Origin of the sequence: Kribbella sp. NPDC056345, from assembly GCF_042262745.1 — a bacterium.
Lineage (GTDB): Bacteria > Actinomycetota > Actinomycetes > Propionibacteriales > Kribbellaceae > Kribbella.
This window is the reverse complement of sequence record NZ_JBHJQQ010000011.1, coordinates 115,343-228,791: the sequence shown is the minus strand read 5'-3', so window position 1 is coordinate 228,791 and position 113,449 is coordinate 115,343. Positions and strand designations below refer to the sequence as shown.

General features: G+C 66.2%; 105 protein-coding genes (2 of these 105 cut by a window edge). 50 read left to right on the top strand and 55 right to left on the bottom strand.

Features of this window, described 5'->3' with window-relative positions; genetic code table 11:
- Both ACFCV3_RS32840 and ACFCV3_RS32835 read left to right on the top strand, forming a co-directional pair.
- Positions 1-185 carry the 3' portion of an allophanate hydrolase subunit 1 gene (locus ACFCV3_RS32840; protein ID WP_376036648.1) on the top strand. It extends 421 nt beyond the left edge of the window, so the window shows 185 of its 606 coding nt (coding positions 422-606); the start codon falls outside the window, past its left edge; its stop codon occupies positions 183-185.
- Positions 182-1,012 carry a biotin-dependent carboxyltransferase family protein gene (locus ACFCV3_RS32835; RefSeq protein WP_376036646.1) on the top strand — a complete coding sequence of 277 codons (831 nt, stop codon included), beginning with the start codon at positions 182-184 and terminating at the stop codon, positions 1,010-1,012. Before ACFCV3_RS32840 ends, ACFCV3_RS32835 begins: the two co-directional genes overlap by 4 nt.
- On the opposite strand, the gene ACFCV3_RS32830 is transcribed toward ACFCV3_RS32835, so the two are convergent.
- The 4 genes from ACFCV3_RS32830 to ACFCV3_RS32815 all read right to left on the bottom strand — a co-directional run bounded on the left by ACFCV3_RS32830 (position 1,013) and on the right by ACFCV3_RS32815 (position 6,730).
- On the bottom strand, positions 1,013-1,927 hold the full coding sequence (locus tag ACFCV3_RS32830) for a hypothetical protein (protein ID WP_376036643.1): 915 nt from the start codon (positions 1,925-1,927) through the stop codon (positions 1,013-1,015).
- Positions 1,924-2,478: an RNA polymerase sigma factor gene (locus ACFCV3_RS32825; RefSeq protein ID WP_376036640.1), complete on the bottom strand. Its 555-nt coding sequence runs from the start codon at positions 2,476-2,478 to the stop codon at positions 1,924-1,926. Before ACFCV3_RS32825 ends, ACFCV3_RS32830 begins: the two co-directional genes overlap by 4 nt.
- A 124-nt stretch (positions 2,479-2,602) precedes the next feature.
- Positions 2,603-5,659 (bottom strand): glycoside hydrolase domain-containing protein, encoded by a 3,057-nt coding sequence (locus ACFCV3_RS32820; RefSeq protein WP_376036638.1) that lies wholly within the window; start codon positions 5,657-5,659, stop codon positions 2,603-2,605.
- 93 nt (positions 5,660-5,752) lie between these two features.
- Positions 5,753-6,730: a GlxA family transcriptional regulator gene (locus ACFCV3_RS32815; RefSeq protein ID WP_376036635.1), complete on the bottom strand. Its 978-nt coding sequence runs from the start codon at positions 6,728-6,730 to the stop codon at positions 5,753-5,755.
- Between the two features lie 35 nt (positions 6,731-6,765).
- Here ACFCV3_RS32815 and ACFCV3_RS32810 point away from each other — a divergent pair, with 35 nt between their 5' ends.
- Positions 6,766-7,398, top strand: coding sequence for an HD domain-containing protein (locus ACFCV3_RS32810; RefSeq protein WP_376036632.1), 633 nt, complete (start codon positions 6,766-6,768; stop codon positions 7,396-7,398).
- A 138-nt stretch (positions 7,399-7,536) separates the two neighbouring features.
- A complete protein-coding gene (locus tag ACFCV3_RS32805; RefSeq protein ID WP_376036629.1) occupies positions 7,537-7,884 on the top strand; it encodes a UBP-type zinc finger domain-containing protein in 348 nt (115 codons plus the stop codon).
- 132 nt (positions 7,885-8,016) lie between these two features.
- Here ACFCV3_RS32805 and ACFCV3_RS32800 read toward each other — a convergent pair whose 3' ends face one another.
- The 6 genes from ACFCV3_RS32800 to ACFCV3_RS32775 all read right to left on the bottom strand — a co-directional run bounded on the left by ACFCV3_RS32800 (position 8,017) and on the right by ACFCV3_RS32775 (position 14,570).
- Positions 8,017-9,018 carry a proline racemase family protein gene (locus ACFCV3_RS32800; RefSeq protein ID WP_376036627.1) on the bottom strand — a complete coding sequence of 334 codons (1,002 nt, stop codon included), beginning with the start codon at positions 9,016-9,018 and terminating at the stop codon, positions 8,017-8,019.
- A complete protein-coding gene (locus tag ACFCV3_RS32795) occupies positions 9,015-9,917 on the bottom strand; it encodes a dihydrodipicolinate synthase family protein (RefSeq protein ID WP_376036625.1) in 903 nt (300 codons plus the stop codon). The genes ACFCV3_RS32800 and ACFCV3_RS32795 overlap by 4 nt, the downstream gene beginning before the upstream one ends.
- Complete coding sequence (locus tag ACFCV3_RS32790) at positions 9,914-11,578, bottom strand: FAD-dependent oxidoreductase (RefSeq protein ID WP_376036622.1); 1,665 nt, start codon at positions 11,576-11,578, stop codon at positions 9,914-9,916. Before ACFCV3_RS32790 ends, ACFCV3_RS32795 begins: the two co-directional genes overlap by 4 nt.
- On the bottom strand, positions 11,575-12,729 hold the full coding sequence (locus ACFCV3_RS32785; RefSeq protein ID WP_376036621.1) for an NAD(P)/FAD-dependent oxidoreductase: 1,155 nt from the start codon (positions 12,727-12,729) through the stop codon (positions 11,575-11,577). The genes ACFCV3_RS32790 and ACFCV3_RS32785 overlap by 4 nt, the downstream gene beginning before the upstream one ends.
- 76 nt (positions 12,730-12,805) lie before the next feature.
- On the bottom strand, positions 12,806-13,384 hold the full coding sequence (locus tag ACFCV3_RS32780; protein ID WP_376036703.1) for a helix-turn-helix domain-containing protein: 579 nt from the start codon (positions 13,382-13,384) through the stop codon (positions 12,806-12,808).
- 133 nt (positions 13,385-13,517) lie between these two features.
- Positions 13,518-14,570, bottom strand: coding sequence for an SDR family oxidoreductase (locus ACFCV3_RS32775; RefSeq protein WP_376036619.1), 1,053 nt, complete (start codon positions 14,568-14,570; stop codon positions 13,518-13,520).
- Positions 14,571-14,641: 71 nt separating this feature from the next.
- Here ACFCV3_RS32775 and ACFCV3_RS32770 point away from each other — a divergent pair, with 71 nt between their 5' ends.
- Positions 14,642-15,502 (top strand): LysR substrate-binding domain-containing protein, encoded by an 861-nt coding sequence (locus ACFCV3_RS32770; protein WP_376036617.1) that lies wholly within the window; start codon positions 14,642-14,644, stop codon positions 15,500-15,502.
- Between the two features lie 9 nt (positions 15,503-15,511).
- Here ACFCV3_RS32770 and ACFCV3_RS32765 read toward each other — a convergent pair whose 3' ends face one another.
- Positions 15,512-15,961 carry a MarR family winged helix-turn-helix transcriptional regulator gene (locus ACFCV3_RS32765; RefSeq protein ID WP_376036614.1) on the bottom strand — a complete coding sequence of 150 codons (450 nt, stop codon included), beginning with the start codon at positions 15,959-15,961 and terminating at the stop codon, positions 15,512-15,514.
- 124 nt (positions 15,962-16,085) lie between these two features.
- Here ACFCV3_RS32765 and ACFCV3_RS32760 point away from each other — a divergent pair, with 124 nt between their 5' ends.
- Both ACFCV3_RS32760 and ACFCV3_RS32755 read left to right on the top strand, forming a co-directional pair.
- Positions 16,086-17,258: an MFS transporter gene (locus ACFCV3_RS32760; protein ID WP_376036611.1), complete on the top strand. Its 1,173-nt coding sequence runs from the start codon at positions 16,086-16,088 to the stop codon at positions 17,256-17,258.
- Between the two features lie 16 nt (positions 17,259-17,274).
- The gene (locus ACFCV3_RS32755; RefSeq protein WP_376036608.1) at positions 17,275-18,102 is read left to right on the top strand and encodes an aldo/keto reductase; all 828 of its coding nucleotides are present in this window, start codon (positions 17,275-17,277) and stop codon (positions 18,100-18,102) included.
- Here the strand turns inward: ACFCV3_RS32755 and ACFCV3_RS32750 are convergent.
- Entirely contained in the window at positions 18,099-19,001 is a 903-nt protein-coding gene (locus ACFCV3_RS32750; RefSeq protein ID WP_376036606.1) for a hypothetical protein, read from the bottom strand. The genes ACFCV3_RS32755 and ACFCV3_RS32750 overlap by 4 nt on opposite strands.
- A 358-nt stretch (positions 19,002-19,359) precedes the next feature.
- Between ACFCV3_RS32750 and ACFCV3_RS32745 the strand changes: the two genes are divergently transcribed.
- Both ACFCV3_RS32745 and ACFCV3_RS32740 read left to right on the top strand, forming a co-directional pair.
- Entirely contained in the window at positions 19,360-20,064 is a 705-nt protein-coding gene (locus ACFCV3_RS32745) for a TetR/AcrR family transcriptional regulator C-terminal domain-containing protein (RefSeq protein WP_376036604.1), read from the top strand.
- Positions 20,065-20,201: 137 nt separating this feature from the next.
- Positions 20,202-20,999 carry a trypsin-like serine protease gene (locus ACFCV3_RS32740; RefSeq protein WP_376036602.1) on the top strand — a complete coding sequence of 266 codons (798 nt, stop codon included), beginning with the start codon at positions 20,202-20,204 and terminating at the stop codon, positions 20,997-20,999.
- A 39-nt stretch (positions 21,000-21,038) separates the two neighbouring features.
- Here the strand turns inward: ACFCV3_RS32740 and ACFCV3_RS32735 are convergent, their stop codons facing one another.
- The 5 genes from ACFCV3_RS32735 to ACFCV3_RS32715 form a co-directional block, all read right to left on the bottom strand.
- Positions 21,039-21,503, bottom strand: a complete 465-nt coding sequence (locus tag ACFCV3_RS32735; protein WP_376036599.1) for a class F sortase — start codon at positions 21,501-21,503, stop codon at positions 21,039-21,041.
- A gap of 214 nt (positions 21,504-21,717) precedes the next feature.
- Positions 21,718-22,590 carry a hypothetical protein gene (locus ACFCV3_RS32730; RefSeq protein ID WP_376036598.1) on the bottom strand — a complete coding sequence of 291 codons (873 nt, stop codon included), beginning with the start codon at positions 22,588-22,590 and terminating at the stop codon, positions 21,718-21,720.
- Between the two features lie 183 nt (positions 22,591-22,773).
- Positions 22,774-24,225 carry a dihydrolipoamide acetyltransferase family protein gene (locus ACFCV3_RS32725; RefSeq protein WP_376036596.1) on the bottom strand — a complete coding sequence of 484 codons (1,452 nt, stop codon included), beginning with the start codon at positions 24,223-24,225 and terminating at the stop codon, positions 22,774-22,776.
- The gene (locus ACFCV3_RS32720) at positions 24,222-25,208 is read right to left on the bottom strand and encodes an alpha-ketoacid dehydrogenase subunit beta (protein ID WP_376036593.1); all 987 of its coding nucleotides are present in this window, start codon (positions 25,206-25,208) and stop codon (positions 24,222-24,224) included. The genes ACFCV3_RS32725 and ACFCV3_RS32720 overlap by 4 nt, the downstream gene beginning before the upstream one ends.
- A gap of 2 nt (positions 25,209-25,210) precedes the next feature.
- Positions 25,211-26,299, bottom strand: a complete 1,089-nt coding sequence (locus ACFCV3_RS32715) for a thiamine pyrophosphate-dependent dehydrogenase E1 component subunit alpha (protein WP_376036589.1) — start codon at positions 26,297-26,299, stop codon at positions 25,211-25,213.
- Between the two features lie 118 nt (positions 26,300-26,417).
- Here ACFCV3_RS32715 and ACFCV3_RS32710 point away from each other — a divergent pair, with 118 nt between their 5' ends.
- Positions 26,418-26,906 (top strand): Lrp/AsnC family transcriptional regulator, encoded by a 489-nt coding sequence (locus ACFCV3_RS32710; protein ID WP_376036587.1) that lies wholly within the window; start codon positions 26,418-26,420, stop codon positions 26,904-26,906.
- On the opposite strand, the gene ACFCV3_RS32705 is transcribed toward ACFCV3_RS32710, so the two are convergent.
- Complete coding sequence (locus ACFCV3_RS32705; RefSeq protein ID WP_376036585.1) at positions 26,903-28,018, bottom strand: LacI family DNA-binding transcriptional regulator; 1,116 nt, start codon at positions 28,016-28,018, stop codon at positions 26,903-26,905. The genes ACFCV3_RS32710 and ACFCV3_RS32705 overlap by 4 nt on opposite strands.
- A gap of 81 nt (positions 28,019-28,099) precedes the next feature.
- Between ACFCV3_RS32705 and ACFCV3_RS32700 the strand changes: the two genes are divergently transcribed.
- Positions 28,100-29,419: a Gfo/Idh/MocA family protein gene (locus ACFCV3_RS32700; RefSeq protein ID WP_376036583.1), complete on the top strand. Its 1,320-nt coding sequence runs from the start codon at positions 28,100-28,102 to the stop codon at positions 29,417-29,419.
- Between the two features lie 83 nt (positions 29,420-29,502).
- Here ACFCV3_RS32700 and ACFCV3_RS32695 read toward each other — a convergent pair whose 3' ends face one another.
- Positions 29,503-29,928 (bottom strand): VOC family protein, encoded by a 426-nt coding sequence (locus ACFCV3_RS32695; RefSeq protein WP_376036581.1) that lies wholly within the window; start codon positions 29,926-29,928, stop codon positions 29,503-29,505.
- Positions 29,929-30,065: 137 nt separating this feature from the next.
- On the opposite strand from ACFCV3_RS32695, the gene ACFCV3_RS32690 reads away from it, so the two are divergent.
- On the top strand, positions 30,066-31,022 hold the full coding sequence (locus ACFCV3_RS32690; RefSeq protein WP_376036579.1) for a 2-hydroxyacid dehydrogenase: 957 nt from the start codon (positions 30,066-30,068) through the stop codon (positions 31,020-31,022).
- Positions 31,023-31,058: 36 nt separating this feature from the next.
- Here ACFCV3_RS32690 and ACFCV3_RS32685 read toward each other — a convergent pair whose 3' ends face one another.
- Together ACFCV3_RS32685 and ACFCV3_RS32680 are read right to left on the bottom strand one after the other, a co-directional pair.
- Entirely contained in the window at positions 31,059-31,568 is a 510-nt protein-coding gene (locus ACFCV3_RS32685; RefSeq protein ID WP_376036577.1) for a DinB family protein, read from the bottom strand.
- A gap of 48 nt (positions 31,569-31,616) precedes the next feature.
- Positions 31,617-32,324 (bottom strand): SDR family oxidoreductase, encoded by a 708-nt coding sequence (locus ACFCV3_RS32680; protein WP_376036700.1) that lies wholly within the window; start codon positions 32,322-32,324, stop codon positions 31,617-31,619.
- Between the two features lie 103 nt (positions 32,325-32,427).
- On the opposite strand from ACFCV3_RS32680, the gene ACFCV3_RS32675 reads away from it, so the two are divergent.
- Positions 32,428-33,288, top strand: a complete 861-nt coding sequence (locus ACFCV3_RS32675; RefSeq protein ID WP_376036575.1) for a LysR family transcriptional regulator — start codon at positions 32,428-32,430, stop codon at positions 33,286-33,288.
- On the opposite strand, the gene ACFCV3_RS32670 is transcribed toward ACFCV3_RS32675, so the two are convergent.
- The gene (locus tag ACFCV3_RS32670) at positions 33,259-34,179 is read right to left on the bottom strand and encodes an alpha/beta fold hydrolase (RefSeq protein WP_376036698.1); all 921 of its coding nucleotides are present in this window, start codon (positions 34,177-34,179) and stop codon (positions 33,259-33,261) included. The two genes, ACFCV3_RS32675 and ACFCV3_RS32670, sit on opposite strands and share 30 nt — an antisense overlap.
- Positions 34,180-34,277: 98 nt before the next feature.
- On the bottom strand, positions 34,278-34,688 hold the full coding sequence (locus ACFCV3_RS32665; RefSeq protein WP_376036573.1) for a VOC family protein: 411 nt from the start codon (positions 34,686-34,688) through the stop codon (positions 34,278-34,280).
- 168 nt (positions 34,689-34,856) lie between these two features.
- On the opposite strand from ACFCV3_RS32665, the gene ACFCV3_RS32660 reads away from it, so the two are divergent.
- The 5 genes from ACFCV3_RS32660 (at position 34,857) to ACFCV3_RS32640 (ending at position 40,386) form a co-directional block, all read left to right on the top strand.
- Positions 34,857-35,231, top strand: coding sequence for a VOC family protein (locus ACFCV3_RS32660; RefSeq protein WP_376036571.1), 375 nt, complete (start codon positions 34,857-34,859; stop codon positions 35,229-35,231).
- A gap of 177 nt (positions 35,232-35,408) precedes the next feature.
- Complete coding sequence (locus ACFCV3_RS32655) at positions 35,409-37,166, top strand: heparinase II/III family protein (RefSeq protein WP_376036568.1); 1,758 nt, start codon at positions 35,409-35,411, stop codon at positions 37,164-37,166.
- Positions 37,167-37,303: 137 nt separating this feature from the next.
- A complete protein-coding gene (locus ACFCV3_RS32650; protein ID WP_376036566.1) occupies positions 37,304-38,158 on the top strand; it encodes a hypothetical protein in 855 nt (284 codons plus the stop codon).
- Positions 38,158-39,975: a heparinase II/III family protein gene (locus ACFCV3_RS32645; RefSeq protein ID WP_376036563.1), complete on the top strand. Its 1,818-nt coding sequence runs from the start codon at positions 38,158-38,160 to the stop codon at positions 39,973-39,975. Before ACFCV3_RS32650 ends, ACFCV3_RS32645 begins: the two co-directional genes overlap by 1 nt.
- A gap of 9 nt (positions 39,976-39,984) precedes the next feature.
- Positions 39,985-40,386, top strand: coding sequence for a hypothetical protein (locus ACFCV3_RS32640; RefSeq protein WP_376036561.1), 402 nt, complete (start codon positions 39,985-39,987; stop codon positions 40,384-40,386).
- Here the strand turns inward: ACFCV3_RS32640 and ACFCV3_RS32635 are convergent.
- Positions 40,375-40,941 carry a DUF664 domain-containing protein gene (locus ACFCV3_RS32635; RefSeq protein ID WP_376036558.1) on the bottom strand — a complete coding sequence of 189 codons (567 nt, stop codon included), beginning with the start codon at positions 40,939-40,941 and terminating at the stop codon, positions 40,375-40,377. The two genes, ACFCV3_RS32640 and ACFCV3_RS32635, sit on opposite strands and share 12 nt — an antisense overlap.
- 75 nt (positions 40,942-41,016) lie before the next feature.
- On the opposite strand from ACFCV3_RS32635, the gene ACFCV3_RS32630 reads away from it, so the two are divergent.
- Positions 41,017-41,520 (top strand): NUDIX hydrolase, encoded by a 504-nt coding sequence (locus ACFCV3_RS32630; RefSeq protein ID WP_376036555.1) that lies wholly within the window; start codon positions 41,017-41,019, stop codon positions 41,518-41,520.
- Here ACFCV3_RS32630 and ACFCV3_RS32625 read toward each other — a convergent pair.
- Complete coding sequence (locus ACFCV3_RS32625) at positions 41,488-42,027, bottom strand: hypothetical protein (protein ID WP_376036552.1); 540 nt, start codon at positions 42,025-42,027, stop codon at positions 41,488-41,490. The two genes, ACFCV3_RS32630 and ACFCV3_RS32625, sit on opposite strands and share 33 nt — an antisense overlap.
- 110 nt (positions 42,028-42,137) lie before the next feature.
- On the opposite strand from ACFCV3_RS32625, the gene ACFCV3_RS32620 reads away from it, so the two are divergent.
- The gene (locus ACFCV3_RS32620; protein WP_376036550.1) at positions 42,138-42,725 is read left to right on the top strand and encodes a TetR/AcrR family transcriptional regulator; all 588 of its coding nucleotides are present in this window, start codon (positions 42,138-42,140) and stop codon (positions 42,723-42,725) included.
- On the opposite strand, the gene ACFCV3_RS32615 is transcribed toward ACFCV3_RS32620, so the two are convergent.
- Positions 42,722-43,153, bottom strand: a complete 432-nt coding sequence (locus tag ACFCV3_RS32615) for a hypothetical protein (RefSeq protein WP_376036549.1) — start codon at positions 43,151-43,153, stop codon at positions 42,722-42,724. The genes ACFCV3_RS32620 and ACFCV3_RS32615 overlap by 4 nt on opposite strands.
- 136 nt (positions 43,154-43,289) lie before the next feature.
- On the opposite strand from ACFCV3_RS32615, the gene glnII reads away from it, so the two are divergent.
- The 3 genes from glnII (at position 43,290) to ACFCV3_RS32600 (ending at position 46,221) form a co-directional block, all read left to right on the top strand.
- Positions 43,290-44,309 carry a glutamine synthetase gene (gene glnII, locus ACFCV3_RS32610; protein ID WP_376036547.1) on the top strand — a complete coding sequence of 340 codons (1,020 nt, stop codon included), beginning with the start codon at positions 43,290-43,292 and terminating at the stop codon, positions 44,307-44,309.
- Between the two features lie 86 nt (positions 44,310-44,395).
- Complete coding sequence (locus tag ACFCV3_RS32605) at positions 44,396-45,247, top strand: alpha/beta fold hydrolase (RefSeq protein WP_376036696.1); 852 nt, start codon at positions 44,396-44,398, stop codon at positions 45,245-45,247.
- 119 nt (positions 45,248-45,366) lie between these two features.
- Complete coding sequence (locus ACFCV3_RS32600) at positions 45,367-46,221, top strand: alpha/beta fold hydrolase (protein ID WP_376036545.1); 855 nt, start codon at positions 45,367-45,369, stop codon at positions 46,219-46,221.
- Here the strand turns inward: ACFCV3_RS32600 and ACFCV3_RS32595 are convergent.
- Entirely contained in the window at positions 46,218-46,601 is a 384-nt protein-coding gene (locus ACFCV3_RS32595; RefSeq protein ID WP_376036543.1) for a winged helix-turn-helix transcriptional regulator, read from the bottom strand. The two genes, ACFCV3_RS32600 and ACFCV3_RS32595, sit on opposite strands and share 4 nt — an antisense overlap.
- Positions 46,602-46,693: 92 nt before the next feature.
- On the opposite strand from ACFCV3_RS32595, the gene ACFCV3_RS32590 reads away from it, so the two are divergent.
- Entirely contained in the window at positions 46,694-47,485 is a 792-nt protein-coding gene (locus tag ACFCV3_RS32590) for an NAD(P)H-binding protein (RefSeq protein ID WP_376036541.1), read from the top strand.
- An 8-nt stretch (positions 47,486-47,493) separates the two neighbouring features.
- On the opposite strand, the gene ACFCV3_RS32585 is transcribed toward ACFCV3_RS32590, so the two are convergent.
- From ACFCV3_RS32585 to ACFCV3_RS32575, 3 genes are all read right to left on the bottom strand, one after another.
- Entirely contained in the window at positions 47,494-48,732 is a 1,239-nt protein-coding gene (locus tag ACFCV3_RS32585; RefSeq protein ID WP_376036539.1) for an RNA polymerase sigma factor, read from the bottom strand.
- Positions 48,729-49,091 (bottom strand): YciI family protein, encoded by a 363-nt coding sequence (locus tag ACFCV3_RS32580; protein ID WP_376036537.1) that lies wholly within the window; start codon positions 49,089-49,091, stop codon positions 48,729-48,731. Before ACFCV3_RS32580 ends, ACFCV3_RS32585 begins: the two co-directional genes overlap by 4 nt.
- A gap of 78 nt (positions 49,092-49,169) precedes the next feature.
- A complete protein-coding gene (locus ACFCV3_RS32575) occupies positions 49,170-50,153 on the bottom strand; it encodes an RNA polymerase subunit sigma-70 (protein WP_376036535.1) in 984 nt (327 codons plus the stop codon).
- Between the two features lie 142 nt (positions 50,154-50,295).
- Here ACFCV3_RS32575 and ACFCV3_RS32570 point away from each other — a divergent pair, with 142 nt between their 5' ends.
- Entirely contained in the window at positions 50,296-51,237 is a 942-nt protein-coding gene (locus ACFCV3_RS32570) for a TIGR03560 family F420-dependent LLM class oxidoreductase (protein ID WP_376036532.1), read from the top strand.
- 158 nt (positions 51,238-51,395) lie between these two features.
- On the opposite strand, the gene ACFCV3_RS32565 is transcribed toward ACFCV3_RS32570, so the two are convergent.
- The 3 genes from ACFCV3_RS32565 to ACFCV3_RS32555 all read right to left on the bottom strand — a co-directional run bounded on the left by ACFCV3_RS32565 (position 51,396) and on the right by ACFCV3_RS32555 (position 53,330).
- Positions 51,396-51,971 (bottom strand): hypothetical protein, encoded by a 576-nt coding sequence (locus tag ACFCV3_RS32565; RefSeq protein ID WP_376036529.1) that lies wholly within the window; start codon positions 51,969-51,971, stop codon positions 51,396-51,398.
- Positions 51,972-52,032: 61 nt separating this feature from the next.
- Positions 52,033-52,587 carry a peptidoglycan-binding protein gene (locus tag ACFCV3_RS32560; RefSeq protein WP_376036527.1) on the bottom strand — a complete coding sequence of 185 codons (555 nt, stop codon included), beginning with the start codon at positions 52,585-52,587 and terminating at the stop codon, positions 52,033-52,035.
- Between the two features lie 323 nt (positions 52,588-52,910).
- On the bottom strand, positions 52,911-53,330 hold the full coding sequence (locus tag ACFCV3_RS32555) for a DUF4259 domain-containing protein (RefSeq protein WP_376036524.1): 420 nt from the start codon (positions 53,328-53,330) through the stop codon (positions 52,911-52,913).
- 403 nt (positions 53,331-53,733) lie between these two features.
- Here ACFCV3_RS32555 and ACFCV3_RS32550 point away from each other — a divergent pair, with 403 nt between their 5' ends.
- The 4 genes from ACFCV3_RS32550 to ACFCV3_RS32535 all read left to right on the top strand — a co-directional run bounded on the left by ACFCV3_RS32550 (position 53,734) and on the right by ACFCV3_RS32535 (position 57,935).
- Complete coding sequence (locus ACFCV3_RS32550; RefSeq protein WP_376036521.1) at positions 53,734-56,349, top strand: discoidin domain-containing protein; 2,616 nt, start codon at positions 53,734-53,736, stop codon at positions 56,347-56,349.
- A 147-nt stretch (positions 56,350-56,496) separates the two neighbouring features.
- On the top strand, positions 56,497-56,835 hold the full coding sequence (locus tag ACFCV3_RS32545; protein ID WP_376036518.1) for a hypothetical protein: 339 nt from the start codon (positions 56,497-56,499) through the stop codon (positions 56,833-56,835).
- 182 nt (positions 56,836-57,017) lie between these two features.
- Complete coding sequence (locus ACFCV3_RS32540) at positions 57,018-57,467, top strand: AAA family ATPase (protein ID WP_376036515.1); 450 nt, start codon at positions 57,018-57,020, stop codon at positions 57,465-57,467.
- Between the two features lie 330 nt (positions 57,468-57,797).
- Positions 57,798-57,935: a hypothetical protein gene (locus ACFCV3_RS32535; RefSeq protein WP_376036513.1), complete on the top strand. Its 138-nt coding sequence runs from the start codon at positions 57,798-57,800 to the stop codon at positions 57,933-57,935.
- 172 nt (positions 57,936-58,107) lie between these two features.
- On the opposite strand, the gene ACFCV3_RS32530 is transcribed toward ACFCV3_RS32535, so the two are convergent.
- Positions 58,108-58,542, bottom strand: coding sequence for a hypothetical protein (locus ACFCV3_RS32530; RefSeq protein ID WP_376036511.1), 435 nt, complete (start codon positions 58,540-58,542; stop codon positions 58,108-58,110).
- A 334-nt stretch (positions 58,543-58,876) separates the two neighbouring features.
- On the opposite strand from ACFCV3_RS32530, the gene ACFCV3_RS32525 reads away from it, so the two are divergent.
- Complete coding sequence (locus ACFCV3_RS32525) at positions 58,877-59,476, top strand: hypothetical protein (protein ID WP_376036509.1); 600 nt, start codon at positions 58,877-58,879, stop codon at positions 59,474-59,476.
- Between the two features lie 172 nt (positions 59,477-59,648).
- Here ACFCV3_RS32525 and ACFCV3_RS32520 read toward each other — a convergent pair whose 3' ends face one another.
- Positions 59,649-59,960, bottom strand: a complete 312-nt coding sequence (locus tag ACFCV3_RS32520; protein WP_376036508.1) for an HAD family hydrolase — start codon at positions 59,958-59,960, stop codon at positions 59,649-59,651.
- A gap of 515 nt (positions 59,961-60,475) precedes the next feature.
- The gene (locus tag ACFCV3_RS32515) at positions 60,476-61,807 is read right to left on the bottom strand and encodes a hypothetical protein (RefSeq protein ID WP_376036505.1); all 1,332 of its coding nucleotides are present in this window, start codon (positions 61,805-61,807) and stop codon (positions 60,476-60,478) included.
- Between the two features lie 101 nt (positions 61,808-61,908).
- Here ACFCV3_RS32515 and ACFCV3_RS32510 point away from each other — a divergent pair, with 101 nt between their 5' ends.
- Entirely contained in the window at positions 61,909-62,100 is a 192-nt protein-coding gene (locus tag ACFCV3_RS32510; RefSeq protein WP_376036502.1) for a helix-turn-helix domain-containing protein, read from the top strand.
- Between the two features lie 119 nt (positions 62,101-62,219).
- Here the strand turns inward: ACFCV3_RS32510 and ACFCV3_RS32505 are convergent, their stop codons facing one another.
- Positions 62,220-62,612, bottom strand: coding sequence for a helix-turn-helix domain-containing protein (locus tag ACFCV3_RS32505; RefSeq protein ID WP_376036499.1), 393 nt, complete (start codon positions 62,610-62,612; stop codon positions 62,220-62,222).
- Between the two features lie 425 nt (positions 62,613-63,037).
- Here ACFCV3_RS32505 and ACFCV3_RS32500 point away from each other — a divergent pair, with 425 nt between their 5' ends.
- From ACFCV3_RS32500 to ACFCV3_RS32420, 17 genes are all read left to right on the top strand, one after another.
- A complete protein-coding gene (locus ACFCV3_RS32500; RefSeq protein WP_020385318.1) occupies positions 63,038-63,418 on the top strand; it encodes a hypothetical protein in 381 nt (126 codons plus the stop codon).
- Between the two features lie 60 nt (positions 63,419-63,478).
- Positions 63,479-64,792 (top strand): hypothetical protein, encoded by a 1,314-nt coding sequence (locus tag ACFCV3_RS32495; protein WP_376036496.1) that lies wholly within the window; start codon positions 63,479-63,481, stop codon positions 64,790-64,792.
- A gap of 75 nt (positions 64,793-64,867) precedes the next feature.
- Complete coding sequence (locus tag ACFCV3_RS32490; protein ID WP_376036493.1) at positions 64,868-66,922, top strand: phage tail tip lysozyme; 2,055 nt, start codon at positions 64,868-64,870, stop codon at positions 66,920-66,922.
- A 67-nt stretch (positions 66,923-66,989) separates the two neighbouring features.
- Positions 66,990-67,943 (top strand): hypothetical protein, encoded by a 954-nt coding sequence (locus ACFCV3_RS32485; protein WP_376036490.1) that lies wholly within the window; start codon positions 66,990-66,992, stop codon positions 67,941-67,943.
- On the top strand, positions 67,940-68,635 hold the full coding sequence (locus ACFCV3_RS32480) for a hypothetical protein (protein WP_376036487.1): 696 nt from the start codon (positions 67,940-67,942) through the stop codon (positions 68,633-68,635). The genes ACFCV3_RS32485 and ACFCV3_RS32480 overlap by 4 nt, the downstream gene beginning before the upstream one ends.
- A 100-nt stretch (positions 68,636-68,735) precedes the next feature.
- Positions 68,736-69,236: a hypothetical protein gene (locus ACFCV3_RS32475; protein ID WP_376036484.1), complete on the top strand. Its 501-nt coding sequence runs from the start codon at positions 68,736-68,738 to the stop codon at positions 69,234-69,236.
- A 19-nt stretch (positions 69,237-69,255) separates the two neighbouring features.
- Positions 69,256-70,314, top strand: coding sequence for a hypothetical protein (locus tag ACFCV3_RS32470; RefSeq protein WP_376036483.1), 1,059 nt, complete (start codon positions 69,256-69,258; stop codon positions 70,312-70,314).
- An 85-nt stretch (positions 70,315-70,399) separates the two neighbouring features.
- Complete coding sequence (gene mobL, locus ACFCV3_RS32465; RefSeq protein ID WP_376036480.1) at positions 70,400-72,634, top strand: relaxase MobL; 2,235 nt, start codon at positions 70,400-70,402, stop codon at positions 72,632-72,634.
- 182 nt (positions 72,635-72,816) lie between these two features.
- Positions 72,817-73,398: a hypothetical protein gene (locus ACFCV3_RS32460; RefSeq protein WP_376036478.1), complete on the top strand. Its 582-nt coding sequence runs from the start codon at positions 72,817-72,819 to the stop codon at positions 73,396-73,398.
- Between the two features lie 117 nt (positions 73,399-73,515).
- Positions 73,516-75,282 (top strand): AAA family ATPase, encoded by a 1,767-nt coding sequence (locus ACFCV3_RS32455; RefSeq protein WP_376036475.1) that lies wholly within the window; start codon positions 73,516-73,518, stop codon positions 75,280-75,282.
- Positions 75,283-75,310: 28 nt separating this feature from the next.
- Positions 75,311-77,458 (top strand): hypothetical protein, encoded by a 2,148-nt coding sequence (locus ACFCV3_RS32450; RefSeq protein ID WP_376036472.1) that lies wholly within the window; start codon positions 75,311-75,313, stop codon positions 77,456-77,458.
- Between the two features lie 118 nt (positions 77,459-77,576).
- Entirely contained in the window at positions 77,577-81,590 is a 4,014-nt protein-coding gene (locus ACFCV3_RS32445) for a type IV secretory system conjugative DNA transfer family protein (protein ID WP_376036470.1), read from the top strand.
- Between the two features lie 161 nt (positions 81,591-81,751).
- A complete protein-coding gene (locus ACFCV3_RS32440) occupies positions 81,752-87,310 on the top strand; it encodes a hypothetical protein (protein ID WP_376036468.1) in 5,559 nt (1,852 codons plus the stop codon).
- Between the two features lie 5 nt (positions 87,311-87,315).
- The gene (locus ACFCV3_RS32435) at positions 87,316-89,031 is read left to right on the top strand and encodes a hypothetical protein (RefSeq protein ID WP_376036466.1); all 1,716 of its coding nucleotides are present in this window, start codon (positions 87,316-87,318) and stop codon (positions 89,029-89,031) included.
- 74 nt (positions 89,032-89,105) lie between these two features.
- Positions 89,106-89,453, top strand: a complete 348-nt coding sequence (locus tag ACFCV3_RS32430) for a hypothetical protein (protein WP_376036463.1) — start codon at positions 89,106-89,108, stop codon at positions 89,451-89,453.
- Between the two features lie 133 nt (positions 89,454-89,586).
- The gene (locus ACFCV3_RS32425; RefSeq protein ID WP_376036461.1) at positions 89,587-89,916 is read left to right on the top strand and encodes an HU family DNA-binding protein; all 330 of its coding nucleotides are present in this window, start codon (positions 89,587-89,589) and stop codon (positions 89,914-89,916) included.
- Positions 89,917-89,993: 77 nt separating this feature from the next.
- Positions 89,994-90,542 carry a hypothetical protein gene (locus tag ACFCV3_RS32420; RefSeq protein WP_376036459.1) on the top strand — a complete coding sequence of 183 codons (549 nt, stop codon included), beginning with the start codon at positions 89,994-89,996 and terminating at the stop codon, positions 90,540-90,542.
- Between the two features lie 150 nt (positions 90,543-90,692).
- Here ACFCV3_RS32420 and ACFCV3_RS32415 read toward each other — a convergent pair whose 3' ends face one another.
- Together ACFCV3_RS32415 and ACFCV3_RS32410 are read right to left on the bottom strand one after the other, a co-directional pair.
- Positions 90,693-90,938, bottom strand: a complete 246-nt coding sequence (locus tag ACFCV3_RS32415) for a hypothetical protein (RefSeq protein ID WP_376036456.1) — start codon at positions 90,936-90,938, stop codon at positions 90,693-90,695.
- Positions 90,938-91,654, bottom strand: coding sequence for a hypothetical protein (locus ACFCV3_RS32410; RefSeq protein WP_376036454.1), 717 nt, complete (start codon positions 91,652-91,654; stop codon positions 90,938-90,940). The genes ACFCV3_RS32415 and ACFCV3_RS32410 overlap by 1 nt, the downstream gene beginning before the upstream one ends.
- 231 nt (positions 91,655-91,885) lie before the next feature.
- Here ACFCV3_RS32410 and ACFCV3_RS32405 point away from each other — a divergent pair, with 231 nt between their 5' ends.
- Positions 91,886-92,053, top strand: a complete 168-nt coding sequence (locus ACFCV3_RS32405) for a hypothetical protein (RefSeq protein ID WP_376036453.1) — start codon at positions 91,886-91,888, stop codon at positions 92,051-92,053.
- A 357-nt stretch (positions 92,054-92,410) separates the two neighbouring features.
- Here ACFCV3_RS32405 and ACFCV3_RS32400 read toward each other — a convergent pair whose 3' ends face one another.
- The 6 genes from ACFCV3_RS32400 to ACFCV3_RS32375 form a co-directional block, all read right to left on the bottom strand.
- Positions 92,411-92,683 carry a hypothetical protein gene (locus ACFCV3_RS32400; protein ID WP_376036451.1) on the bottom strand — a complete coding sequence of 91 codons (273 nt, stop codon included), beginning with the start codon at positions 92,681-92,683 and terminating at the stop codon, positions 92,411-92,413.
- Positions 92,680-92,949 (bottom strand): hypothetical protein, encoded by a 270-nt coding sequence (locus ACFCV3_RS32395; protein ID WP_376036449.1) that lies wholly within the window; start codon positions 92,947-92,949, stop codon positions 92,680-92,682. Before ACFCV3_RS32395 ends, ACFCV3_RS32400 begins: the two co-directional genes overlap by 4 nt.
- A 184-nt stretch (positions 92,950-93,133) precedes the next feature.
- The gene (locus ACFCV3_RS32390) at positions 93,134-93,490 is read right to left on the bottom strand and encodes an HNH endonuclease (RefSeq protein WP_376036694.1); all 357 of its coding nucleotides are present in this window, start codon (positions 93,488-93,490) and stop codon (positions 93,134-93,136) included.
- Positions 93,491-93,495: 5 nt separating this feature from the next.
- Positions 93,496-94,077 carry a hypothetical protein gene (locus ACFCV3_RS32385; RefSeq protein ID WP_376036446.1) on the bottom strand — a complete coding sequence of 194 codons (582 nt, stop codon included), beginning with the start codon at positions 94,075-94,077 and terminating at the stop codon, positions 93,496-93,498.
- Between the two features lies 1 nt (position 94,078).
- Positions 94,079-94,948 carry a hypothetical protein gene (locus tag ACFCV3_RS32380; protein ID WP_376036443.1) on the bottom strand — a complete coding sequence of 290 codons (870 nt, stop codon included), beginning with the start codon at positions 94,946-94,948 and terminating at the stop codon, positions 94,079-94,081.
- 143 nt (positions 94,949-95,091) lie between these two features.
- Complete coding sequence (locus ACFCV3_RS32375; protein ID WP_376036441.1) at positions 95,092-96,174, bottom strand: AAA family ATPase; 1,083 nt, start codon at positions 96,172-96,174, stop codon at positions 95,092-95,094.
- A 683-nt stretch (positions 96,175-96,857) separates the two neighbouring features.
- On the opposite strand from ACFCV3_RS32375, the gene ACFCV3_RS32370 reads away from it, so the two are divergent.
- Positions 96,858-98,393 carry a hypothetical protein gene (locus ACFCV3_RS32370; RefSeq protein ID WP_376036438.1) on the top strand — a complete coding sequence of 512 codons (1,536 nt, stop codon included), beginning with the start codon at positions 96,858-96,860 and terminating at the stop codon, positions 98,391-98,393.
- Here the strand turns inward: ACFCV3_RS32370 and ACFCV3_RS32365 are convergent.
- The 10 genes from ACFCV3_RS32365 to ACFCV3_RS32320 all read right to left on the bottom strand — a co-directional run.
- Entirely contained in the window at positions 98,355-99,023 is a 669-nt protein-coding gene (locus ACFCV3_RS32365) for a hypothetical protein (RefSeq protein WP_376036435.1), read from the bottom strand. The two genes, ACFCV3_RS32370 and ACFCV3_RS32365, sit on opposite strands and share 39 nt — an antisense overlap.
- A 106-nt stretch (positions 99,024-99,129) precedes the next feature.
- Positions 99,130-101,940 carry a UvrD-helicase domain-containing protein gene (locus ACFCV3_RS32360; protein WP_376036434.1) on the bottom strand — a complete coding sequence of 937 codons (2,811 nt, stop codon included), beginning with the start codon at positions 101,938-101,940 and terminating at the stop codon, positions 99,130-99,132.
- A 302-nt stretch (positions 101,941-102,242) separates the two neighbouring features.
- Positions 102,243-104,174 (bottom strand): AAA family ATPase, encoded by a 1,932-nt coding sequence (locus ACFCV3_RS32355; protein WP_376036432.1) that lies wholly within the window; start codon positions 104,172-104,174, stop codon positions 102,243-102,245.
- 87 nt (positions 104,175-104,261) lie between these two features.
- Entirely contained in the window at positions 104,262-105,956 is a 1,695-nt protein-coding gene (locus ACFCV3_RS32350; protein ID WP_376036429.1) for a hypothetical protein, read from the bottom strand.
- A gap of 45 nt (positions 105,957-106,001) precedes the next feature.
- Positions 106,002-107,234, bottom strand: a complete 1,233-nt coding sequence (locus tag ACFCV3_RS32345) for an AAA family ATPase (protein WP_132399959.1) — start codon at positions 107,232-107,234, stop codon at positions 106,002-106,004.
- Positions 107,235-107,270: 36 nt separating this feature from the next.
- Positions 107,271-108,266, bottom strand: a complete 996-nt coding sequence (locus ACFCV3_RS32340; RefSeq protein ID WP_376036427.1) for a hypothetical protein — start codon at positions 108,264-108,266, stop codon at positions 107,271-107,273.
- Between the two features lie 104 nt (positions 108,267-108,370).
- Positions 108,371-109,297 (bottom strand): hypothetical protein, encoded by a 927-nt coding sequence (locus ACFCV3_RS32335; RefSeq protein WP_376036425.1) that lies wholly within the window; start codon positions 109,295-109,297, stop codon positions 108,371-108,373.
- Positions 109,298-110,163: 866 nt separating this feature from the next.
- On the bottom strand, positions 110,164-110,688 hold the full coding sequence (locus ACFCV3_RS32330; protein ID WP_376036423.1) for a hypothetical protein: 525 nt from the start codon (positions 110,686-110,688) through the stop codon (positions 110,164-110,166).
- A 1,410-nt stretch (positions 110,689-112,098) separates the two neighbouring features.
- Positions 112,099-112,656 carry a hypothetical protein gene (locus ACFCV3_RS32325; RefSeq protein WP_376036420.1) on the bottom strand — a complete coding sequence of 186 codons (558 nt, stop codon included), beginning with the start codon at positions 112,654-112,656 and terminating at the stop codon, positions 112,099-112,101.
- Between the two features lie 94 nt (positions 112,657-112,750).
- A protein-coding gene (locus tag ACFCV3_RS32320) for a helicase-related protein (protein WP_376036418.1) crosses the window boundary here: on the bottom strand, positions 112,751-113,449 show its 3' portion. 1,299 nt of this gene lie beyond the right edge of the window; 699 of the gene's 1,998 nt are visible here — the last part of the coding sequence; its start codon lies beyond the right edge, outside the window; its stop codon occupies positions 112,751-112,753.

Sequence of the window (113,449 nt, the reverse complement as noted above, 5' to 3'; positions counted from 1 at the left end):
CCAAGGTCCCGGTCGGCGCGGTCGGCCTGGCCGGTGAGTTCAGCGGGGTCTACCCGCGGGAATCGCCCGGCGGCTGGCAGTTGATCGGGCGTACCGATCTGAAGATCTTCGACCAGCAACGCGATCCCGCCGCCCTGTTCCATCCCGGCCGCCGGGTCCGCTTCGTCGACGCGGGCCGCCCGTGATCACCGTACTGGAAACGGGGCCCTTGGCAACGATTCAGGACCGCGGCCGGATCGGCCAGGCGGCGTTGGGAGTTCCGGCCTCGGGTGCCTGCGATCCGGCCTCCTTCGCCCTATCCAACCGGTTGGTTGGTAACCACCCCGACGCGGCCGCCCTGGAGATCACCTTCGGCGGACTCGTCCTGCACGCCGACACCGACCTGACGATCGCAGTCACCGGCGCTCCGTGCTCCGGCGTACCGCTCAACGCGCCGTCGATCGTGCGAGCCGGCACGGTACTGCGGTTCGGTCCGCCCCGCTCCGGTCTGCGGACGTACGTCGCGGTTCGCGGCGGAATCGACGTACCGCCAGTCCTTGGCTCGCGCTCGACCGACTTGCTGTCCGGCCTCGGTCCCGCGCCCCTGAAGGCCGGTACGTCGCTCCCGGTCGGCCGCGAGTGCGGACCGATGCCGGGTGTCGACCTCGCCCCGGTCGCGGACCCCGTCGCCGGCACCGTGCTCGTCCGCGTCACCGCGGGCCCGCGCCGCGACTGGTTCACCGACGCCGGCTGGTCGTCGTTCCTGAGCCAGACCTACAACGTCAGCAGCAACAGCAACCGGGTCGGCGTCCGCCTCGACGGCACCCCGCTGGAGCGCGCCCGCGAAGGCGAACTCTCCAGCGAAGGCATGGCCCTCGGCGCGATCCAGATCCCGCCGTCCGGCCTCCCCGTCATCTTCCTCGCCGACCACCCCGTCACCGGCGGCTACCCCGTGATCGCCTATGTCAGCACGGCGTCCCTGGCCGGATGCGCCCAACTCCGCCCCGGCCAGGGCGTCCGTTTCACCACCTGATCAGGACGGCCACTTGTACTTCGGGCAGTACGGCGGGTTCGCCGTCGGCGGCCCCGCTGGCGTCTTCTTGCCGTCCACCCCGGTCTTCTCCCAGCGCAGTGTGCAGAGCAACGGCTTCGGCGGGTTGGCACTGGAGTAGATCTCCCGGCCGCCGGCGTCGTAGGCCCGGTAGACGAAGTCGGCCAGATTCGGGTCGTCATCGTCGTAGTGCGGACCCCAGCCGACCCGGCCGACGGTCGGCGCGAACCAGAACCCGTTCGACAGGTACGCGTCGCGCTCCGGCTGGCCCTTCGGCTGCATCGTCACTCGCGCCACCGCACCAGCAAAGATGCCGGCGTTGCGCGCCACCCGCCGGATCTCCTCCGTCACCTCCGGCTCGGCGCCGTGCCGGATACTCGACTCGCTGATCGCCCCGCCGGCAGTCCGGCTGCACAGCCAGTAGCCCTGACCCGGCGGGACGATGGACGGCTTTCCGTCCTGCCATTCATCGGCCTTCCCCTTGGCAATCAGCCAGGTCTTCACGACCTTCGGATCCTGCACATCGACGAACTCGAACGCGCGAACCGCTTTGTACGAGCGGAACGGGCGCGGTAGCTGCTTGACCGTGATCCGGTCGGCCTCGGCCAGGCACTGCTTCTGCAGCGCGGCCGTGTCCGCTGCCGACAAGTCCCGCACGACCGGCTGGCCTCCCCCGGCGGCCGGCGTACCTGTGTCGTCCTTCTTCAGTGCCGATCCGGCGACCGCCAGGCCTGTGACGACCATCAGAACCGCGGCAGCGGCGGCAATCGGCACCAGCACGCGGCGCGGCGTACCGGCTTGTTCGGTCTCCAGGGCGTCCAGCAGTTCGGCGCGCAGCTTCTCGTGCTGGCCGGGCGGGAGCGGCTGGTCGGGGCGGCGGTTCAGTAGTTCTCTCATGACGGATCCTCCACAACGACGCTCAGGTCGCGAAGACGTTTGCGGGCGCGCGACATCCGCGACTTCACGGTGCCGAGCGGGATGTCGAGGGCAACAGCGGCGGCTGCCGCGTCGAGCCCCGACCAGAAGCAGAGTTCGACGATCTCGCGCTCGTGCCGCGGCAGCTTGCGCAGCAGGGCGCGCAACCGCTTGGCCTCCCGCTCGTCGTCGATCCGGGCGGCGACCCGTTCGGCGTGGTCCGGCTCGTCGGCGGCCGGCGCCTGGCGGAGGAGGTTGAGCCGCCGGAAGTGCTGCTTGCGCCACTCGTTCCGCAGCACGTAATCGGCTGTCCGCAACAGCCATGGGAGTGCCGAGTCGTGGACCAGAACCACCTCGGCCCGGCGCCGCCACGCGTGCAGGAAGACCAGCGACGTCAGGTCCTCGGCATCACTCCACGAGGCCAGCCGCCGGAAGACGAAGTTGTAGACGGCCTTGGCATGCCGGTCGAACAGTGCCCCGAACGCCTCGGTCTCCCCCTCGACCGCCCGCCGCCAGAGCTCCGCATCGCTCATCGTCCTCGGCAACCCCTCGGGTCTCCCGGTCAGCGCTATCGTCACGTCACCACCTCCAGATCGTCCCCCATCGGGGGTTCTCACTGGGTATGTGTCGTGACGCGCCGACCGGGATCCCGTCAGGTCAGTTCGGATAGATGGCGATCTCGTCCACGAAGATCCAGTCGGCCGCCACGCCTTGCGAATACTTCTCGTACTCGACCCGCACGTACCGCGCCGTGGTCTGCACCGGGAACCGGAACCACTGTGCCGACGAGACGCTCGTGGCGGCGATCTCGGTCATCGTGTCCAGGCTGTTGCCGGCCGAGATCCGGACCAGGTCCGGCGAGTACTTGGTGACCCCGTCGTAGTTGTCGTGCACCTCGATCCGCCCGATCGGTTGCGAGGAACCGAGATCCAGAGTCGCCGACGCCCGGCCCGTCGTACCGACCGGGAAGGTGTAGCCGTAGCTGAAGGTGTCCTCGTGATGACCGGCGATCACCTCGTCGGTCGACTCCTTGCTGCCGCTGTCGGGGTAGTTGGCGTGCGGCGGGGCGCTCTTCGTGTACGCCGCGCCGGCGGCGAGGTTGGCCGGGGCTCTACTCGCATACGCCTCGATCTCGTCGATCAGCATCACCGAAGCGTCGTTCGTGAACGCCTTCTGCAGCGTCACCCGGACATAGCGCGCACTGGCCGGCGGGAAATCGAACTGGAACCAGATCTTCGACTGGTCGTTCGGCGTACCGGGCAGGTAGCCCTTCTGCTTCCAGTTCGTGCCGTCCGTACTCGTGGCGATCGTCACCCGGTCCGGCCGGTACGCCGGGTACTCCTCGTACGCATGCAGCCGAACCTCGTCGATCTTCTGCGCCGACCCGAGATCGAACGTGACGGTCGCCGTACCCTGCCCGGCCCCGAACCCGTACGTCCGCCCGTCGTCATGCGCGTCGGCCAGCACACCGTCGGTCGACTCGAATCCACTGTCCGGCTTGTTGTTCGGCACCGGGCTGACCGTGTAGTTCCGCCCGCCCAGCAGGTTCTGTTTCGCCAGCGCGTTCCCGGCAACCTCCAAACCCTTCAGGCCGGACACCCCGCTGCCGAACTCGATCCGGACGAACCGCGCCTTCCCGTTGATCCCGGCGAACGTTCCGCCACCACCGTCGTACGCCGTACTCCAGCGACTGCCGTTGTACGAGACCTTGACCGTGTAGTCGGCGGCCGGGGCACCGGCCCAGTTCAGCCGGATCCCGTCGAGCTGGATCTGCCGCCCGAAGTCCACCTGGAACCACTGCTCACCCGAGTCGGCCGGCTGCCAGCTCGTAGCGTCGTTGCCGTCGACCGCCTTCGTGGCCTCGTGCCCCGCAGTCGCGCTCGACGCGCTGACCGTCTTCCCCGCAGCGAGGTCGGTCACTGGCTTACCGGCCGCGGCGTCCAACGCGATCTTCCGGATTCTCGCCTGGTAACTGGTGTCCGGGCTGTACTTGTCGCCCCGCTGCACCAAGGAAGTCGCCAGATCCCTTGCCAGTTTGGGATCTGTGCGGCCGAGGATGTTCAGCACCTCGTAGTCCTCGATACCGTCCCGCAACGACTCGTACCGGATCGAGGACTCGATCGTGTTGTTGGCCTTGTCCGGCCAGACGATGTAGTGATCGCCCTTCGGCTCCTCCTCGTCCAGCGCGGCCAGCCAGCCGTTCATCGAGTAGTGCAGGTAGCCGTTGGCCCCGCGTGAGTATGCGTACCAAGGAGTCAGGCGCTGGTTGAACTGCGGCTGGTCGATGAAGCGGTTGAGGAAGTTCCCGACCGGGATGTTGCAGTTGTAGAAGTAGAGATCCTTGCCCTGGGCCCGCAGTTCGTCGTACGCGGCCTGGTTCGAGTCGTAGTTGAGCAGGTTCGGCACGACGACCGACATCTCCTTCGAGACGCTCGCCGCCACCGGTTCGTGGAAGGCAGCGTCACCGACCCGGACGGTCGGCCACTTCGTCCGCATCCGGGCCAGGATCCCGCGCCAGGCCGTCTCTTCCTGACCGCCACCGATCCCCGGCTCGTCGCCGACATGCATCCAGTACTTCAGGCTCTCGGTCCAGCCCTTTGCGTCCAGGTGCGCCTTCAGCTGCGGGATGAACTGGTCGATGAAGTTGTTCGCCTTCGCCGAGTCCCAGTTCACGTAGTTGCGCCTGCCCTGACCGCCGGTACCGTCGACGATCTCGACCTCCCGGATACCGTCCTGCGGCCGGCCCCAGTTGTAGGTGTCGGCCGAGACCCAGAAGCCCTCCAGCCGCTTCACCACACCCCGGTCGAGCATGAACTGGATGACCTCGTCGATCCGGCTCCAGTCGAAGGTGTAGACACCGGTCCCGTTGCTGTTGTCGGTGACGGTCGTGTTCCCGTCGACCAGCATGTTCACCAGCGGCAACGTGAGCGTGTTCGTGCGGTGCCGCTTCATCTGGGTCGCGACCTTGTCCAGCATCTCCCAGTACTGCGGGCTGTACCGCGGGTACTTATAGGTCTCCTCGATCGTCTGGCCTTGCGGCGCCCACGAGAGCTCACCGAAGAACGTGCTCCACAAGGTGGTTTCGAAGGTCTGGTCCTTCGGGTCCGGCAGGGTTACCGCGCGAACGTCGACCGAGATCGGCACCTCGAGCGGACCGTTGCTGGTAGCAACCGTCACCGTCCCGGTGTAGACACCGGCGGCCGTGCCCTTCGGTATCGCGGCCGTCACCCAGATCGACAACGCGGTCCGGGGGCCGGCACTCGCCGTACGGGCGTTGGACAGTGGGTCCGGGAAGTCGCCGGGGGCCTTGCGGACCGCCGGATACATCGGCTGGTTGCCGAACTTCGTGTTCGCGTTCAGGTGTTTGTAGGTGACGAAGTTGTACGACAGGTTGGTGGCGGCGATCGTGTTCGCGCCACTGGTGAGGTTGCCGAAGCTGACGCCGTCGACGTTCAGCGCGGCGGCCGAGCGCAGCACGATCTGCGCGCTCTCCTCCTCGTTCACCGCGGCGTCGAGAGCGATCGAGCGGCCGGATTCCTTGCTGGGCAGGGAGTCCCGGAACACACTCGTGCTGGATGGTTCGGTCCAGTAGTCGATCCCGGGCGCGGCCTGGACGGACTGTTTCTGGGGTGGCGGCGTACTGGCTTGGGCATTCGGAGCGAACGCCAGGGCGGCCACCACGGCAGCGATGGCGAGACGGCGGACTGACGGCATGGGCGGGGTCCTCTCAAGGGCGGCCCATCCACGATCTACGGGTACCGCCGAAATGGTCCAGCAACCCGGTTAGACCATTCGATCCACTTCGTATCAGCCGGTCACCTGGAAGCGACGTTTGTACTCCGTCGGGGTGGTGCTCAGATGCCGGGCGAACGCACGGCGCAGCGTCTCATCGCTACCGAGACCACTGTGCCGGGCCGCTGCGGTGATGCTGTGCCCATCCAGGATCAGCTGCTGGGCGCGGTCCAGCCGGACTCGCTCGATCCACCGGCCGGGCGTGGTCTGCAGCTCGGTCTGGAACAGGCGAGTCAGATGCCGCGGGCTGACCGCCACCGAGGCGGCCAACGTCGGCAGGCTGTGGTCGGCCGCCGGATCCGCAACGACGGCCGCGGTCGCTACTCGGAGTGGATCGCTCTTGGCCGGCGGTGTCGCGATCGCCGTCGAGAACTGCGACTGGCCGCCTGGGCGCTGCATGAACACCACGAGTTCGCGGGCGACCTCCCGGGCGACGTCCGGGCCGTGATCGGCCTCGACCAGGGCGAGGGTCAGGTCGATGCCGGCGCTGATACCGGCCGAGGTGACATATCGGCCGTCGGTGACGTGCAGGGCGTCGGGCTCGACGTGGATCTTCGGATGTTTGCGGGCGAGCGTCTCCGCGTGCCGCCAATGCGTGGTCGCCCTCCTGCCGTCCAGCGCTCCGAGGGCGGCGAGCACGAAGGCTCCGGTACACACCGACGCGACGCGCTCGGCCCTCGATACCAGTACGGCGGCGGTCCGGCGGACGTCGTCCGGAACCTGCTCGGCGAGGTGATCGGCGCCGGCGATCACGACGGTGTCGACCTGGCCGACCTCGTTCGGTGGGACGGTGCCGGCCAGGGTGAGGCCGGCCGCGGTCGTCACGGTGCCGCCGTTCGGTGAGACGAGGATCGTCTCGTAGCGCGGGGTCCCGCGATTGGCCTGGTGGAGAACCTCGAGCGGACCACTCACGTCGAGCAGCGTCACCTCGTCGTACACGACGAAGGCGACCCGTTGTGTCCGAATCTGTGGTTGTCCTGGCAATTTGGACATGGCAGCAGCGTAGCTCTCCGGGTCAACCTGGACACATGACCGAAGAGATCGCCGGGGTCAAGATCCCCGACAGCACCCTGGCCCGCGAAGCCACGGCCCTGGTCCGGGACGCCGCGACACCACTCGTCTACCACCACTCGCGCCGCGTCTACCTGTTCGGCGCCCTCCGCAGTGCCGGCCTCCAGTACGACCCCGAACTCCTGTACGTCGGCGCCCTCTTCCACGACCTCGGCCTCACCGAGCGCTACCGCCGTACCGACCAGCGCTTCGAGATCGACGGCGCCGACGAGGCCCGCCGCTTCCTCGAATCCCACGGTGTCCCTGTGGCTGAAGCCGACCGCGTCTGGACGGCCATCGCCCTCCACACCACCCCCGAGATCCCCCTGCACATGGCGCCCGAGATCGCCCTCGTCACCCGCGGCGTCGAGTACGACGTACTGGGCCTCGGCTACGACTCCCTCTCCGAAGCCCAACGCGCCGCCGTCGTCGCAGCCCACCCCCGCCCCAACTTCAAGCCCCAGATCCTCGCCGCCTTCACCGAAGGCCTGGCCGACCGCCCCGCCACCACCTTCGGCAACGTCAAGTCCGACGTCCTCCGCCACTTCCACCCCGGCTTCCACCCGACAGACTTCGTGGAGGTCATCCAGAACTCGCCGTGGCCCGAGTAGCTGCGGACCTGCAGGCCATCACAACTGGGTGATCGGGTGCGCCTTGAGCGTGGGGGTGCGGCCTGGGGAGCAGTTGTGATGGCGTGGGGGTCCGGACCTCGCTTGTCCGGGGGCGGTGGGCGGGTAAAGATGTGCGGTATGACGGAGAGTTCTGGGATCGACAGCACGGTTCCGCCGAGTGGCACCGGGTGTGCGGAGTGTCTGAGCAACGACGGGTGGTGGTTCCACCTGCGGCGGTGTGCGGAGTGCGGTCACATCGGGTGCTGTGACTCATCACCGGCGCAGCACGCCTCGGCTCACTTCACCGAGACCGGCCACCCGATCGTCCGCAGCTTCGAGCCCGGCGAGGACTGGTTCTGGCACTACGGCGAGTCCCAGTACTACGACGGTCCCGCCCTCGCCGACCCCCAGTCCCGCCCGGCCGACCAGCCAGTCCCCGGCCCCGCCGGCAACGTCCCCGCAGACTGGCAGAACCACCTGAACTAGATCTACCAACGACCGCGGGGCGTTGTCCGCTGGCCAGGATCCGGTCGACGGACTCCGGTGCGATCGGCCGGTCGGCGAACTCCCGCACCATCCGCCGCCGGCGCAGGACCTCGGAGAACTCCATGCGCCGGACTATAGGACGAAGCCGGTCGGGAAGGGGTCGTCCGGGTCGAGCAGGTAGTTGGCGGTGCCGGTGATCCAGGCTCGGCCGGTGACTGTCGGTACGACGGCAGCGTGCGGACCGACGGTGGTTTCCTCGATGAGGCGGCCGGTGAAGCGGGTGCCGATGAAGGACTCGTTGACGAAGTCGGTGTCGAGGGCCAGCTCGCCGCGGGCGTGCAGTTGCGCCATCCGGGCCGACGTACCGGTCCCGCAGGGCGATCGGTCGAACCAGCCGGGGTGGATCGCCATCGCGTTGCGGGAGTGGGCGCCGTCGAGCCCGGGTGCGGTGAACTGCACGTGCTTGCAGCCGTTGATGCCGGGATCGAGCGGATGCACCGGGCGATCCGTCGTGTTGATCGCATCCATCAACGCCAAGCCGGCGTTCAGGATCTGGTCCTTGTAGGCCCGGTCGAACGGGATCCCGAGCTGCTCCAGCGGCAGGATCGCATAGAAGTTCCCGCCGTACGCGAGGTCGTAGGTCACCGGACCGAGACCGGGCACCTCGACCACTGCATCCAAGGAATGGCTGTACGACGGGACGTTCCGCAGCGTCACGTGTTCCGCGCGACCGTTGCGCACGGCAACGTCTACGACGACCAGTCCGGCCGGGGTGTCCAGCCGGACGACGGTCACTGGTTCCTGCACCTCGACCATGCCGGACTCGACGAGCACAGTCGCGACGCCGATCGTGCCGTGCCCGCACATCGGCAGGAGGCCGGAGACCTCGATGTAGAGCACACCCCAATCCGCGTCGGACCGGGTCGGCGGCTGCAGGATCGCGCCGCTCATCGCAGCGTGCCCGCGCGGTTCGTTCATCAGGAACAGGCGCAACCCGTCCAGGTGCTTGATGAAGTACTCGCGCCGCTCGGCCATCGTCGTACCGGGCACGACCCCGACCCCACCCGTGACGACGCGGGTCGGCATCCCCTCGGTGTGCGAGTCGATCGCGGAGATCGTCCGGATGGACCTCATCGCAAGGACTCCACGGCTTTCTTCATGTCCTGCTCCAGTTGGGCGACGTGTTCGGGCACGAGCGGCCCACGCGGCGGGCGGCACGGGCCGCCGTACCGGCCGACATAATCCATGCCGTACTTGATCGCCTGCACGAACTCCACCCGCGAGTCCCACCGGAACGCCGCGACCAGCGGCTCGTACAACGCCCGGGCCTCTTCCAGCTTGCCTTGTACGGCGAGCTCGAACAACCGGACCGATTCGGCCGGGAACACGTTCGGGAACCCGGCGAACCACCCGGTCGCCCCCATCAGCAGCGCCTCGAGCGTCAGATCGTCGGCCCCGGCGATGACCGCGAGGTCCGGAGCCAGCTCCCGGATCTCCAGGATCCGCCGGACGTCACCGGAGAACTCCTTGACCGCAACAATGTTCTCGATCTGCGCGATCTCGGCGAGCAGTGCCGGTGTCAGGTCGACCTTGGTGTCGATCGGGTTGTTGTAGACCATCACCGGCAACCCGGCCTTGGCCACCTCGGCGAAGTGGTGGAGCACCTCGCCGCGGTTCGCCCGGTACATCGTCGGCGGCAGGCACAGTACGCCATCCGCCCCGTCCTCCGCCGCCTTCTCTGCCCAGGCCCGCGCCTGGTGCGCCCCGACCCCGTGCACCCCGACGACCACCACCCCATCGTTGCCCACAGCATCGATCGCCGTTCGCGCAACCGCCCGCCGCTCGTCATCGGTCAACGACGAATACTCACCGAGCGACCCGTTCGGCCCCACTCCACGGCACCCGTTGTCCACCAGCCACCGGCAGTGCTCCGCATACCGATCCAGATCCGGCCGCAACCCCGCCGGCGCCCCCGCATCCTCCAGATACGGCAACGCCGTCGCCACGATCACGCCATCCAGCTTCTCCGTCACAGCTTCTCCTCAGCCTCAGCCAAATCACCCAACCGCACCGGTACGGCGATCGGCCGTTTCATAGATGGACTACCACCAACAAGCTCAGCCACGTTCCGCGAACAAACCCGCCCCTGACACAACCCCAACCCCACCCGGCAACTAAGCCGAAACGCCCGCCCCTCCACACTCCGTTCACCCACAGCCGCCTCAACCTCGCCGCGGCTCACTTCCTCACACCGACACACCAGCGTCTCGGCCGAACTCCACCCCTTCCACCCCTCCCGCACCGGATAAGCCCGCCCCAAAGCCCCCGCAAACCGCCGCAACCGCCCAACCCGCCGATCCGCCACGGTGGGGGTTGTCGCGGCGGCGTGTTGGGCTGCGGCGGCGCCTGCGATGCGGCCCTCGGCGGCTGACAGGTCAGCGCCGCCGATGCCGGTGAGCTCGCCTGCGGCGAAGACTCCCGGGGTGCTTGTGTGTTGCTCGGCGTCCACGGCGACTGCGAGGCCGTCGTCAGCGAGGTTGCAGCCGGCGGCTACCGCCAGCTCCAGCTGTGGTGTGAAACCGAAGCCCACGCACACCGCATCGCACTCCAACCGGCGTTCGGTGCGGGGGATCGGGTTCCACCCGGCGTCGAGGCGGGCGACGGTTACTGCGTCCACCCGGTCGGTCCCGTGTGCTGCGACGACAGTCCACCCATGCCGGAGGGGAACACGATGGCGAGCAAGCGTGCGTGCGTAACCAACCGCCTCGCCAAGCTTGCCCACAGCAACCAATGCATCCGGCGCCCACCCACGAACAACAGTGGACAACCGATTGGCTTCGAACAACCCGACGACAGCAGCACCAACCCCGATCAGCGACTCCGCGACCGGCAGCAGGAAGGGTCCCGTTCCCGCGACTACTACCCGCCGGCCGACCGCGATCCGTTGCCCCTTCGCCAGCGCCTGCGCGGCGCCCGCCGTGTACACCCCCGGCAGATCCCAACCAGGGAAGGGCAAAACCCGATCGTAGGCACCAGTCGCCAACACCACCGCCAGTCCATCAACCGCAAACACCGAACGCCCCGGCGCATCCGCCGCCCCGCGCTGCACCCACAGCCGGGTCCCCTCGACCGCCCACACCGACGACTCCGGCAGATACGCGATCAGCTCATGCGACAGCACCCGATCACCCACAAACGACTTCCGCCGTACGCCGAACTCCGCAGCAGCCTGCCGATGGAACTGCCCGCCCAAAGCACGCCCGGCGTCAACCAAAACCACCGACGCACCACCATCAGCCGCGGCCAGCGCAGCGGCCATCCCCGCCGGCCCAGCCCCCACCACCACAACGTCAGCACGAAGCGATTCACCAGTCGACCCACCAGGACCACCACCGCGAGGCAACACAGCCCCAGCCTGCGAGCGAATCTCGTCCCCCGCAGAAACCGTCCGCTGGCAAGCCCGCACATCCGGAACCCCGTTCACCACGACCAAACAGTCGTAGCAAGCCCCGATCCCACAGAACACACCCCGCGGCCGCTCCCCACCCCGCGTAGTCCGCCAAGCATCCTGCCCCCGCGCCAGCAACACCCCAGCCACGGTCTGCCCAGCAACCGCCTCCACCGGCGAACCATCCACAGTCACCGGTACGACGTCCGCCGTACCGGCCAAATCCATGGAGAAGAAGGAAGTCACCCGGAGATCACCGCCTCCCGATCCACCCGGAACGGCTCGGCCGCAACGTGCGGCGCCAGCCCCAGCAGCAGCTCAGTCACCAACCGCCCAGTCGAAGCAGCCAACCCGATCCCCGCCCCCTCATGCCCGGTCGCATGCCACAACCCCGGCACCCGCGGATCCGGCCCGATCACCGGCAGATGATCCGGCGCGTACGGCCGAAACCCGCCGTACGCCCGCATCACCGCCACCTCACCCAGAAACGGAAACAACCCAACAGCCTTCCGAGCCAACTCCCGCAGTACCCGAACCCGCAGCGACTCGTCGAACCCGACCCGCTCCCGACTGGACCCGATCAACACCGTGCCAGCGCGCGTCGACTCGACCACCGTCGACGTCTGCAGCTCAGCGTCCCCACTCCCGACCGCACCCACATAGTCAGCGTCATAAACCTTGTGCCGAACGCATTCCGGCAGCGGCGCCGTCACCAAAACCATCCCCCGCCGCGGCAACACCCGAATCGGCGCACCAGCCTCCGCGCTGAACGCGCCAGCCCAAGGCCCACAAGCATTCAGTACGGCGCCGCACGCGATCACGCCGTCAGTCGTCTCAACCCCGATCACCCGCCCCGAGGCCGCCCGCCGCAACCCCAGCGCAGTCACCCCGGACCGAACCTCACCACCACGATCCCGAACCGCAGCGAGCAAAGCCGTTGCCGCCAGCACCGGTTGCAGCTGCGCGTCCTCCGGATAGTGCACCGCACCCGTCACCCGTGGCGTCAGCAACGGCTCCAGCTCAAACGCCTCACCAGCGGAGATCACCCGAGCATCGACCCCTGCCGCCTGCTGCTTCGCCGCGAACGCCTTCAGCGGCGCCGGATCGCCAGTCGCCACGACCACGCCACCCTTGGCTTCCCACTCGACATCCGCCACCCGCTCCGGCAGTCGCGCGAGCACCGTCTCCCACTCGAAGCGCGACGCGAGCGCCAGTTCGAGCTCCGGCCCGGGCTCCTTGTCGGAGACAAGCACATTGCCTTCCCCGGCCGCCGTCGTACCGGAGGCAGATCCGTCGCGATCGATCACGAGCACCCGGACCCCGGCCGCCGACAGCGCCTCGGCGCAGGCAGCGCCGACGATCCCCGCACCGACGACGACCACGTCGGGCTGCGGCACGGCGACCTCCTCAGGGACCGTTCATTAAACTGAACGATTTCGAGAGTACGGCGCACACCGGCCCGCGGTCAACGTTTCAGCTGCGATGCGGACCCGGACCGGACGGCGCCGCGTCCGGCGGGTACTCCAGCAGCAGCACCGAGCGCACCGGCCCGTCCACCGCCTCGTACTCGTGCGGCCCGCCGGCCCGGAACGCCAGGTAGTCCCCCGGCCCGAGCTCCTCGGTCCGGCCGCGTGATGTCACCCGCAGCCGCCCGCTCAGCACCACATGGTGTTCGATCCCGGGATGCCCGTCCGAGTGCTGCACGGCCTCCGGCCGCACGTCCTGCGTGTAGATCTCGAACAACCCGCCGGCCGGTTCCAGCCGCCGTACCATCCGCAGGTCGATCGCCTCACCGGACAGTACGTCGACCTCCGCCGCCCGCACGAGGATCAGATCGGCCGTCGGCGCATCGCTCAGCAGCGCCGACACCGGCACCCCGAGAGCGTTCGACAAACTGAACACGGTCTCAATGGTCGGATTCCCGCTCCCCGACTCCAGCTGCGACAACGTCCCCTTGGCGATCCCCGATCGCCGGGCGAGCTCGGACAGCGAAATCCCCTGCTCGTCCCGGCGCGCCCGCAGATTCGCTCCCAGCACCCGACCCGCACCCATCGCAGCCACACCCGGAGCTTAGAGGGTGTACAGAAGGACGGGTAATAGTCACCGATTCGGCCACCGACGGCGGCGCCTCACGCCTGCGATCGGGCCCCACGCCACGCGTACTAACAGTTCGTCTGCACGCCACTCACGGAATCACCCGCTGCCGCCTGAGCTCGGCGAAGATCCGGAACAACATCTCCTCGGTGGCGACGTACTGGTGGAAGCCTGCTCGCCGCGCCTTCGATCCGTCGGCGAAGAAGTCGTAGTCCCAGCCGAACACGAAGTCCGCGAACGGCCAGGACGACACCTCCGCGAACGACGTCGCCGCCAACCCGTGCGTCGCCTGCAACTGCTTCCAGACCGGCTCCTTGTCGGCCATCACGTCCTGCAGCGACATCTGCAGCGGCGGCGCGACGTCCATCTCGAACCAGCGCGCGATCTTCGGCCACAGCTCACTCCACCGGAACAGATCGCCGTTCGCGATGTTGAACGCCTGGTTCGCCGCGGCCGGCGCGGTCGCCGCCCACACCGCGGCATTCGCCAGCAGGCCGGAGTCGGTGACTTCCAGCAACGCGTCGTACGCGCCTGGCTTGCCGGGGAACCGCAGCGGTACGCCGAGCTCCTTCGACAGCGAGGCGTAGACGGCAATCGCGACCGCAAGGTTCATCGGGTTGCCCAAGGCAACACCACCGACCACGGACGGCCGCAACGCCGACCAGTCCCACGTCTTGCCCACCTGCCGTGCCTCGAGGAACTTCTGCTGATCGACGTTGAACTCCGGCGGCAGATGCGGCGGATCGTCCTCCCGCGCCGGCGTCTTGAACGGGCCAAGGTGAGCCCCGTACACCTTGTACCCCTGCATCAGACTGACGTGCCGCAACCCGTGCGCCACCGGCTCGATCGCATCCACGACATTCACCAGCATCGCCAGATTCGGCGGCACCAGCTCGGCCCAGGTCGGCCGATCCTGGTACGCCACGTAGAACACGTGCGTCACCTCGGAGAGCCCGGCGAGCTTGTCCCGGGTGTCGTCGGGATCGAGCAGATCCACCGCGAGCTGCCGAACCTTCCCCGGTACGTCGACGCCCCCACGCCGCGACAGCCCGATCACTCGCCAATCCTCCAGTGAAGCCAAGTGATCGACCAGGTTCGTCCCGATCACACCTCGCGCACCCACCACCAACGCCACGTTCTCCATGCCCAACAGCCTGCCTGACCTGCGCAGATAAGGCCAAGGCATAGTTATCACCGGTCCCATAAGCTGTGCTCATGACAACCTTGCGGCAGCTCGAGTATCTGGTCACCGTGGTGGACACAGGCTCGTTCACGAAGGCGGCCGAGCAGCTGCACGTGACCCAGCCGGCGTTGTCCCACCAGATCCGCGCCCTCGAACGTTCAGCCGGCGGTCCCCTGCTCGAGCGGCTGCCCCGCAACGTCCGCCTCACCTCGACCGGCCGCGCGATGATCCCGCACGCCCGAGCCGCCCTGGCCGACGCCTACCGTGCCCAATGCGCCGCCCGCCAAGCAGCCGGTCTCGAGGTCGGTGAGCTGCAGATCGCAACCCTTTACTCGATCACGCTGGGCATCCTCCCGGCCGCCCTACGCCGCTGGCGCCAGTCCTACCCCGAGGTCGGCATCCGCCTCTTCGAGCACCGGCACACCGACGAACTCGTCGAAGCCATGCAAGCCGGCCAGGCCGACCTCGCCATCGGACCGGAACCGACCGATTGGCCAGGAACCGTGCACCCACTGGGCTCCGAGGACTTCGTGGTCGTTGTCGCCGCCGACGACCCAGCGGCCATCGGGGACACCGTCACCCTGACCGGCCTGGCCGACCGCTCATGGGTCCACTACGCACCGAGCCACGGACTGTCCGACGTACTCGATATCGCTTGTGCACAAGCAGGTTTCGAGCCCCGCATCGCCATCCGTACCGAACAGACGGCCGCCGCCCCAGCCCTAGCCGCCGCAGGACTCGGCCCAGCCCTCGTCCCGGCGAACATCCTCCCGTCAAGCTACGACGGCCACATCCTCCGCCCGGATCCCCCGATCAGCCGCGCTCTGACGGCGTACACGCGCGGCACCCCCGACCCGCTCGCCGCGGCATTCATCAGCCTGCTCGCTGACTGACGCGGAAGGTCAGACCGTCAGTGTCAGCTTGTCCAGGGCGGTGACCAGGGGTGCCAGCTCGGGGAGCTCGGCTGCCTTGCGGAGGGCTTCGGTCAGTACGGCGTCGTGGGTGGGCTGGGCCTGGTCGAGGAGGTCGCGGCCGGCCTGGGTGACCTCGGTGTAGATGCCACGGCGGTCGGTCGGGCAGAGGTAGCGCTCGAGGAGTTTGCGGTCCTCGAGGCGGCTGACCAGGCGGGTCGTCGCGGACTGGCTGAGCACGACAGCCGTCGACAGTTGATTCATCCGCAGGTGGTGCTCGTCCTGCCGGGCCAGCACGTCCAGCACGCCGTACTCACTCACGGAGAGGCCGTGCTGCTTCTGCAGTGCGCGCTCCAGCTCGTCCTCGATCCGGGCATGCAGAGCAGCCAGGGTGCGCCAGCCCTGCGCCCGCGCCTCGGCGGCGTCGTCCGGTAGTCCCACGGCTCCTCCACTTGAACTTTACGATTGCATGCGCCATCATAGCGCTTGTGCAATAGCCCGCGTCTGCAACTATCGCGGACGCCGGTAATAGCTGTAAGACTACAGATAGAGGAGACAAGATCCCATGCCCGCGGCGTTGCTCGCTCTGGCCATCGGTGCCTTCGGGATTGGCACCACCGAATTCGTCATCATGGGCCTGCTGCCCGAGGTCGCGACCGACTTCGGCGTCAGCATCCCGTCGGCCGGGCTGCTGATCTCCGGTTACGCGCTCGGCGTCGTGGTCGGTGCCCCGCTGCTGACCGCGATCGGGTCCAAGGTGTCCCGCAAGACCGTGCTGATCGCACTGATGGGTGTCTTCATCGCCGGCAACCTGCTCTCCGCGCTCGCCCCGACGTACGGCGTACTGATGACCGGCCGGATCGTCGCCGCCCTGGCCCACGGCGCGTTCTTCGGCGTCGGCTCGGTGGTCGCGGCCTCCCTGGTTCCGAAGGCCAAGCAGGCCAGTGCGATCGCGCTGATGTTCACCGGGCTGACCGTGGCCAACGTGCTCGGCGTCCCCGGCGGTACGGCGCTCGGTCAGCAGTTCGGCTGGCGGTCGACGTTCTGGGCGGTGACCGCGCTCGGCGTGATCGGCCTGCTCGGGATCATGTTCCTGGTCCCGAAGCAGGACACCGCCGAGGGACCGGGTCTGCGGGTCGAGTTGGCCGTGTTCAAGAACGTGCAGGTGTGGCTGGCGCTGGCGATGACCGCGCTCGGGTTCGCCGGGGTGTTCGCGTCGTTCACCTACATCGCGCCGATGATGACCGAGGTCGCGGGCTTCTCGGCCGGGGCGGTCACCTGGCTGCTCGTGCTCTTCGGCGGCGGTCTGGTCGTCGGCAACCTCCTCGGCGGCAAGGCGGCAGACCGCTCACTGATGCCGAGTCTGTACCTGATCCTCACGCTGCTGGCCGCCGTACTGGTCGTGTTCGTCTTCACCGCACACGCCAAGTTGCCGTCGGCAATCACCATCGCGATCTTCGGCGCGGCCGGGTTCGCGACCGTGGCTCCGCTGCAGAAGCGGGTCATGGACAAGGCGGCCGGTGCCCCGGCGCTGGCCTCCGCGGCCAACATCGCCGCCTTCAACCTCGGCAACGCGATCGGCGCGTACCTCGGCGGCCTGACCATCTCGCACGGTTTCGGCTACACCGCCCCGAACTGGGTCGGCGCCGCCCTCGCTCTCGCCGGCCTGAGTGTCGCCGTGCTCTCCGGGGCACTGGACCGGCAGCGCCGCACCTCACCTGTTCTCACTACTGTCTGAAGGATTTGATCCACCGATGATTCCCACCGTGAAGCTCAACAACGGCGTCGAGATGCCTCAGCTCGGGTATGGCGTCTTCCAGGTCCCGGACGAGGAGACGACCGCGGCTGTGACGGCGGCGCTCGAGGCGGGCTACCGCAGTATCGACACGGCGGCGGCGTACCAGAACGAGGCCGGCGTCGGGAAGGCACTGGTTGCCTCCGGCATCGATCGCTCCGAGCTGTTCGTGACGACCAAGCTGTGGAACGCCGACCAGGGCTATGACAAGGCCTTGCGGGCCTTCGATCAGAGCCTCGGGCTGCTCGGCCTCGAGTACCTCGACCTCTACCTGATCCACTGGCCCGCCCCGGACCTCGACCTGTACGTCGACACGTGGCGCGCGTTGGAGAAGCTGCTGGCCGATGGGCGGGTGCGCGCGATCGGCGTGTCCAACTTCCAGCCGCAGCACCTCGATCGGCTCGCCGAGGTCGCCGGCATCACCCCGGCCGTCAACCAGGTCGAGCTGCACCCGTTCCTGCAGCAAGAGGACATCCGTGCGTACGGCGCCGACTTCGGTATCCGCACCGAGGCGTGGAGCCCGCTGGCCAAGGGCGGTTCGCTGCTGACCGACCCGGTGATCCGGGCGCTCGCTGCCAAGCACGACCGCACCCCTGCTCAGGTCGTACTGCGCTGGCACCTCCAGCTCGGCAACATCGTCATCCCGAAGTCGGTCACGCCGGCCCGGATCAAGGAGAACCTCAACGTGTTCGACTTCGACCTGTCGGCCGAGGACCTCGCCACGATCACCCCTCTGGACCGCGGCGAGCGCACCGGGCCGCACCCGGATACGTTCAACGTGGCTTAGCAGTTCGCGTAGTAGTTCGCGACGGCATGGAAGGACTTCTTCGATTCCCAGCGGTACGGCGATGCTGGGTCGTCGGGGTCCTTCCGCAGTACCTTGCACAGGCTGTACGCCGCGATGTCCAGGTCGTGCGGGCGGTCGTCCGGCCGGTGCGGGACGTCCGGTGAGATGAACGTGTACATCGACGCCCCGAGGATGCCTTCGGCTGTGAACACCTTGAGCATGTTCACCAGGTGATCTGCCTGGGTCTGCTCGTCACGGACGTACTGCGCCGGAATCTCGCCATTGGCGTCGACGATGTCCCAACCCATCCCGCCCAGCTCCGGCGCCCCGGTGAACGTGCAGCACCCGAACTCCAGAATCATGATCGGCTTCCCCCACCGCCGGAAGGGCACCAGCTCCTTCGGATCAGTTCCGTAGAAGTCCAGACCCACGAGGTCGAACAGCGACCAGTCCACGTTCTCCAGGTCGTGCGCGGCGCCGTACGTGATCCGCCCGTGGAAGTGGCGCCGGGCAACCTTCACCATCTGCGCGGTGAACACCCGGAACTTCCGCTGCAGCTCGGTCATGTCGTAGTCACCCTTGGCCAGATACGCGACCCGCTCGAAGAAGTCCGCCCCCGGCACGATCCCCGGCGTGAACAACATGAACTCGCACCCCACCACCAGCATCACCTCCGGCCCGAGCCGCCGCCGCAACCGCTCGGCCCCGATCGCCACCTCCCGCAACTTCCCCAACGCATCCGCCTGCGGCTCATCGAACGCCCGAGGCTGCACCGAAACCGCCATCCCCCGCCGCAACACCTCCTCCGCCGTCTCCACCAACCGCCCCACATCACTCCCATAGACACTCACCCAGTTGGCGTGCAGCCGATCCCGAACAGCCCGAACCTCCCCCTGCATCAACTCGTGACTCCACCGCACCCGACTGTCATCCCCCAGGAACCCCGTCCCCACGTCATAAGCCACCCCCCGGAACGCCAACCCCCGCCGCCCACCTGCACCCAGGAAGCGGGCTTGCGTCTCACTCCCCACGGCGGCAGCGGCGGGACCTGGCAGGGCGCCACCCGCCGCAGTACCTGCTGCCCCCGCGACCAACCCAAGAGCCGCCGCACGTCGAAGGAACTGCGCCCGATCCATCCGCGATTCGCTCATACCCCCGAGTCTTCGCCGACGGCACCACCGGATCGTCCACCCTCCGTCCCTCGCCGTGCGACTTTGGTTGCTAACACGATGTCTTCAGATCTGACACACTGTTTCAGTGCGAGCAGCAGACGAACGAACGGCGCTCGGCTCGGTCTGGCTCCGGACCGAGGCCGAGGCGACCCGGGCACCGCTCACCCGCGAGCAGATCATCAGGACCGCGATCGACCTCCTCGACCGCGACGGCCTGGACGGCTTCTCGATGCGGAAGATCGCCGCCGAGCTCGGCACCGCCGCGACGTCCGCCCTCTACTGGCGGATCGCCAACAAGAACGATCTGCTCGAGCTGGCAGTCGACGAAATCCTCGGTACGGCGCTCGCCGACCCCGGCCCGGGCGATTGGCGGGACCACCTGACCCTCGCCTGCACAGCGGCGTACCGGGCGTTGTGGGAGCACCCCTGGGCGCCGCAGCTGCTCGCGACCCACGCCGGCCTCGGCCCGAACTACCAGGCCTTCACCGACCAGCTCGTCTCGATCCTGGCCGGCGCCCGCTTCAAGGGCGAGCATCTCGACTCCGCGGTCTCGGCTGTCTTCCACTATCTGATCGGCTCGGCCGTCACGGACTCCGCGTGGTCCGCGATGGTCCGCCGCAGCGGACTGACCGAGCGCCAGTGGGCCAACAAGGCAGGCGACCAGCTCGGTGTCGGCGCCGAGAGTCTGGCCGCCTACCTCAACCGAGCCAACCGCGCTGGTCCGGAAGCACGGTTTTCCGCGGGGCTCCGGGTGATTCTGGTCGGGCTGCGGCCACGGCAGCTTTCCTGACCCTCGTGACACAGGGATGACCCGTCACCACTGTGCCCTGTCAATCGCTTGTGCTACTCCCTGTCGCCGTACAACTCTTCACAGTTATGGGTCCGCGCCGCCCTGCGGCCCCAAAACATCACCCTGGAGTGTGAGGCATGACAGGAAAGCTCAAGCTCGCCCGTGCCGCGTTTGCCGCCGTCATCTTGGTGACGGCATCGGCCGGAGCAGTGGGTCAGGCGCAGGCCGCCCAGTCCAAGCCGCCGGCCCCGATCGTCGGTGGAACGCTGGCCAGTACCGCGCAGACCCCGTGGGCGATCGCGCTGAACAACACGCGCTCGTCCGACCCGTACGACCAGTACTGCGGCGCCACGCTCGTGAAGGCGAACAAGATCGTCACCGCGGCGCACTGCGTCACCCAGCCGATGAGTACCTACACCGCCGTCCAGGGCCGCGACGACCTGCGCACCACGGCCGGTAAGACCTCGAAGATCTCCAAGATCTGGAAGGACCCGCTGTACGGGCGCGAGGGCGGCCACGACGTCGCCGTACTGACGCTGGCCACGCCGTTCACCGGTGTCGCCACGCTGCCGCTGGAGTCCAGCCGGGCCGCCGACGCGGTCGGCGCGCAGTCGACCGTGTACGGCTGGGGCGAGACCGAGGGCACCGGTCCCTCGGACCGCTTCCAGAAGGTGCTCACGCCGGTGCTCGGTGACTCCTACTGCCAGCAGCAGTACGCCAGCGAGGGCTACGTCGCCAACGGTGAGATCTGCGCCGGCTACAAGGCAGGCGGCAAGGACTCCTGCCAGGGCGACTCCGGTGGCCCGCTCGTCCTGAACGGCCGCCTCTTCGGCGTCGTCTCCTGGGGCATCGGCTGCGCCGACGCCGGCAACCCGGGCGTCTACGCCGAGGTCGCCTCGTACTACACCGCGCTAACCACGCAGATCAACAACTAGTTGTAGCGATGAGTGGCCGTCCCACGGGGGGGCGGCCACTCATCGCTTCGGTACTGCGACCACGACCGCGTTACTGAGGTACGCCGTACCGTCCCAGTCCTCGCACGTCACCAGCACCAACCGCCCTGGGACGCTCTGGTCGAACAGTCGCGCAGCCTGCTTGGCCAGCGCCTTCTTCCGGTACGTCGTGACCGACGTGACGACGTAGTCCGTCACCCCCTGCTTCGTGGTGACGCGGACTGCGGCACCACGCTTGAGCTGATCCAGATCGTCGAACGCGCCGCCACCGTCATGCACGGTGTGCCCCGTGATCACTGCCGACCCTTTGGCCGCACCGGGTTGTGCGCCATCCGACCACCACCCGACGAGCTGCGGGTTGGACGGCGGGATCAGGGTCGCGCCTCGGGCCCGGATCGCCAGCACCCGCGTGGAAATCCCCAGGCTGGGAACCGCGAGCCTGGTGGGATTCCCGGGCCGCGGCGCCGCCGTACTGCGAACCTCCACCGGCGGCCGCTTCGTCGTACTGGACGGGGTGGAGGTTGCCGTGTTCTTGCTCGGCCCTGCTTGATTCGTCGGCAGGGTCTGCTGCCGCTCCGCATCACTGTCGCGCAGCTGGACGAATCCGCCGACGGCGACCAGCGCGACGCCGGCCGCCAGGGCCCCGATCGTCAGCCAGGACGATCGGGCGCGCCCCGGACGGCGGCGCTGCGCGCGGAGATCAGGCAGAGTGGAATCCCTTGCGCTGGCGAGCCTTCAGCACACCGGCGAACACGAGGATGCCACCGAGACCCAGCAGTCCGATGCCCAGCAGGCTCCGGCTCGCCGTACCGGCCGAGGTGTTCTGGGCGTCGCCACCGAGACCCGCGTCGACCTCGGTCGGTACGCCGATCGGGCTGCTCGGCACGGTCGTCGGAGCCGTCGTCGGGGCCGAGGTGGTCGGCGTACCGGACGGGGTGTCCGTCGGGGTCGGCGTCTCGCTCGGGGTGTCCGTCGGCGTCGGCGTGTCACTCGGGGTCACGGTCGGCGTGTCCGTCGGCGTCGGCGTCGGCGTGGGCGTCGGCGTCGGGGTGGGAGTCGGCGTGGGGGTCGGCGTCGGCGTGGTCGTCACCTTGGCGACACAGAACGAGACATGGCTGATGCCGTAGTACTTGTCGTTGGCCGGGTTGACCGGCGGGTGCAGGCTGGTGCCACCGCTGGTCCCATCCGGCCGGTAGTCGTAGAAGTTCCCGTCCGGACCGCCCTTGATGATGGCGCCGAGCACCTTGCCGCCGACGGCCGTGAAGTCGACCAGTTCACCGGACTGAGTGCCCGGGTGCTGCGGGTCGTCGCCCACCAGTTCACGCTTGGTCCAGGTGACCGTGACACCGTGCTCGGTCTTCTGCCCGGGCGTCGCCGAGTCGAACTTGATCTCCTCCGACCCTGCCACCAGCTCGGCGCAGGTCGGGTTGTCCGGCTTCACGATCCCGCTGGCCGACGCCGCCGGCGCGAGCGCCAGTGACAGGCCGCCCGCGGCGAGCGCGAGTGCGCCCGCTCCGCCGAGCACTGTGGCCAGACGAGACTTCTTGCCCCGCTGCTGCACCGATGTGTTCACAGAAACTTCCTCTGGCGCTGGACCGGCCGATCCCGGCACGATTCGGTGGACCGAAACCCCAACCGGGCGCGAGGTCGCTCGCGCTCCGTCCCCCAGGGTGTTGGAGTCCACCGCATTCTGGTGCCAGGAACTTGCCGCGCGCAAGTATCAGCCCCCGACGCGCCGGAGCGTCACTGACTGTTGTTACAGATCCGCAAAAGCGGACGCCGGATTCTCGAAAGCATCGGCCACGAACCGCAGGAACCCTGCCGCCGTGCCGCCGTCACACACCCTGTGGTCGAACACGAGCGACAGCTGGGTCAGCTTCCGCACCGCGAGCTCGCCGTCCACCACCCAGGGCCGATCGATGATCCGCCCCACGCCCAGGATCGCCACCTGCGGGTGGTTGATGATCGCCGCACTCCCGTCCACCCCGAAACTCCCGTAGTTGTTCAGCGTGAACGTCCCACGGTTGAGCTCGTCCGGCGTCAGCCGCCCGGCGCGAGCCGTCTCCATCAGCCGCCGGATCTCCACGTCGAGCCCACGCGCACTCAACTTGTGCGCATTCGGCACCGCGGGCACCACCAGCCCCCGCTCGGTCTGCGCCGCCAGCCCCAGGTTCACCCCGTCGAACTGAACAAGCTCCTCCCGCTCGGTATCCACAAACCCGTTCAGCTCCGGATACCTGGCCAGCCCAGCCACCACGAACCGCCCCATCAAAGCCAGCAACCCCGGCCCCGAATCAGTTGCCGTCCGCAACGACTCCCTGAGCTCGACCAGCGCCGTCGCATCAACATCAACCCACGTAGTAGCCTCCGGAATCTCCCGCCGGCTCCGACTCAAAGTCGCCGCCGCCACCTTCCGAAACCCACTCATCCCCTCCCGCCGCAACTCCCCCAACCCAGTCCGCAAGTCAACCCCCGCAGCACCGCTCGGCCCTGCGCCTCCCACACCCGCGGCAACCCCCGCGCCAACTCCAGCTCCCGCGCCAGCCCCCACACCCGCGGCAACCCCCGCGCCAACTCCAGCTCCCGCGCCAGCCCCCACACCCACCTCAGCCACACGCCCACCTGCACCCACAGGGACCGGGCTCTCGCTAACAACCTCCTCGGCGGCCGCGGCGGAACCACGCGCGACCTCACCCGCCGCATGTCCAACACGGCGTGCGATAGCCAGCTCCACATCCCGCCGAACAATCAGTCCGTCCGGCCCAGACCCAACCACGCTCCGCAGATCCACCTCAGCATCCCGCGCCAACCGCCGTACGAGAGGTGAAATCACCCGCAAGACCCGCGACTCGGCAGGAACAACAGCTCCACGCGGCTTCCGGCGCCGACCAGACCCAGCCGACTCCCCGGTCCCGTAACCGATCAGCACATTCCCCGACCCCGCGCGCTCCTCCTCGCGATAGCTCGCACCGACCTCAGCCCCAATCGTGATGAGCGGTTTGCCGACCGGGATCACCGTGCCGACCTCACCGTGCAGTTCCTCGACAACCCCCGCGTACGGCGAGGGCAGCTCCACGACCGACTTCGCCGTCTCGACCTCCACGACCGGGGTGTCCACGGCCACCACATCACCCGCCGACACCAGCCAGCGCACGATCTCGCCCTCGGTCAAACCCTCCCCGAGATCCGGGAGCAGGAACGTGTTCACGAGTCCTCCCACTGCAGATCGTCAACGGCATCGAGGATCCGGTCCACCCCCGGCAGCTGGAACTTCTCCAGCTTCGGCGGCGGATACGGAATGTCGAACCCGGTCACCCGCCGCACCGGCGCCGCCAACGAGTGGAAGCACCGTTCGGTGACCCGGGCAACGATCTCCGACGACACACTCGCGAACCCACTCGCCTCGGCGACGACCACAGCCCGCCCAGTACGCCGTACCGCAGCACACACCGTCTCGTCGTCGAACGGCACCACCGACCGCAGATCCACGACCGTCAACTCCCGCCCCTCGGCCGCGGCAGCCTCCGCGGCCTCCATCGCGACCGGCACCGCGGGCCCGTACGCAATCAGAGTCGCATCCGCGCCTTCCCGCCGTACGACGGCGGTCCCGATCCCCGGCGCAGGCTCGGTCAGATCGACCTCTTCCTTGGCCCAGTAGAGCTTCTTCGGCTCCATGAACACCACCGGATCCGGCCATTCGATTGCCCTACGCAACAACGTGTACGCGTCCGCAACGGTGCTCGGGGCAACAACCGTCAGCCCCGGCGTGTGCGCGTAGTACCCCTCCGACGAATCACAGTGATGCTCCACTCCACCGATCCCACCGGCGTACGGCATCCGGATCACCATCGGCAGCGCGATCCGGCCGCGCGTGCGGTTCCGCATCTTCGCCACATGCGAGACGATCTGCTCGAACGCCGGGTACCCGAACGCGTCGAACTGCATCTCGACCACCGGCCGCATCCCGTTCATCGCCAGCCCGATCGCCATCCCGACGATCCCGGACTCGGCCAGCGGGGTGTCGAAACAACGGTCCTCGCCGAACTCCGCGGTCAGCCCGTCGGTGATCCGGAAGACCCCGCCGAGTGGCCCGACGTCCTCGCCGAACATCAGCACGGAATCGTCGGCGGTCATCGCGTCCCGCAGCGCCTGGTTCAAGGCCTGCGCCATCGAAATCTTCTGATGCGCCATGATCAGGCCTCCTCTCGTGCCAGCTCGTCGCGCAGGAACGCGGCCTGCTCGACCAGCTGCGGGGTCGGTACGGCGTACAGGTGGGTGAAGAGCTCTTCCGGATCGACACTCGGCTCCGGCATCAACCCGTCGCGCAACTGCTGGGCCACCTGCGTCGCCGCATCCTCGGCCCGCTGCCGTACGGCGTCGTCCAGCAACCCGGCCTGGGCCAGATAGGCCTCGAGCCGCTTGATCGGATCCTTCGCCAGCCACGGAATCACTTCGTCGTCCTGCCGATAGCGCGTCGCGTCATCGGCGTTCGTGTGCGCCTGCACCCGGTAGGTGTGTGCCTCGACGAGCTGCGGTCCCTCGCCGGCGCGCGCCTTGGCGACAGCCTGCCCCAGTACGGCGAGCAGCCCGGCAAGGTCGTTGCCATCGGCCCGTTCTCCGGGGACGCCGTACCCGATGCCCTTGTGCGCAATGGAAGGCGCGACGGTCTGCTTGGACAGTGGCACCGAGATCGCGAATCCGTTGTTCTGCACGAAGAAGACGACCGGAGCCTTGAACACGGCCGCGAAGTTCAGCGCCTCGTGGAAGTCACCTTCGCTGGTCGCACCGTCACCGCACAGCGCCATCACCACGGTGTCTTCACCCTTCAACCGCGCCGCATGCGCAACGCCGACAGCGTGCGTCAGCTGGGTCGCGAGCGGCGTGGACTGCGGCGCGACGTTGCGGGCGTACGGGTCGTAGCCCGAGTGCCAGTCACCACGGAGCAGCGTCAGCGTCTCGATCGGGTCGACGCCGCGGCTCACGATCGTGACCGTGTCGCGGTATGTCGGGAACAGCCAGTCCCCGTCGGCCAGCACCATCGAGGCCGCGACCTGACAGGCCTCCTGCCCGTGCGACGACGGGTAGACAGCCAGCCGGCCCTGCCGGACCAAGGCGCTGGCCTGATCGTTGATCCGGCGCCCCTTGATCAACTCAACGTAGCCGTCGACGAGGGCCTGCTCGGTCGGCAGCTGGTACGACGAATGGTCGTGCAGAACCCCGTCCTGGTCGATCAACCGGACTGGTTCTTCGGAGGGGAGCAAGAGCTCCTCGACGGTAGTCATGAGCCCTCCAGGCGCAGGAGACGGACGGTGGCCACATCGTCGTACTTCTGGCCATTCGGATCCAGACCTGGGAAAATGCCGAGACGATTGGTTACTGCAGGCCGAGTTTGGAGCGCAAATGTCCCAGGACGAGATCCCGCATCACGCCGGACCTGGACGGACGGTCATCGCTCCGGCACTCGACGAGATCGACCGGCAGATCATCGAGGCGCTCGGCCGGGACGGACGGCTCTCGATCCGCGCCCTGGCGGAGCAGGTACACATCTCCCGCGCCAACGCCTACGCCCGCGTCGAACGCCTCACCAGCACCGACACCATCACCGGCTTCACGGTCACCGTGGACCCACTGAAGCTGGGGCTCGCCACCTCGGCGTACGTCACGCTGAGTCTCCGCCAGAGCTCCTGGCGCTCCCTCCGCGAACAGCTCCAGGCGATCCCCGAGATCAAACACATGGCCCTGGTAGGCGGCGACTTCGACGCCATCCTCCTGGTCCGAGCCGCCGACAACGAGGGCCTCCGCCGCGTAGTCCTCGAAAAGCTCCAAGCCATCCCCGAAGTCCTCGGCACCCGCACCGCCCTCATCTTCGAGGACCTGGGCACCCTCTAACACCCACAGGACTTCCGAACCACCAGCTCCGTCGGATACGCGGTCGGCTCACCAACAGTCCCCTCGACCAACTGCCGAACCACCTCAGCAGCCATCCGCTCCACCGGCTGCCGCACCACAGTCAACGGCGGCCAACACCACTCAGCCTCCGGCGTCCCATCAAACGCCACCACCGCCACATCCTCCGGCACCCTGAGCCCAGCCTCCCTGACGGCCTTCAGCACACCGATCGCCTGCAGATCCGAACTAGCGAACACAGCAGTGGGCCGCTCCACCAACCCCACCAACCACCGCCCAGCCGCATACCCACCCTCCCGACTGAACCCCACCCTCACCACCGGCCCATCCGCCACCCCAGCCCCCCGCAACCCCTCCCGCCAGCCCTTCTCCCGCTCAGACACCCCACCCCGCCGCCCACCCGCGTCCCGCTCCACCCCGCGCACCCGTGCGACCTCCCCGCCCCGCACGTCCGTCACCCTGGGCACCCCACCCCCTGCGCCCATCTGATCCGGCTCTGCCCCCACAACAACCTCACCCGCCGCTTGGCCACCCGCAGCACCAGGGCCTCCGATCACCAGGGCGATGCGGGTGTGGCCATGCCCCACAAGATGTTCGACAGCAGCTCGTGCACCTTCGCGGTAGCGCGGACTGACTGAGCTCACCCCGGGCAGCACGCGATTGACGACAACCACGGGCACGTCGGCGCCGGCCAGGTCGGGTGCCTCAGATGGCGTCACCAGCACCAGGCCGCTCACCTGGCGGGCCAGTAGCTGTGCGACCTTCGTGCGCTCGGTTTCCGGGTCACCGTCAGCACTCGTCTGCAGTACGACGTACCCTCGCTCGCCGGCCGCCTTGTCGATCGCCTTGGCCAGTTCGGCGAACAGTGGATTCCCACCGTCCGGCGTGATCAGTCCGAACGTCTGCGTGCTCCCGGTCCGCAGCGCCCGAGCTGTCGCGTTCGGCCGGTACCCGAGCACGCGGATCGCCTCGAGCACCCGCTCCCGCGCCTGGGGCGACACCGCGCGCGGCCCGTCGTTCACGACGTAACTCACGACCGCAGTACTGACACCGGCGTACCGCGCGACGTCGTTACGCGTGACTGGGGACGACATGAGCCGATCGTAACGACCGTTGACCGCCTGCCCAGACCGTTGTTAGCCTCGATCTACACGAGTAGATCTCCACGAGTAGAGATGAGGGCAGCCGCCATGGCCCGCCGCTATGCCGTCGCCGGAACCGGCTCCCGAGCCCGTGAGTACGTCCGGGCGATCTTCCAGGACCACCCCACCGACGCCGAGCTGGTAGCCCTGCTCGACCCGAACCCCGGCCGCCTCGCGTTCCACCAGCAGTACGTCGAAGAGCTCGGCGGCCACCAGCTCCCGCAGTACGGCGCTGACGACCTGGAGCGAATGGTCAAGGAGCAGTCCGTCGACCGGGTGATCGTCACCAGCCCGGACTACACCCACGCGGCCGTCGTCTCCCGGCTCCTCCGAGCGGGTGCCGATGTGATCGTCGAGAAGCCGTTGACCATCGACGCCGAGGGCACCCGCCAGATCGCTGCAGCGATGGCAGAGTCCGGCAAGTCCGTCGTCGTGACCTTCAACTACCGCTACTCACCCCGCAACAGCGCACTACGCAAGCTGATCGCGGACGGCTCCATCGGTACCGTCACCAGCGTCGAGTTCCAGTGGGTGCTCGACACCAGGCACGGCGCGGACTACTTCCGCCGCTGGCACCGGCAGAAGCAGAACTCCGGCGGACTGCTGGTCCACAAGGCCTCCCACCACTTCGACCTCGTCAACTGGTGGATCGCCTCCGCACCAGCGCGGGTCTTCGCCTCCGGCGCATTGTCCTTCTACGGCGACCAGAACGCCGCAGCCCGCGGCCTGGGCCCCCGCCCACCGCGCGGCACCGTCGACGACTGGGCTGACGACCCGTGGCTCCTGGACCTCCGCCACGACGAGTCCAACCGCCGCCTGTACCTGGAGAGCGAGAAGTACGACGGCTACCTCCGCGACCAGGACGTGTTCGGCCCGGGCATCACCATCGAGGACAACCTGGCCGTCATCGCCGAGTACACGAACGGCGCCCGGCTCAGCTACTCCCTGAACGCTCACGCCCCCTGGGAGGGCTACAAGGTCTCCGTCAACGGCACCGAGGGCCGGGCCGAACTGGAGGTCGTCGAACGCGCCGCAGTGATTGACGCCCACATCGACCCGAGCTATCCGGCCGGCAACCTGATCACCGGCGACATCCGCTCCGACGGCGAACGGCTAGTGCTCCAGAAGCACTGGACCGCCGCAGTCGAGGTAGAGATCCCGCGAGCCGCCGGCGGCCACGGCGGCGGCGACCGCCTCCTCTACGCCGACCTCTTCGAAGGCCCTGGCGACGACCCGCTCGCTCGCGCAGCCGACATCAACGACGGCATCAACGCCGTGGCAGTAGGCATCGCCGCCAACCAGTCCCTCGTCACCGGCCAGCCGGTCACCGTAGCCGACCTCAACCTCGGCTAGCTCACCCTCTTGCTCGATACATCAGCGACACGACGGCCACAGTCGGCAGCACGGTGCACACACTCGGACTGCGGTACGGCGTCCTACCACTCGATCGGGAGGCCCGGCCGGTAGGTGCCGAAGGTCCACTCGTAGCCTTCGGGGTCGGCCACGCGGCAGCGATAGTTGCCCCACTCACTCGCGGCCGGCTCCCAGATCGACTCCGCAGCCGCCGCGATCGCAGAGCGGTACACCGCATCCACCTCCTCGCGACTTTCGAGGGCGACGTACATGCCGTGCCCGACGGTGTCTTCCTTGCGCACCGGCCGGTCGTAGCCCGCTCGGTCACTGAAGAGAGTGAAGGCGACCCCGCCGTACCGCATCTCCGCGTGCGAGATCCCGCCCTGGTCATCGGGAAACTCCATGGTGGTCTCGAAACCGAAGGCACGCTCCAACCAGCGCAGTGCGCCGGGGGCGTCGCGGTAGCCGAAGTACGCATGGAAGGTCGCTGTGCTGTTGTGCTGACTCATGCATCTCAGCATCACGAACGTGGCGGACACCTGACGTCCGCTACCTGGTCCGGTTCCGGTTCAGTTCCTGTCCAGTTCCTGGGAAAGGGCAACCGGGTACCTGGTCCGGGCGGGATCGGTCGATGAGGATGGAACGCATGGGACAACCAGTGGTGCTGATGCCGAAACCGATGCATACCGCGGTCGCCGAGGGCCTGAGCGGTCACTGCGAGCTGATCCAGCTCTGGGAGGAGAGCGACCCGGACGCGGTTCTCGCCGCCCGTCGCGACGAGATCGTTGCCGTCGCCGCCGGTGGCAGCCGGATCGACGACGCGTTCCTCGATCGGATACCCGCGGTGCGGATCATTGCGAGCTTCGGCGTCGGCTACGACCAGATCGACGCCACCGCGGCGGCCGCGCGCGGTGTCGTGGTCACCAACACCCCCGGCGTCCTGGACGACGAGGTCGCGGACACTGCTCTCGGCCTGCTGCTGATGACGGTTCGCGAGCTACCGCAGGCCGAGCGCTACCTGCGGGCCGGCAAGTGGCAGCAGGACGGTGCCTATCCGTTGACCAAGGCAACGATGAACGGCCGCCGTCTGGGCATCCTCGGTCTGGGCCGGATCGGCCAGGCGATCGCCGACCGGGTGACGCCGTTCGGCATCTCGGTGGCCTACCACAACCGCAGTCAGAAGGACGTCGACTATCCCTACTACCCGACACTGCTCGAGCTGGCACGTGACGTCGACACCTTGATGGTGGTGATCCCCGGTGGCGACTCCACCCGCCACCTGGTCAATGCCGAGATCCTCGAGGCGTTGGGGCCGGACGGGATCCTGATCAACGTCGCCCGTGGTTCGGTCGTCGACGAGCAGGCGCTGGTCGACGCGCTCCGCTCCGGCACGATCCTCGCGGCCGGGCTGGACGTCTTCGAGCACGAGCCCAAGGTCCACCCCGACCTCCTCACCTTGCCGAATGCGGTGCTCCTGCCGCACGTCGGCTCGGCCACGGTCCCGACCCGCATCGCCATGGGCAACCTCGTCGTGGAGAACCTGCTCAACTGGTTCGCCTACGGCACTGCACTGACGCCGGTGCCGGAGTCCGAAGGGCTCTGACTCCGCGGCCTGCTTCACCTGACCGGCACGGGGCGGTCAGGCGGTGGGGAGATCCCAGATTCGTTCGGTTTCCCAGGCGTACTCCCACGCCTGGATGTCAGGAGGCTCGATGCCGAAACCCGTCAGAATGGCGCACACCTGCTCGCGGTGGTGGTTGGCGTGATTGATCGCCTGCGCAATGAAGATACCGACGCGGGTCCCCCGGGTGTTGTCGTCGACGTGCAGCACCCGCTCGACCTCGATCGGGGATTCGAGGAACGCCTCCCACAGCACACCGGCTTCGTCGTTCCACTGCTCCAGCAGGTCGAAGTCCGGCGTCGCCTCGCTGTCCACGAAGTCGAGCGGCCGGTCCGCGATCCGGCGCAGGTAGCCCCCGTCACAACGGACGATGTGATCCAGCGTCGCCACGATCCCGCCGTACGTGCCGACACCCGTGACCTCGAGCTGCTCGGCCGTCAGCCCCTGATCCCGGCAGAACCGGATCAGACTTCTGGTCGCCCAGTTGTTGTGCCGGATCGGATCCCGCAGTACGTCGTTCGCTCCCATGACCTCAAGTTAGCCCGCCACCCCGCCCTGCCGAACCTGATTTTCGGGTCACCAGGGGACGGTGCCCGCATCGTCGAAGAAGCCCCCGCGCGGCCCGTCGTCCGGCAGAGTCGCCAGCCTGATCGCGATCGCGGCCCCCTCCTGCGGTGTGCGCAGCCCGTGGAAACCGTTGAAGTCGGTCGCGACATACCCGGGGCAGGCAGCGTTCACGATGACGTTCGTGCCGGCGAACTGACGGGCGTAGACGGCGGTGATGCTGTTGAGCATCGTCTTCGAGGGCGTGTAGGCGGCCAGGATCGGACCGGTCTGCAGAGTCAGCGATCCCATGTTGCTCGACAGGTTGACGATCCGCGGCGCCGCCGCCCGCCGGAGCATCGGCAGCATCGCGTTGGTCACCCGGACGACTCCGAAGACATTCGTCTCGAGTACGTAGCGAAGCACCTCGAGGTCAAGCGTGGTCGGGTCCTGGGCACCGTCGTCGATCGGGCCGGCGATGCCGGCGTTGTTGACGAGCACGTCGAGCCGTCCCGCGGTCTGCTCGACAGACTGCGCGGCGGCGGCGACGCTCTCATCGGACGTGACATCGAGGGCGACGCCGAACGCGTCGACACCGTCGGCACGCAGCTGCTCGACGGCCTCCTTCCGTCGGACGGCGTCGCGGGCTCCGACCGCGACACTGAAGCCGAGCGCCCCGAGGCCCTGGGCGATGGCGAAGCCGATTCCCTTGTTCGCGCCGGTGACCAGCGCGGTCTTCATCTCGTTCACAGCACCCATGGTTGGCCGACCACTCGCCCCACGTCCAAGACCGATCGGCTCCACTGTGATACCTCACCGGTATCACGGCACGTAGGCTGGTCGCGTGGACGATCTCGAGACCCGCGAACTGCGGTACTTCGTCGCTGTCGCGGAGGAGCTGCATTTCGGCCGCGCCGCCGATCGGCTCGGGATTGCCCAGCCACCACTGTCCCGGGCGATCCGGAAGGTCGAGCACCGGCTCGGCGTGCAACTGCTCATCAGGGACCGCCGAGGGGTGGCGCTCACCGATGCCGGCCGGGTCCTGCGCGACGAGGCCAAGACGGCCCTCGCTGCGGTCGCCGCCGCTGCCCGGCGGACGCGGCGCGCCGCGGATCCGCAGCGACCGTTGGTCCTGGTGACGAAGGCCGGTGCTTCTCACGAGCTGCTGCAGCGGCTCCTCGACGCACTCGGCAACGATGCCGATGCGGCGCCGGTCGAGATCCTGCTCTGCGAGGTGAGCGAGCAGGCCGGTCTGCTGCGCGACGGGAGTGCGGACGTTGCGCTGATGCACCACCCGTACGACGACCTCGCCGGCTTCGACACCGAGGAGCTCTGCGTCGAGGGTCAGGTCGCGATCGTTCCCGCGAAGCATCCGCTCGCGGCGCGCGACCAGCTGACCCTGGCCGAGGTCACCCACGTGCCCGACCTACCGATCGCGCGGTGGCCGCGGCTCGACGGCACCTATCCGGACGGGCCTGGCCCGGAGGTCCATACGCAGTCGCAGCTGGCCCAGCTCGTGGCCCTCGGGAAGGCGCTGCTCGTCATCCCGGCCTCCAGCCGCGCCTGGCAGTGGCCCGAGCACATCGCGGTGCCCGTCGTCGATGCACCGGACGTCACCACGGTGATCGCCTGGCGTCCGACCAGCCGCTCCCAGGAAGTCGCAGCACTCGTCCGCTCAGCGACCGCCCTGCGCGAGACCGCTTAGGGCGGACAGCACGTCCGGCCAATGCTCGTGCAGGACGGCGAGATGTGTCGTCTCCGGATGGACAACCAAAGTGGCATCGGGAATTCGGCCGGCCAGCCAGTGCCCGTTGCGAACCGAGGCGTTCGTGTCACGTTCGCCGTACCAAAGGTGCGTTGGGCAACGAACTTCCTCGGGGCGGAAGTCCCAAGCACGGAAGGAGATTGCGGCATCGCAGAGGTAGCCGTCCGGGTTCACCAACGCCTCCCGCACAGCAGCGGCGATCGCCCGGTCCGATCCGAGCCGGACCCCGTCGACCGCACCGGGCGCGCCCCGCAGTACGTGGGCGTCGTGCGGATCCAGCTCCGCCAGGAAGCGCCGTACCAGGGACTCGTCGTCGGGGTCGGCGGGATTGAGCTGGGCCACGTACGTCAGGAAGCCGGACCGCATCAGCTCGATCGCCTGCTCCGGCGTGGATTGCGCGAGCTGGCGGAAGAACGACTGGCCGTCCGGGTCGAGATCATCGCGATGGTACGGCGGATCCAGCTCCGGAACGCTGGCCGGGCTCGCCAGTACGCCCAAGGCAGTGACGCGGTCGGGATGCCGCACCGCGCAGGCGACGGCGTACGGGCCGCCGATCGACATGCCGGCCACCGCGAACTGCTCGAGCCCCAAGGCATCCGCCACGGCCACGACATCATCGGCCACGGACAACTGGGTCGACGCGTGACTCGTCGACCGGCCGTAACCGGGCCGGTTGACACCCACCAGGCGCACACCAAGGCGGCGGGCCGCGTCATCCCCCAGGTAAGCCGCGTGCCTGGTATCCGGGCACCCGGCCAGGAAGATCACCGGGGTCCCGCCGGGCGCACCGCCGTCCCAGAGCTCGATCAGGCGCCCGTCCCGAAGCTGCACGACCGCCAACTCGCCACTCCCCTGCTTCCCCGACGATGCGAACAGAACGGCCCCTCGGGGGCTGAGTCGCCGAGGGGCCGGGTCTGCGGTGGATCTGGTCAGCTGCCGCTGATGTTGAACATCCAGTTGATGCCGAACCGGTCGGTGACCATGCCGAACTCGTCACCCCACATCTGCTTCTCCAGCGGGACGCTGACCTTGCCGCCGTCGGAGAGTTGCGTGTAGTACCCGCGCAGGTCGTCGCCGTCGTCACCGCTCAGGCTGACCGCGATGTTCTCGCCCGGGTTGTACGGCATCCCCTGCGGCGTGTCCGCCGCCATCAGGGTGAACCCGTTCGGGCTCTCCAGCTGGCCGTGCATCAGCTTGTCGTCATCGTCCGGCCCGTGACCGGCACCGAACTCCTTGAACGTGCTCGTCGTCAGCTCACCGCCGAAGACGCCTTGGTAGAACTCCAGAGCCTCCCGCGCACTCCCGTCGAACTGGATGTACGGATTCAGTCGAGACGCCATCAGATCTCCCTTTCCCCCTGCAAAGATTCCCGTGAACCACCCTTGATCGCACAGTAGACCCGGCCACCGACAGTCCGCGACCCTCCGGAACCACCGACCCCGTCGCGTCACCGGCCGGACGCCCAGCGTTCGGAACCGGTGGCCTGCGTTCGGAGTTAGGGTCTGCGGATGATCCTGCGACACATCACGATCGACGCCGAAAACCCCTACGAGCTCGCGCAGTTCTGGAGCACCACGACCGGCTGGCCGCTGGGCGAGGGCGACGAGCCCGGGGACGACGAGGTCCTGGTCGAGGCGCCGGCCCCGGTGCCGGGACTGCTGTTCATCCGCGTCCCGGAGTCGAAGACGGTGAAGAACCGCGTGCACATCGACTGGGTGCCCACCGAGCGCACCCGGGACGAGGAGGTCGAGCGGCTGGTCGGCCTCGGCGCGAGCATCCACGAGGACCACCGCACGCCCGAGGGACCGGGCTGGGTCACCATGCTCGATCCGGAGCGGAACGAGTTCTGCGTCGAGCGCAGTGAGGCCGAGCGCAGCACCTGATCCGAGAGAGTCCACTCCGCAAGTTGCCTTGAGCAACTCACAACTTAATCGTCGTGCTGAGCATCGTCAGAAGTGTCAAGAACTTTGGGGAGCTGCTGGGGAAGCAGCCAGTAGCTAGGGGATTCCGTGCTCAGACGTGTACTTTCGCTTGCGCTCACTACGGCAGGAGTGGGTGGGATGCTGCTTGTCCCCACTCCGGCCGCGGCGGCCTTTGTTCCCGGCGGCTACGCATGCCCCGGCTACAGCACCATCGACGACGCCGTACCGCTGAGCGCCGTGATGAACGACACCTTCATCTGGAGCAAGTTCAAGGCCACGAAGGTCGGTGACGGGAAGGGCAACATCAACTGGAAGGCCAACCCGTACAGCAACCCCAGCTGGTACATGTGGCTGCACTCGCTGCGCTGGATCGGCCAGGGCATCACCGCGGCGAGCAACGGCGACAAGGCCGCGCTCACCCACGTGACCGCGATCGCCCGGGACTGGGTGAAGGACAACCCGTACTCGTGGAAGACGAACCCCGGCGCGCACGAGGCGACGATGCACCGCACGAACGTGCTGATCTGCCTGCGCCACGCCGTACTGAAGAACCTCAAGGTCACCAAGCTGCCGGCCGCGTACGCCTGGCTGGACGCGGTGTTGGTGAACCACGCCAAGTTCATGACCGCCTACTGGGGTGGCCCGGGCAACCACGGTACGGACGAGAGCATTGCTCTGTTCGGTGTCGGATGCACGCTGAGCCGCACCGACTACATGAAGACCGCGCAGGACCGGTTGGGTAAGGCAATCACCACCTCGATCGACGCCCAGGGCGCGACGAACGAGCAGGCCACCGGCTACGCGCAGTTCAACTACTCCCTCTGGGGCCGCGCCGCGAAGGCGCTGCAGGACTGCGGTATCGACCCGGGCAAGACGATCAGCGCCCGCCGCGCACTCCTGGCGACCTTCATCGCCCACGCCACCACGCCGTCCGGCATGCTGCAGCAGATCGGCGACACCGAGTACGTGAAGACCGGCAACGTGCCCGGCACGCCGATCGAGTACGCCGCCACGAAGGGCGTCTCCGGCACGGCTCCCGCGGACCGCGTCAAGATCTACTCGGCCGGCTACGTGTTCGGCCGCTCCGGCTGGGGTTCCGCAACCACGCCGTTCGCGGCCGAGTCGGCGTACAGCATCCGGTTCGGTCCGAAGCGGGTCCTGCACGGACACAGCGACCACACGGCCCTCACCTACCAGGCCCGCGGCCGCGACATCCTCCGCGACACCGGGTACGCCGGCTACTCGAACAAAGCCTGGCGCGCCTGGATCGTCGGCCCGTCCGCGCACAACGTGATGACGACCCCGAAGCTCGCCGACACCAATCCGATCACCAAGCTGACCCGCTCCACGGTCCGGGCCAACGCCGACTTCTACGAGCTCACCGACGCCCCCGCTGCCGGCGTCACCCGCACCCGCGGCGTCCTGATCCTGCGCAAGCCGGACGTGGTCGTCACCCTCGACCGCGCCACCGCCAAGACCGCACAGCAGTTCCAGACCCTCTGGCACCTGCCCTCCGACCAGCGCGCCACCGTCTCCGGCCGCTCCGCCGCCGTAGCCACCAAGGCCGGCGAAAACACCCGGACCGTCCTCATCCAGCTCCCCTACAAGGGCGCCCTCCCGGCCGGCTCCACCCTGGTCAAAACCGGCCAGACCAACCCGATCCAGGGCTGGCACTTCCCGCACATCACCACCCGCAAGGCGGCCTCCACGGTCATCTTCGCCCGCGCCGGCAAGTCCGTCTCGATCCTCTCCCTGATCATCCCGACCCGAGCCAACGGCAAGGTCACCTACAAAACCCGCATGTCCGGGACGACGTACGTGATCGACCTCACCGTGGACGGTGTGAAGACGTCGGTGGGGATCACCGGTGGCGGGTCGCTGATCCGGATGTCCTGAGCTCGCGAGGCTTCTGGCCGTCCTGGCGGGGTAAGTTAGGGCGGTCGGAAGTCTGAGTTGTGGAGGGCGGGTTGAGTCGTCGGGATGCGGGCCGCGTGCTCTTCGTCGGTCCGTGGAGGCTCATTACCGGCCGTTGGATGGCGCTCAGTGGAGCGCTGACGGCGGTAGCGCTGGTCGGCGGTACGGCGGTTGCGGTGACGCAGGCCTCGTCCGAGGTGGAGCAACCGCTGGTCAATGTGGCGGCTGCTGGGACGGCGGATGACCGGACTCCGACGCCTCCGCCTCCTCCGAAGAAGCCGAAGCCGAGCGCTGCGCCGAAGACGACTGCGGTGCCGCCGGGGCCTCGGCCGACGGTGGCTGGGCGATCCGGCTCGGGGCGGCTCGGACCGTGGGAGAACCTGAGTCGGCGGATCTCCAGTGTGGCGAAGATCCGGGCGACGGTTCGCGGTGACGGGGTGTTCATGTTCGGCGACAGCATCGCCGTACAGGACGGGCCTGCGCTGGAGCAGCTGGTGGCGGCACAGACCGGTACGCCGGTCGCCGTGCACGACTGGTCGGGGCAGCCGGCGTCGGCGGGGGTGGATGCGCTGGCGGACTGGTCGCGGAAGTACGGGCTGCCGGACCGGATCGTGATGGCGGTCGGGACCAACGACATCTTCGCGCCGGCGGCGTTCGCGACCGAGGTCGAGCAGGCGATGAAGATCGCCGGGCCCAAGCGGACGGTGTACTGGGTGAACGTGCATGCCAACCGGTGGGGCCTGTCCGCGGCTGTGCAGTCGGCCGATCGGGCCAACAGCGCGTTGATCAACAAGGCGCTGGACCAGGCGGCCGCACGGCACCCGAATCTGCATGTGGTGCGGTGGTCGGAGTTCCTCAGTGCGCGGAGTGGGCAGGTCACGAAGTACCTGCGCGACGGCATCCACACCACGCAGCCCACCGGGCAGCGCGCCCGGAACGCGCTGATCGCGCAGGCCCTGGGAAGCGCGGAGTAGTGTCCGCCGCCCTGCGCTCGCGTCATGCGGCACTGGTGGTGGCTGCTGCGGTGGTGATCGGATGGGTGGCGGTTCCGGACCGGGTCCCCGAGCCGTCCGCCAAGCCTGTGCGAGCGGAGCTCCCGCAGACGGCTCCGGTCGCTGCTACCGAGCGCAACACCTACACATGTGCGACGTACTCCGGCATCGAGCGGCCGAACCCGGTGCAGAACCTGTACCGGGACACCTTCGCTTGGGGCACCACACCGCCGTACCAAGTCGGTGATGGGCGTGGCAACGTGAACTGGCGGCTCAATCCGGCTCACAACCCCAGCTGGTACATGTGGCTGCATTCACTGCGGTGGCTGGGACAAGGGATTCGGGCGGCAGGCAAGGGCGATCGGCGTGCGCTGCAACGCGTTGACGCGATTGCGCACGACTGGGTGCGTGACAACCCCTACCCGTGGCAGAACGACGCAGGCGCTACTGAATCCACCATGCACCGGACGAACGTGCTCATCTGCCTGCGGCAGGCCGTGTTGTCGGGGCTGCGTGTCACGCGGTTGCCACCGGCGTACAAGTGGGTCGATACCGCGTTGCTGCAGCACGCGCAGTACCTGCAGCGGAACTGGAGTGGTGACTGGAACCACGGCACCGAGGAGAGCCTCGCGCTGTTCGGAGTGGGTTGCACTCTGGGACGTGCGGATCTGAAGCGGACTGCGGCTGATCGACTCGCGACCGGGATCAAGACCGCGATCGACCCGCAGGGCTCGACGAATGAGCAGTCGACCGCTTATGCGCAGTACAACTACTCGCTCTGGGGACGGGCGATCGACGTACTCGGGAAGTGTGGTGTCGACGCCAGTCCGACGATCAGAGCGCGTCGGCAGCAGCAGGCGAACTGGCTGGCGCTCGCGACCAACTCACTCGGCGAACTGCATCAGCTCGGGGACTCTGAGGTGGTGCGGACGGTACCGGTCGCTCGCACACCCCTCGAGTACGTCGGTACGTCGGGGAAGCGCGGTACGCCGCCTGCCCAGCGGGTCGGGGTCTTTGCGGCTGGGTACGTGTTCGGGCGGACCGGGTGGGGTACGCAGCGGCCGTTTGCCCAGGAGTCGACGTACAGCCTCCGCTTTGGGCCAGTACGGCGACTGCATGGGCATGACGACCACATGTCGCTCACGTACACGTCGTTGGGGCGGGAGGTGCTCGTCGACGGTGGACATGCTGGTTACAAGGGCGATGCGTGGCAGCGGTGGGCCAGGGGACAGTCCGCGCACAATGTGATGACTGTGTCGGGAGTTGGGGCGTCGGCGACTCGGTTGACTCGCTCGGACGTGCGGGAGTCGTCTGAGTTCTACGAACTGCGCGATGTGGGGCGGACGCGCGGCGTACTGGTGCTGAAGGATCCGGACCTGATGGTGGTACTCGACCGCGGGGCGTCTGCGGTACGGCGTCAGTACGAGACGCTGTGGCACTTGCCTGCAGGGCAAAAGGTCACGCCGTACGGCGCTGGCTCGGTGGTGGCGCAGCGGCCTGGTGACACGGTCAAGACGGTCCTACTGCAGGTCCCGTACGGCGAACCGACCACGCCGGCCCGGATAGCGTCGAGCTGGCATTACCGAACGATCGACCAGCGCAGTACGGCACCGGTCGTCAGGTTCGAGCGATCGGGACGGACTGCGTCGATCCTGTCGGTGATTGTGCCTGCGCGAGCCGCTGCGGCCGTCAGCTACACCACGAGCCAGCGGGCTGGCCGGACGCTCATCCACCTGCAGGTTGGCGCAGCGCGGGCCACGGTCGTTATTGCAGCAGACGGGACGTTGAGCCGTGCGTAGGCTGGTGTCATGCGACAGGTGGGGTTCGAGCTTCGGCCGTGGGAGGACGGCGGCAGTGAGTTCGTTCCGCTCGTGAACGGCGTCAGTCTGGTCGAGCTGATCACCCGGTACGAGCGTGGCGAGGGGCTCGATCCTGCCGGTGGGTACTCCGGTCTGGTGCTGGACACTGGTGCGTTCAGCAGCCTCCGCGCATACCTGGTCGGTGAGCCCAGCACGCCGTACGCGCTGCTCGGTTGTAACTGCGGTGACACTGGTTGCTGGCCGCTAGAGGCGCAGATCCACGCTGATGCCGACACCGTCACGTGGGACAGCTTCCGCCAGCCGCACCGGCCGGACTGGGACTACAGCGGCTTCGGCCCGTTCGTCTTCGACAGGTCCCAGTACGACGAGGCTCTGCAGCTACTGAACTGACACAGCCGGCCGCCAACCAGCAGGCGGGTCCTCACCGACGCGCCCGTCCACCGTCTCCCGGATCAGATCCGCATGCCCGGTGTGACGCCCGTACTCCTCGATCAGATCGCACAACAGCCGCCGCAGACTCGGATGCCGCCCGTCAGGCCAACTGATGTGCGCAGGTAGGTCCAGACCGCCCTCTGCCAACGCCGCAGCCACCCGCTCCCGCGAGCGCTCCACAGCGCCGTCCCACAACGCATACAGCTCCTCCGGCGAGTCATCGACCGCAGAGTGGAACTCCCAGTCGTTGTCGTCCCGCCACCCGTTGCTAGTCCACGGCTCACCGATCGGCAGTCCTCGCAGCTTCACGTTGAACATGTAATCCTCGTTGGCCGCCAGATGCTTCAGCAGCCCACCCAACGTCACACTCGACGCCCCGAGCCGCACCCGCAGCCCGGCCGCATCCAGCCCATCAACCTTCCACCGGAACGTCGCCCGCAACCGCTCCAAAGCTCCCAGCAGCTGCTCAACCTCATTCCCCGCCAGCGGCGGTTCCCACCACGTTTCACTCATACCAAAACCGTAGACCCGATACCGGACACTCCCCTTCCGGAATCGTGGCACCCGGATCTTTGCCAAGGTGTAGCCATGACAGCGCGAAGGTATGGCGGAGTAATGGCCACGTACGACGGCCGGGTCGCGCTGGTGCGCGAACAGTACGAGACGTGGGACGCGCCGTGCTGGAGTCTGCCCAGCGGAAGCGTCGAAACCGGCGAAACCCCGGAAGCCGGCTCAGCCCGCGAGCTGGCTGAGGAGACCGGCCTCAAGGCCGCCTCACTGCACCTCATCTGGCGAACCACCGTGGTAGTCGGCGAACTCACCTCGAGCTCCTGGAACTACGCCACCACGATCGAAGACGACACCCTTGCCGTAGCCGACCCTGACGGCGCAATCCTCGAGGCCCGGTGGTTCCCACCTGCCGAAGCTGCCGCCTTGCTCACCAACCTTCCCTACCCACCCCTCGCCGTACCGGCCGTCGCCTACCTGGAAACCGGCGAGCCCCTCCACTGGACCTTCACCTGCACCGACAACACCTGGTCGTGGACGACAGAGCCTCTGTCAGTTGGAACGCCGGCCGAGGCGGAGGGCTGAGACGAGGAAGAAGATGCCGCCGAGTACGGCGTACCCGGCGAGGTTGGTGAGCGCCGGGTCGGTGGCGCCGGCGCTGACGACGAACGAGCCGCCGGCCAGGACCGAGAGTCCGCCACTGAGGATCATCGGCCACTGACCGCCGAGCCTGCGGCGGCCGAGGGCGACGAACAGCTGGACGAGGCCGGCGATCACGGCCCAGGCACCCCACACCCGCAGGACCGCCGGTACGCCGGACGCCGCGCCGAAGGCCAGGCCGATCGCGGCGAGTGAGCTGATCGCGATGTTCACGGAGAGCCCGCGGGAAGTGCCGGAGGAACGCGAATCGACGATCGCCGCGCCGACGTCGAACAGGGGATAGAGGACGAGCAGCGCGATCCCGACCGGGCCGAGGCGCGACTGGGTGGCGAACATCAGCCCCGCCCAGACGATCGCGAAGGCGAACCGGACGAAGTACAACCGGCGCAGGCCGGCGGCGAGGTCACTGGAGGTGGTGTCGATGGTGGTCACGGTGCGCCCTTCACTGAAGTAGACCGAACGTTCTATCTCCTCAGCATGGCCAAGAAGTCGCATAACTGTCAAGACAGAACGTTCTACCTAGACCTGCTACGCTCGGACGAATGGTGCAGACTTCTCCTGGCCGGGTTTCCGAGGCGCGCTCGCGACTCCTCGAGACGGCGACGCGCATCTTCTACTCGGAGGGCATCCACGCCGTCGGCATCGACCGGATCGTCGCCGAGGCCAAGGTGACGCGGGCGACCCTCTACCGGCACTTCCCGAGCAAGGAAGAGCTGGTCGTCGCCTACCTCCAGGCCGTCCACCAGATGGACCGCAACCAGATCGAAGCAGCCGTCACCAGCGGCCAACCGCCGGCCGACATCGTCCGGGCCGTCGCGCAGTCGATCACCGACGGCATCACCTCCGGCCACTTCCGCGGCTGCGCCTTCCTCAACGCCGTCGCGGAGTACCCCGACGCAGAGCACCCGGTCCACCAAGCAGTCCTCGCCCACCGCGCCTGGTTCGCCGAAACCGTCACCACCCTCTTCGCCCAGATCGGCGACACACCCCCCGAGCCCGCCGCCCGCCACTTCGTCATGCTCCGCGACGGCGCCATGGCCGCCGGCTGCCTCACCAACCCAACCCAAGTAGGCGAAACCTTCCGCCAAGGCGTCGAAGGCCTACTCGCCCACCGCACCACCAACGGCTAAACGCAGACCCAGCAGTAGAGGCGTTCGCCGTTGGCTTCGGCTCGGCGAGCCAGGTCGGCCAGGTCGGTGAGGACGTCGGCGAGGATCTCGGGGTCCGCTGAGCCCCAGAACTCTTCGGTCTGCGACCACGGAACCGCGACTCGCTCGAGGTCTTCACGGCTTGCCTGGGCGAGGGCGGTGGCGAGCGAGTCCGTGAGGGTCGACACCAGCCGCGCACCATGATCCCGCACGGCCACGACGTGTCCGCTCCGCGGGTCGTCGGCAACTTCGTCGTACGGGCGGTTGGTGAGCAGCTCCTCGAGGGTGCCCAGTTGGACGACTGGGTCGATGCCCTTCAGCAGCAACGAATCCGGACCGACGACGCGGTCGATGACAGCGGCGGCTTCGGCATCGGATTTCGCCGCGAAGTAGTCGAACAGGACACCCATGCCGAGAATCCTGCCGGAGCACCGGTTCACACGGCGTTCACATTGGAGCAACAGGTCCGAAACAGGTCGTTGACACTGTCGATGGTGGCCGGTTCAGGAACACCTGAGGGGACGGCCGCGACGAAGGGACAGACGGTTGAGTTACAAGGCCGAGTACATCTGGATCGACGGGACCGAGCCGAGCGCGCGGCTCCGCTCCAAGACCAAGATTCTCGCTGACGGCGCCGCACTGCCGGACTGGGGATTCGACGGTTCGAGCACCAACCAGGCACCCGGTGACAACTCGGACTGCGTGCTCAAGCCCGTCTTCTCCTGCCCCGACCCGATCCGCGGCGGCGACCACAAGCTGGTGCTGTGCGAGGTCTACCTCGTCGACGGCACCCCGCACCCGTCCAACCACCGCGCCGCGCTGCTGCCGATCGCCGCCCAGTACGCCGATCAGGACTCCTGGTTCGGTATCGAGCAGGAGTACACCTTCTTCCAGGAGGGCCGTCCGCTCGGCTTCCCGGCTGTCGGTTTCCCCGCCCCGCAAGGCCCGTACTACTGCGGCGTCGGCGCCGACGAGGTGTTCGGCCGCGAGATCGTCGAGAAGCACCTGGACGCCTGTATCGAGGCCGGCCTGGCGATCTCCGGTATCAACGCCGAGGTCATGCCCGGTCAGTGGGAGTTCCAGATCGGCCCGGCCGGTCCAGTCGACGTCGCCGACCACCTGTGGGTGGCCCGCTGGCTGCTCTACCGCATCGCCGAGGAGTTCGACGTCGCCGCGACCCTGGACGCCAAGCCGGCCAAGGGTGACTGGAACGGCGCGGGTGCGCACACCAACTTCTCCACCAAGGCAATGCGCGAGGGCTACGACGCGATCGTCACCGCCTGCGAGTCGCTCGGTGCCCCGGGCAAGGTCGACGAGCACATCGCCGGCTACGGCCACGGCATCGAGGAGCGCCTCACCGGTGCCCACGAGACCGCCCCGCACGACGTCTACAGCTACGGCGTCTCCGACCGCGGCGCCTCGGTGCGCATTCCGTGGCAGGTCGAGGTGGACAAGAAGGGCTACATCGAAGACCGCCGCCCCAACGCCAACATCGACCCCTACACGGTCACCCGCCTGCTGGTGAACACCTGCTGCGCCGCCCTCGAAAAGGCCGGCCAGGTCTGACCTTCGCCGTACGGCGAGTGCACCGTTCAAGAACGGAGATATTGGGTACGCCGCAGTGGTGAGGAAGGGAGTCGCCCTTGCCGACTGTGGCGTACCGAACTGTTGAGGCCGACGGGGTCCGTGTCTTCTTTCGGGAGGCCGGACCCCCAGATGCACCCGTGCTGTTGCTGCCGCACGGGTATCCATCGTCTTCGTTCCAGTACCGGGCCTTGATGCCCGCCCTCGCGGATCGCTGGCGGGTGATCGCGCCGGACTTCCCCGGCTTCGGGTACAGCGAAGCCCCGGACGACTTCGAGTACACCTTCGCCGGCTATGCATCGCTCCTGCACGCCTTCCTGGCCGAGCTGAACGTGGACCGATTCGCCCTGTACCTGTTCGACTACGGCTCACAGGTCGGCTTCCAGCTGGCGCTGAAGGACCCGGACCGAATCACGGCGTTGATCATCCAGAACGGCGACGCCTACGAGGAGACGCTGGGCCCGAAATACGAGCCCCTGAAGGAATACTGGGCCGCGCCCACCGAGGAACGCCATACAGAACTGGCGAAAGCGGTCAGCGCCGAGGGCCTGCGCGAGGAGGTGCTCGGCGAGGTTCCACCCGAGACAGCCGAGCGGATCAGCCCCGACCTGTGGCAACTGTCGTGGCCGCTGATGGAGCCGCACCAAGACATCATGGTCGGCTTCTTCCTGGAGATCCTGTCGAGCGTCCACCGCTACCCGGAGTACCAGGCCTACCTTCGCAAGCATCAGCCGCCGACCCTGATCGTCTGGGGCCCGGAGGACGGCTACATGCCGGCCGAATCAGCACGTGCCTACCTGGCCGACCTCCCGGACGCCGAACTCCACCTGCTCGACGGTGGCGGCCACTGGCTCCTGGAAAGCCACCTGGACCAGGTGGTCCCGCTGATCCGGTCGTTCCTCACCCGCGTCACGAGGTAGATGTCCTTTAGGGCGGATCTGTCCCGCGTTCAGGCACGTGCGGCGGCCGGCCTGGTGCGGCCGGGACGCTGTCCACTATGTGTGGTGGTACGCGCATCCGTGTGACAGGAGATTGCCCCATGCTTGCCCCAGCCTCGCTGATCATGAGTGCCGCTACTCGCCTCACCCAGCTGCGTGGCTGTGTCCACCACCGGCAGGCAACCGTTGCCGGTTACACCTTCCATTACTACGAAGGCGGCTCCGGTGACCCGCTGGTGTTGCTGCACGGACTCGCCGACGACAAGAACTCATTCCTGGCCAGCGCTGCCAAGCTGACCAGCAAGTTCCGGGTGATCCTGCCGGATCTCGCGGGGCACGGCGACAACGAGCAGGCCGCCGACCGCGACTACAGCGTCCGCGGCCACGTCGAAGCCTTGCACGGCCTGTTCGGCGAACTGGGCCTCGATCGCTTCCATCTCGGCGGCAACTCGATGGGCGGCCACACCTCAGCGGCCTACGCCCTTCGGTATCCCGAGCAGATAGCCAGCCTGATCCTGGTGAACGCGCCGGGCGCAGGCAAAGACACCCGCCCGATCTACGCCGGCTTCGGCGCCCGGATGAAGACGGTCGAGGACTTCGGCGCCGTACTGGACCGTGTCTACTACCAGAAGCCCAAACTGCCCGGCTTCATCGTCCAGCACATGCTCAACGAGATGGACAAACGCTTCGACCACGTCAACGCCATGACCCAGGCCGTCCGGGACGGCGAGGACCTCGACCTGGCAGACCGGATCGCCGCCATCACCCAGCGCACCTTGGTGCTGTGGGGCAAACACGACATCGTGGTCCCGTTCGACGTCGCCGAGGCCTACACCAAGAAGATCCCGAACGCCCACCTACGCCGACTGGACAACGCCGCCCACTCCCCCCAACTGGAGATCCCAGGACCAGTCGCCAACGAAATCGAAACCTTCCTGACCACCCCTCCGGCTTAGGGCCGGCGGTGGGCCGGCTCGTGGGTGTCGTAGTGCCGTCGAGCTGCTTCGACCTTGTCCAGGTTGGGTGACCACTCCGCCAGCGAACGGAACAGCGGCGCGAGGCTGCGGCCGAGGTCGCTGATCTCGTACTCGACGCGCGGTGGAACCTCCGGGTAGTACGTCCGGACGACCAGCCCGTCCCGCTCCAGTTGACGCAACCGCTGCGTCAGCACCTTCGCCGTAATCACGCCGATCCGCCGTTCGAGCTCCCCGAAGCGATGCGTCCCGAACTCGTTCAACGTCCACAGGATCGGCGTGGTCCACCGGCTGAACACCACGTCGACCACCGGGGCGATCGGGCACGCCTGCACCGGATCAACCTCTGTGCTGTCGATCACACCCACCCTCTTTCCCCAGTACTTTCCTCTAGGTACCTACTATCTCAGCGCCAGTAGCGTCCTCACCAGTCGATAGCAACGAGGAGCGCGAAATGATCGTGGTAACTGGTGCAACGGGGAACGTCGGGCGACCGCTCGTCGAGACCTTGGTGGCGGCCGGCGAGCAGGTACGGGCGGTCTCCCGCCGCCAGTCCTTCACCGCCGACATGTCCCAGCCGGAGACTCTGAAGCCCGCACTGGACGGAGCGGAAGCGGCTTTCCTGATGACCCCGCCAGACTTCTTGGCGAACGGCGATTTCGGTGCCGTCGTGGACGTCGTACGGGCGGCCGGCGTACAGCGCGTCGTACTGCTGTCCTCCCAAGGCGTAGGCACCCAACGCCATCCGTCAGCCCTGGAAGACGCTGTCACGGAGTCAGGCCTGGAATGGACGATCCTGCGACCTGGCAACTTCAACTCCAACGCGTTCCAGTGGGCCGAGTCGGTACGAACCCGCCGCGTGCTCGAAGCGCCGTACGGCGATGTGCTGCTACCGGCCGTCGACCCGGCCGACATCGCCGACGTCGCTGCGTTGGCACTGCGCGAACCCAACCACGGCGGCACCATCTACACACTCACCGGCCCAGAACCGATCGGCCCGCGACGCATGACCGCCGCCATCGCCGAAGCGATCGGTGAGCCGGTGCAGTTCGTCGAACTGAGCCACGAGGAAGCACGAGCCCGAATGCTCACCTACATGCCCGAGCCCGTCGTGGAAGCCACCCTCGGCGTACTCGGCGCCCCTTCCCTCGAAGAGCAAGCAGTCTCCCCCGACATCGAGCGCCTCCTCGGCCGCGCCCGCACCTTCACCGATTGGGCCACCCGCAACGCACTCACCTTTGCGTAAGCGGTGCGCTAGGGCGCGCTGCGCTTTCGTACGTCGTCCAGTCGCCCAGTGAGAAAGGTCCGTTCGACGCCGTTGTCGGTGAGTGCCAGCGCTTCCTCGTATGCCTCGGCCGACTCGTCCCATCGGTGCAGCCGGCGCAGGAATTCAGCCCGAGCGGCGCTGAGGTAGCCATAGGTGGCCAGCGCCGGCTCGGACAAGAGCGGCCGCAGCGCGACCAGACCGGCCTCGGGACCATCACGTTCGCCGATAGCCACTGCACGGTTCAGCTCGACGACCGGATTCGGCCACAGCCGCAGCAAGACGTCGTACAGGCTGACGATCTCGGACCAATCCGTGTCGTGCCAGCTCGGCGCCTCTGCGTGGACGGCGGCGAGCGCGGCCTCGATCGCGTACCTCGTGGGTGGTCGTCGTCGCAGCGCATCGGTCAGCAAGGCAGTGCCTTCGCCGATCATGTCGGCGTCCCAGCGCGATCGATCCTGATCCGGGAGGAGAACCAGGCTGCCGCTCTCCGACATCCGTGCGTCCCGGCGGGCGTCGACGAGCAGAAAGAGGGCCAGCAGCGCACTGACCTCAGCGTCGGTCGGCATCAAGAAGTGCAGCAGGCGAGCGAGGTCGATCGCACTGTCGATCAGGTCCTGGCGAACCAGCTCGGCGCCGATCGGAGCCGTGTGACCTGTGCTGAAGATCAGGTGTACGACGTCGAGTACGACGCGGACCCGGTCACCGAGTTGCTCCGGCGACGGCACACGGTACGGGATCTGGGCGACGCTGATCTTCTTCTTCGCCCGGGTGATCCGGGCTGCCATCGTCGGCTCCTGGACGAGAAACGCCCGGGCCACCTCGGCCGTCGAGAGCCCGCACACCAGCCGAAGAGTCAGAGCCGCTCGCGCATCGGGCGCCAAGGCAGGGTGGCTGCAGGTGAAGATCAGCCGGAGCCGGTCGTCGTCACGCTCGTTCTCAGGTCCGGTCACGGTCGCGGGCGGCACGAGCAGCGGCAGCGCTCGGCGCGCGACCGAATCCCGGCGCAGCAGGTCCCTGGCGCGGTTCCGCGCCGTGGTCGTGAGCCAGGCACCGGGCTGCCGCGGGATGCCGGTTCGCGGCCAGACCTCGAGCGCCTGGACGAAGGCGTCCTGGGTGCACTCCTCGGCGAGGTCGAGATCGCGGATCAGCTGCGCGGTGGTTGCGAGCACCTGAGCCCACTCGCTGCGGTGGGCCTGTGCCACCGCAGCGAGGACCTCATCGCTCATCCGTTCTGCACCACCGGCCGGATCTCCACCCCGCTGTGCGAGGCGTGGACCTCCGGCAACAACTCCGCCAGGGCGATCGCCTCGTCCAGATCCGCGGCTTCCAGCAGGTAGTAGCCGCCGACGGCCTCCTTCGTCTCCAGGAACGGCCCGTCGGTCGTCGTCACCCGCCCGGAGGACGGGTCGGTCCGCAGGGTCGTCGCCGCGACCGCCGAAGACTCCAGCTCCGCGCCACCGAGGACCTTCGCACCGGCCGCGGCCGCGAACTTCTCGTGGGCCGCTCCGTGCGCCTCCCACTGCTCCTTGGACATCGCATCCCACTCGGCGGCGTCGCCGTAGATGAGGATCAGGTATTTCGCCATCGTGCGTCCTTTCGCAGGGCCCTGGTCGGACCGCTTACCCCTACGACGTGTCGACCACCCCCTCCATCGACACATCGCTCAGACAACTTCCAGCACCAGCGGCAGGCCACACCTCGTCACCAGGTCAGGGGCGGGGAACGACGTGATCCCGCGGATCCCGGTCACCGTCAGGTCGAGCACGACCAGCCCGTACGCGGCGTACGAACCGTCGTCCTGCCGCCGGTAGCCCGCCGCGGCCGGCTGCGCATTGGCAGCGGTCGGCAGCATCCGCCAGCCGCCTGGGGCGCCGAGCACGTGATTCACCAGGTACGGGAGGCAGGTCTTCTTTCCGGAGAACCACGTGCTCGTCCCGGCTGCCTGCAACGTCGCGTCGTCGCGCAGGACCTCCGCGAGAGCCGCGGCATCGCTCATCTCGATCGCGGCGATGTACCGGTCGAGCAACTCGCCGTACGCCGGATCTTCCGGCTCCGCGATGTCGTCGAGCTGTGGCGTCACCTCGGCGATCTTGCCGCGGGCACGCTGCAGGCTGCTCTTGACGGCCGTCGTCGTGGTGCTCAGGATCTCCGCCGTCTCGGCAGCCGAGAACGACAGCACGTCCCGGAGCAGGAGAACGGCCCGCTGCGAGACCGGCAGATGCTGGAGGCTTGCAATGACCCCGAGCCGCAGCGTCTCCCGCGAGCCGACGATCGTCGCCGGATCGAGCAGCGCCTGCGGGATCGGCTGCAGCATCCCGACCGCACTGTCGAACATCTGCACCGGAGCATCCGGGTCGTCCGACGGCGCACCGAGGCCGGACGGAAGGAACCGCCTGCCGCGTTGCCGCAGAGCCGTCAGACAGGCGTTGGTCGCGATCCGGTAGAGCCACACCCGCACCGAGGCGCGACCGTCGAAGGTCGCGTAGCCCTTCCAGGCTCGCAATGACGTCTCCTGGACCATGTCCTCGGCCTCGTGCACCGACCCCATCATCCGGTAGCAATGCGCGAGCAGCTCATGCCGCAGACGCTCCAGCTCACTCAGCAGAACGTCCTCCCCGGACACGGTCACTTGCTGGTCGTTCGGCATGCAGCCTCCAGGGCAGTAGCTCTCCTCAGATTACTGACCTTGCCGGGCCCCGAAAGGAATCGGCGATCGACCGATCAGTTCGGCAGCGGATCAGGGTCAGTACGCCGAGACCTATTAGCCCTGACATCGCGGGAGCTCGACGATGAAGTACAACCTGTTCCTTCCCACTGGCTTCGGTTCCGACTTCACCGACTTCAAGGACCCCGTGGAGGCGGCCGAGCGCGTCATCGAGCTCGCCCGGACCGCGGAGAGGTCCGGGTTCTCGGAGGTCTGGTTGCCCGATCACCTGCAGACGATCCCGCCGTCGAACGGCCATCTCTTCGAAGCCTGGACCCTGCTGACGGCCGTGGCACGAGCGACCGAGACCATCCGGGTCGGACAGCTGGTGACCGGCAACGGGTATCGCAACCCAGCCCTCCAGGCCAAAATGGCAGCGACCCTCGATGTCCTGTCCCACGGTCGCCTGACCTTCGGAATCGGTGCCGGCTGGTACCAGGCCGATTACGATGCCTTCGGCTACGAGTTCCCGACCGCCGGCCGGCGACTTCGTGAGCTACGCGAAGCTGTGCAGGTCATCCAGTCGCTCTGGACCGACGAGGTCACCAACTTCGACGGCGAGTTCTACACCCTGAAGAACGCGTACGCGCAACCCAAGGGAGTCCAGGAACCCCGGATCCCGTTGCTGGTGGCAGGCGGCGGGGAGAAGGTCACCCTGCGGATCGTCGCCGAGTTCGCGGACGCCTGCAATGTGATGACGTCACCCGCCGAGGTCGAACGCAAGCTACAGATCCTGCGCGACCACGCCGCCAGGATCGGCCGCGACATTTCGTCGATCAGGATCACCGTGACCACCGCAGCCCTCCTCACCGACACCGACGAAGACGCCCAGTCCTTGCTCCATCCGGGCATGGGCGCCTTCTACCCCGGCGACTTCGCCTCCTACCTCCTCTACGGAACAGCCGAAACGATCCGCCGGCGCATCGACGCCTACGAGCAAGCCGGAGTCACCGAGCTCGCCGTCGGCTTCCACCACTCGACAGACCCCGGAGCGATCCAGGAATTCGCCCACCTGGTCGGTCTCTGACCACCCCGCAGGCGACGATCCGCGACGGCGAGGCGATCACCGGTGAACATCATCTCCGGCGCATCCGGCCGGTGCGCGACCGTGGCGCCCACTCCCCGAAGGCGAGGCCGTAGATCGAGCCCGGTCAGTAACCCGGGCACCTCCTGATCGGCCAGACTTCAGTTGGTCGAGCGCTCACCCGCGGCCTGGTCCGGGAGCGGTTCGCGGAGCTCGCCTTCGCCCGCCTCGACTACGCGAGCGATCTGCTGGAGCGTTTGCAGCGGGCTGAGGCTTGAGTTGTCGACCGGTGCGGACCAAGGAGAACGCTTGGCTCTCAGATTGTGCAGGTCATTGATGAGGTGGGCCGGTGATCGGTCCGGGTCGGCGGACGTCCGCCGGAGTACTGCTTCTTCGGTGGGATCCAAGGAGAGGTGGAACACCCGGCCGAGTCGCAAGAGGTCTGGGATCACCGGGTTCAGGTCGATGGCGTCGTGGATTGAGTTGCCTGCGATCAGGACGTTCTCGTAGTCCGCCCCGAAGAATGACTCCGCGAGCGACACACATTGGCGTAGTACGAGTGCGGTGCGAGCATCGTCGTACGGAAGGTCCCAGTGCGGGTCGACCATGAGGAACAGCTGGTCGGTGTCGATGGCGGCGGTCCGGCCCCAGATGGCGAGCTTCTCGTCGTGGCTCAATCGGAGAATGCTCGTCTTGCCGGAGCCGGCCGGCCCGGAGAGGAATATGGTTCTAGGCATCCGCATCAGGCCGTTGTGCCGGGCCAATTACCTCGCCCAGCTGCCTGGTGGAGCGGTTGGGTCAGCAGGTCTTCCGGTTGTAGGCGGCCGGGATGTTGTAATCGTGGGGCGTGTCGAACATCCAGTTCCCCCTCGTGGTGGGGCGGCGGATGCCGAGGTAGTGGCGCGATCCGTCGTAAATCCCGTACCGGTGCCCGTCGTTGGAAGGGCCGTCGTCCCTGAGCTTCTGCCCCGCCTTGGCAAAGGTCTGCCTGCCGACCGAGCCGTCGCCGGTCAGCCCGCGGCCCCGCTGCCATCGCACAGTGGCCGCGTGCGTCTGGTCTCCGAAGACGCCGTCGATGGCGGACGCCGGCAGATACCCGTCCGCCCAGAGGATGGTCTGCCACAGGCAGGTGACATTGGAGGAACGGTGGGTCGCGACATTGACGACGCCCTCGTCGTCCAAGTCCCCGATCAGGGAGCCCTCGCCGTAGATGTAGGCCCGACCGGTGAAGGAGCCGCTGGCAGCCGCGGGCGTGGTAGTCACAACGACGCCGAGGCCGAGCGCCAGGGCTACGGCGGCGGCCGGTACGCCGACTCTGCGAAGGACGCGTCGACGAAGGCTCTGCGAAAACATGGTTTCCCTACTGTTGTCCGTGATTGCGTCGTTCGGGGTGCGTGCGGTAGCGGCGGAACCACCCGAACGTGTTGCAGCGAACAGTAAGGACCAGCAGGAACACCCCGCTGCCCGTACTCCACCCGTACCGAAGAAGCCGTCTTGCTCAAGCCCGCAGAACCAGCCGGGCAGCGATGGTGCGTTGTCGACGTCGAGCTCACCCACGCTGACGCCGACAAGAGTGCTGGAACCGCCGTCACCATCTCGCGCAGGTAGACACGATCCTTCGCGGTCCGGTCTTGCCCGGCTCCGGCCTCGCGTCGGCCAGACCCCAATCGACGCTGTCAGAACAAGACCTCGTCCTGCGGTGGCGGGATGGCGGCTCGAAGTCGTTCTCGTACCGGCTCAATGGCGGCACGGTGCTCGGAAAGCGTTCCTGCCTCAGCGGCGAGCTCGGCGATGATGCCGTGGTCGGCATATGCATTGGCTACCGCTGTCATTGCCGCTTCAGCTCTGTCAGCCGTCAGGGGTGGGATCTCCCAGGTCGCGGTTTGTTCTTGTTCGACTCCGGCCCCGGCCAAGATCGCCGCTGCAGCCACAGCCTCCACTGCCATCGTGTAGTCCTCGGCGTTCTGCGGTAGCAGGAGACGGTCAACAGCGGCGGCCAGTCTGCGCAGGCGCACATCCGTCGGCGTGTCAGCTAGTGCGTCGATGAAGTCCATCGCGGTGTCATCATCGAACGGGCCCGTCCCCCAGCTACCCACGTCTGCTCCTCAGAAGTCACGGTGTTCCCGACGGCCCATGGGACATGGGACACGGTTGCATCTCACACAACATTGATGCGTCGTGGCTAGAGGCAACGGACGCTTACGGCGGAGCAGGCGGCTGCGACCTCTCCAATTCACATCAATGAGTAGTGGAGGTTCTCCGTAGCGTGATGAAGTCCATAACAAATGGCTCGTGGTTGCATCTTTCCGCTTCTTTTTCAGTTGACAGAGAGCGACTTGGGCTACGGTTTGCCCCAAGGGGAGAGTCACAGGCTGGGGGGCCGGTATGCCGAAACGTTGTGCGACCGCATTTTTCGTTCTCATTACTGCGGCCGTGATGGTGCTAGGCCTCACAGCCTTGCCCGCGCGGGCAGCCGAGGGTGATCCTGCGTCCTCCGTTGTGGCGACGTGGTCCTGCACCAGCAGCCCGTGCCCGTGGGGCCCGTCGGACACCAGTAACACGGCGGTCTGGCCGGCCGCGGCCGAGCCGATCCGGGCGCGCTACGGCTATACCGTCTCCCACGACGTGTACGCCCCGCTGTCCAAGGTGGCGGGCTGGAAGATCACCGTCACATCCGGCAGCGCCACGGTCTACGCAGGCCCGGCTGACGACTCGCACTGGTCGCTGGCCGCGCTGTCGGCCGGCGACAGCTACACCCTGCCCAGCACCCCGAGCAGCAACATCGTCAGCGTGCAGGACGGTGGGTCGTTCGAGTACACGATCACCCCCGGCACCCCGCCCCACCCGCCGCTGGCCTCCGGTGACGGCTCGGTGCTGGCCACCTGGAACTGCACCAGCAGCCCGTGTCCGTGGGGCCCGTCGGACAGCAGCAACGCGGCGGTCTGGCCGGCCGCGGCCGAGCCGGTCCGGGCCCGCTACGGCTACACCGTCACCCACGATGTGTACGCCCCGGTGTCCAAGGTGGCGGGCTGGAAGATCACCGTCACGTCCGGCAGCGCCACGGTTTACGCGGGCCCGGCCGACGGCCCGCACTCGTCGCTGGCCGCACTGTCGGCCGGCGACAGCTACACCGTGTCGAGCGCCCTGAACGGCAGCAGCATCGTCAGCGTGCAGAGCGGTTCGCCGTTCGAGTACACCATCGTGCCCGGCGAGCCGGGCCCTCCGCCGCCGCCCGCGTGTACCGACCCCACCACCTGCGACCCGGTCTCCTGGGTCAGCGCCCGCTGGCGCTACGCCGGAACCGGCGAGGACCCCGGTGACTGGTACGGCGGCGTGATCACCTGGCCGGCCGGCACGGCTTACCAGGGCAACGGCCGCTCCGGCTACAACGCGCGCATCGTCTACTCGGAGTCGGGCGTTCCGCTCTACCCGTACATGGGTGCCTGGGCCGACGGGTGCACCGTCCGCGTAGTCACCGGCCGGGCCCTGATCATCGAGTGGGAGCGCGGTACGGACGAGTGGCGGGAGACCCTCGTGTACGCCGGTGAGACCCACACCATCTCGCTCAGCGGCTCCGAGGACGGCGCCATGATCGAGACGAACAACGACCTCGAGCCCTTCACGGTCTCGATGAGCAACTGCACCCCGCAGCCGCTCTCGGAGCCGACCAACCGCATCCCGGTGGCGAACGCCGGCGCGCCGCAGTCTGTCGTGGTCGGTACGACCGTGACCCTGAACGGGTCCGGCACCGACGCCGACAACGACCCGCTGACCTACGCGTGGACCCAGACCGGTGGACCGGCGGTGACGCTGTCCAGTACGACGACGGCGAAGCCGACCTTCACCGCCCCGGCCACACCGGCCACGCTGACCTTCAGCCTGGTCGTGCGGGACGGCAAGGCCAACAGCGCAGCGGCGACCACCACGGTGACCACCACCCCGGTCAACCAGGTCCCGGTCGCGAACGCCGGTACGGCGCAGTCGGTCAACACGGGTACCACGGTGACGCTGGACGGCTCCGGCAGCCGCGACGCCGACAACGACCCGCTGACCTACACCTGGACCCAGACCGGTGGGCCGGCCGTGACGCTGTCCAGCCGGACGGTGCAGAAGCCGACCTTCACCGCCCCGGCCACACCGGCCACGCTGACCTTCAGCCTGGTCGTGCGGGACGGCACGGTGGACAGCGCGGCGTCGACCACCACGGTGACCGTCGCCGCTCCGAACCTGGCCCGGGGCAAGACAGCCACCCAGTCGAGCACCAGCGGTACCGCGGTGGCGGCCCGGGCTGTGGACGGCAACACCAACGGCGTGTTCGCGAACGGCTCGGTGACCCAGACCAACCTCTCCACCCAACCGTGGTGGCAGGTCGACCTCGGTTCCGCGGCGGCCGTCTCCACGGTCACGGTGTGGAGCAGGACCGACTCGAACCGGATGGGCAGCGGCTCGGTGTTCATCTCCTCGACCGACATGACCGGCCGGTCGATGTCCTCGCTGCAGGCCGACAACTCGGTGAAGAAGATGTCGTTCTCGGCGTTCTCGTCCACCACCAACAGCCTGACCCTGAACGCGGGCAACGCCACCGGCCGGTACGTTCGGGTGCAACTGTCGAGCATCTTGACCACCCTGAACGTGGCCGAGGTGCAGGTCGGCGGCACCACCGGCGCCGTGAACCTGTCCACCAACCGGCCGGCCACGCAGTCGTCGACCGACATCGGCACCGCCGCCCGGGCCGTGGATGGCAACACCAACGGCCTCTTCGCCGCCGGGTCGGTCAGCCGGACGGCGTCCAGCTCACAGCCGTGGTGGCAGGTCGACCTGCTGACCAGTTCCCGGGTCGCCAACGTCACGGTGCACAACCGGACCGACGCCTCGGCTGACAAACTGAACAACGCGGTGGTGTTCCTCTCCACCGCCACCATGTCCGGCCGGACCTACACCCAGCTGATGGCCGACACCACGGTGACCAAGCTGAACCTCGGGGCGACCCCGGGGGCGGTCACCAATCTGCCGACCAACACCGTGGCCCGCTACGTCAAGGTGCAGTCGCCAGCCACCACCGCCGGTGTAATCAGCCTGGCCGAGGTCACGGTGACGGGCACCCAACCCAACTGACGCACGACCACGGATCCGTCCCGGTTCGTTCCATCGACGAAGCGCACGGTCGACTCCACACCCGACCGACCGTGTGCGGAAATTGGTGCGCGCGAGGGAGGCGTCGGCGGGAGGCCGTAAGCCCGCGCCGCTGCGATACTCCACCGCATGGAGCGATTCGACGTGAGGGCGCAGGCTCAACTCGATGACGGCAACGTGATGCTCACACTGAGCGGAGACTCATGGCTCCTGAACGTGGATGCGAGTCCGGTCGAATGGGCTACGGGCCTCCCTCGCGTTCCCGGCGCTGACCACGCCCAGCGCCTGGATGTGAGCCTGGGGACCTGCGGGGGACAGCCCGTCTGGTGGAGTGTGAGCGATGGCCAACTCACCCTGAGCGTGGGCCAGGACGTCGAGGCTTGGAACGTTGTCGTGGCCCTGCCGGTTGCCCTGCTGGCAGAGATTCAGGCACAACTGGACAACCTTGACAGCTACGACTGGGGTTAGCCCACCCGGCGTGACCTACTTGCATGCCGCGATTCGTGCCTTGTCGCAGATCACCTGGCGGCCGGGTGTCGCACATCACTCGACGGAGGACACCGGCTTTGAGCCCTTAGCTGCCGAATTGAGGACGCTTGCGACCTGGACAGGCATCGCGAACAGTCGCGCGAGTTGCTACGGTCCACGCCATGGCTCGAGTGTTGCTGACCGGCATGTCGGGGGCAGGAAAGACCACCGTTCTTGACGAACTTCGCCGCAGAGGTCACCTCACGGTCGACACCGACTATGACGGCTGGACGCTACCCAAAGGCACCTGGGACGAACGACGCATGGATCAATTCTTGGCCCGGCATCTCGACGTGATCGTTTCAGGGACTGTCGAGAACCAAGGACGCTTCTATGACCGCTTTGATCACGTCGTCCTCCTCAGCGCGCCACTTCACGTGCTCATCGACCGCGTGAGCCGACGAACTAACAACCCCTACGGCAAGACCCCGGAACAGCAGGCCGAGATGGCTCACTACATCCAAACCGTCGAACCACTTCTCCGGCGAGGAGCGACCCTCGAGTTGGACGGGCAGCAATCCGTATCTGAACTGGCCGATGCGATCGAGAGCCTGGGCACGCGAACTCCCTGATCTGTCGCGATCCGTGCTTTCGCACTGTCGCAGATTCACCTGGCGGACGGGTGTGGCACATCAGTCGACGGAGGACACTAGCTGCCCTGGTCTCGCTGCCGAGTTTGGCTCTTATGGATCAAGGCCGCGCCTCCGGCGCGCCGGCCGGGACCCCGCCCTCAGGGGCGGGCGGCCCAGGACCGGAACCACCCAGACATGAGGAAGCGTCAGAGCCCGTCACAGGCATGTGCACGCAACGTTGCTACTGCTCGCCGGGGTGGCGGTCCACGTCGTCGCCGAGCGGCTGGGGCGCTCCGACCCGGCCACCACCTCCGGATCTACGCGCACGTCATGCGGACCCATGCGGCGGGTGTCGCCGGGATCTTCGCCGCAGCGGCTGCCCAGTCGGAGCCTGCTATCGCCCCGGAGACCGAGGACGAGGAGACGGACGACGACGGTCCGGAGGAGGCCGCGGGAGTGCCCTGTTAGCAAAGCCGTTAGCAAACCGGCCCTCTGAGCCCCACCACGAGAGCTCCCGGACATGCAGAATCGAACCGACGCCTGCTCATCACGAGACCGTTCATCTGAGCCCGCACTACGCGCCGCCCCCCGACCGTGAGCAGTGAACGTGCTCAGTCGACGGGGGGGCGGTGACGGCTGTTCAGGATCCTTCGGGGGCACGCTTCCTGCCGTGCAGTCGGCGTCGCTTGGGAATGTTGCGCTCGCCTAGCCACTGCGCCGCTGCGGTGTTGAATTCGTTGATCCGGATGATCGTCGCGTTCAACGACTCCATTGCTGCATTGGCGGCCGCTGTGATCGCATCAGCATCGATGGGTTGCCGCTCAGCTATATCGCCTGCCGCGATCAGTAGGTTCTCCGTCTCCTCGAATGAGCCCTCGATCCGGTTCACCACAGGCGATAGGACTGTCTGGACAAAATCGAGATCTACAAGCGCGACCGTTGGAAAGGCGACGTTGAACGCCGTCGCGAAGCGCATTCGACACACTCTGACCTCAGACTTCAGTCCTAGCGACCGTTCTGCCACATCCTCGAAGGGCTGATTGACCAGTTCCTGGATCTCGGTGATGACCTTCATCGAATCAGTCGCGAGACTCCGAACGACGGAGCGTGCATCCATCTCCGTGGCCGCACGCATATTCGATCTATGGGTCCACCGCACCGCCAAGTAGGCGGTTAGGGCAGCCACTACGCCTCATCCCGGAGTCGTGATGCCCCCGCCGGAGGCGCTGCTCTTGGCTCTGGTGAAGAAACTCCGAGGGCTGGCCCGGCCGGTGAACTGCCGGAGGCCGCATGCGCACGCCGGGCCGCGTGCCGGAGGCGCGCCTTGATCCATAAGAGCCAAACTCGGCAGAGAGCCCGGAGGCGTGAGCGCGGTCGGATGCCCAGAAGAGCCCGATAGGCTCCCCGCCATGACCGCCCAGGAGCAGTACGGACAGATGGTCAAGGAATGCATCACGCCAGCGTTGCGGGAACGAGGGTGGAAGGGAGGATCCGGCAAGTACTACCTACACGGTACGACTGGCCATGTCGGAAGCGTGATTCTCTCCGGCAATCATCGCCGCTCCAACTCCCAGGTGCGTGCATTCCACATGCACATCGGCGTGCGCTCGAGGTATCTGCAGGAATTTCAGGAAGGGACCGGTCGCGCAGTCTCGAAGCGCCCCTCGTACGCAGTGGAGCATGACTGGTTCGACGAGGTTGCGACCTTCACAATCACCAGCGAGGACGATCCGCTGGAAGTGGGCGCCTTCGTGTGGACGGTCTTGGAAACGCAGGCACTCTCAAGGGTGGTCGCCAGCCTCGACGACGCCGGGCTGCGCCGCGCCGTTGACGAATGCCCCGTCGGCGCGGGGTACGGCGGAGCCCGCACTTTGATGGACATCGCCCAAGGAAACTTCGAGACCGCCATCCGCAAAATCCAGTCCTGGCAGGACTCCGCCAGTGACGACAGCCCCGACGTCTTGTACCTGCGCAGCCGGCTGCGCGAAGCAATGGCCAAAGATGGCTGAATCAGGAAGCGTCGAAATGACATGGCAATCCTCGCGGGGTGACCGCTAGCCAGGCAGATCCGTGCATTGCCGCTGTCTGTGGTCCGCAGCCTTGAGGAACTGTTGCTCGTCAACCGTCGGATGTATCGCGGATCTGGTTGTCGGATCACAGACCGTAGAGGTGTCGTGTGGCCTAGCTGGCGCGGATCGCCTCGGTGAGTTCGTCGATGCGGGCGATCACGGCATCGGCTCCAGCAGCGGTCAGGTCGTCGGCCTTGCCGGGTTTGTTGGCATAGCCGATGCTTGCAGCTGCGATCGCTCGGGCGGCCTGTACGTCGGTGGTCTGGTCGCCGATCAGGGTGCAGGCGTCGGGCTCCACGCCTAGGGCCTGGGCAGCTCGCTCGATCAGATGCGGGCTGGGCTTCATGAGACCGGGTCGTACTGATGCGCCGGTGTTGTTGCTGACGATGGCGAGCTGCCGACCGGCCTCGCGGCAGGCGGACAAGGAACGCGTCTACATCATTCCGACTGGCTGTTCAGCGCACCTCGTGGTGGACCGCTCAGCGAGGGCAACTGGAAGCGGTCGATTCGCTGGACGGCAGCCACCGGCGCGATCGGCGTTCCCGGGTTCCGGGTGCACGACCTGCGACACTGCTGCCTCCATCTGGCTGGCCGCTGGAGCTGACCCGAAGGTGGTTCAGCGCATCCTCGGGCACGCCACGGCCGCGATGACGATGGACCTCTACGGCCACCTGCTAGACGACAGCCTCTGGGACGCGGCACAGAAGGTCACCGACCACACCGGGGGCCTCTCGGGGCCTCGAACGGCTCCGCCGCCGAAACGGCAGAGTCCCCAGAGTCAGAAAGTAGCTTCTGACCTGGGGACTCTCGTGGAGCCGCCTGTCGGAATCGAACCGACGACCTTCTCATTATCTCGAGGCCGAGCACAAGTTCCCAGGTCAGGAGGCTGTTGGGCGGCGAAAGCCCTTGCATAGAAGGGATTCGTCCGATCATTGGGGCTCAGGCGGGTTCGTCAGGGATCGCTGGGGAGCTCTCGCTTTGTGTACTTTTGGGGGTACTTTCCGGGGTCCGCAGGCCGGCCAATTTGCGGGCCAGCATGGCGCCGTCTCGGGCGTCAGTGTAGTTGCGACGGTTGACCTGCGCTGTATGTCCGAGATGCGCCGTCCTGATCGCCTCCGGCACGTCCCCGAGCGTCAACGTATTCAAGGTCGCACGCCAAACGTGGGAGCGCTCGGTCTCGAGCGCTGGGATACCCAGTTCCTCGGCCATCCTCAAGTACAGCTTCTTCACCGCATCGTTGCGCTGCCTCTGATCCCAGGCAACGCCTGGTTTGGCAGGACTCGGAATCAGGGGGCCGCCGCTGGCGCGGGCGGTCTCCCACCGCGGTTTGAACCGCGCCACGATGGCCGGATCGGTCACGTGAACGAAGCGCCCCTTCTTCGTCTTCGTGATCTCCGGCGGCAGGTCAAAGATCATCTCGTCGCCGTCGAACGTGACCATGGAGGGATCGACGTTCGTTGCTTCACCGATCCGCAGGCCAGTCATGGTCTGGAGCAATGTCAGGTCGATCGCGTTGGCCACCACCGCGATGCGGTCTTCAAGCGTATACATCCCACGCTTAGGCGGCTCGATCCCCTCGGCCGGGTCGAGCGCGAGCAGGTAGTCAATTACGGCGTTCCACTCGTCGGCGGACAGCGCCACACCCCCACGAGTTGGGGTGTCCCCCTTACTCCCGGCGAGATCTAGGCGCTTGCCTGCGATGGGCGATGCGTCGATCAGTTCGTCGCGGATGAGCTGGTCGAGCACATACTTGCCCAGCACACTGCGAGCCTGGTGGGCGGTCTCCGAACCATGAAGCTCGGCGATCTCCACAAGGCACCTCTCGAGGATGCGAAAGCGCGTCCCGGTAGCGATTGTGTGCCCCTTGAGGCTGTGGCTGTGTTTGTGATCCTCACGCGAGCAGCCGCCAACGATCAGCTTGTAGACCAAGAGATAGCGATCACGCGAGGTATCTGCGATCCTCGCCGTCTCGATGGCTGGCTTGCTTACCTTCTCGATGTACGAAACGAGGTTGTCAGTTACCTTCCAGACCTCGCTGCCTGACGCCGTCAGGAGTTCCTTTGCCTTCCGCTTCGCACGGCGTCGCACCTCGGCTTTCGTGCGCCCCTTCGACCGCGGTCTCAAAGTACGCCCGTCCAGCAGCCTGATCGTCCAGGTAAGCCACCATTGACCATCGTCCTGCTCCTGCGGGTCGACTCGATCGATACTGTGTTCTCCGATCTCAAGCCGAGCCGTCGTCGCGCGCGGACGTGCCGCTACCTTCTTCGCCATGCCACTCCTCTTACGGAAAGAGATTGAATGCTATCTGAATGATCATCTGATAGCTTATTAGATCCAATCTGATCCGCATCCGCAATCACGAGGAGTCATCGGTGCCCGAGACACGAGCCACCTCTTCAGTACTGACTCCGCAGGAGGCTGCGGACTACCTCAAGGTCGGATGCTCGACAATGAAGCGCTGGCGGCTCAGAGGCGAGGGTCCGCGCTATGCGAAGGTGGGCAAGGCCGTGCGCTACCGCGAGGTGGACCTTGACGAGTATGTGAAGGGGCAGCTCGTCAGCTAGGACCAGGGAGCGCAGCCATGGCCCCTAACTTCGAGCACACACCTCTTGATAGCCGCAGAGCAGCTAGCCCGGGATGCGGGTAGTGGCGCCGGCTCCGTCAGAGCTCGTTTGCCCGAGAGCTACCCACGTCCGGAGTCACGGTCGAGCTCATTCGTCCCACTGAGGCTTTGAACGAGACCCATGAGCCGATCGATCTCCTGACGAGTCCGTTCCCACTGACGCTGTGCAACAACAAGGTCCGCTAGGTACTGCTGCTTCAGCGCCTCGTTCTCTTCTGCACTGCGGTCGGAGAGGAGCGCCGCGATTGGGAGGCCGAGGACCTCGGCCATGGCGGCGGCCTCGTCGAGGCGGATCGCTCGGGTCTGCTGTTCGATGCGCGCTACTGCCGACTTGTCAACATTGACCCCCAGCACTTCGGTCACCCTCCGCGCAAGCTCGGCCTGACTCAACCCCTGCCTCTCGCGCTCCATTCGGAGACGGCGGGCAAAGGTATCGGAGGGCAGAGCAGGCATGGGGGGCATAGGAGGGCTTCCGGCTTCGATCGGGGGCACGCGTGATGTGCACCAGGAGGCTACCGAACCCAAACCGCTGTAGCTACAGCGGCAACCTATCGGTCTCTGATTCGGTTTCGGCTCGTATCTGTATCGAAATCTGCGATCTAGCGCCCGTCGGGACTGCCGATAACCGCTGCGATCTGCCGAAATCTTTACGAACCGTCGCTCGAACAGAGCACCCCGGTGGAGGCGCCCTAGCGGGTGGGGATCAGGCAGTCACCCCGTGGCTCGACCCGGCCGTTCGCGTCGCGACCCGGCATCCGACCACCCACTCATCATTCAATGGTTATTTAGATGATTATTCGATAAGCTCATTCGATGATGATCACCCAGGTTGCCCGGGCCTCTTCGGGCGACGGATCGAAACGCGAAGGGAACGATCGATGAATCGGATCAGCGAGTCAGTCGCCTCGGCGCTCATCCAGGCGCAGGTGCCGCTGCCTGACGCGGCCTGGGACGTCAAGTCCTTCCTGGAGAATGCCAAGACCTACCTCCAGACGACCGGCGGCCTCTTGCTCATGGCGCTGGGCACGGCCGGCTTGATCTGGGGAGTCGTGCAGCTCATCAAGAAGCTCATCGGCGGGCAGCAGAACGGTAAGGGCCACGGTTGGGGCGAGATCGTCATGCTCATCCTGATCGGCGGAGCAGTCGGCACCGGCGGCTGGACGCTCGTCAACGCGGTGGGCTCCGGTGGCCAGACCACGATCGAGGAGCTCGGCGGCGGAACGATCGTCGTCGCACCGGGTCCGATCGAGGGCCGATAGCCAGGCCAGCCGCACGCCGGCTCCATCGGCACGCGACGGCCGACAAACGCAGGGACGTACATGAGCATCAATGACAGGCTCACCGCATTCGGCAAGGTCTTCCGGCTCGACTCGCACCACGCGATTGAGCGCTTCGGGCTCTTCTTCGGCGTGCTCACCCTCGCAGGCGTGCTTTTGCTCGCGGCATCGGGTGTGTCGGCGATCACGGCCGGGCGCGACTCTCTCGCCGAAAGGGCTCTGTGGACCCCGAAGTTCACGACCTCAAAGACACAGCTCAGTGGCGATGTCGACGGCGTCTACACCAATAAGCGCAAGAACAAGGCTCTGGTCATGATGCACTTCGACGATCGGGCCAAGATCTCCTACGACGCGTCCGACTACAAGGCGTTCCTGCTCGGATCGGACGACAAACTCAAGACCGAGAAGCTGAAGACCTCCGGCCTTACCGGGTCGTTCCACGTCTTCGGGGCGACTGGCTACGTCGGCGTGGTTCTCGAGTCGCAGCAGGCGTTCGAGCCGCAGGTGCTCAACCTCACCATCCGGGCCAACGCGGAGCTCTCCTTCAGCAAGCAGCGAGCCGCCGGGGCGAACGCCGACGAATTGATCGGCGACAGGTCGTTCGCGAAGTACGACCAGTGGCGGATCTTTCTCAATCCCGGGGCCTCTGGAACCACGACGATTGACTCGCTGGACGCGGCGGCGTTCGATGCCGCACGCGCCTATTACGAGGTCGTCCTCGAACAGGAAGAGGCCAAGGCTCGCGACGCTCTCGACGAAAAGCTCGGCGAGATGCGCACGAGCCTTACGCAGATCAGCTCCTACAGCAAAGACCTTGCCACGACAAAGGTCGACGGCCTGTTCCTGCGCCCACCGGCCGTCCCAGCGAGCATCGCCGGCGACCAGGTCACCGGTGAATCCCAGGCTGAATCCAAGGCCGGCGAGTCAACGCTCGCGCTGCACACCACCAAGGTCGTGCCTGGCGGGTTCAAGTTCGACTGGCGCTCGAGCAACGTCGAGGCCGGCTACCTCGATCAGCTCGTGCCGAAAGGCCAAAGCTACGTCGACTACCTCCAGACCAAGGCAGCGGAGACGGCGGGCACCACCGGTACGTCGAGCGAGATCCGCGACATCGCGTGGACGTTGTCGAACGGGAAGAGCCTGACCACCGACTACCGGACGTCCGACGTCACCATGCGCCCCTTGACCACGGTCATGAACAACCTGTCCCAGGCATACCAGGACTACTACGCCAGCAAGTCCAAGTACCAATCGGACCTCCTGCTTGGCCTGCTCAAGCTCGACGTCGACCTTCGCGACGTGCGCACCAACAACACGACCAACGCAGACGAGGACTTCCTCGTGACCTACAGCTAAGCCACCTCGGCAGGTCTGGGGCAAGAAGCTCGCGCGGCCGACAGGGCTCCCCGCCGCCACAAGAAGGAGGAAAACATGGAGGGCGACACCCCACAGACCCACGACGCGACTACGAACGCGGGCACGAGTGAGCAGCCGACGGCAGGGGCCACCGGTGGCCCGAAGGGCGGGAAAACTCCGGCCCGGGGGGACTTCAAGGGCGCCCTGGCCGGAGCCGCAGCCGAGGCCGCGGTCGACCAGGCCGTCGGAGACCAGCTCTCCGACGGCAAGAAACGGCTGTTGGCCGCCGGCGCCCGCGGTGCAGCCGAGGGCGCGATGCAGGGCGGCGCAGCAGGCGCAGGCGTCGGCGCCGCGAAGGAGACCGGGCTTGCCGCCCTGCGGCAGACCCCGGAGGGCAACCAGCACGCTCCCACCCCGGAGCCGGACGGCCGTAACCACGCAGGCCCCACTGTCGATCCCGACAACCAAGATCTTCATCCGGAACTCGGCACGGGCGGCACGAGCCATCGGCGCGACCAAGCCTCAGGCGACGAACCCGAGATCACTGCCGGAAACGGACCGGGACATCCAGACAGCGGTGGCCGGAACAAGAAGGTGGCCTTGGCCACCGCGGCGTCCGCTACGCCGCCAACTGGTTTGCTCGCGCTACTCATCCTCTTCCTGAACTGGCTGAAGTCGTTCTTCTTCGCGATGCTCGCGCAGGCGTTGTCGTTCCTGCAGATGATGCTGCAGTGGATCGTCGGTGCAGGCAGTGCGCTGTGGAATGCCGCCACGAAGCCGTTCATGGCAGCCGGGGCCGCGGTGGCAAAGGTCATCGCCGCGATCTCCGGCGGCAGTGCGGTGATCTCGACAACGGTCGCTGCGGCAGGACTTGCAGCAGTGTCCGGCCTCGGCGTGCTCGCGCTCATCGGTGGCCTTCTCAGTGTCGTCAGCACAACCTTCACCGTGCACGACGATCCGATCACCACGGACTGCAGCGCACGCGGCGACAACGTGGTCCCTGTTGGGAGTAGCGGGCCGGTTGGGACGAACGCCGACAAGAACGCCCAAGCCGTGTACTCGGTGCTGAAAACCTGGGGCATGCCGGACGTCAACATCGCGGGCATCCTCGGCAACTGGACCCAGGAGTCCGGGATCGATCCGACCAGTGTGCAGAACTTCCCCACCGGCACCTACATCATGACCGACCAGAAGAAGAGCGCCGCGCTGAACACCGACAACGGCATCGGCCTTGGCCAGTGGACCTTCGGCCGCAACACGCTCTTGCGTAACTACGCCGGTGCCAAGGGTTCGGACTGGTGGAACCTCGGATTGCAACTGCGGTTCATGGCCGACCTGAACGGTGGGGACAACCCCAGCGACGTCCGAGTCTTCAAGGGCATGCTCGCAACCCCACAGGGCACTCCGGCTCAGGCGGCAACGTACTTCCACGAGAACTGGGAACGGTCGGCCGACGGACCCGCCGGGATCGCGGCCCGCGGCCAGAAGGCCGAGATGTGGTTCGCCAAGATGAGCGGCTGGACGGTCGACAAAGGTCTGGTCCGCACGACGGTGGGCGATTTCCTCAACGAGGGCGGCACCATCGTCAATCTGCTGCTCGAAGGCGGGCACTGCAACGCCGCAGGCAACGACGGCGCCGTCTTGCCGAAGAGCGGTGGCATGACCAAAGCCGAAGCACAGGCGCTCGTCAGCCTGTTCAATCAGGAAGGCGACAAGTTCCTCGACAGCCGCTACGGCGACCAGGGCGGACCCGGATCGTGCGGCAGCAACCACGCGATGAACTGCACGAGCTTCAGCACCTACTTCGTGAACAAGTACACGACGTTTCAGGCCTATCCCCCGGGCGACGGTATCCGGACGGCCTACTCGATCGCGGAGCAGACTGGCAAGAAGATGCAGTCGAGCCCCGTCCCGTACTCGGTCGGGTCCGGCCCGAGCTCCACGGGATGGGGTCACACGCTCGTGGTGCTTGGTGTCGATGGCGACGAGGTCATCCTCGGCGAGGCGGGCTACTGCGCCTACATGGGCAGGGTACGCGTCGATAGCGCCGCAGCGATGGCAGCCGACGGCTGGATGTTCGTTGACGTCTCGGACCTGATGCTGCCTGCCGATCAGGTCAAAAAGTCATGACCCCCAGCGACCCGCTCCCTGGACCAGACCACTCGGCCACCCCTCGAACGACCCGGGAGACGAACGGATGACCGACGAAACAACCGGCCCAGCACCCGAAGCAACGGACGCCGACGACAAGAACCTCACCGAACGGCCACGCCGCGAGCGCAGCAAGGTCACAGGGCCCGACCTCGAGGTCCGCTTCAACAACTGGGCGACCGCACGGCGAACTCGCCCGGGCAAACATCCCGCCGCCCACGCGCCGAGCAGGCCCAGGCAGTCACCGAGACAACGCCTCGCAATCGTGCTGGGGCTTGCGCTGGCCGCTACAGCCGTACTCAGCGCGGTCGGAAACCGCACCTACGACCAGCAGAGCGCGGCAAACACACTCCGGATCAGCGCGCTTCAAACTCCGTCCGCGGTGGCTCCGGACGGCGCCCCTACCCCGACGGTGGCACGGGTCGACAGCAAGGCGCTCGCGGTGCTCAACGCATGGGCCGCGGCGGCTGCAAAGGCAGTGGCGGACAAGCAGCAGGAGTACGCCAGGCTCTTCCATGTGGTGAACAACGCTCCCGGTGCCGGCAACGGTGCACCGAACGAAGCCGTCCTGAAGACCGTCGAGCATCGCCGGGTGCTGGCCCCGTTCTGGGATCCGAAGTCCTTCGTCGCCGACGAACAGCTGGCCTACGCCTTTACGACGACGCCCTACTTCGGCAGGGACGAGATGGACCCGCGCTTTGCCTGGTTTGTCCGCTACGACGGGCTGAGGGCGGCGGATCCGAAGTCGTACGGCTGGCGGGTCGAGTCGGTGATGCCGACGCTCGACGCGCCGACCAGGGCGCGGGTGGTCTGGGTGTGCAGGGACAGCAAAACCACGGTGCTCGCGTGGGCCAGCGCCACCTACGACGGCTCGACGCGGACGTTCAGCGGACTCGGGCTGGTCGTCACGGCCGCGGGCCGGCCGCACCAGCCCGAGACGGACGCGGCAGAGGCCGCCAGAGCGCCGGAGCTGGGAGAAGGGCCGGTGCAGAAGCCATGAATCTTCCGGACAAGAGTGGGTTCTGGGCGAGGAACCGTTGGATCCTGGCGTTCGCAACCGTAGTGGCCACCGGGATCGTCCTGGCTACTGCCGAAGCGGTGGACCAGTCGCGGCATCTCGCTGCTCAGGAGTCGCAGGTCAGGTCTCTGGAGGCGTCGAGTTCACAAGGGGCCCGGCAGGAAGCCGAGGTCTCGGAGAAGACCGTCTTGGCAGGGATCGGCATCAGCGCGGCCCGGGTCAGGAAAGACACCGCGACCCTCGCGCAGCTGCTGTCCATCGCCTTCACCTGGGATTCCGGCGAGACCTACGAGCTCGCCCGCGAATCGCTGAAGGACCGCTTCGGTCTGTCCGAGAAGGACGCCTTCCTGCAGACCTTCCTGCCGCCATCCAGATTCAACGAGGACGCCGGCCGGAAGCGGCGCTACTACATCGACGCGATCGCTATGACCTCGGCGGTCAGCCGCAACCTCGACGTCGACGTGGTCGAAGTGGCCGCCACCCGCTACCGCTACGCGGTCATGGCAGACATCGAGGTCGGTGTCAGCAGCGCGGCGCAGAACGCAGAGGGGCGGGCGGCGCCGCAACCGACCGCTATTCGGCGGGTCCTTCTCTACGCCACCGTCAGCGCCGATGGGACGGTCTCGAACCTGGTCGGGATTGCTCCATGGGGCCCAACGCGCCTCTCGCGATGACCCGATTCAGCTTGACCGCAGACAAATTCGCGGCCCTTGGCGTCGCCGCCGTCGGCTCTCGAGCCGGCAACCACCACCTCAGACGAAGGACATCAGACAGATGACGACGATCTCCAGGCCCGCCCAGGCGGTTGCCCAGCCGGAGCAGCGAGAAGAGGGCAAGACCGAACGCCCGAAGAGTCCCACGAGAGCGGCATTCGCCGCGGTGACTGCCCGGGTCGAGGCGGGCACACCGTTATTGGTGTGGACGGCTGTGATCCGGCTCGCCACCGCCCTGGCCGACTACATGCTCGTCATGGTCACGGCTGTGAGTGTCATTCCGATGATCGGGGCGTACCTGCATCAACGGTCCGGCACGTCGCTCGGCAGCCCCACTGCCAGCGCGACGATCGCAGTCTGGCTCGTGCCGTTCCTGTTCGTCGTCGTCGCGCTCGCCGTCGCAGAGATCTCTTTCATGCGCTGGCTGTGGCGGGCCGGAAGCGGCCGGATCGCCAGCCTCAAGCACGCCCGGCGCAGCGGACCCGAGACTGTCGCCAGCGCCGAGACTCCTCACCGCGACGGACGGGCCACCCGCAAGAAGCCGGCCAGGAACCGGAGATGAGTCGACAGGAGCTTCTGACATGAGAATCGCAGGACTTGCCATGAACGACGTGTGGGCGCATCGCGTACTGCGCGAGCGCGGCGTCGAGACCACACGGACGGAGAAGATCGACGCGGATGTTGCCGTGTTCGTCGAATCCATGGAGCTGAAGCACCACGGCCCGGAGAGAAACTACCGGCCATACCTCCACCTGCACGGCGAACTACGCTCGGTGCGTCCACATCAGCAGTTGCCGTACGACGTCGACGAGGTGACGTTCCCGATCGGCGGCAGCGAACCGGTCGACGTGTTCTACGAGTTCGACGACCAGCAGCTCGTACAATTGGCCCGGAAGGGCTACTTCTCGCCGGAATTCACCCTCCCCGAGCAAGTCACCGGGATCAACTGGGAGCTGCCCGCCACCATCGATGCCCTCGTGCTCGCTCCGGCCGGAGACACAACGCTCGTCGCAACGCCCGAGAGCGCCCCGGACGTGCCCGTGGTCTTCGTCCGCGTCCACGGCCTCGGCAGCCTCGACGTCGATCTGGAGTCCTCCGGCTACGACATCACGGAGTACTTCGCCGATCACAGCACGACGGCTGGCCCGCGCCAGGACCAGCACGTGGTCAGCCAGACTGGCGTCAGCGCTCGCTCCGACGCATTCACGCCGCTGTTCGACGACGCCGACTTCGGGCAAGCACACACCCCCACGACCCTGGCGCGACCCGGAGCAGAAAACGACACCGGGAGCCCACTGGCGACACGGATGCAGGCGGTCGCTGCCTCCCTGGACGCCGAACAGGCGCAGCTTCGCCTGGAGCGCGAGGAAGAAGCAGGCACCCCCGAGAACGTCTACCGCTCCAGGATCGCCGGCTCTCTCGAGGAGACCAGCGCCACGGCCGCCATCGACGAGGGACCCGAGCCGGTTGCATCTCTCGACCTGGACGGCGAGACAGCCGAGAAACTGCCGATCGAGCCAGTCCACACCGAACCGCCCGCCGACATGACTCGCCTCGACGAGCTGAGGCGCCAAGTGATGCTGCGCGCTGCTGACCTTGACCCCGGCGAATCAGGATCCGTTCCGGACCACCAGGTCTGACATCGGGCCGGCACAACGGCGCGGTGGACGGCGAGGAGCTTCGTCGCCGGGATGGCGGCCGCCAAGGACACCAGGGGGGACGGGTATGGGCCTGAAGCAGGACGTAGTGATCGTCAACGAGTTCTCGATCAAGAATCCGGACGGCTCGGGGTCGCGGGGTGCGACGCCGGGCAGCTACGTCGAGCGCTACATGGCGCGGGAGCAGGCAACCGAGTCGCTGGCACCGGTACAGCGGCTGCGCACCGACGACTTCATCGTCCGCTACATGGCCCGGGCATCAGCCGTCGACCATGCCATATCGCGCGAAGCGGCCAAGAACGACATGCGCCAGGCGCAGGGCGCCGGCGGCGTCGCCTTCGGCTACAGCTCGGTGTCCTTGTCCGACGAACAATTACGCGCGGCCAGCAGAGACATCCAGCACCACTTCGAGGCCGGCCACACGGTCCTCAAGACGGTCCTGTCGTTCGATGAGGCCTACCTGAAAAAGCACGGCATCCTCGATCAGGATTTCCACTGCCAGGCACGAGGGGACTACCGCGGCCACATCGACCAGATGAAGCTGCGTCTGGCGATCATGCACGGACTGGAACGGATGAGCTCAGGCAACAGCGGCTTCGACGATCTGCGCTACGTCGGGGTCATCCAGGTCGACACCGAGCACGTGCACTGCCATCTGGCCATGGTCGACGCCGGGACCGGCACGGTCACACCGTCCGGAACTCAGCGGGGCAAGCTTCTGGACCGGCACAAATCCAGGCTCCGCCGCGGCGTTGACGCCTGGCTCGACGAGAAACAGACGATGGCGCACCTGTCCAGCGCCGTGGGCTACGAGCGGCGCAACGTCACTACCTTCATCAAGCGCTGGGCACACGAACGGATGCGCGACGAGGCACTCCCCCAGTTCCTCATCGCGTGCCTCCCAGAAGACCACCGGCTCTGGCGTGCCGGTAGCAACGACCGCCGCATGCGTAAGGCGAACCGGTTGGCCACCGAGCTCGTCACCGAGCAGCTCGAGCGCCCCGGCTCCCCACTGCCGCAAGCCATGGAAAGGATCGTCGACTACGCCAACCAGCGCCGCGCGAGCGAATCGCTCACAACACGTGAGTGGCAACAACTGGTCAGCCGCGGACGCACCCAGATCCTCGAGCAGGCGGTCAACGGCGTCTACCAACTGGTGCGCTCGCTTCCTGCCGATCAGCTGCGCATCCGCACGCCCATGCTCGACATCATGGGCCTGGACTACGAGCAGCTGACCGCACTGGCTCACGACCGCGCCCCTGACAGCGGTCCCGAGGAGACCGACCTCGTCTCGTTCGCCTTCCGGCTGCGCAGCTACAACTCCCGGCTTGAACACCACCGAGAGCGCGCCTTGGCCTACCGGGATCTGGCCCGGCAATGGGAGAAGGCCCAGGCGGTCGGTGTCGCGGCCGAGGAATCGCGCCCGCTGTACGACTTCTACCGCTTCGAGCAGGAGTATCACCGCAAGCTCACCGCCAAGTATCGGCACTTCCTGCCGTTCGTCGGCGACACGAGCGCGTGGTACGAGCAGCACAGGCAGGTCTCGGACTACGGTCAACGGCTCCTGTCACTGATGAGCCTGCGCAGAGATGCCTCGTTACAGCGGATGAAGGACGCTCAAGAGGCAGAGCGCCTGGGCCACGAAATCTACGGGCAGCCCGGAGGGCGTCTGCTCACCGAAGGCGCCGCGGGCCGGACCGTCCTCGACCACCGGATCCGGACGATGCAGCGGGCGTACGACGAGCGTCTGGACGGGCTGCGAGCCTCGCTGTGCGGATCAGGGCTGGTCTTGGTCACCCTGAACGCCGCCGACGGGCCCGCCGGGGTAGAGATCACCCGAGGCGCGGACTACGACTTCGACGAAGTCAGGTCGCTCGACCTGCACCACCTCGGCTACGACTTCTTCTCCGACATCACGATCGGGGCCCAGGCCCGGACAGGATTCACCACCGCGGCTGCACAGCGGCGGCGGCTCTTGATCGCGGCTATGGCCTACCTGGACAACTCTGGGCAGGCACGAGCGATCACGGACCTCCCGGTCGACGACGTCGCGGCCATGACCAAGCTCGCCGCACAACTGGCACGGTCTATCGACTCTGCCGGCCAGAGCATCCTGCCGAGCCGGTTCGCGCAGCTGCGCACCCAGCAAGACCTCACCCACCGCCGGACCACCTCGGCACTCGACGCCGCCCTCGTCATTCGTCTCCAACACCAGATCGATCGGGTCGTCCTCGAGGCCGGCGCGCGCTCAGGTCCTGACTCCCCCGATCCTCACGAATCCGAGGCGAACCGCGACACCTAGGCAAGGTCCGACACGCCCATCATCCATTAGATAATCATTAGATCATCATTTCGACTTGTATTAATGACTATCTAGATAGTAATCTGTGGACGATTCGCGGGCCGGGTCTCGTACCCCGCAGCGGATGTTGCCGATCCAGACCGACTCGTGGTCGAGCCGGGCAGAAACAGGGAGAAGAGATCATGGCACTGCTCAAGGGCAAGGGCGCGATGACCGGCGTCAACCTGCTGGCCAAGACTTACAACAACAGTGCGACGAAGGACGGGAAGACGCGTTTCATCGACGTCATGGTGGATCACCGCGACCCACGTGGGCCGGAGCAGACGAACCTGCACCTGGTCTCCGCGCCAGTGAAGGACGAGGACGGCAAGAGCCGGTTCAACAACGGCGCGCCGTATTCGAAGGGACAGTTCGTCGAGATCGTCGACGCGGCCGGTCCCAACTCGGAGCCGATCATGAACAAGGACGGCCAGGAGATCGGCCGGGTCTATGCAGTCAAGGCGAACGTGATGCCGTCGACCAAGGGCGCCGGGCTCGTTCTTAACTCGAAGTCGCTCACCCGGTCGGACTTCAAGATCGACGACAAGACGATGGACGGTCAGTTCGCATCCATGAAGGCGGCCAAGAAGGCCGCAGGCACCACGGCCGAGCAGGAGGCTGGGACGCCGGTCGCCGGGGCACAGGCCGCTGCGGAGCACGGCGACGTACCACTGTTCGAGGACAACGCGACGCCGGCGAGAACCGAGGAGCTCGCGGTGGGCTGATCGGGATCAGATCAACCACCAGGCCCCGGCAACCGGGGTGAGCTCATACGGTCCTTGCATCGCCTCGACCAAGGTGGTGCGAGGACCGTGCCATGACTGCAGCGGAGGGAGCAGGCCATGTTCGACGGTCCCCGGCTGAACGAGGGCTACGCACTACTTGCCCGCCTGTCCAGCCCAATGAAGCCGCCAGAGCGCGAGATCGTGGGCCGCGAGTACGAGATGACACAGTTGCTGGCGGCAATGAGGCGCGCCGAACTGTGCAACGCTCTGCTGCTGGCTCCTGCCGGATCCGGAAAGACCGTGCTCGTCCAGGGCATCAGTCAGATCGACACACAGCGGCTGTACCTCGAAGTCGATCCGGCGCGAATGATCTCCGAGGCCGGCGACTCCGACCGCATGGCCTCGACGCTCAAGGGCTTCTTCGACGAGGCCGAACGCTTTGCCTGCGACGAGAACCGTGAACTGGTCCTGTTCATCGACGAGTTCCATCAGATCATGCAGTTATCGGATGCGGCGGTCGAGGCGATCAAGCCTGTGCTCGCCGCTTCAGGAGCCCGAGGAATCCGGGTGATCGCTGCCACCACGTACGAGGAGTTCCACCGCCACATTGCGCCGAACCAGCCACTCGTGGAGCGGCTACAGCGCATCAATCTCGCTCCACCGGACGAGGCGACCACGGTGAGGATTCTCGAAGGCATGGCCGAACGCTACGAAGTGGCCGATCAGTTCCACGGCGACCATCTCTTCCGGCTGATCTACGAGTACACGCAGCGATATATGCCGGCGAGCTCGCAGCCACGCAAGTCCATCCTGGTGCTCGATTCAATGGTGGGCTGGCATCGGCACACGAACCGGGCCATCGACAAGCGTCTGCTCTCGGACGTACTGATGGAGTCGCTGAACGTCAACGTCGCATTCAGGGTCGACGGCACCATGATCAAGCAGCAACTCGACGAGAAGGTTTACAGCCAAGACCTCGCCACGTCGGTCGTTGCACGGCGGCTGCAGCTGTGCGTTGCGGATCTGAACGATCCATCACGGCCCATGGCATCCATGTTGTTTGCCGGGAGCACCGGTGTCGGCAAGACCGAACTGACCAAGCAGCTGGCTAGGCTGCTGTTCGGCGACGATCAGCGTCACCTGATCCGGTTCGACATGACCGAGTTCGCCTCGGACGACTCTTTCGGGCTGTTTCGCTCCGAGCTCACCAAGCGGGTCTGGGACCTGTCCCACTCCGTGCTGCTGTTCGACGAGATTGAGAAGGCCTCGCCGATGGTCACGCGCGTCCTGCTCCAGGTACTCGACGACGACCGGCTGTCCGACGACAACAACCGCGAGGTGTCGTTCCTTAACACCTACATCGTGCTCACCACGAACGTGGGCAACGAGATCTTCTCGACCATCGCGCAGTACGAGCCGGACGACACCGGCTCGGGCAAGAAGCTCAGTGAGTACGACAAGCTGATCCGGCGGTCGATCTCGACCACCGCGGGCGCCGGTCGCCTTCCGCCCGAGCTGCTGGGCCGCATCGACGCGATCGTTCCGTTCCAGCCGCTCTCGCTGGAGACACAACGAAAGATCGTGAAGAACAAACTGTGGAGCCTGGTTGAGGAGGTCCGGGTCAAGCACAACGCACAGGTCGTCATGTCCGAGCGAGTCCTGCAGTACCTGGTCGACGACAAAGGCGACTCCGACTCAGACGCCGGCGGCGCTCGAACGGCGGTCGCGAAGCTGACCGACGAGGTCAGCACGGAAGTGGCGCGCTTCGTCAACGAGCACCCCACCGAGCGCCGGCTCCGCGTCGACGTCAAGGGCGAGCTGGCCAGCGATCACAAGACGATGCTGATCTCAGACGGCCACGTCGTGGTCTCCGCGATGAGGTAGTCCCTCCACTATCCACAATCCTTTCTGAATGATCTATCAAATGATCATTGAATGGTATCTTCGAGTGGTGTTGCATCGACCTCCTGGTAGACGAGGCAAATCGGGCTATAGATCGAAGGGACCCATTGGTGTGAGCATCCTGACAGGACCCAAGCATGCCGTTCGGAGGAAGGAACGGCAGAAGAAGCCGGATGAGCTGCTGTCGTCGGTGGTCCGGGAGACCGCCGTCCCGGCGGCTGTCGAGTTGCTCCGCGGCAACGAGCGTTTCGGTTTGCCCAGCGGGACGGCATGGGTGGTCCTGGTGCTTGCCGCAGAAAGCATTGGCGGCCTGAGCAGGCGTCACGGCCGTGACGAGGCCAGGGGCTCCATCATCGAGCTGATCGAGAACGATTCGATCCGCACGCTAGCGACCGGCGACATGCTCGACCAGCAGATCTTCGGGATCATCCCGACGGGCGGGACGCTCGAGCGTATGGACGAATACGGGCTGCTCACCACTGCGGATTACACCTGGGCAGTGGTCTACCAGCGCGGCGGCCAGGGCCTTCAGGTCGACCTGGCGGCGGCAGCAACCTTTGCTCAGGCGCAAGGAGTCTCCCAGGGCCGGGTCGATCTCAAGGACGCGGTCGGCGCCGAGATGTGGGCGCGGCACAGCGGCGAGGCGAACATGGATGCTGGCTTCACCGAAGCGGCCGCTGACGCCGAGCTGGCTGAGGTCGCGGTCGAGCCGAACGAGAGGTCGTTCGACGACGGCGACCCACTGTTCGACCAGGAACCGGTATTCGGCACCGACCCGGACGACGATCTGGACTTCTCGACCGCCTTCTCCGACGACGAGGGTCTCGACTCGCCGTCCTTCGACGAGCACGGCTCCCAGGAGTTGGACGGGGTCATCGGACCGGACGATCCGGAGTCCGGCGGCGAAGGGTTGGATCAGCCCACAGAGCAGTTGCCCGCCGCGCCGGTGGCGAACCAGTTCCAGGTGCGTGGAAGCCTGGCTCGACGGTTCCTCAGCGAGGACCTTGACCTGCAGGTGACGCTGGACGAGTTCACAACGTCGTTCGGCGTCGGCGCACTGACCGTTCAGATCGAGGCACCACAGGCTGCGACCTCGTGGCTCGGCGATCAGGTCGCGCAACTAGTTCGGCAGGCTAACGCGCAACTGTGGCAGTTGCACGCCGACGGTCAAACGACGCTGCAAACGCAGTTCGTCACGCTCATGAGCCTGCACGCAGAGCAGGTGATCCGCGAGGTCTCCATCGATCGTGAGGGAAGCGTCTACCAGGGGCTGGCCGCCGGGGCGCGGGCCGAGTACCGCGATGCGCTGGCTGCCAGGGAGGACAAAGGCCGGCAGGCTCAGGCCGAGATCACCGAGGTCTTCGAGGCGGCTATCGCCCGGGTCGGTCAGCAGGCGGCCGCCCAGGCCGAGGCGCAGTACCGCGAGCGGAACAGTCCACGGATCCGGCGCGAGCAGCTCGATGCCGTGGCGGCGATCGAGGCGAAGGTCGAGAACGATTACGACTACACCCGCCAGGAGATCCTCGGTCTTCGCCGCAAGGATGCCGAACGCAAGATGGCGATCGGCATGACCCGGGTATTCGAAGTGCTGGCCGAACGTCAAGCCGAGGCTCTGGCGGCCGAACGCGCGCTGCTGGTGCGCCTGACGGACGAGATCCAGTCGGTCATCGACGAGAACCGCAAGAACGACATCAGCCGCGCGCAGGCGCTGGACGCTGAGCGAGCCACGGTCAACCGCATCGGTGAGCTAGAGAGCGAGCACGCCGAGGCGATCGCCCGGATGCGTGCTGAGCAGGAGGAGCAGTTGCGCCGGGCCGAGGAGGAGTTCGAGCGCGCGCGTCACTCCACCATCGAGCAACTGCGTGCCCGGGACGAGGAATGGCAGCACCGCCTCAACCTGGAGAGCGAGAAGACGACGTCGCAGACGAACCGGGTGAGCGATCTGCTGCTGCAGATGGACCACATGAGCGAATCGTTCGGTAAGCACTACGACGCACGGGTCAATGAGCTGCAGGCAGACCGCCAGGCCTACATCAACGATCTGGAGCGATCGAACCTGATGCAGTCGCGGTCCAACACAGCACTGATCGCGATGGCGGCCGTGCTCGCACTACTCATGCTGGCGGGCGGGTTCGTCATCGGCGCGACCCTGATCTGAGCGCATCGCGGGGCAGCAGCCGATCGCAGAAAGAGGCCAGCGGCGTACAGGGGATCACCCCCGCGCCAGTGCCGTCATCGACTTTTCCGGCAACACAGTGAGGACGAGGAGCGCACCAATGGCGCGAGGGAAGCGGAAGGCGTCGCGGGCGAGGGCGAGCGGCTGGGACAAGATCTCGGCCCGGGGCTCCGGGCAGACGCTGTCACATCGCGACGTGCACGACCGGCAGCAGCTCGACCGGGGTCAGCTGCAGGCCAGGCGATCGAAAGCACCCGGAATGGCCGGCGCGATCATTGCCGGCGCGATCATCGCCGTCATCACCTGGGTCCTCTATTCGGTGATCGCCTTGGTCGTCCTAGGGCTGGGAAGCACGATCTCGAACACCGCGAATGGCGACCGCCCGCGTGAGAAGTTCTACATCAAGTCGACCCGCACCGCCGAGGGCGGTGCCGCCGAACCCTGCTACCAGCAGCTCGACAAGGCCGGGCAGCCCACCGGGAAATGCTATCCGGACCTCGCCGACGTTCCTGTGCCGCAGTGGTACACAGCCAAGCAGCACGACGCGAAGAAGCAGGGAACCGAACCTGCCAGGACGACGAATCTCAGTGCGCAACTCACCGACGTATCCGGACTGAAGCTGTTCGTCTCGCTGGGGACGGGGCTTGTGCTCGGCGTCGTGCTGGCCGCCTGGGTCTCGAAGCGGGTCGACGCCGCCAATCTGATGCGCGACACCTCCGACATCAACCAGTACGAGAACGACCAGCACATCGCGCTGCCCGAAGAGATCCAGCGCAAGTTCGACTGGTTCCCCGATGCCGGCGCGCACTCGGGTGTCCAGGTCTCCTCGATGATCAGTCACATGATGCTCCAGAAGAAGGGGCTCAAGATGATCGCGGTGTCGCGTCGCGCCGCCGCGGACGTCGTGGACGAGGACGGCCAGCTCGTCTACTACGCCGGTGAGGCCATCGACGACGACAACGGTGAACCGGCCATCGACTCGCTGCCGATCATCGACGAACAGTTCGGCGACGACCTCTTCGACACATCCGGACTGCCGGCCGACAAGAGTCTGCGGAAGAAGTACTCCACCACGGTGATCCCGTACAACGGGGACGGGAAGGACCGCGGCAAGCTCGGGCCTTACAAGACGGTCGCCGACCTGATCAACGACGATTGGTCGTTTCCTGCCTACGAGGTCCAGCGCCCGGGCGGGGCGTACATCGTGGACACCGCACCGGTGAACACGATGGTGCTGGCGATCACCCGGGCCGGCAAGGGCCAGACCTACATCGAGCCGATGCTCGACATGTGGTCGCGCGAGAAGCGCCCGTCCAACATGGTCATCAACGATCCCAAGGGCGAACTGCTCGTGAAGAACTACGTCCCGTTCGTGACCCGCGGCTTCGAACCGGTGCAGTTCAATCTCATCAACGCGATGAAGACCGACATCTACAACCCGCTGGGCATGGCCGCCGACGCGGCACGCGAGGGCGACTCGACCAAGTGCGCTCTGTACGTCGAGAACATCGCCGATGTCTTCTTCCCCGTCGACGGCGGCGAGGACCCGGTCTGGCCGAACGCGGCCAACAACGCCTTCAAACGCGCGGCCTACGGCCTCATCGACTTCTATCTCGAAGAGGAACGCGAGCTGCGCGACCATGCCGCGGCGACGCGCATGGATCCCGAGACGCTGGAAAGGCGCCTCGACGACATGTGGGGGCACGTCACCCTCTACAACTGCTACCAGCTCTTCGTCCAGCTCACGAGCAAGAAGCTCAAGAACCCTGAGGCCGAGCTGGAGAAGAAGGTCAAGGCCGGCGGATTCGAGAACGATGAGGCCGGCCTCGAAGCGGCCCGCGACGACGCCGAGCGCCAGGCGTTCCTATGGGAGGGCAAGGCCGAGCAGGACATGCTCACGCTCTACTTCAACGCAACCGAGGCATTGCCGACCAACACCATGCGCACACTCATCGGCAACGCCAACAACGCGCTGCGGGCGATGGCGGGCGCCGAGAAGATGCTGGCGTCGGTGTACGGCATCGCGATCACGGCCATGAGCTTCTTCACCGACCCCACGATCTCGACCCTTACCTCGGGCAAACCCTCGCAGAACACCGACCTGGGCGGGCTGTCGTTCCCACGCAGGCTGGGCGTGCGCTTCTCGATGAACTACCTCAAGCGCGACCACCTCATCGGCCAGCAGGCCATGTGGTCGGCCTATGCCGACCCAAAGTTCACCGAAGCTCTCGGCGAGGACTTCGACCACTCCGACATCGTTTCGCGTGAAGGCTGGGCTCGGTACTACTTCAAGGGGAAATTCCCGACCGACGAGGCCTGGCTGAAGCTCGAACTGGTGAACCCACAGTCGAAGATGCTGGTGCGCACCTTCTACTTCCACTTCAAGAAGAACTATCAGGTCTCACTCAACGGCCGGCACTACATCGCCGAGCCCGTGACAGGCAAGAAGATCGTCAAGAACGGCGTGATCCGCGAGCTCCGGCCGGTTTCCCCAGACGGCATGAGCGCCGCCGCGATCACCGAGTACCAGCCGGCCGACACCACCTATCCGCAAGACCGGCTCGATCTCACGGCATCGGGCGCGCCGGAGAAGGTCAGGGGTCATGCACGCGCGATCACACAGACGATGGTGCGCTACTCCGAGGCCCCGAAGGCCGTGTTCCTGGTGACCCCGCCACACCTGATGAAGTACGCCAAGCTGATCTTGATCCTGATCAAACAGCTGGTCGATCTGAACTTCGACAAGTCGTACATGACCAAGAGCAACCAGAAACCGCTGTACAAGACGCGGTTCATGCTCGACGAGCTGGGCAACCTGCAGTCCGACGGCAACGGCATCGCGGGCTTCGAGACGATGCTGTCCATCGGACTGGGTCAGGAACAGCAGTTCACCTTGATCCTGCAGACCCTGCAGCAGCTGCGTGACGTCTACGGAGAAAGCGTCGACAAGATCGTCCAGGGGAACACGAGCAACATCGTGTTCCTCAAGTCCACCGACGATTCGATGATCGAGACGCTCGAGAAAATGAGCGGGACCACGCACAAGTCCTACATCGACTCCAAGCAGATCAGCCAGGACCTGGACAAGGTCGTGGGTGGCAAGACCGAGGGCCGCGTCTCCTACACGATGAACACCAAGGAGGAGCCGCTGATCAAGTACAACGACATGGCGTTCATCTCCGATCGCAACTCGATCGTCTTCCGTGCGGGCGACCCACCGGTCTGGAATCGTAACGAGACGATCCTGCCGATGTCGTGGCGGCTGTTCGAGGACGCGATCATCCACCCCGGGCACCATTACACGCTCCAGACGATTCCGACGCTGAGCTCGGCGTTGGACTTCGACGTGCGGATGAACCAGCCGGACTTCCGCAAGATGCTCGACAAGCGGATGAAGCAGGCGATCCAGTCCGGCAGCGCGAAGGACGTCTACCAGGAGAGCTACGGCTACGCCGACGTCGACATCGCGCGTCTCGATCCGGACATCTACTCCGACGAGGTCATGGAGATCGTGCAGATGAAGGTCAACGTGGAGCAAGGACGCGACCCGCACGCGGTCCGCGAGGTCGACGCCGATGACCTCGATGTCGCGATGATCTACGACGACGACCAAGTTGTCGACAACGTCGAGCTCGCCGCGGAGGTCGCCCAGCGCGAGACAGCCGCCGCCGCGCGCCGCCGGCTCATCTATGCCGAAGCGACGATCAGCCAAGACATGCTGGTCAAACCCGACGGAACTGCACGGGTCAAGAGCCTGGACCGGCAGCTCACCGAGGCGTACAAGTCAGCGCTCGTCGAGCTCCAGCAAGACCGGGACCACTTCTCCGTCGGCGGTGACGGAGAACTACGCAGCGCCGACGGGTCGCGGACCTACATCACGCCACTGCGCTCGTCGACGTTCGCCGAGGCTGCAAGCAAGCTCAACAGTGCGGCCAGCAGCGGAGACTCGCGGGTCTTCTTCGACAGCGAGTTGTGCGCAGAAGACCTGCAGTCGCTGGCAACGGTAGAGATCTCAGCCGACTTCTACCGATTCCTGGCTTCCCTGCCGACCTGGGAACACCTGGCTGGCGGCGCGTTCGATCGCGCCATGGCAGTCGAGATGCTGGACAGCTGAACCGGACCCAGCCTCCGCCGTCCCCGGTCGGCCGCTGCCCTGCCTGGAGGTGTGGCGCGGCCGACTCAGCTTTTCGATGACCATTGAATGATTATCATGAATAATGATCTACTCTCTATAGAATGGTTATGTGCCGATCACTCCTGCGGAGGCGATGAACGATGAAGACAGGACATGGGCTGCGGCGGTACTTCTTCGAGTACGTCGTCTACGACGCGATCCGGCTGGCGCGGCACAGAGCGAGCCAGGTCATCCCGATCTCACAGGCGAAGGCCATCAGGCTGCGCGCCGACGAGCGGCTGGCCCCGCTGGGCAGGTCTGTTGCCGACCCGCAGCTCGGTGTGCAGGACCTGTTGGCAGCGCTGGACGCGTCGATCCAGGAGTCCGTGCCGGGCTCCGGGCCGATCTTCACCGAGCACACGGTCACAGATCCGCTCCTGCAGCAGCTGCAGGCACGCTTCCTGCGCGAGGCAGGCCTGGCCAGCCCGGTAAACGCGGTTCCGGCCCTGCCGATCAGCCCGTACGACCCGGAGTGGTCGCAGCGGGCAACGATCAAGGGCGCGGGCACTGCCCTGGTCTATCTGCCGGACGAGACGATCGAACGGGACATGGGCGGCGAGACGAACCGGGCCGCGAGTCCCGAGCACGGGCAGGCAATGTTGTGGATCGCTGATTCCGGCGGCCGCCTGTCCGAGGCAGGTCTCGCGATGACCGACGAGGACGCCTCCGGGCTGACTGCGCTACGCGATTCGATGAGTGTCCGCGACTACCAGCAGGTGCGCCAGTGGGTTCTCGACGGCGGCCGCGATCCGCGCACCGGCAGAGTGGACCGCAACCGGTTCATGTCCGCCGCCGCCGTGGAGCGGTCGGTCGCGATGCTGCGGGAACTACAGGCCCAGGGACTCGGCTACGAGGTACGCCGGGACCAGAATCCAGGTCAGATCAAGGCCCGTGTCGCCGGGACCGGGATGGAGATCCGCCTCACCGAGCCCCGGCCCCGTGAGGACTATGCCGGCGCCCGCATCTACGACAACGGGATGGTCGTGCGCTACTCGACGAACCACAAGATCGAGCGGGGCAAGACAGCGCTGTACTCCCCCACTCCGGCCGAGGCCGTCGAACTGCTCCGCTTCGCGCAGGGCCGGGCAGTGGTACGTCAGGACCGTCCCGACCTGCTCGCCGGCCAGAACGGCTCGACGCACATCGAGACCGCCCGCAGAGGCCGCCAGGGCGCCGCCGAACCGGTCGAGATCGAGGACAGCTACCACGTCGGCAAGGACTCGATGTTCGTGGTCAAGGACTACCGGTCGGCTGGCCAGCGCCATCGCGAGGGCTCGAAAGTGATGCTTCGCCGTGAGGCAAACGACCGCAGCCTGCCCGAGTTCTTCGTCAATGCCGAGGCCGCCGAACAGTACCTCTCGAACGCCGTGGACAGCGCCCGGAAGAACCTGCGGGCATCACTGGATGCCGACAGTCTCATCGCCGCTTTTGACGAGCAGCGATCCGCCGGCCTGAACCTAGTCGAGTTCGAGCCTCCGCAATACTCCAGCGACCCCGAGATCGCGACCGTTCAGCGTTCCTACTGGGACGTTCTCACCGGGCATCGCGACGAGCTCTTGCGCCCTGGCGCAACGGAGCAGATGTACGAGGAGCGCCTCGGCATGATCGGCGAATTCCAGTCCTCCGGGCCCGGTATCGAACCGGACTTCGGCAACCTCGTCTACGGCGGCACCGCCGCGGAGAAGGTCCGGGCACACGCCGACGAGCTCGCCGACGAACTCATCGGCAGCTGGGAACCCGAGACGCTCCTGGTCGACGGCGAATTCGTTGAGCAACGCTTCGACCCGGTACGCGTCGCCAAGTACATGACCAGCCCGAAAGGCCAGTGGTCGAACCTCGACGAGCTCGCCCAGGCGTTGCGCCGGATCGAAGCCGGCCCAGGCGAGATGCGGGGCTCCGGATTCCAGACCGACCGGTTCAAGGATCGGCTCGTACGGTTCGACGAAACGACAGCCGTCCCTGCGGACGCGCACAGTTCGCTGTTCATGCGGCGCGTCGGTGACACCGTCCGTTCGAGCCTCGTGCGCAACGCGGCAGAGCCGGGCGAGGTTCTCATCGACCAGCAAGGAGTCATCCGCTGGACCGCAGAGAAGATGAGGCGTGACGGCTCGACCACAGCCGTCACCGGCCAGATCGGGCAGGTCTTCGACGTCGGCGAGCACGGCGAGATCATCACCAGCTTCATCAGCGGCGACAACGGCCTCATCGTGCCCGGATACGAGGCCCGCATCGCCCCCCAGGTGCCGGGCGAGACCAAAAGCGTCGAGGAGCGGACACTGCTGCGCGGCTACGAGCAGACGATGATCGACCGGATCGAGTACCAGCTCGCCAACGACCTGCTATCCGGCCGCAGCGAGGTTGGCGAGGGCTCGTCGCTCAACCGCGTCTACACACAGCTGTACGGCACCAAGCACGCAACCGACTTCATCGATCGTGCCCGCGACGAGGATTCCGGCCAGCTCGACCCCTGGACTGCAGCGATCCTGGCCACCGAAGCCAAACGGATCCGCTACTCGAACGAGATCAAGACCGGCTCAACGGTCTACGCGGAGCACCAGGCGGGCAAGGGCGAGTCCGACCCCGCCGACGACAACCACTTCGACCCATGGAAGCTCACCGGCGGCCGGAACATGGCGGTGCTCACCGGCACCGACCAGAACGGCGTCGCGGCACCCGGCGGCTACTTCGACCCGGTCATGACCGGAGGTGCGACCAACCAGGGCATCGTGCGCTACCTCACCGAAGACGCGACGGTGAGTCCCGAGGGGCAGATCATCCCCGGCGACCCGGCAACGTCATCCGGCGGGCGCGCCCCGCTGATGAACCGCCCCGAGCTCGAAACACTCCAGTACGACCCGTTCGACCGCCAGCAGATGACCGCGTCCACGCTGATGCAGTCATCGAAGATCACGCCGGCCACCGGGACCGCCATGATGACGTTCGGCGGCTGGACGGCAGACGACCCGATCGTGATCAGCCGCGAGTTCGCGCAGGCCAACCAGATCCGCGGCGCGGGTAATGAGCTGCGCGACCTGGTCGTCGGCGACAAACTGTCAGATCTTCACGGCAACAAGGGCGTGGTATCGCTGGTCGTCGACCGCAGCATGCGCTCAGAAGACGCCAGCAGGCAGCACGTCGAGCAAGAGGTCGCCTGGTTCCGCGCCAACCCGGACCTCCACGTGGTGATGAGCCCGTTCTCACTGATCTCACGGCGTAATGCGGGCTCGGCCCGCGAGCTCATGGCCGCCGGGGCCAAAGACTTGACGGTGCCAGGCGGTGGTGTGCGGGCAGGGAGCCTGGGCAGCATGCGGTTCATCGTCACCCACATGGCCGTCGACGAGAAGACGAAGATCTACGACGACGAATCGGTGCTGGCCGGCAAGGGCCGCAAGGCCTCTTCTCAGCTGGCCTGGGCGCTCGGTGCTCAAGACTGCCCCGCGATCATGCAGGAGTTCTACGGCCACAACGCCGGTGCCGAGGCAAACCTGCGCGAGTACATGCTCAGCGTGGGGCTCGCCATGGCAGCAGAGGGCACGCTGCACGTGATCGGTCGCGGCAACAATGACCGCGGGACGGGCCACGAAATGGTCGATGAACAGCCCGAGCGTCGCCTGTTCGCGATGCCTGAGCTGGTGCGAACCTCGAACGGCGGGCTTCATGTCGTGGCGATGCGCCGATCTTTCGGTGCGCTCATCGGCGACAAGGGCGGCGACCTCGAGATCCCGTTCCCGCTACGCTACCTGACCGGCGAACAGACCGAGGCGGCTTCCGGGACCTCCTGGAAAGTACCGGTGCTGTCCTCGCACCTGCGCTCGGGACAGGAGTTCGACGACGGCAGCGTGGTCACCCACGACTACACCAACCGCTACCTCGACATCCACGAGCAGGCCTGCCGCTACCGGGCGCTGCCAGACAAACTCACCGCCGGGTCCCTCGGCCAGGGCCAGCGCGAAGAACTCGTCGACGCCATGCGCCAGGCCGCCGCCCGTGCCCAGCGCAACTTCGAGGCCATCACCACCGACCTCGAGCAGCGAGTCTTCAGCGGGAAACACAACATCTTCAAGACCGGCCTCATGTCGAGCCGGCTCGCCGACTCCGCGACCGCCGTATGGACCGCAGACCCCCGCCTCGACATCGACCAAATCGCTGTCAGCCCGGTCATGGCCGATCATCTCGGCCTGATCGAGGGTGACCACGCGCTCGTCTGGCGCGATCCGGTGCTGCGCGACGCGGGCGTGCGCTATCTGCGCGTCGCGGTCGACCAGCGACTCACCGGCGTGGCCATCAACCCGGTGATGGACCAGTGCTTCGACGGCGATTTCGACGGCGACGCCGTCGCCGTGGTGAAACTGCACAGCCGGGCCGCGAAGGCCGAGGCCATGGCGAAGCTGTCGGTGCCGGCGAACCTCCTGGACACCGGTGTCGTGAGCGAGCAGGGCACACACCCGTTCGCCATGCAGGTCTCCCTCGACACCCAGGTGGCGCTCTCGAAGGACCCCGAGCTGCGCCAACAGCTGGACAGCCTGAGTGGCGCGGCGAACCTCATTCGCTGGGGCGCAGCCGATGAAGCTCCGGAGACGACCCGCGCGCGTCAGGACGACGTGACCGTCCGGCTGAGCGGCTTCTACCGCAGCGCCCAGCGGGGTGAGTTCGGCACGGCGCTGTCGTTCGCCGACCTGCAGTCACACCTGAACAGCGTGCGCGACGTCTGCGTCACCACCGGCGCCAAAGGCAACCTCCAGAAACTGACCGACTACGCCCGATACCTCGGGGGCCACAGAGGCCGCTCGGGCATCAATCGGACCGACCAGGAGGCCTCGATGTTCGCCACCGCGATCAAGGCCCATGGCACCGGTCTCGGTGGCTCGTACAGCCAGCGCGCCGTCCGCGCGCTGCGCAATGAGGACATGAAAGCCGTCCTCGAGGTCACCTACCCGGTGACGCAGTCCGTCCTGCAGGCCAAACATGACGCCGCCGAGGCCCGGCACAAGTACGAGATGCTGCAGGGCCCGGGGCGCGATCTGTGGCGTGGGCGTGTTCTGGAACACCTCGGGCCAGGCAAGTGGCGGGCGCAATTCGAGGACGGTGTCCCGCTCCAGGCGACACCTGAGCAGTGGGTGGAGCAGTTCGTTGACTTCTACCGGGCCAAGGACGGCTTCGCCGTCACCGTCAACCCTGAATACGTCGATCGGGTGGCCCAGGCGCTCACCGATCCGAAGACCGGGCTCGTACGCAACCTCGAAGACGATCCATCGCTGCAAGGCTCGTTGATGGATCGGATGGCGTACGGCGGCACCCTCGAGGACCTGATCATCGCCGCTGGCAAGCACGAGAACCTCTTCGACGGCGAGATGAACGAACAGTTCTGCTCAGCGGCCACGCGACAAGCCCGCCGGCTCGCCAACGGCCTGCTGCCGGATCCGGGGTCGCACGGTGAACTCACCCCACCAACCATCGCGGACGCCCTCGTTAAACGCGACGTCGTCACCGACGAGCACAGCACCGCACAGGCACGAGGCGACAACCGCCGCTCGACACATGCCGTCGCAGTGACCGCGGCAGCGCCGCGAAGCCGCGGGCCGGCCGCAGCGTACGCGCCGCTGATCGACCTTGAACCAGCCGCGCCCACCGACGGCGCCGGCTACGAAATGGAGAGCTGAGCACCATGGCGCAACGAAACAGCCGGGGCCGCAAGGCGCTCCCGATCTCCGGGAAACTGGTATTCGACCCGGCGAAGAGGCGGCACTGGCGAACTGGAGACCAGCAGCAGGAGCCAATCGACGCCGAGTGGTGGGAAGACGAGCCCTCCGGTCAGAACGGAACCGGCGGCTCCGGCTGGCAGGACCGGTGGGACCGCACCCGCGACTTCTTCAGTACCCGGGAGCGCCGCCGCGAGGAGGAACAGGTCCGTCGGCGCGAAGCCGACCGCGAGCAGACCAACGCAACCGCAGACCTCACGGACCGCGAGCAGCTCAAGCTGCTGCGCGAGAATGTCCGCGACGCCGGGACCAGGTACATGGAATCGCTGCGCGCGTCCAAGATTCTCGTGCGAGGGTTCAACGACGACGAGCGGGTCGAGAAGCTCAGCGCAATGCACCGCGTGCATGCCGAGACAATGGTGATGGCCGCCATGCGGCCGTTGAACGAGGGCGTCAGCGCGGCGTCGGTTGTGCGCGTGATGTCCACGATGGCGGCGATGTACCTGATGTCGCCGACGTTCCGCCACATCGTCAAAGAGCGCCTCGAACCAGTCTCGACGGCGATCCAGCAGCGCATCGACGCCAAGGCCGAGTCGAAGATGAACTGGGCACAGCAACTGGCATCAGGCCACGAGGCCGAACGCAGAGGGTCGCGACCCGATACTGACTCCGTTGATCCCGGCGGCTACCTGTCGAAGAAGTGGCAGAAACGCTACGCCGACCTCCAGTTTCGTGAGCGTGGCCACCGCGAGATGTTCACGCCACGCTCCGCGGGAATGACCGAGATGGCACTGACCGAGAACGCGTTCGCGGCCCTGCGTCAGCCCGGTGCGGACACCGAGACGATCATGGCCAGCTACACCACGATGATCGCCAGGCTGTACCGGCAGGCCGAAGAGGACGGCATCAGCCGAGAAGAAGTCACAGAGGCCTCGCGTGTCGTCCTCGGGCAGCGCATCCGGGAGGACCCGCGCGTGCAGGTGATGGTCAACGGGTTCGCCCACGGCCAATGGCACATGTCGCCCCCGCACGAGGAGCGGATCGCCGGGACAGACAAGATGCAGACGGTCTGGCGTGGCGACTTCGTGGACTGCACCGGATGGCCCGTCGATCCAACCCGGTACGAGGACGCCGGCAGCCGCCAGGGCGTGCTCGGCGCGTTCACCCTTCGCCCCCAGATGGGGCACGCCGAACATCGCGACCGGATGTCCGAGACCATGGCGATGACCATGTCGCACGCGGCGGCCCGCGGCGACATGGAAGCGTTCAACCAGGACCTCGCCGGCTACATGCTCGGCTGCGTCGCCCGCGCGCAAAAGGTCGACGGACAGGGGATGCCCGGCGCGCTGCCCGACCGGCTCTTCCAATCACGCACCATGCAGGCGGCCATGGCCGCTGACAGCGTGAGCGAGAAGGACCAACGGTTGCTCTACTCCAACGCCTACGCCGACGCGCTGGAAGCCGTCGACGCCTCCTTTCCGGAGTTCGCTCAACAGTGGGCGCAACGGTACGGGCAGAACTGGCAACAGTTCATCGCCCACGTCGGCAACGATCCAGCCGAGGCCTATGACAGGTGGCAGTCGCAGCAGCAGAGCACCTCCCCTGCCGCATCGAGCGCAAGCGAGCCCCGCACCAACGGCACCTCACAATCAGCGGGGACCGAGCACGAATACCAGGCCTGACGTCCGGTCCGGTCACACCGATCCCGTACTGCCGCAGTCAGTGACAATCAGCTTTGAGATGGAGAACTGAAGCTATGAGCAACCAGCACAAGGGCAACGGGCTCCCCCGCCCCAGCGAGACCGCCCTCGGATTCGGCTTCGTCACACCGGACGACCGGGCGAAGTGGGACCAGGCCCGGCACTACCAGCAACAGGACAAGACGCCCACCGCCGCCGCACAGTTCATCAAGTCTGCGATAGCGGCGGCGTCCGAAGTCGGCCGCGAACAGAACCAGGCCAGGCTGCGCGCAGCACACCAGGTCGCCGCCCAGGAGGAACGCGACCAGTCCAAGGAGACCCGGCGAACCATCACTCAGATCGAGACCGTGGACATCCAGGACCGCGACCTCCGTCACCCGCTGGACGAAGGCTTCGAGTTCTGACGGCCCATCAGCCGAGTTGGAGCCGAATGCCCAGCCGATGCCGACCATTCAAGAGATCTCTTCCGGTCAACCGAACCCAACAGAACCAGCGTTACGCCGAAGCAGAGAGCAGGGCCTGAACATGACCCAGGTGATGACCGACCAACATCAGCGCGTCGCGAAGCGCGAGTTCATCTCGCGCGTCGCAGCGCGCAGCGGGTGGCCGATCAAGACGGTCACCTCCGTCTACGAAGAGATCTTCGGCGAGCTCATGAACGCGGTCTCCCAAGGTGAGACCGTCGTATTGACTGGCTTCGGCCGCTTCTACCACCAGGCGCACAAGGGCCACAAGGTCCACTTCGGCCAGTCCGCGGTAGACGACTACTCGGTACTGAAGTTCTCTGCCTCGCCCATCGTGAACCGGCAGCTCGAGGGACAACCCAGTCCCACCGACGAAGCGATCGTGGAAGACGAGCCGGCCTGAACATGCATCCCGGACGCGGACAGCGGCCCAGACCGTCGCAGCCGTTCAGCAATGCAGCCGCTGCTAGCGTCAGTCTCGTGCCCAGCCTGCTGCAACCCGTCACCTTTACCGGACTGCCCGCGTACCAGGAATTCGCCAGGCAACTGCACCTGCGTGCGCCGGGCACAGTGGCTTCGCCGATCGTCGCCGGAGGCCTCGGCCAACTGGCCGAGGCGATCTGTACGGCCGATGCAGTGTTGCTGACCGGTCACGGCTACAGCCACACATCCTGGGGAACAGAGCCGCCGTGGCCATACGGCGATGCAGCCTGGTATGTCGGTGCGCGCAACTGGGGCTTCGGCACCACCCTGCCTGCCTTGGCCACGGCGCTACACGCCGCCGGGGGTATCACCGCCCGGCTTCTAACCCTTGACGCCTGCGAGAGCGGCAGCACGGCCGTCGTCGACACGTTCCGCAGCTTGATGATCCGCCCCGACCACGTCCTGATCGTCGCAGCGGATGGTTACATCGACTGGACCGCGGGCGAGCGCGCCATCCGCCATCTTGTCGACGTCGCCCACACGGGTATTCCGGCAATTGAGGCTGCCAGAACGCTGCCCAGCCTGGGGCCTTACTGCGTCGCATAGCCAACCGAGGCAGCGTCCAAGTCTGGAGGAGCGTCTGCAGGATCGACGCAGGCCCATGCTCGAAAAAAGAGTGCACCCCGGGCGCAATCGCGTCCGGAGTGCACTGTGTGCTCGAGGTTCATCGTGTGGAAGGCACAGATGTGGTGGTAGTCAATCGTCGGACAGGACCATGATGATGACGAGGACCAGAACCAGCGGGACAAGGATTGTCGTGGTCGTGGCAACGAGATGGCTCATGTCCAGAGGTGCCCGCAGCCAGGCGAGCAAAGAGTCCCAGGACCTGCTGACGCCGGTCACTACCCGAGCGAAGAACCCGGTGAGCCAGCCGGCCAGGACAGCGACGCTGCAGGCGGCGAATGCGCTGACTGCCACGACGCGACGAGTCGTGCTGAACATCAGCCGGCCTTCTTCTCGTCGGGGTCATCGTCGGCCGTCGCACGTTCGCCGACGTATCGACTGAGGAAGGCGTCGTTCAGCGGGTCGAAGCCCGTTCGGCCCGTGAAGTCCTCGTAGTAATCGACGGGATCTGCGTCGTACGGGTGGGGGCGCACCTGTCCGATCGCGTCGGCGATCCATGTGAGCTCGGCGCGCGCCTGCCACTTCGGTTTCGTGCCAAGGCCGAGCGCGATCGCATCAACGATGTCGGTGTCGGTCGCGTCTCCGTGGGCACCGGATCGGCGCGACGGAGGGTACTCGGGCTTCGGGACGAAGCCCACGGCCTTCATCACAGGGTCGGGCAGTCCCAGAGAGGCGTAGATCGCGCCGTACTCGTCGTCGACTCCAGCGTCGACGTCGAGTCCTCCGGTGAGATAGATCCAGTAGCCACCAATCGTCAACAAGGTGACGTCGGGTGTGTCCAGCGCTTCCTTGAGCTCGGTGAGCACGCGACGTCCGTACTTCTTGAGTGTCGCGAGATCGGTCATCTCGCAGGTCGGCTCTTCGGGGATGCCGCCATCGTCGTCGAGGAACTCGGCCTGAGTCTCAAGCTCGAACGAATCCCATTCGAAGACACTCGGATCGGTGATCTCGTCCAGAGCCTCCGAACCGGCATCCCAGTCGAGCTTGGCGTCCGGAAGCGAGGCGACGTACGCCGTGCTCATACTTGCACCCATAGCGGGCTCCTTAGTCGATTGAGTCAGGTAGAGGAAGGACAAGAGGCCAGCGCCGGGGATGGCGCTTCGATCAGAGGTCAGTTGTGCCCTCAGGTTGTTGCCTGGTGACCGCGCTCCGGGGCTGGGTCTTGCGTGGACAGATCGTTCAGGGCACACCTGCCGGAGACGTGCTCCTCAAGCCACCAGTCGTGATCGCGCTTCGCGTTGGTCGGCGAGGTGTAGCGCCCGGAGGTGTCCCGTTTCTCGTCACAATGGGGGCATCTGATCCAGGCCATCGTCGTCGCATTCTGTGGTGGTCGGGGTAGGCGGTCGATGAGCCGCTGCGCAACGCAGGGCAAGCACGATGAGCTGGTGGAGTTCGTCCAGTGGGCGGCGCTGGACGACGCCGAGCAGCCGTGAGGTCTATTTGCGGCTGATCACGGCCGCTGCTGCCAGCGCTGCAGGGCCGGGTTCCAGTCGGCCTCGGTGACTAGACGGTTGAGGTCTTCGGTCGCCTGAGGGTGGTCTGAGCCGCAGCGCACCCAGAAACCGTCCACGCTCGGGTCGCCGTAGACGTACCAGCCGAACTCGCGGCATTCGGCGATGCCCGGTCACTCACCGGACCAGGTGTCGTGTCCGCAGTCATGACTCTGTGACGCACCGAGCATGAGGCAGGACAGGCGCTGGCCTCCCGTGGTCAGGCATCGTGCGACGTCGCAGTCGTTGGCGTGCGGTTGTCGGGCTTCCGCGCTGCAATCCGGGCAGGTCCCCGGTTTGCTACTCACGGCTCGTGCCAGGTGACGGCGCCAGCCGCGGGTCGACGCGCAGTGGCCGGCCAGCGGCGAGGGCGCCAAGAGTCCGGACCCCACCGGAGGCGGGGCCCTCAGTGTTATAGGTGCGCAGGGCCGCGACCATTTCTCGCAGTAGCGCGATGCCGGCGTCGTCGGACTCTTCCCAGGCCCTGCGGGAGTGCAGTACGTCGGATTCGATGAGGTCGCGTTCGGTTGCCCATTGGTCGAACCGGCTGATCAGTTCGTCGAAGGTCTTCATTGGCGGTCCTGGACGCCGGCTTGGCGCAACTCCTCGAGCAGGCCCGCGATCTCGCTCCCCGCGAGGTCGTACACGAGCTTCAGGCTCGCGGTGTTGCCTGTCGTCAAGTAGCTGACAACCAGGTCCGAGGCTGCTTCCACAGATGTGAAGGTCTGCACGCCTCCGGCCCGCAGGCTCCGCCTGACAGCGGCCTCGACTCTCTTGCGGATCTGGCGATTGGCACCGTTCGGATCTCTGGCCGAACCGATCATGTAGTCAAGGGTCATGGTGGTTGTCTCCTCAAGACAGCCGTCGGTCGCGGACGGACGGGTGGGCCCATGCCGACGGAGGCTGGTAAGCATGGGCAGCGGGTACGGCGAGATACATGACGGTCTCGTCATCTGGCGCGGCGTCTAGGTCGTTCGCCGGAACTCGCCTCCAGCGGCGAGGCGTGGCGTTCTAGGAGGGTCTTCAGTACCTCGTACGGCGCCGTTGCAGCCGCCATCGATAGAGCGCGCTCGGGACGTGGTTCGACTTCCGCCGGTTGTGCCGCTCGCAGAGCAACTGCCCGTTCCACAACCTGGTTGGGCCTCCGCGGCTCCAGGGAATTATGTGGTCGGCCTGTGTTCCTTGCGCTAGGCAACGTCTCCACAGCGGCGGCTTGTGTTCGCAGCGGCCGGCGGCCTGGTGGATCAGTAGTTGCTTCTCGGGCCAGGTGTAGAACCGATTCGGGTCCCGACGCCGGCGGCCTCCGCCGGCGTGCACCACCAGGATCACGACGCCGAGCAGTGCGATCGCGGCCCAGATGACCAGAGGGTCCGCATGCATGGCGGTCACTGCAGGTCGTTGCTGAGGGCTATGAGGGCGCGTGCGACCGCAAGGACTCCGTTCCAGCCGGTGGCTGAGTGGTCGTCGGTCAGCTTGCGGATCTCGGTTCCTCGGGAGAGGAAGATGCCGCGGGCGTCGTCGTGGACTTCGATCATTGCGTACGGCTCATCGGGCTCGTTGGCGAGCACCGAGATCTCCAGGCCCGGCACGAGTCCGGATTCGCGCAGACCGTAAACAACCTGCTGGACGGCAGTAACGAACTCTGAGCGTCGCTGGAGCGGCAGGTGGCTGTCGTCGAAGATCTCAGGGTCTACGAGTGGCTCGCCGGTCGGTGAGCTGTCGGCGTTTCCCAGTGCACGGCTGAGTGCCTCATCGGAGATGGCAAGCACGGGACCAAGCTCCTCAACGGAGACGATGCGGCGCTCACTGTGCGATTCGGCGTTCGCGGCATCAGCGGTGGCGTCAGCAAGGCTCGCCGCCTGGACGACGGTCACGATACGGGCCTCATCGAGGCGAAGACGCGTACCGCGGGGCTCGCGACACTCGTCGCCCGGGTCCAGTTCGGAGATGACACGGTACTTGGGCATGTCAGACCCGAATTCTGTTGGTTGCGGCGTGAGCGGCGGACGAGCAAACAGCTTCGGGGTTCGCGGCGAGGTGTTCCGCCCAGGCCTGGGTGGTCTTGTCGAGGGCATAGCAGGCGGCAATGAAGCTGGTATCGAAGTCGGAAAGGTCCCATTCCCACGTGTCCTGGCCGAGGTAATCGTGGTGGTCGTTGAGCCACTGGTGCGCGTCCTCGCGGCTGCTCTCGACCTGGCGAGCGTCGTCGATCAGTGCTTGCCGACGTTCGGCCGGCGAGGTCTCGGGGATCGGCAGCCCGAAGTACTGCTCTTCGTCAGGCGAATTGCCGTCGATGTCCAGGTGCGCGCGAGGAGAGTTCTGGCGCAGGTGCTCGAGGTAGTCCTCGTAGTGGACGCCGTTGCGCGCGGTGACCCGGCGGGCGATCTCCACGGTCTTCTCGTACTCGATCTGGGCGTCGAGCCCGAGGACTGAGTCCTCTTGAAGGGTGTGCGTGACGTACCTGAGAAAGATGTTGTGGGAGTACTTTCGAACGCCGCGATAGCAGTCCCGTCCGACGATTTTCTCCGCCCAGTAGGCGAAATCGATCGATGGTGCACCGTCGGAATAGTGGCTGCGGTGACCGGCGCGGTCGAAGAAGGCGAGCATGTCCTCGATGCGCGCGAAGACGAACCCGGAAGCGAGGTCGCCGGACATGGCGAGGTGCCCAGGCCACGTGACGACATCCCAGCTCCAGATACCGCCCATCTGCGGGTCACGCATCCGCAGGTGCCGGTAAAGGCCGTCGTCACGGACGACGGTGAGCTCGTGTCCGGCAGTGTAATTGAGGAAGTTGAGGTACGTCTGGGTGTACGGATTCTCGGGCTTTTCATCAACCATGGCTGGCCTTTCAGTGTTCAAATCGGAGGCTCGACCGGCTATGGCTCATGCCTTGGACCGTCACGACAGGCAGAGTTGGCGACGGTCCTCGACCTGCAATAGTTCGACACCGGCACCTGCTGGACTGCGCGCCCGCGGGAGGCTCAGAAGTCAATGGAGTGCTGCCGGGTGCGGTGCAGAATCACGGAGACGGCAGTCCGTCTCTTCTCATCGCGCGGCCGGTCGTCCTGGTCGCGGATGTCGACGGTCTCGAAGGCACCGCGCGGCAAGACGTAGCCGTCCTTCGACGGCACGGCGTCGCGGACACGGAACTGCAGCGAGGTCTCCAGCTCCCAGGCGTCGATCGACTGCAGGCCCTCACGGTCGAAGAGGTCGACCTGGCCGGAGACGACATCGGTCTCCCCGTCGTCCCAGGTGATGTGGGCCTCGACGTGCGGGATGAAGCTCTCGTTGCGCTTGATGTTCAGGTCGCCGATCACATCGGCGAACTCCTCGCCGAGGTTCAGCTCGAAGGCGATCGCGCGGAGATGGTCGAAGTTCACGTCGTACTTGCGGGAGAAGTCGACGACCGTCGCCACCTGCGTTTCGTCGATCCCAGGCACCTGGTCGCGCAGATACTGAGCTACGGTCTCGGCGTCGGGGTAGGCGAAGCGCATGTGGTAGTGAAAGCGGCCGGGGCGGTTGAGCATGTAGTCGTTGACGCGGCGCAGCTCGTTGACCGAGAGGACATACAGGCGCTTCGTCGTACTGAGTCCGTCGAACAAGCTCAGGAACTGAGTCTGCGCCTCGTTCTCACCCTCGTTCGGGAAGACCTTCTCGAATTCGTCGAACACGACAACCGTTTCACCGAGCTCGTCCAGGAACGAAGCGAGACCTGGCGTGGCGTGCTGAACTAGCACCGTGGGCAAGCTCCGTTCAACGCGCATCCGCTCGGCGATCATCCGGACCATCAGGCTCTTGCCCATACCTTTGTCGCCGGACAGGATGACACCCAGCGACCGGTTCGTCGCCGAGTAGCCGCTGACGATCCGGCGGACTCGTTCCACGTGATTCCCATAGATGGCCTCCTCCCCCGATGCCAGCGGCTCGACGCGGTGGAGGGTGTAGCCGCTCAGCTCCGAAAAGGCGATCGTGTAGGTGGCGACCGGCAGTCGCTTGTAGGTCTGCACGGAGTCGCCGTACAGGCGGTACGCACCGCCGGAGGCGACGATCGTGGACGCAGGCATAGAGAAGCTCTCGCTTTCGCAGGAAGTGTGAGTAGGTGTGGGCTTGCTTGGGGGTTGGTTCTCGCCGCGGCGGTGCCAATGCCCTCGTGTCATCGGCGATCTCGTCGCGAGCTGGACTTGTCGGTCGACGCCAACTCATCGCAGGCATCCGATTCCGCCTCGTGACGTGTACGCCGGAGGGGCGCATCCGCCCGAATTGCCGGGCTCGCTTTGTAACCCGCCGGGCCGGCGGGACGGAAGCGATCGACAGCGACTGTCTCGTCAGCTCCGTGCACCCGTCCACAAGAACAGCTGCGCTTGGTGTTGCGAGATCCGCCAGGGTTCCCGTTGCCGTGCTCCCGTCCGCAGGGGCACTTCTTCCACTGGTAGTCCGGGAAGAGTTCGGCCGTGACCTCGGTATTGCCGGTGTCCATGGGTGCTCCTCTGACTGGGGCGATCGGCCCAACCTGTGTCGACTGGGCGCCGGCGGGCGATCGTCTGTGGGAACTCCTCAGCGCTGTCCGAGCCCAGTTCCGCTTCCGGCGACACGCCGTATCGGAGCGACAGCCCTAGATGCTCGGACCCCGGCACCGCTGGTGCTACGGTCCTACCGCTAAGACTCGGACCGAGAGCTGAGATCTGGCTGCGACGCCCCCGGACAGCCCGCAGTTGGAGTTGAGGGCAGGGACCATGCCCATCTCGTAGTGAAGACGACCTTGCAGCACACGGCCACGACACCCATTGCCTGTCCGGGCGGGCTAGATGGGATAGCCATGCCTCGCTACCTCGGTCGCACTGCTCTTCTTCGCGTCTCGTATACGCAGGAGCCCAAGTGGCTGGCCGCGCGAAACCTTGCCCGGGACGGTTCACCTGGTCTCGATGTCTGCACTCCTCAGCAGCGCGCGCTCAGGTTCTTCCTCGGCATGCTCTTCCTGAACCAGAACGAGAAGATCGCTGCGCGGCAGGGTGATCTGGCGGTCTGTGCCAGCTGCGAGATCCTCCGCGAGAACATCGTGATCTCCCCAGGGCATAACGAACTGGTGCTGCTGAGTGACATCCATCAGCATTTCATCCAGAAGATCTTGCCCAGGGACTACGCCGGCTCGGTGTCAGGGATCCCTGGCCTGCGCTGCTACGAAGCAGACGAATACGGGCGGTGGTACCGGTTCCTGCATCTGCCCACTGGCGGATTCCTCCGCCTGCAAGGGACGCTGAAAGCAAAAAACGCCTACACAAAGCCAACCACGGCCAGCAGCGGTCACGGCTGGTCGCGACGGTGGAATACGACCGACGCGAGTACGCCATTGACACCAGGCGAGGCGAAGATCGCGGCAGCTATGCCTGCGTCGACCCCAGACCTGCAGACGCTCATTGCGGGCGTCGTAGTGCGGCTGACCAGCCAGCATCCCGACTCTGTCTGGGCCCTCGGCTCCCTGCTGTGGGACCCGCTGCAGCGCGACCAGTCGGAGTCCTTCCCCCGGCTACGGCGCACCTTATGGAAGACGAAAGGCCGATGGAACCTCGCGTTCAACGGCCCCATACCTGCCGAGGACATCGCGTCAGCACTCACCGATCCAGCTATTGGCATCCCCGGCGCCCACATCGGCGATCCATCGGAGCCCACTGCCGTGATCCTTGGATCCGCGACCCTGCACATCCGGAAGTTTCGCCCGTCAGAAAAAGACCGCCACTGGCTGCCGCCGGCGGGCACGACCCTCAGCGCAACCCATCGCCGATCTCAAGACCGGAGCACCAAAATGGACCTGGCAGCTCACATCCACGAGAGCAACCCCGACATCGTTACTGGAACCGAGCTGTCACCGAACGAGAAGTACAACAAGGACTTCATGGCAACGCCGGCGGCGCTGCTGCTCGGACAAGTGGGCACAGTACTGCGGACATCGCTGTTCAGCGATCGTACGAGAAGGCAGTGGATGGACATGTGGCAAACAACCACAGACATCGCACGATTTGAGTGGATCAACGGTCCGGAGATGCCCGAGGTCGTCACACGGCTAGCCGCCAAGGACTACAGCGACGGCGAGTTCGGAGGCGTCCCCGGCCTGCGCATCGAGAGCTGTGGCGAGCATCAGGCCGAAATGGTCTGGTACGGCGAAGATGAGCCGGTCATCCTTCATCTGTCGCGCATTACGTCACGCCGAACCCCGCGAGCTGAGCATCCTGAATCCGCCGAAGCGGCATCAGCCAGCTCTGTTGTTCGGGCTGGGGATTCGTCCTAGGGGCGAGGCGATGCCGGTCGGACGGTAGACGCCGTCTGCTTTGCCGAGTACCGACTCGGTCAGAGCGATGGTTGCCGGCATGAGGAACGTCGCTACGAGGGCAGCCAAGCGCTGCTCGTCGGCGAGTACAAGGTCAGGGATTTGCCCAGGAGTGGCGAAAAAGTGCTCCGCACGGTCAACGAGGCTGGCCGTGCGGGATTCCCGAGAGGGGAAGTGTTCGGCGATGGTTTGGCCGGGACCGTAGACAGTGATGACCGAGTACAGCACCTGTGGTGCCCCAGCGTGTTGTGAGGCCGGGTGCTGGTAGCTCCGTCTTGAGGTGGTGCATTCGTAGACCTGGATGTCCCATCGACGGCACAGTTCCGCGATGTTGTTGATGACCCTGTCGGGGTTGGCGCTTGCGTGAGCGTGATGCAGTTCGTGGATCATGGAGGCGCGCTCTGGAGTGATTGTTCCGGCCAGGAGGTCAGAGCTGGTCAGGACACCGATGCACTGGTCCAGTCGTTTCTGGCGTGTCTCGTAGTGGCCGCGGAAGATGATCCGGTTGTCGTGGCAGATGATCAGGTCGTAGGTGGCGTGGGGGCTCTCGATGAATTCGCCGGTCTCAGGGCGGGCTCCGATGGCTGTCACAGCGAACTCCCTTGGCTGCTTCGTTGGTTGGGTGGGAACACCGCAGAGGTAGGCGTGCTCGCTGAACGAGGTACCTACCTCTGCGGTGTGTGAAGGACGCCTGTCGTCAGACGGCTTGGGCGACCGTGGAATAGTCGCCGAACGCCCCGGGATCGGCGCCGTCGTCGTCCAGAAGATCCGGATCGACGCCGGCTGCACGTGCAGCGGTCTGGGCGTCGCGCTTGGTGAGCAGGCTGACGATCTGCGCGTAGCTGCTCTCGATCGGCGGGTTCTTCACCGTGCCGTAGGACAGGATGTATTCAGTCTTCTTGGCTCGGGTGAACGCGACGTAGAACTCGCGACGGCTCGCCTGGGTCGTCGCAGCGCTTTCCTTGTGCAGGACCACGACGTTGTCGAACTCCATGCCCTTGGCACCGTGGATCGTCGAGACCACCAGGTCGGCATCGGACTCGGCGTTCTTGGCTTTGCGGTCACGGTTCTTCTGGTTCACCAGCGACTGGCGCACCGCGTTGTGACGGATCTCGAACGACAGCAGACTGTCTCGCAGGCGCTCGAAGAAGTCGTCGCGCGTGAGCACGCCTTGCTGGTGAAGCTGTTCCCACCCGCGGACGATGACAGCGTTCTCAAGCCACCACTTCTGCACCATACCGATGACCGCGAAGACGACTTTCTGGTTGCCGGCGTTCTTGGTCAGCTTGTCCAGGTTGTCCTTGATGCCTTGAGTCACCACGAACGAGGCGGCGGGAGGCTGGACCTGGAGGACGTCGTTCCAGTACAGCTTGATGTACTTGGAGAAGACGTCGGTCGCAAAGACTCTGTCGCTGACGAGCGACGCGACATGCCGCTGGGGATAGACCTGTTCCAGCGCAGTCTGGATCACGGTCACCTCGCGACGCGAGTACGCCAGGAAGCACACCTGCTCACCACGGGCCAGGCAAGCATCGACGTAGCGCGAAATGGTGCGGCCTACGATGCCGGCCAGATCCTGGGCGACGAACGAGGTCAGCTTCGGCACGGCGCGGTAATCGAGCGTCACCTTTTCCTGGAAGGATTTCGCCGTCGGGACTGCTAGGGAGTTGGCCTGCAGCTGGATGCCGGCGAACTGGTTGGTTTCCAGGTCGCCGAGTACGACGTTCGCGAAGTCCAGGATCTCCTGGTTGGACCGGTAGTTGGTCGTCAGCTTGAAGGTCGCAAACACCCCTGAGCCTTCCAGGGTGTTGAGGGCGCGCGGGTTCGCCGACCGGAACTCGTACAGGGTCTGGCTGGCGTCGCCGACGATGAACAGGGACTGGGCGTGTTTGGTGATGTACTTCAGCAGGTAGATGAACTCAAAGATCGAGTTGTCCTGCACCTCGTCGATGATCAGGTACTTGCACTGCACGTTGGTCGGCTCGAGCATGGTGTCGATCCGCTGGTAGCAGATGATGATTTCCAGCTCGAGCGAGGTTTGCTTGATCATGTCGAGCAAGGCGATGACCTCATCGAAGTGGTTCTCGATGTAGGTGTTCAGGGCCGTGAACGCGCCTGTCTTGTTCTGGTCGACCTCGAGCAGTCGTAGCCGGAATCCGGCAGCGAAGTCGCTGGTCGGGTAGAAGATGTCGATCGAGTTGATGATCGTGTCGATACTGGACAGCTCGTGCATCGGGTGATTCAGCTGGTAGATGTCGTTGATCATCCGGGCGATGGTCATCGATCCGACGTCGGGGTTCTTCGCGGTGATGTTGTCGGCTGCAGCGTTGGTGAAGCTCAGCACCGTGACGTCGGAGGCGGCAACACCGCAGCTCCCCAGGTACTTGATGCGTTCGAGGATCACGGTGCTCTTGCCGGTTCCTGCGCCGGCCTGGACCATCACGAGCGGTTCGTGGGTCGTGAGGGCAGCGCGCTGCTGGACCGACAGGTGTGCCGGCATGACCGGGGCCAGGCCCGGCGCGGCGACGGTGGTCAGCTGCGACTTCATTCCTTCGAGGTGGAACAGCGTGTGACTCATCAGTAGGTTGAGGTTCTGCTTGGACAATGCCGCCGCGGTTTCGTCGTCGAAAGTGGTCTCGATCTTCTGATGGATCGAGCGGTAGGCCTCGAGGGGGACGTTGTAGTTTTCCAGGTAACGCAGCTGCACGGCGAGGGCGTTGAGGTGCTGCTTCGTGGGCGAGGCCGGAAGACCGTCGATGTAGGCGAGGATCTCTTCGGCGATCACTTCGGAGTCCCAGATTTCGGCCTGACGGGTGATGCGGTCGTGGATGTTGAACTCGTTGGCCAGCCAATCGACCAGCAGGTCAGGGTTTCGGTGGGTCAGGCCAATCGCTCGCAGGACCTCGGTCACGAAGGCACCCGCGTTGTCCATCGGGCTGTTGTCCCAGCTCACGAAAGCAGCGGCGGTGTGATGTCCGGGACCGGACGTCGTCGAGGCGATCGGCGTACGCTCGGGCTCGGCGTGGCCCTTCCTGAAGAAGTACAGCTCCATCCGGTACTGGACGACGAGGTCGCGGCTCATCTTCGGAGCGCCGTTCGCGCCGCCGCCGTTGGCGTCTTCGACGAGCTTGGCCCCCTGCGGCGTCATGTCGAAGGCGACGTCCCAGTCTGTCGAACCGGTCTCCACAGCACACCGGTCCTGGTCCTGCGGAGTAGCGAGAGTGAAGGAGCCGCCGGCCTCGGTGAGTGCGCGGCGCAGCACCGGCGCGAACGGGATGCTGGCGGTCGTGATGCCGTGCTGGGTGGAACTCGACTTGACCTCGATGTGGTCGATGGTGCCTGCGGCATGGGCACTGTTGCGGGAGGTGCTGGCCGGGCGCAGGTCGCCGCGGAGCAGTCCTGTCTTGTGTTTGCCGTTGCCGGTGAGCTTCGAGGAGAAGAACTTCGGGTCGACGACCTTGACGGTGGTCGGCATCGTGAGATCGATGTCGTCAAGTAGGAGAGGCATTGTGCGCGCTTTCTGTGATCCGGCGAGAAGGGGCTGGAAGGCATGCCGCAGGGCATCGGCGTGCTGCGCGAAGAGGGGTCGGCGATGTTCCTTCCTGCTTGTGAAGGAGCAGGCGGTGACCACTGGGTGCGACTCGGAGAGCCGAGCCGGGAAGGGTTCGCGAAGAGGTGGGCAGATGCCTCGTGTCCCCACCCGTCGGGGCCGTGAGGCCCCGGGCACCGCGCGCCGAAGGCAGCGCGCGGTGGATTGCGCCAGGACCGCGCGCGTACCCGAGCGTCCGGACTGTTGCTTTCAGCTGATGTTCAGTCGCTGAGCTCGGGGGCGACCGGGGCGGGAGCAACTTGCTGTGCCGCGGTGATCGGAGGTGTCGTCTGTGCGGCGATCAGGATGTCTTCGATCCAGGCCCTGATTGCACGCGCGGCGGGACGAGCCCCATGGCTGGGTACGAAGGTTCGCTCGGACATGGCAGACAGCTCAGCGTCCGGGAGCGCTGCAGGGAGGACTTGATTGAGCCGAGGCTTAGCGTCGACGGCTTGTCCCCGCTGATGCGCGTAGTGCGCGGTCAAGACGTCGCGGTAGGTCTGCTCGTCGATGGGGTTGAAGCCGACGATCGTCGAGAAGCGGCCGAGCAGCTCGGCGTCGAAGAACTGCGCGAGGGCCGCCTTGAGGCTGCGGTTCGAAACGGCCTTCGGGCTACCGCCGAAGCCGACCTGCTGGCCGTCAAGGACGTCGCGGGCTGCGTTGGTTGTCGCGATGACGAACGCCTTGGAGAAGTCGATCCGCTTGCCTCGTGCCGTGGTGATGAAGCCCGCATCGAGGGCCTGAAGGAACAGGCGTTGCACTGCTCGGTCGGCCTTCTCGAACTCGTCGAGCAGGATGACCCTGTGCGGATTGGATTCGAGCGAATCGAACGGCAGTTCGGCGTTCGAGTCCGACCCGATGTAGCCGGGAGGCGCGCCGATGATCCGGGAGATGGACGACTCGTGGTGATACTCGGTCATGTTCAGCACGATCGGCTCCTGGCCGGCCAGGTGCTCGGAGATCACCTTGGCAGTCTCGGTCTTGCCGACCCCGGAAGCGCCAGCGAACAGCCAGGCCACTGGTGCTGTGCGCGGGAACACCTCCAGCTGCTCACGCGCGATCTGGTCGACCAGGGTGGCGAGCACGCAGTCCTGGCCCTGCAGCCGCTCGGTCAGAGCGGCGCTCAGCAACGCGACGTCGAAGACGTTCTTCATCGCGTTGCCGGTGACAAGCCGACGAGCAACGTCGACAACCCGGGTCTCGGTGAGCGGCACGCACGGGATCGCTTGGAGTGCCTGCACGGCTGCGGTATCACCGGCCGCACTCGCCACAGCAATGAGCCGTTTCTGCTCGAGGACTCGGTTGGCCATCGCCCGGTCCAGGAGCGTGATCGCGTTGTCGGGTCGGTGGGATCCTAGGTGCGAGTTCGCGTCGGCTATCCGGACCACGGTGGCCAGAACGTCGTCGGTGACGCTGATCTGGTACCCGTAGTGAGCCAGCAGGCCGGGCCGGATCTTCTCCAGCACGGTTCCTGTCTGCTCGGGCGTGATTTCGTCGACGATGAGCCGGGAGAAGCGGCGTTTGAACGCGGGGTCGTCGTCGAGAGAGCGTGCCTCCTGCATGGTCGTGGCACCGATGACGATCATGTCGCCGCGTGCCAGGGCGGGCTTGAGGATCTGCGCGACTTTCCCGTAGGTGCCACCGTCGGATCTGGTGGTGAGCTGATGGATCTCGTCCATGAACAAGATGACCTTGTTCGCGGGATCCGAGGCATAGGTGACGACCGCCTTCACCTTCTCCTCGAGCGCACCTACCAGCGAGGATCCGGCGACGAGATTCGAGAGTGGCAGCTCGTACACCGTGTGGTTCCTGAGCCGATCCGGGATGAGGGTGTCGCCGAGGGCAATGCGCCGGGCAATGTCTTCGACGATTTTGGTCTTGCCGACACCGGCGGGACCGACCAGCAGCGCGTTGGGCTTGGTCCTTCCGATGAGTATCGAGAGCATCTGCTCGATCAGCCTGTCGCGGAACAGCGTGGGCTCGGCGTTTCGGTACTTCTCGTTGTAGTCGATGAGCATCTCTTCAACGACATTGCCGTTGGTGTCCTCGTCGTCTCCGATAGGCAGACCGACAGCGAAGCCGGACGGGCCACCGGGTCCACTCGGCGAACCCGTGTCATCGTCGGGACGGCCTGTGAAGTTCTGGAGGCCCATTGATCGTGCTCCTTCGCGGGTGAAATGTGGCGAGACGGGACGACGGTGCCGCCCGAGTGGGCAGCACCGTCGTTGGGGAGCGAAGGCTCAGGCGATCATTCCCAGCAGTCGTTGCGCGGTGGCCGCGTCGATGTGCTGCATGGCCCTCGTGAACTGCTTCGCGTTGCTGACCATGGAGTCCCAGTCCATGGCTCCGCACGGCGCGTAGTAGAGGTTGGCTGGGTGGTCCTCACGGGTCGAGGGTGGAGTCCACTCGAAGTCGGTGATGACCAGACTCAGCCGGCGCTTGCGGACCGCGCTGGCGTTGATGTAGCGCCAGATCTGGAGGTAGTCGGTTCCACCGCTGACTTTCGGGACCCTGCGGAACTCCCGCCAGATGTGGGTGACGGACTTGTTCTCCACCTTCAGCAACGTCTCCTCCGAGAGCACGCTGCTGAACGAGTTGAAGTACAGATTGACGTTGAGCTTCTTCGCGATCCTGATGAGCATCAGCACCGCCTCCTGATAGTTCGCCTCACTGATCGACCCGGAGGTGTCGACATAGAGGTGGAGGTCGGGCATATAGCGCACGCTGGTGATCCGGCCGGCCTTGTTGAAGTCGTCGGGATCACGGCGGTTCGCCTTCAGAAATGTGGTCTTCGACCTGCGGAAGATGTTCTGTGACCGATTGACCTTGCCCATCCGTTTCAGCACCCGGGTGAGCGCTGCGAACAGGTCGACCTTCGAGGGCGGCTGTTTACGGAACATCACCCGGGCGGCCCGGCCTGTCGGCCAGCCGGTCTGCTGTGCGCCGGCCAGAACCTTGGCCCGGGCTGTCGCGCGCTGCAGGGTCGTGAGCTTCGACAACGCTTGATTTGAGACGACCTTCACCGGCGCAGCTAGGGCCTGGTTGATGATCATCCACTCGGCGGTGATCTTGTTGGCACGCGCCCGGGCATGCGCTTCAACGTTCACCAGCACGAGCGACCGCGGGCAAAACAGCTCTCCGATGGTGAAGGGCAAGACACCGGCAGTGCAGCCTGTCGCCACCCCCTGCTGGAGCGTTGCACCCGCACGCTGCTGTTCGACGTAGAGCATCAGCATGTGCACGATTACCCGCGCGAACGAGAATTCGTCGTTGCCGTCGGCATCGTCGACGCGCAGCTGAAGCGACTCGGTCAGGCCTTTGAGCGGCAGCGCGGCAAAGTCGCCGAGCAGCCGGACCGTCTGAGCTGGCAGCGCCGCGCTCATGGCCTGGGTCTGAACGGTGAGCCAGGCCTTGAAGTCGTCGAATGCGGCTGCGGACTGGAACCAGAATCCGAGCGTGTCCGGGTGATAGGCGTAGGCGAGGGCCGCAAAGAACTCGTTGCTGTCGCCGGATCCTGACAAGAGTGCCTTGGCGGCGGGAATCACGTCTTGGTGCGCGGTGTAGATGACCGTCCGGCTGGGAGCAGGTAGCTTGTGTGCCCGCCCTGCCTGGGCAGCGAACAGTTCGCCCACCGGCAGGGTCGTCCCCTGGTCGTAGCTGACCAGGGTCTGACCAAGGATCTCCTTCATGGTCTGCTCAGCCGCCGGTTGCACGGTCTCGGCAAGGCAGGACATGAGCAGTTGCTCGATATCCGGCCCCATGTCGTTGCCGTGCGCATCCGTGAAGCTCGCCGGGGCGCCGGGGTTGAGTGGCGTTCGCAGCGGGTCCACGACCACAGATCCGAGGACGGGCAGGGGATCGTAGTCACCCTTGCACGAGATCGTGTGGACTGGGTCGAGCACGGCCGGCTTCTGGTTGGAAACGGTGATTGTCATGATGACTGGCCCCTCCTTTCGGGGTATCCGGTGAGCAGGCCTCGATCACAGGAACGCCGAGATCATCGGCTTGACCCTTTCGGCCACCGGTGTCCCACTGTTGAGGAAGGCCTCGACGTTCTGGGTATCTGCCTGGGCAGCAGAGAGCATCTCGAACAGGGTCCGCATATGAGCCGTCTCGATCTGGTTCGTCGCCTGGGCGAGCTGTTCGATCAGCCGGGTGTTGTCCTCGTGATCCCTGAGCGCGTAGAGCAGCGAACCGGACTTGTCAGAGTCGGTCAGGTCCGCGATCAGCGCCGACAGGTCCGTCACGGACTGTGCGGCTTTGAGCTCTGCGTAGCAGTTCGGCTTCGGGACAACGACCTGGTTGGACACCGCCTGGCCGGCCCCGCTAGCAAGGTCTTCGGCGATGACCGCGACGACCTGCAGAGCGAACGCCGTGTTGCCCACGTGCGATTCGATCACCTCGTTCAGGACGTAGGTCTCACGGTCTCCGATCGTTGTCGGCGTGGCCAGGTAGCGCGACAACTGGTCACGGCTGGCCTTGTTCAGCCAGCGCGACAGGCTGTCGATCGTTCGCGGCGTGGTCAGCTGGTTCATCTCCTCGCCGGAGTCGAACAGCTCGGCGAATGACGAAGTGGTGGCATCGTCGTCATCGTCGGGTCCGTCAGTTGCGGCGATGCCCGACACAGCTTTCTGGAAGACGAGTGCCGGATACTGCGTCAGGACCTTCCTCACCCACGGGTTGAGATCGTCACCGAGGATGTTCATGAGCGTCGCGGCCTCGGGTTCGACCCGGTAGATCGAGAAGCGGGACAGGCTGGCCTCGTCGAGCGTGGTGACGTTGCCCTTGTCGTTGCCGGCCACGATGATGCGGACGTTCTTCGGCAGTTCGACGTGCCCCATGCAGCGCAGCGTGACCAAGGTCAGCGCGCCGGACGTAACGTCGGCGGTGGTTCGGTTGATCTCGTCGAGGAACAGGATCGGCCACTCGCGCGGGTTCGCCTCGGCATAGTCGATGCAGTCCTGGATGACGTGGTGGGGGTAGAAGACCTGCTTGTAGGACCCACCGTTGGTCGGCACGAGACGCGCACCCGTGAGGTCTGCCTTGTCAGCGAGCTGGTTGCACGGCAGCACGAAGGCCCTTGTGTTCATCGAGTAGGCCAGCGCCTCGACCCAGGAGGACTTGCCGATGCCGGGCTCGCCCATCAGGGCGGGAACAATGTTCATCTCGAGGTCCAGTTGGATGACCTCGGACAGCGTGTCGTTGAAGCGCATAGTGAGGATGCTTTCTGTGGTGGGCTGACAGGGAGGTCAGGAGTCGGACGTCGGCTGCGCGACCATCGCCGCGGCGCGGTCGAGCAGGAACGGGCGCCCGTTGCGGCGCTCGTTGTGCTTCGCGCGCGGTGGAATCACTTGCTGAGCTGCCTGGAACAGCAGCCAGGCCCGGTCGCTGCTGGAGAAGCTCCGGCCGACGGACATGTGCTCGACCAGGTGATTGAGCAGCTGGTGGTGGAGCGTGCCGAGAACTGAAAATTCGTGACGCGAGTGGTCGCCGTCGAAGTCGTCGAGAGTCTTGAACCTGCGGCGTGCGCCGGCAACCATCTGTCTGACGATCTGTGCTCCACCCGGAATGTCCGGGGCCTCGACGCCGGTGTCGACGTCGGCGGCGGACGCCGAAGGGACTCGCGCATTCTGGGCCAGGAAGGCGTACAGGTCTTCGACCGTGGAGAACTGCCCTGCCGGCCCCGCCGTGGCACGGGCCAGGACGTCGGGTGCAGGCGGACTGCGGGTGAACGTCACCCAATGGTCGAGCAAGATCTCGTACCAGCCGTGCTCCTCGCGGAGCACCCGTTTGCCGGCGGCGACAGGAAACGCATGGAAGTTGTCCGGCAGCGCAGTCACCAGGTGGAAACCCAGCCCGGACATCGACTGCTCGCAGTACAGGACGGCAGGCAGCGCCAGCAGCTGGGCGGCGACCTCCGGCGGGCAATCGGGCTCGATGTCGATGACCAGGAGGCCGTCGGTGAGCGCACGCAGGTAGAAGGCGGCGTTGGTCGCCGCCGGGAGCCTGTCGGTGAGCTCGTCGAGCACCACGAGACACTGCTCGTCGAGCGTCCAGGCACCCCGCAGCCAGTTGCGGTCGAGCAAAGCGCGCAGGTCGATGGGCGCTTTACGTTTGGCCGTCGGGTCGTCAGGGTCATCGCCGAGGCTGCCGGAGATCGTCCACCGGGCAGCGCCCGCAAGAGCACGGATAGCCGGGTTGGCATAGAAGTCGGCGAACCTGATGCGGGGATCGTCAAGGGTCATCGAGATCTTTCGTCAAGGACGGTGGCAGTGCCGACGAATCGGGCAGGCAGGACATGGCCCCTGCAGGCAGATCCAGTGCAGGGGCCATGCCGGTCGCGGAGGATTCAGCCCTGGTAGGTGATCCCCGCGGTCTCGCCGGCCTGGGAGTCGTCGCTCCACGGGCTGGCCGGGGCGGTCAGTGCGAACGGAGCGCCGATGGCGGACCCGGCATCCTTGAGCGCCGAGTTCTCCGCCTCCAGCCGCGCGAGCTTGGCCTCGAGAGTCTCTTCCTGCTGTGCAGCCAGCGCGGTTGCCTGCGAAGCGGGCACCGAGTTGGGCGCCGCCGCCGTGGCCGGTGCGGCCTGCTGCGGCTGATGGGCCGATGGGCCAGGCAGAGCGAAGCCGTTCTCGTCGATCACGGTGCCGGTTCCATCGTCCACGGCCGTGGCCACAGCCCCGTGCTGCTCGGCGCCGGGAGCCGCGGCCACCTGCACACTCTGTGGCGGCGAGGCGAAGACGATGCCACGAGCCGCGAGCTCAGCAGCGTTGGTGTTGCCCACGTAGTAGCGAACAGGCTCGTTGACGATCACCTGATCGAGCGAAAGCCCGCGGTTGGCGTACCCCTTCGGCTTGTAGACGCGCAGCACCAGAGTCACGTCGAGGCCCTGGGCCAGTTCCCGGCCGGAATCGTCCTGGACCACCTTGCCGTCATCGCCGGGGATTGCGATGCCCGGCAGGCTGCCCTTGCTGTCGATCGAGTAGTTCGCACCGGTATCCGGGTGCTTGGCAGAGGCGAAGCGTCGCTCGGCGACGTAACGCTCCTCCACCGTGGGATTGGCAGGGTCCTTGCAGATCAGCTCGGCATGGGTAATGAGCGCCGTAGTGTGAGGCTTCCCAACGGCCATCCCGCCGCTCTGGACCCTCCGCGCGTCGGATGCCTCAAGCTGGGCGCCGTCGATGAGCCGGGTCAGGCGGGAGAATCCGAGCTTGCCGCGGATGAGGACGATTTCCCCCTCGCTGAGCTGGGTGGCAGAGATTGAATAGTTGGCCATGATGGCGCTCCTTCTATGTGAATTCGCTGGTCTGGGTCTTCGAGCAGGGAGCACGTCGGAGCTCAGCTGCTGCCGCGTCGATCTGGGCCCGGATCGGGTGACCTTGCGCTATCGAAGAGCTGGACCGCGTCCCGGCTCAGGCGAACCTCAACCGGCGTGGCGTCCAGCGGCGGAGAATGCCAACGGCAAGTGGGGACCTTGGCAGAGGTAGGTCCGACGCGGATGGTCGACGTCCTTCAGGTCTCGTGCCGGTACATGCATTTCGGGGAGGGCTATCGCCGGTCCCGGTCGGTCAGTGCGTCATGCGCCATGCCGTCGGCGACGAACTGCCGGCACCACTTGAGCGTGCGATGCTCGAACACCGGCTCAGTGTTGGGTGATAGATACACGCCCCAGAGCCTGGCTCGGCGCTCGACACGGAACCCGTCGATTTCCCAGAAGCCAGGCCCGATACATCGCTCGTCCATCGTCGTTCCTTCGTCCGGCGTTCACGGGGCGAGTGGCATCGACACCCGCGCGTCGGACGACTGTGCGGCGTGATGGCAGCGGGTGATGGAGGAGCATTCCGGCATGCCGCCGCAAGCTTGCGGGCCTGGACCACTCGGCCGGCTTCGACGCCGCACCACATCGCACCCGAGACCGACGTCAGTCGGTCCGCTGCAACCGTCCGCATTTGTCCGGACGTTGTGGACAGCATCCTCGTGCTGCTGCGGTCACCCTTTGCTCTGCACCTTCCGGATCAGCTGCGCTGATCGTCGCAGTAGACGCCGCACGGAGCCCGAGCCGCCCAAAGGTAGAGACCCGCCGGGTTCAGCGCATCCGGGCGGGTCTTCTGGGTCGGCAGGTGTACGGCAGCATCGGCTCTCTCACTCGGAATCAGCCTCTTCGTCGGGCTCGTCCTGGCCGAGCAGGAAGCCGCGGGCCTCGCCGCGTTTCATCAGGTCAGGCAGATGTGCGAGTACCACGGCACGCTGCGTCTTCCGGCGATCGTCGACGACGTCGTATTCCCGCACCACTTCCATGTTGACGACCCAGCCGTCCTCGCGGGCAACAACCTTCTCAAGGTCCGACCCGGGTGGGACTTCCATGTGGGTGAAGTCGTGGTCGAACTCCGACGCGACCTCCAGGCGCTGGTCGGGCTCGTCGTTGTAAAGAGTGTCGCCGCTGACAACGCGGCCTTCATCGTCAAATGCCGTCAGGAAGACCCGATCGGCCAGCTTGGTGTTGTCGACGTGGACGGCCTCGACCGAGGTGTCTTTGATGAAGGCCGTCTCCTTGTTGAGACGTTCGAACACCCGGGCCCGGGCCTCATGGCACCACATAAGGCAGCGGGCCCTGTTGTAACCCTGAAATTCGCCCGGGCTGGGCGCCTCGGGCTGCAGATTGCTCATCGGCGTGCCCCCTTCACGCGCACGGTCGCGGAGTGCGGTGAAACCCGATGCAAACTCTTCGATGACCGGTTTCGTGGATCCGTTCGCTGAACCCGTCATCAGCCTGTCTGGTCCGGACCACCCGCTGACAACTGCCGTTTCGCACGGCAACCACCTCCCGTCTAGTAGCCGTCTCGGCCCCCCTCCCTGCTCCCCCCACTGGCCGCTGAACCAGTAACAGAAGACTATCCACTCCTCCTGCCTGGCGCGGAGGAAAATTGTGGATCTGTGGATAACTACATTGGCACTGCTTGAGCATCGCTTCCCGACCCCCGTCGAGCTGTTCGATCGCCTGAGTGTCTCCGGGCCGGTACACACGTGGGCGTGTTGTATACAGACCGCGGCACTGTCATCCACAAGATCCCCAGCACCTGCAAGCAGCAGCCGCCCCGAGGCAGAGAGGACATGTGGAAAACCAGCTCCGGAACCTTGGATGTCCTCAGCAACTAACCTCCGAACCCATGAATAGGCCGACCATCATTGCCTCCGGCAATAGACCAAATCAAGACCAATTGGTCTCGATTGCACGAACCTGCAACGCGCATACACCCGGTTGTCAACTGCCTTGAATGCACGCGCACAGGCGTCAGCACCCGCACATGCACGTGCATCCGCACGGCCATTGCCAGGTATGCGGGATACACAATCGCATCTGCCGATCCGGGCAGGTTCCGCAACATTTGATCAAATGCGCGGTGAGTTTTGGCGCGAATACGGGCTGTGACGGTTTGTGGAGAATTGTGAAATCGTCTCGACAGATGGCGCCTCTCATGCTCAGCGGCGACCCACGGGCCTGGACGTCTTCTTGACCGCCGGACGGATCGCCAACAGCGAGTTCTGGCCCGGGTAGCCGTTCACGGAGCGCGTCCGATGCACCCAGTCTTGGCACTCAGGCTATATCGCCGGCAGGCTCGTCACCGTCGATGTCCACGACGAAATATTGCATTCATGGACGCGCGCGTGTTAGCAGTCAAGGAGCTGACAGACAGGACAATCGGGCGCCCTTTTCGGAGGGGCATGCTGAGCGCGGTAACCACACAGGCAGCCGTCTGGCGTGCCATCGGGGACGTGCATAAAATTGTTTTCACGGTGCCGGATGTGAGCACGCGCATCCACGATTCCCTGGGGCTCGACAAACGTAATGCTGCGAATCCCGTGCGAGCCAGCCATGCCAGAAATTGAATTCTGGAGAATTCCGGTGGCCGATAGGTCATCAGCTGAAGTCGTATCATCGAAAGCGACGCCTGTATCCGCGGGCTTGGACAGCGGCGACTGACCAGAGGCCGCGTCGTCACTATTTCTTCTGGACGTGAAGTCACGCACGGCCGCACCTCCGCTGTTGCAAGTGGTGAAGCTGGGCCAGCTGGTGCGTCATGACCAGATCACGCCTTGGTGGTTCAGGTTGGCGTCGGCGCCGTCTTCGAACGGGTTCTGCCGAGCGTTGGACAGCTTGCCTCCGTGCACGGTGACGAGCGGCGCGACCGTGGCAGCGTCGGTCTCGGACAGTACTTCGTCCAGCACGGCGCGGCCGCTGTACCAACCCAACTGTGGAATGTTCAGGTTGCCTGCCCGCCAGACCCATAGGTGGCGTTGGTTGCTGCCGTCGATCAGTCGTGACTCGGCAGGGAAACACTCGAGGGCTTCGGCTTCTGACCCACACAACTCGGACTTGATCCGCTGTATGTCTCGCCAGGTGATCGGTTCGGGCTGTCTGTCGCGGCGGCGAAACGACAGGTGGGCATCATGTGTACCTTCGAGTCCGCCCCATCGAACGGTTCGGTCGTTGCGAGTGGCGACCAGCACCATGTAGCGGCTGTTCTGCCAGACCTGCTCGCCGGTGGTGGTGTTCTCGTGCTGGACGAATCGGGTCCACCGCGGCCGACCTCCCGCTGCCTTGGCCGGGTTGCCTGATTTTCTGGTCTTGGGCATCGTCGTGATCTCCTGTCGGTTGCGCTGTTCGCCCGGGTCGGCTCCGCCGGCTGGGCAGAGCCGACCCAGGCAGTTGCGGCACACGGGCTGAGCCTCAGAGCCGCAGGGTCGACCAGAGGTCGTTGAGGTCGCTTCGGATCTCGTCGTCGAGTGCGGCGAGTAGAGCCTTGTCGACGTCGACGGACCGCAGGAGCCGATCCTGGAGCTGCCGCTTGGTGGACAAGACCCCAGGCATACGCTCGTCTTGCGTGCCGTCGGTGATGATCCGGTAGACCTTCACCGGCTCGGTCTGCCCGGGGCGGTACACCCTGCCGATGGTCTGCTGGTAGAAGTCGAGCAGGAACGGCAGCGTGTACCAGATCAGCGTGGAGCCGCCGCGCTGGAGGTTCAGGCCGGCGCCGGCCGAAGCCGGGTGGATCAGCATCGCCGGGATGTCCTTGGCGTTCCAGCGGTGGATCATCGTGCGCGAGCCGTCGAATACCTCGGTAGGGATGCCTGTCTTGTTCAGCCGAGTGTGCAGCTGTTCCTTGTCCGACTTGAAGTGATAGGCGACCAGCGCGGGTTCTCCGGCGTTCTGGCGGATCAGGTGGGAGGTTTTCTGGATCTTCTCGTCGTGGATGATCTCGTACTGGCCTTTGGTGCTCGGGTCGTCAGGGTCAGACGTGTAGAGGGTGCCTGACGCGAACTGCATAAGCTTGCTGATCAGCACGGCCCGGTTGTCGGCGACGACTGTGCGGACAAGGTGCTCGTCGGGTTGGTGGAGGAACTTGCCGATCGTTGCTTGGCGGAACGT

What these genes read in the sequence shown, in the direction of transcription:
- ACFCV3_RS32375 (WP_376036441.1), bottom strand. Translation starts at nt 96,174, where the DNA reads ATGCCTGCGTCCACGATCGTCGCCTCCGGCGGTGCGTACCGCCTGTAC.
- ACFCV3_RS32755 (WP_376036608.1), top strand. Translation starts at nt 17,275, where the DNA reads ATGATTCCCACCGTGAAGCTCAACAACGGCGTCGAGATGCCTCAGCTC.
- ACFCV3_RS32535 (WP_376036513.1), top strand. Translation starts at nt 57,798, where the DNA reads ATGCGGACCCATGCGGCGGGTGTCGCCGGGATCTTCGCCGCAGCGGCT.
- ACFCV3_RS32515 (WP_376036505.1), bottom strand. Translation starts at nt 61,807, where the DNA reads ATGGCGAAGAAGGTAGCGGCACGTCCGCGCGCGACGACGGCTCGGCTT.
- ACFCV3_RS32695 (WP_376036581.1), bottom strand. Translation starts at nt 29,928, where the DNA reads ATGAGTCAGCACAACAGCACAGCGACCTTCCATGCGTACTTCGGCTAC.
- ACFCV3_RS32430 (WP_376036463.1), top strand. Translation starts at nt 89,106, where the DNA reads ATGAGCAACCAGCACAAGGGCAACGGGCTCCCCCGCCCCAGCGAGACC.
- ACFCV3_RS32530 (WP_376036511.1), bottom strand. Translation starts at nt 58,542, where the DNA reads ATGAAGGTCATCACCGAGATCCAGGAACTGGTCAATCAGCCCTTCGAG.
- ACFCV3_RS32425 (WP_376036461.1), top strand. Translation starts at nt 89,587, where the DNA reads ATGACCGACCAACATCAGCGCGTCGCGAAGCGCGAGTTCATCTCGCGC.
- ACFCV3_RS32685 (WP_376036577.1), bottom strand. Translation starts at nt 31,568, where the DNA reads ATGGGAGCGAACGACGTACTGCGGGATCCGATCCGGCACAACAACTGG.
- ACFCV3_RS32705 (WP_376036585.1), bottom strand. Translation starts at nt 28,018, where the DNA reads ATGTCGTCCCCAGTCACGCGTAACGACGTCGCGCGGTACGCCGGTGTC.
- ACFCV3_RS32470 (WP_376036483.1), top strand. Translation starts at nt 69,256, where the DNA reads ATGAGAATCGCAGGACTTGCCATGAACGACGTGTGGGCGCATCGCGTA.
- ACFCV3_RS32775 (WP_376036619.1), bottom strand. Translation starts at nt 14,570, where the DNA reads ATGGAGAACGTGGCGTTGGTGGTGGGTGCGCGAGGTGTGATCGGGACG.
- ACFCV3_RS32545 (WP_376036518.1), top strand. Translation starts at nt 56,497, where the DNA reads ATGGAGCGATTCGACGTGAGGGCGCAGGCTCAACTCGATGACGGCAAC.
- ACFCV3_RS32770 (WP_376036617.1), top strand. Translation starts at nt 14,642, where the DNA reads ATGACAACCTTGCGGCAGCTCGAGTATCTGGTCACCGTGGTGGACACA.
- ACFCV3_RS32805 (WP_376036629.1), top strand. Translation starts at nt 7,537, where the DNA reads ATGACGGAGAGTTCTGGGATCGACAGCACGGTTCCGCCGAGTGGCACC.
- ACFCV3_RS32325 (WP_376036420.1), bottom strand. Translation starts at nt 112,656, where the DNA reads ATGCCCAAGACCAGAAAATCAGGCAACCCGGCCAAGGCAGCGGGAGGT.
- ACFCV3_RS32525 (WP_376036509.1), top strand. Translation starts at nt 58,877, where the DNA reads ATGACCGCCCAGGAGCAGTACGGACAGATGGTCAAGGAATGCATCACG.
- ACFCV3_RS32780 (WP_376036703.1), bottom strand. Translation starts at nt 13,384, where the DNA reads ATGGGTGCGGGTCGGGTGCTGGGAGCGAATCTGCGGGCGCGCCGGGAC.
- ACFCV3_RS32615 (WP_376036549.1), bottom strand. Translation starts at nt 43,153, where the DNA reads ATGGGTGTCCTGTTCGACTACTTCGCGGCGAAATCCGATGCCGAAGCC.
- ACFCV3_RS32495 (WP_376036496.1), top strand. Translation starts at nt 63,479, where the DNA reads ATGAGCATCAATGACAGGCTCACCGCATTCGGCAAGGTCTTCCGGCTC.
- ACFCV3_RS32700 (WP_376036583.1), top strand. Translation starts at nt 28,100, where the DNA reads ATGAGGGCAGCCGCCATGGCCCGCCGCTATGCCGTCGCCGGAACCGGC.
- ACFCV3_RS32505 (WP_376036499.1), bottom strand. Translation starts at nt 62,612, where the DNA reads ATGCCTGCTCTGCCCTCCGATACCTTTGCCCGCCGTCTCCGAATGGAG.
- ACFCV3_RS32340 (WP_376036427.1), bottom strand. Translation starts at nt 108,266, where the DNA reads ATGACCCTTGACGATCCCCGCATCAGGTTCGCCGACTTCTATGCCAAC.
- ACFCV3_RS32630 (WP_376036555.1), top strand. Translation starts at nt 41,017, where the DNA reads ATGACAGCGCGAAGGTATGGCGGAGTAATGGCCACGTACGACGGCCGG.
- ACFCV3_RS32590 (WP_376036541.1), top strand. Translation starts at nt 46,694, where the DNA reads ATGATCGTGGTAACTGGTGCAACGGGGAACGTCGGGCGACCGCTCGTC.
- ACFCV3_RS32350 (WP_376036429.1), bottom strand. Translation starts at nt 105,956, where the DNA reads ATGACAATCACCGTTTCCAACCAGAAGCCGGCCGTGCTCGACCCAGTC.
- ACFCV3_RS32650 (WP_376036566.1), top strand. Translation starts at nt 37,304, where the DNA reads ATGGCGCTCAGTGGAGCGCTGACGGCGGTAGCGCTGGTCGGCGGTACG.
- ACFCV3_RS32565 (WP_376036529.1), bottom strand. Translation starts at nt 51,971, where the DNA reads ATGCCTAGAACCATATTCCTCTCCGGGCCGGCCGGCTCCGGCAAGACG.
- ACFCV3_RS32445 (WP_376036470.1), top strand. Translation starts at nt 77,577, where the DNA reads ATGGCGCGAGGGAAGCGGAAGGCGTCGCGGGCGAGGGCGAGCGGCTGG.
- ACFCV3_RS32825 (WP_376036640.1), bottom strand. Translation starts at nt 2,478, where the DNA reads ATGAGCGATGCGGAGCTCTGGCGGCGGGCGGTCGAGGGGGAGACCGAG.
- ACFCV3_RS32830 (WP_376036643.1), bottom strand. Translation starts at nt 1,927, where the DNA reads ATGAGAGAACTACTGAACCGCCGCCCCGACCAGCCGCTCCCGCCCGGC.
- ACFCV3_RS32335 (WP_376036425.1), bottom strand. Translation starts at nt 109,297, where the DNA reads ATGGCCAACTATTCAATCTCTGCCACCCAGCTCAGCGAGGGGGAAATC.
- ACFCV3_RS32460 (WP_376036478.1), top strand. Translation starts at nt 72,817, where the DNA reads ATGGCACTGCTCAAGGGCAAGGGCGCGATGACCGGCGTCAACCTGCTG.
- ACFCV3_RS32575 (WP_376036535.1), bottom strand. Translation starts at nt 50,153, where the DNA reads ATGCCGAACGACCAGCAAGTGACCGTGTCCGGGGAGGACGTTCTGCTG.
- ACFCV3_RS32360 (WP_376036434.1), bottom strand. Translation starts at nt 101,940, where the DNA reads ATGCCTCTCCTACTTGACGACATCGATCTCACGATGCCGACCACCGTC.
- ACFCV3_RS32585 (WP_376036539.1), bottom strand. Translation starts at nt 48,732, where the DNA reads ATGAGCGATGAGGTCCTCGCTGCGGTGGCACAGGCCCACCGCAGCGAG.
- ACFCV3_RS32660 (WP_376036571.1), top strand. Translation starts at nt 34,857, where the DNA reads ATGATCCTGCGACACATCACGATCGACGCCGAAAACCCCTACGAGCTC.
- ACFCV3_RS32620 (WP_376036550.1), top strand. Translation starts at nt 42,138, where the DNA reads ATGGTGCAGACTTCTCCTGGCCGGGTTTCCGAGGCGCGCTCGCGACTC.
- ACFCV3_RS32540 (WP_376036515.1), top strand. Translation starts at nt 57,018, where the DNA reads ATGGCTCGAGTGTTGCTGACCGGCATGTCGGGGGCAGGAAAGACCACC.
- ACFCV3_RS32635 (WP_376036558.1), bottom strand. Translation starts at nt 40,941, where the DNA reads ATGAGTGAAACGTGGTGGGAACCGCCGCTGGCGGGGAATGAGGTTGAG.
- ACFCV3_RS32330 (WP_376036423.1), bottom strand. Translation starts at nt 110,688, where the DNA reads ATGAGCAATCTGCAGCCCGAGGCGCCCAGCCCGGGCGAATTTCAGGGT.
- ACFCV3_RS32560 (WP_376036527.1), bottom strand. Translation starts at nt 52,587, where the DNA reads ATGTTTTCGCAGAGCCTTCGTCGACGCGTCCTTCGCAGAGTCGGCGTA.
- ACFCV3_RS32450 (WP_376036472.1), top strand. Translation starts at nt 75,311, where the DNA reads ATGATCTATCAAATGATCATTGAATGGTATCTTCGAGTGGTGTTGCAT.
- ACFCV3_RS32400 (WP_376036451.1), bottom strand. Translation starts at nt 92,683, where the DNA reads ATGAAGACCTTCGACGAACTGATCAGCCGGTTCGACCAATGGGCAACC.
- ACFCV3_RS32800 (WP_376036627.1), bottom strand. Translation starts at nt 9,018, where the DNA reads ATGAGGTCCATCCGGACGATCTCCGCGATCGACTCGCACACCGAGGGG.
- ACFCV3_RS32380 (WP_376036443.1), bottom strand. Translation starts at nt 94,948, where the DNA reads ATGGTTGATGAAAAGCCCGAGAATCCGTACACCCAGACGTACCTCAAC.
- ACFCV3_RS32435 (WP_376036466.1), top strand. Translation starts at nt 87,316, where the DNA reads ATGGCGCAACGAAACAGCCGGGGCCGCAAGGCGCTCCCGATCTCCGGG.
- ACFCV3_RS32570 (WP_376036532.1), top strand. Translation starts at nt 50,296, where the DNA reads ATGAAGTACAACCTGTTCCTTCCCACTGGCTTCGGTTCCGACTTCACC.
- ACFCV3_RS32415 (WP_376036456.1), bottom strand. Translation starts at nt 90,938, where the DNA reads ATGTTCAGCACGACTCGTCGCGTCGTGGCAGTCAGCGCATTCGCCGCC.
- ACFCV3_RS32810 (WP_376036632.1), top strand. Translation starts at nt 6,766, where the DNA reads ATGACCGAAGAGATCGCCGGGGTCAAGATCCCCGACAGCACCCTGGCC.
- ACFCV3_RS32455 (WP_376036475.1), top strand. Translation starts at nt 73,516, where the DNA reads ATGTTCGACGGTCCCCGGCTGAACGAGGGCTACGCACTACTTGCCCGC.
- ACFCV3_RS32385 (WP_376036446.1), bottom strand. Translation starts at nt 94,077, where the DNA reads ATGCCCAAGTACCGTGTCATCTCCGAACTGGACCCGGGCGACGAGTGT.
- ACFCV3_RS32820 (WP_376036638.1), bottom strand. Translation starts at nt 5,659, where the DNA reads ATGCCGTCAGTCCGCCGTCTCGCCATCGCTGCCGTGGTGGCCGCCCTG.
- ACFCV3_RS32720 (WP_376036593.1), bottom strand. Translation starts at nt 25,208, where the DNA reads ATGGCGCATCAGAAGATTTCGATGGCGCAGGCCTTGAACCAGGCGCTG.
- ACFCV3_RS32715 (WP_376036589.1), bottom strand. Translation starts at nt 26,299, where the DNA reads ATGACTACCGTCGAGGAGCTCTTGCTCCCCTCCGAAGAACCAGTCCGG.
- ACFCV3_RS32475 (WP_376036484.1), top strand. Translation starts at nt 68,736, where the DNA reads ATGACGACGATCTCCAGGCCCGCCCAGGCGGTTGCCCAGCCGGAGCAG.
- ACFCV3_RS32485 (WP_376036490.1), top strand. Translation starts at nt 66,990, where the DNA reads ATGACCGACGAAACAACCGGCCCAGCACCCGAAGCAACGGACGCCGAC.
- mobL (WP_376036480.1), top strand. Translation starts at nt 70,400, where the DNA reads ATGGGCCTGAAGCAGGACGTAGTGATCGTCAACGAGTTCTCGATCAAG.
- ACFCV3_RS32640 (WP_376036561.1), top strand. Translation starts at nt 39,985, where the DNA reads ATGCGACAGGTGGGGTTCGAGCTTCGGCCGTGGGAGGACGGCGGCAGT.
- ACFCV3_RS32490 (WP_376036493.1), top strand. Translation starts at nt 64,868, where the DNA reads ATGGAGGGCGACACCCCACAGACCCACGACGCGACTACGAACGCGGGC.
- ACFCV3_RS32600 (WP_376036545.1), top strand. Translation starts at nt 45,367, where the DNA reads ATGCTTGCCCCAGCCTCGCTGATCATGAGTGCCGCTACTCGCCTCACC.
- ACFCV3_RS32355 (WP_376036432.1), bottom strand. Translation starts at nt 104,174, where the DNA reads ATGGGCCTCCAGAACTTCACAGGCCGTCCCGACGATGACACGGGTTCG.
- ACFCV3_RS32690 (WP_376036579.1), top strand. Translation starts at nt 30,066, where the DNA reads ATGGGACAACCAGTGGTGCTGATGCCGAAACCGATGCATACCGCGGTC.
- ACFCV3_RS32815 (WP_376036635.1), bottom strand. Translation starts at nt 6,730, where the DNA reads ATGTCCAAATTGCCAGGACAACCACAGATTCGGACACAACGGGTCGCC.
- ACFCV3_RS32390 (WP_376036694.1), bottom strand. Translation starts at nt 93,490, where the DNA reads ATGCATGCGGACCCTCTGGTCATCTGGGCCGCGATCGCACTGCTCGGC.
- ACFCV3_RS32480 (WP_376036487.1), top strand. Translation starts at nt 67,940, where the DNA reads ATGAATCTTCCGGACAAGAGTGGGTTCTGGGCGAGGAACCGTTGGATC.
- ACFCV3_RS32750 (WP_376036606.1), bottom strand. Translation starts at nt 19,001, where the DNA reads ATGCAGGGGGAGGTTCGGGCTGTTCGGGATCGGCTGCACGCCAACTGG.
- ACFCV3_RS32395 (WP_376036449.1), bottom strand. Translation starts at nt 92,949, where the DNA reads ATGACCCTTGACTACATGATCGGTTCGGCCAGAGATCCGAACGGTGCC.
- ACFCV3_RS32500 (WP_020385318.1), top strand. Translation starts at nt 63,038, where the DNA reads ATGAATCGGATCAGCGAGTCAGTCGCCTCGGCGCTCATCCAGGCGCAG.
- ACFCV3_RS32410 (WP_376036454.1), bottom strand. Translation starts at nt 91,654, where the DNA reads ATGGGTGCAAGTATGAGCACGGCGTACGTCGCCTCGCTTCCGGACGCC.
- ACFCV3_RS32740 (WP_376036602.1), top strand. Translation starts at nt 20,202, where the DNA reads ATGACAGGAAAGCTCAAGCTCGCCCGTGCCGCGTTTGCCGCCGTCATC.
- ACFCV3_RS32760 (WP_376036611.1), top strand. Translation starts at nt 16,086, where the DNA reads ATGCCCGCGGCGTTGCTCGCTCTGGCCATCGGTGCCTTCGGGATTGGC.
- ACFCV3_RS32655 (WP_376036568.1), top strand. Translation starts at nt 35,409, where the DNA reads ATGCTGCTTGTCCCCACTCCGGCCGCGGCGGCCTTTGTTCCCGGCGGC.
- ACFCV3_RS32440 (WP_376036468.1), top strand. Translation starts at nt 81,752, where the DNA reads ATGAAGACAGGACATGGGCTGCGGCGGTACTTCTTCGAGTACGTCGTC.
- ACFCV3_RS32345 (WP_132399959.1), bottom strand. Translation starts at nt 107,234, where the DNA reads ATGCGCTTCAACGACACGCTGTCCGAGGTCATCCAACTGGACCTCGAG.
- ACFCV3_RS32680 (WP_376036700.1), bottom strand. Translation starts at nt 32,324, where the DNA reads ATGAAGACCGCGCTGGTCACCGGCGCGAACAAGGGAATCGGCTTCGCC.
- ACFCV3_RS32710 (WP_376036587.1), top strand. Translation starts at nt 26,418, where the DNA reads ATGTCCCAGGACGAGATCCCGCATCACGCCGGACCTGGACGGACGGTC.
- ACFCV3_RS32580 (WP_376036537.1), bottom strand. Translation starts at nt 49,091, where the DNA reads ATGGCGAAATACCTGATCCTCATCTACGGCGACGCCGCCGAGTGGGAT.
- ACFCV3_RS32665 (WP_376036573.1), bottom strand. Translation starts at nt 34,688, where the DNA reads ATGGCGTCTCGACTGAATCCGTACATCCAGTTCGACGGGAGTGCGCGG.